The following is a 114,838-nucleotide window of genomic DNA, read 5'->3' on the forward strand; positions in this document are numbered from 1 at the left end:
CCAGGGCCCGGTCCTTGGCCGCCTCCGCCTCGCGGCGGACCAGGCGGAACCACATGAAGAGCACGAAGCCGGCGAAGACGAACCACTCGCCCGTGTAGCCGAGGTTCTGGAACGCCTTGAGGTCGAGACCGCTGTTCTGCGGTGCCGCCGCCGGCACGGCCGTCAGCCCGCTGTCCGCCGTCGACAGCGTGACCCACGCGTCGTAGACGTCGTCCGGCACCAGGTTCACCAGCGAGGCGGCGCTGATCATCCCGAGTTGCCCGCTCGGCAGGCCGCCCGCGGCGTGCACCCCGTCCGTGCCCGTCGACTCGGACGCCTGCAGCGCGCCGGTCACCGTGACCTCGCCGGACGGCGCCGCCGGGGCCCGGCCGCCCTCGGGCATCCAGCCGCGGACCACGGGCAGCGTGCGGCCGCCCTCGGTCTTCAGCAGCGTCAGCACGTACGAGCCGCGCCTGCCGTCGAGTTCACGCTGCGGGACCAGGAACTGCTCGCCGTACCGGCCTGTCGCCGTGGCCTGCCTGCCCGACGTCTCCTTGTCGACAGGCAGCAGTTCGTCGAGCGGCGCGGCCTTCTGCTGTTCCGGGCCCGGCTTCCGCTCCGCCTCGCGGTGGGAGTCGACGCGGTCCTCGAACCTGCCCAGCTGCCACGAGCCCATGAAGACGCAGAACGGGATCGCCAGCAGGACGAAGACGTTGATCCCCCACCAGCGGGGCGTCAGCAGGAATCGGTACACCCCTCCACGGTACGGAACGCGTCAGCCGTTCCTCGTGCCGGGGCCGTCCGCAGGTCACCCGGAGGCTGTCCGAAGAGCACCCGAAGGGCGTCCGGTGAACGTCAGGAGGTGGCTACGGGCGGCCGCCGGCGACGGCCGCCCGGCGGTGGTTCAAGGCTGCGTCGCCACCCCCTTCAGGTGCCGATCGGCGAAGTCGATCTCCAGCCCGACCTGCTTGATGCGTTCCTCCACCACGAGGGAGCCGTGGCCGGCGTCGTACCGGTACACCTCGTGGGCCGCTCCTCGCGCCGCGAGCCTGTCCACGTAGTTGTCGATCTGCCGTATCGGGCAGCGCGGGTCGTTGACGCCGGCCGAGATGTAGACCGGTGCGCGGACCGCATCGACGTAGGTCAGCGGCGACGAGGCCGCGAAGCGCTCCGGGACCTCGTCGGGCGAGCCACCGAACAACGTGCGGTCCAGGGCCTTCAGCGCCTCCATCTCGTCGTGGTACGCCGTGACGTAGTCCGCGACCGGGACCGCCGCGAGGCCGAGCGCCCATACGTCCGGCTGGGTGCCGAGGCCCAGCAGGGTGAGGTAACCACCCCAGGAGCCACCGGAGAGGACCAGTTTCTCCGGGTTGGCGAGGCCCGAGGAGACCGTCCAGTCGCGGACCGCCGCGATGTCCTCCAGTTCGATCAGGCCCACCCGGTGCTTGAGCGCGTCCGTCCACTCACGGCCGTAGCCCGTCGATCCCCGGTAGTTCACGCGCACGACCGCGTAACCGTGGTCGATCCAGGCCGCCGGGCCCGCGGCGAACGAGTCGCTGTCGTGCCAGGTCGGGCCGCCGTGGATCTCGAAGACGGTCGGCAGCGGTCCGTCTGCCCCGGCCGGCTTCTGCACCAGGACGTGGATGCGACCGCCCGGGCCCTCGACCCAGACGTCCTCGACCGGCACAGAGGCGGGGGCCTTCATGCCCGGCGGGTCGAGCACGACGCCTCCGGCGGTGGACCGGATCCGGGGCGGCTGCGCCGCCGACGACCACAGGTACTCGACGCTGCCGTCCGGGCGGGCCGTCGCGCCGGAGACCGAGCCGGCCGGTGTCTCGATCTGCGTCAGCGCACGCGACGCCAGGTCGTAGCGCCACAGCTCGCCGCGGGCCTCGAAGCTGTGCCCGATCAGTAGTGCGGAACCGTCCGGATACCAGTCGGCGCTCACGTCGCCCGGGAGCTCGATGCCGAGATCGGTCTCCTCGCCGGAGGCGGCGTCCCAGATCATCGGCTCCCAGCGGCCGCGCCGCTGATGTCCGACGAGCAGGCGGGTGTCGCCGTCGACCGGGGCGAACCCCAGGACCTCGAGCCCCAGCTCCACGGTGCCGCCCGCCGTGTCGTCCAGCTCGGCCACGGTTGTGCCGTCGAGGCGGGTCACACGCAGTGCGGAGTGCATGGCGTCGCCGTGCTCGGTGTGCTCGATCGCCAGCAGAGATCCGTCGTGCGAGAGGTCGCCCACCCCGGCGGACTCCCGGTGCCGGTAGATCTCGACGGGGGCCGCCCCCGCCTGAACGACGTGGATCGTGGTGCCGTCCTCGTCGGTGGAGCGGCCGACGACCGCGGTGGTGCCGTCACGGCCGATGGCGAGCCCCGCCGGGTACGAGGGCTCGAGACCCGGCACGGCGGGCACGTCCTCGCCGCCGTGGAACGGCTGCCGCATCCAGATGCCGAACTCGTCCCCGTCGGTGTCCGAGAACCACCAGACGGCCTCTCCGCCGGGGGTGAGTATCCCGTCCGTGGTGCCGTTCGGTCGGTCGGTGACCTGGCGCTGCCCGCCCGTCGCCCGGTCCCAGGCGTACAGCTCGTACGTCCCCGTCGCGTTCGACACGAAGAGGGACCGGTCGGGCGCGTCCTCCGCCCAGTCGGGCAGGGAGACACGCGGCGCCCGGAAGCGCTTCTCCCAGTCGGGCATGTCGGCGGTGGTGTGTGTGTCGGTCATGCCCTCCATGAAAGCGGATACCGCCCACATCCTTCGCAGCCTGTGGACAACTTGTCCACAGGGCTGCCCGTCGCCCTGCCGGACCCGAGTCGATCTCAGTCGCCGGCTCGCCTCACCGTGACGAGTCCGGTTGAGCTGCGCTGTGCGCTCGGCACGCCGGAGCACGCCGGACCAGAGCACGCCAGAGCGCGCCAGAGCACGCCGGAACACGCCGGAACACGCGGCGCCGGGTACGCCGGGCACCGTCCGCGTCCGCCCTCCGGACCCGGTCGGTCCCCGAGACCACCGCCCGTCCGCACGGCGCGTGGCCCCGACGCGCCGGTCCATACCCGGCGGGTGACCTGTCTCGCCTGCCCTGCCTGCCCCGCCCGGCCGATGCGCCCCGGCGCGCCCGTTCCTGTCCAGATAGTGACCGGCCTTACCCGTCCCTGCCTGGCCGGTGCCGGGCGCTCCCGGCCGAGCGCCGCGCGGCTCGGTCACGCAGTTGCCGCTCCAGGCAGGCTGGTCATGCAGCTCACGCACCGCGCGGCCGAGGCACGCACCGCGCGGCCGAGGCACGCACCGCGCGGCCGAGGCACGCACCGCGCGGCCGAGGCACGCACCGCGCGGCCCGGTCACGCCCCAGGCGTCACCGCGTCCGCCCCCTCGGCGTACGGCATCCCGTCGCTGCCCGCCGCCGCCCGGTCCGGTAGGCGCGCCGACGCACCCGCTCCCTCGTCCTGCGCGGCGGGAAGCCGCGCCGCGTGGCGACCGGCCGGCCGGGTCAGCAGATGACGCGGATCGGCCGCTCGTGTGATCGCGGACTCGACGGCCGCCACCCGGTCCGCCAGGAGCCCCAGCGCCGCGACCGCCCGTGCCAGCGGGTCCCCGTCCGGGCCGCCGAGAGCCTGGGCCCGCACGTACCGCGCCTTGATCTCCTCCCAGCGGGCCGCCTGTCCGGCACTCAGCGTGCCGCGCAGTTCGGCCAGCTTGAGCAGCGCCGCCTCCGCGCCGGTCGTGAGGGTCTGGGCCTCGCCGGCGTAGTGGTCCTCGATCACGGACGCCAGCTCGGCGTCGTTCATCACCGGGCTGATCCGCTCCACGATCTTGTTCATGTTGCGGTAGGAGCCCTGCAGCCGGAACGGCGGTTCCGTACGGCTCTCGTCGCTGCTCCCCGCGGACGCGATATACGCGGCGTTCACCGCGAGAACCGTGCGCCGTGCGGTCAGCAGATGCCGCAGCACGGCCAGGATCTGCTCCAGCTCGGCCGGCGCGTACGCGTGCCGCAGCCCCTCGGCCTGTGCCGTCGGGTCCTGGGAGGCGAGGCGGACCAGCAGGTCCAGGTCCGCCCGGTCCCGGCCGGAGAGCGGCGCGAGCAGCGGGTGGGAGGTGAGCGCGTTCTCGACGAAGCTCAGCGCGAACGCCTCCTCCTTGCCGGTCAGTACATCGCCGAGGTTCCACACGTCGGCCCGGTTCGCGAGCATGTCCGGGATGCGGAACCGCTGCCCCGACTCCGTGTACGGGTTGCCCGCCATGCAGACCGCGAAGCGCTTGCCGCGCAGGTCGTAGGTGCGGGTCCGGTCCCGCCACACGCCCTCGACGCGTCGCTGCGCGTCGCACAGCGAGATGAACTTCTGCAGCAGTTCCGGCGAGGTGTGCTGGATGTCGTCCAGGTACAGCAGGACGTTGCTGCCCGCCTCCAGTGCGAAGTTGATCTTCTCGACCTCCTGGCGAGCGGTGGCGTTCGGCGCTTCCTGCGGATCGAGCGAGGTCACCGCATGGCCCAGCGCCGGGCCGCTGACCTTGACCAGGAGCAGACCGAGCCGGTCCGCGACGTACTCCATGAGCGTCGTCTTGCCGTAGCCGGGCGGGGAGACGAGCAGGAGCAGCCCGTTGCTGTCGGTGCGCCGGGACTCGCCGGCCGTACCGAGCTGCTTGGCCAGGTTGTCGCCGATCAGGGGCAGGTACACCTCGTCGACGAGACGGTTGCGCACGAACCCCGGCATGACGCGCGGGCGGTGCTCGTCGAGGCGCAGCCGGTCCCGTTCCGCTGTGGCGAGCGCGGTCCGGCGCCGCTGGTACGCCCGGAAGCCGGGCGCCACCTCGTCGCGGAAGCGGCGGGTGCGGGCCAGCAGTTCGTCGAGACGGACGGTCATCGTGCGGCGTTCGACGCGCGGGTGGCTGCCGAGCAGTCCCTCGACCGTTCCCGTGAGCGGTGCCCCGCACTCGTACCGCCCGAGATCAGGACACAGTTCGATCGCCGCCGCCTCCGCGAGGTCCGTGTCGTCGGCCCCGGTCGCCCCGGTGTAGGCGCACAGCCAGTTCTCGACGACCTGACGACGGGCCGGCAGGTCGTCGCCGAGCGCGTACAGGTCGTCCTCGTAGGCCGAAGTGCCGATCGTGCGCCGGAACTTGTCGAGCAGCGTCCGCGCGGCAGCGCTGGTCACGAAGCCCTCGGTGCCGCAGGTCAGCTCCTCGAAGAGGTACTCCGCGGCGAGCGCGTCACCGATCTCACCGGCCAGTTCGGCTCGGAACGCGTCGATCGCCGGCGCCAGCCCGAACGTCTCCCGTGCACGCGCCAGCGACACCGCCCGCAGCGTCCACGCCATGCGTTGCGCCTCCTGCGTGCCGTGCGCCCAGAACAGCTGGGCCGCGGCCCGCGCCTGCGGCGGGTAACGCAGCAGACCGGCCTGCTCGTGCAGCCGCAGCAGTACGCCGAGGACGAGTGCCGCGTCGTGGTCGTGCACGCCTCGTTCGTAACCCTCGTCGTACGCGGCCAAAGCCGCCTTCCTCACGACATCCGTGAGATCCGTGCCCGCAAGGGCCGCGGCGCCGTGCTCGTCGAGCAGCCGGGCGGCCAGGTGTTCGGCGCGGTACACGGACGCGTTCTCCGACGGCAGCGACTGCTCCCAGTACGGGCGGGTCTCCGCGAAGCCGGGCGCCGTCGCCTCGGTGACCGGCGAACGGTAGTCCGTACCGGTCAGCGAGAACACGAGTCCGTCGCCCTGCGGTACGAGGGTCAGCTCGAACGGCTGGGTGTTCACCGCGAACCGGTGCCGGCCGAACCGAATGGCCGAGCCACCGTCCGCGTACAGGTCGGTGCGGTCGCGCAGTGCCCGCGCCGCCTCCTGCCGCGCGGCCTTCAACCGCCCGTCGAGTTCCTCCGCCCGTGCGCCGTCGCCCAGTGCGCGCAACTCGTCCGCGGTGCGCCGGACCTTGGCGACCATGGGGTCGGAGGCGAAGTAGGTGTTGATCTCACCGGTGTCGCCCAGAGAGGCGACCCGGCGCGAGATCGTCTCCAGCACGCGTGCGGCCGATCCCGCCAGCCGCTCCGCCCGCCGGGCGCGCTCGTCCTGAAGGGTCTGGCGGCGGGACGCGAACGCCTCGTACACCTCGGTGCGCCTCGTGCCCAGCTCACCCAGGAAGTCGTCGGAGTCGGCGAAACGCGACTCCAGGTTCTCCAGCCGGAGCAGCAGCGCGGCGAGCTGCTCGTCGCACGCCTCAGGGTCTTGGGCGGCGGCGAGCGCCCCGGTGACCGCCTGGCCGAGGAGCGCCAGTTCGGCTGCGAACTCCGCCTTGCCCTCGTGGGCGAGGAGCTCCCTGCGGCGGGCGTCGAGGGTGGCGCGGGCGCGGTTGACGGCGCCGAGCACCTCCGCGATCCGTTCCAGGACGGACGTACGGACGACCGCGTCGCCGATGTCCAGCCCGGCGACCACCTCGGTGACGGTACGGAGTCCTTCCGCCTGCTCCTCGAGCCGTTCGGCGACCGGTACGGCCTCCGCGACCGTCGTGATCGCCTCGGCCCTCGCCGTCAGTTCCTCGATGTCCGTGTGCCGGTCCGCGAAGGCGTCCTCGCGCTCGAGGAAGGCCACGGCACGCTGGGCGAAGGAGGTGATGTCGGCATCGGTGTCCGCGGCGAGGACGTCGATCCGGGCCGTGTCCGCGTACCGCAACTCCTTGACGGTGAGCAGTTCACCCTGCGCGCGGCGCAGCCGGGTCAGGCCGTCGACCCACCCGCCCGCGCCGCGCGGGGTCTCGCCGCGCAGCCGACGCACCTGTGCGGCGATCCGGCCGGCGGCCTCGTCCAGCGCCCTGGCGGCCCGCGCCGTCAGCTCCCGTACGGTCTCGGACTCGGCCACCACCTGCTCGGCCGTCGCCCGCAGCCCGGCGAGCGGTGAGGCGAGATCGCCCGCCTCGGGGTCGGCCAGCCAGTGGAAAGCGTCCGCGGCGCGGGTGCAGGCGGCGAGCAGCGCTTCGTGGACGCCGGTCGCAGGACCGTGCTGCGCGTCGGCGACGGAGCGGGCGAGGGACAGACAGTCGGAGATGCCGCGCACCAGGTCCGCGTTGCCGATGACGGCGAGCGGGCCCTGACCGGCGGGGCGGGCGGCCGCGTAGGTGTCGGAGACGAAGGGCGACTGCCACCGCTGCACGGGGTGCACCCGGGTCGGCTCGTCGCCCTCGGCACGGAGGATCAGAAGCGTGCCGTCCTCGAAGACGGCGTGGCCACGGCAGTTCAGCGGGGTGGCGACCGTCTTGCGGATCACGTTGTAGGGCAGCAGCAGACTGCGGCCTTCCACTTGCGAGTGGAAGACGAACATCACGTCCTCGCCGTTCGGCGACCGGACCGCCCGCTCGAATTCCGGCGACCCGGCGGACCCGGCGGACCCGGCGTCGACGTCGAAGGTGCGGGCCGTCGCGGTCGCGGCGAGGTAGTAGCCGCCGGGGAAGACGATGCCCTGGTCCTCCGGCAGCCGACGGCATGCCTGGCCGATTCCGTCGAGCCGTACGACGGTCCTGGTGATCGTGTTGTGGACCAGGTACCGGTACGCCTCCTCCTTGTACGGGCGGATGCGCAGCAGGATCAGCGGTCCGACGCGGGCGTGCCCGATGTCGGCGTCGGCCAGGGACTGCAGCGGCTCGTCGACGGGCTCGGAGTGGATGCCCTCGCCGGTCTCCGTTTCGTCCTCGGTCTTCACGGTGAGCGTGCCGCCGACCGTCGCGACGAAGATCTCACCGCCGACGGACACATGCGGATGGCGGCCGGGTACGTGGTCCTCGCGGGTCGTCGGTGTCCACTCGAAGTCGTGCGACGCGGGGAGGACATGGTCACGCTCACCACGGGCGTCGAGGAACTCGGCTCTTCCGCCGGGCGTCACTGCCCAGCGCAGCACCCGGATGTCGGAGGCCTGCTCGCCGGTACGGAAGACGGCCAGCAGTCGGCCACCCGTGTGGCGGAGTCGGAGGAGCCGGGCACCCTGGTAGTAGCGGTGCAGCTCCTCGAACTCCCGCAGGAACGCGGGATCGTCGAGGAGGCCGGGCACGGTGTCGTCGGGGACGCGGTTCAACTCACGGTCGTGGAGGGCGAAGACGTCGCCGACCGTGGTCTGCGTACGCACCCCGAGGACGGTGTCGTAGCCGAACAGCAGATGTTCGCCGACGGCGACGAGGTCGCGCGGCACGCAGTTGTTCTCGCTGCGCAGGTGTTCCGTGCCGGTGAGCCGAAGCTCCGTCGAGCCGAACGTGGCGATACGGCGGGTGTTGAGATCCTCGGCGCGCCTGGCGAGTTCGGCGGCATGTGCGCCGAGCCGGTCGCGCAGCACCTCGTATGTCCCGGAGTCCACCGTCCCGGGGCCCCTCGTCCCGGAGTCCACCGCTCCGGCGCTCCTCGTCCCGGAGTCCACCGCTCCGGCGCTCCTCGTCCCGGCGCCCCTCGTCCCGGAGTCCACCGTCCTGGCGTCCCGCGTTCCGGAATCTTTCCTTCCGGCGTCCCGCGTCTTCGAATCCGTCTTCCCGGAGTCCATCGTCTTGGAGGCCGACCCGTTGCTGCCACCGGTCGGCCGGTCGCCGGCGGGCACGGCGGTGGTGGGCGTCGTCATGTGCGTGCTCGCTTTCTGCGATGGATTCCGTTCCCGTTGCGCCCACCGGTGCTGCAGACCCCCGTCCAGCAGCACCGGTGCGCGCACCGGGAGATCAGACGGCCGGGACCGAACCGTTGACGGCCGGAGCCTGGGCGGCACCGCTGTGCGACAGCGGGTCCGCCGTAGCGGTGAGCGATCCGACCGGGGTGTCCGCCAGACCCATGCGCTCCGCGGCGTCCAGCAGCTGCTGCAGCTGACCGCCCTGCGCGCCGGGGATCCCGGACTTCATCAGCCGCATCAGCAGCGCGGAAACCGTCAGGTTCTGCACGTCGCCGGTCGACACGGAACCGAGGACCGACGTCAGGTCGTCCGTGAAGCTCGACGTCCCGTCCAGCCACGGCTTCGCCAGGGTCTGCGCCGTCTCGGAGTGCCGCATGAACGAGTCCACGCCCTTGCCGAGCGAGATCGACGACATCAGCCGGTCGAAGAAGACGGACTCCCCGCCGACGATGTTGATGTCGGCGTTCTCCAGGCCTGTGGCGAGAACCGTCGCCTGCGCCTCCGCGACCTGCCGCTGGACGTCGAGTCCTGCCAGCCGGATGTCCTTCTCCGCCTCAAGACGCAGTCGGTACTCCTCGTGCCCGCGGGACGCCTCGTCCAGCGCCGCCATCGCCGCGGCCTTCTCCGTCAGGCCCGCCGCCTCGGCCTTCAGCTTGTCGCCGATGGCCGCCGCGTCCGCCGCCCCCTTCGCCCGTACGCCCTCGGCCTGCGCCAGGAGCCGTGCCTGCTCGGCGCCCGCCTCCGCACGGCCGGCCTTCTCGATCGCGTCGGCCTCCTTCTCACGGACCTGCACCGCCGCGAGGCCCTCCGCCGCGGCCTCCGCCTGGATACCCTCCGCGAGCCGCAGCTTGGCGCGGGCGTCGAGGTCCGCGGACTTCACCCGGGCCTCCGCGAGCGTGATCTCCTCGGCCGCGCGGTGCACCGCGGCCTGCTCCGCAGCCTCCGCCGCCTTGATGTCCTTGACGAGCTTCTCCTGCGCCTGAGCCTCGGCGGCGATGACGATCGTCTGCCGCTCGCGCTCGGCCTCCTCGACCGCGCGCAGTCGTTTGATCGACTCCTCCTGCTCGGCGACCGTCCGGTCCACGGCGACCCGCTCGCGCACGACCTCCGCGATGTCCCGCCGCTCGGACTCGACCTCCTTGTCGGCGGCGATCCGGGTCAGCGCGGTCTCCCGCTCCCGCGCGATGACCTCCAGCAGCCGGTCCTTCTCGATGCGCTCGTTCTCGATGGCGATGACCCGCTCGCGGTTCTTCTCCGCGACGGCGACCTCACGCGCCTGGTTCTCACGCTGGATGCCGAGCTGCTCCTCGGTGCGCAGGAACGCGCTCTGCGCACGCAGCCGCTCCTCCTCCATCACCCGCGCCGTTTCGGCCTCTTCCTTTGCCCGTACGGTGTCGATCTCGCGGCGCTGCTTGATCTCGGCGTCGGCCTGTCGGCGCTCCAGTTCGAGGATCGCCTCGCGGGCGTCGACGTTCTGCCGGGTGATCTCCTTCTCCTCCGTGCGCTGGAACTCGTTGGTGCGCACGTGCTCGACCGCCGTCAGTTCGGTGATCTTCCGGATGCCCTGGGCGTCCAGAACGTTGGTCGGGTCGAGCTGGGAGAGAGGCGTCTGCTCCAGGTGGTCGATCGCCGCGTCCTCGAGGCTGTAGCCGTTGAGGTCGGTGCCGATGAGCTGGATGATCCGGTCCCGCAGCTCGTCACGCTTGGTGTAGAGGTCGGTGAAGTCCATCTGCTTGCCGACCGTCTTGAGCGCCTCGGAGAACTTGGCGTTGAACAGCTCCTGGAGCGTTTCCTTGTCGCTCGCCCGCGCCGTGCCGATGGCCTGGGCGACCTTGATGACGTCCTCGACCGTCTTGTTGACGCGGACGAAGAACGAGATGCGGATGTCGGCGCGGATGTTGTCGCGGCAGATGAGGCCGTCGCGGCCGGTCCGCGTGATGTCGATGGTCTTCACCGAGATGTCCATGATCTCGGCCTTGTGCAGAACCGGCAGCACGACCTGCCCGGTGAAGGTGACGTCGACCTTCCGCATCTTGGAGACGATCAGGGCCTTGCCCTGTTCGACCTTGCGGAACAGTCTCGTGATGATCAGCAACAGACCTACGGCGACGAGCAGTACGGCGGCGACGAGCACGCCGATGCCCGCAGTGATGGTGTCCATGAGAGGTCCCTCGGGTGAGAGGAGGAGAGAGGTTCAGGCAGCGGACCGGGTGCCGGGTCCCGGCAGTTCTCCGGGCAGCTCCCCGAACGGCGGGAACGGGGCGACCCAGAAGAACTCCCCGGCTTCGTCGTACGCGTAGAGCAGCCCCGTGGAGCCTGCGACGAGAGGTTCCTCATCCTTGGCGGCGAGCTGTCTGACCTGTACGACGGCGGCGGAGCCGTCCCGGGCCGTGACCTCCGCCTGGCCGAAGTGCGCGTCCACCCGCCCCGTACGGATGACGCATGTTCTGCCGACGAAGTCCTGCCGGGACGGCCCGGGTTCCGCGGGAAAGAGTCTGGCCAGGGTTCGGACCAGTCGCCTGGTGACGAACCATGCGACGAGTGAGGCGGCGGCGAGCACCGCGCATGCGAGGGCGGCGTAAGGGATGCCGACGAGGCCGGAACGGCGCAGCGGCACCGAGCCGGCGAGGCTGGTGAACCACGCGACGGCGATCAGCACCGATGCCGCGACGGCGACCGGCACTCCGCCGAGCCCGGCGGCGGCGCCGGTGCCCGGCTGTGCCACGTCACCGTCGAACGAGTCGTGCTCCGCTACCCCGAGAAGTACGAGCGCCCAGAAGACGATGACGACCGCGAGAGCGGCGCTGAGCAGGACGGTGGGAAAGGAGAAGGCAGTCGCCAGGAACTCGTTCACCGGTCCGACCCCCGTTTCCCCATTGCCGAGTCACAGCATCGGGCGCATCCCCGTGCTGCGGCGTGGTCCGATAGTGACAGTCGGTCAGGGTTGCTCGCATTGCCGGATTCCGGCAATCTTTACGGGGTGTTAATGCCGGTGTGCGGCCGCATGACGCAGACGCCGGTCGCATGGTTCCGGGCAATCGATGGGGGATGACGGGTGGCAGTTGACGAAGCTCCGGAGGCGTACCTCTCGGGCTATGCGGAGATCCTGGCCGAGGTGGGCAGGACAGGGCGCCGGCTGACGCGGGACGAGGTGGAGAGCCGCAGGACGCTGGGCGAACAGGCCGCCGAGTCAGGGCAGGGGCTGCGCGCTCTGGTCATCCAGCACCTGGCGGCCACGCGGGCGGCCTGGCCCAGGACCACGTCGCCGGAGAGCGTCCTCGCGGCGGTCGAGCAGACCATCGACGCGTTCGCCGGCGGCTACGAGCGGGCGCAGCGGATGGCCGTACGCAAGGAGGAGGCCGCGCGGCGGGAGTTCATCGACGACCTGCTGTACGGACGCAGCGACCCGGGCCGGCTCGCGCAGCGGGCGGAGCAGTTCGGCCTGCGGCTCGCGCACGCGCACGCCGTCGCGGTCGCGGTGGGTCCGGAGCCGTACGACGACACGCATCCGGTGACGCGATCGGTGGAGTCGGCGCTGTTCTCCCGCTTCGGCGACCGCCGGATTCTGCTGACCACCAAGGACGACCGGTTGATCTGCGTCGTGCCGGCGGATCAGGAGGACGTCGTGCGCCACTTCGCCAAACAGGCGCATGCGGCGACGGACGGGGGCCGGGCGGCGATAGGCCGTCCGCATCCGGGAGCGGGTGGCGTCGTCCGCTCGTACGAGGAAGCCCTGAACGCCCTCGACCTCGCCGACCGTGTCGGCCTCGACGACCCGGTCCTGCACGCGGCGGACCTGCTGGTGTTCCCCGTGCTGGCCCGCGACCGTGAGGCGATGGCGGACCTGGTGCACAGTGCGCTGGGACCGCTTCAGCAGGCGCGGGGCGGCGCGCAGCCCCTGCTGGACACGCTGCACGCGTACTTCGACGCGGGGTGCGTCGCCGCGCAGGCGGCACGCGCGCTGAACCTGAGCGTGCGCGCTCTGACGTACCGCCTGGAGCGGATCAACCGGCTGACCGGCTCGGACCCCACGGATCCGCAACACCGCTACATGCTTCAGACGGCGGCGATCGGGGCCCGGCTGCTCGACTGGCCGACGAACGACCTCTAGGACCCGACGGCGCCGGCCCGGTGCCGGGATCCGACCGGTCGGGCCCCGGTGTCCGGCCTGCGCTGCGGGGCGGACACCAGGCGCCGGGACCGGGTCGGGTCAGATGTTGACGCCGAAGTCCTGCGCGATGCCGCGCAGACCGGAGGCGTAACCCTGGCCGACGGCACGGAACTTCCACTCCGCGCCGTTGCGGTACAGCTCGCCGAAGACCATGGCGGTCTCGGTCGAGGCGTCCTCGCTGAGGTCGTAACGCGCCAGCTCGTTGTTGTCCGCCTGGTTGACGACGCGGATGAACGCGTTGCGCACCTGGCCGAAGGACTGGCTGCGGCTCTCGCCCTCGTGGATCGAGACCGGGAAGACGATCTTGTCGACCTCGGCGGCCACACCGGCCAGGTTGACCTTGATCTGCTCGTCGTCGCCCTCGCCCTCACCGGTGAGGTTGTCACCGGTGTGCTCGACGGACGCGTCGGGGCTCTTGAGGTTGTTGAAGAACACGAAGTGCTGGTCGCTCAGGACCTTCCCGTTCGAGTCCACCAGCAGGGCGCTGGCGTCCAGGTCGAAGTCGGTCCCGGTGGTGCTGCGTACGTCCCAGCCGAGGCCCACGACGACCGCGGTCAGGCCCGGGGCCTCCTTGCTGAGCGAGACGTTGCCGCCCTTGGAAAGGCTGACTCCCATGGAAATCCCCTGCGCAATCCGGCGCGGGCCGCGCCATTTGACGATTCCTTTGCCCGCCCGGACAACGACCGGCACCCCACATCGGTTCCCCATGGGTCGCGGCCGGCTCCGGACCGGGTGACGAACCGGCAAAGGCGCTGCTCACGGCGGCGGGGACGGGCGGCTGCACCCGGTGGGCGGACCCGGATGCCGCACCGCTCGACGGCGGGCCGTCCCGCGTCTTCCAGCAGGGGCACACCCGCATACCTCGCCCCCGGTCTTCGGAAGGGGCCGGGGCGGCTCAGACTTTGTCCAGTGGCCGGTGCGGCTCCGCCGGCAGACGCACCGTGATCGGGTCTCCGGGCAGCACCACGCCGCCCGCGACCACCACGCTCATCACACCCGCCTTGCGCACGACGTTCCCGGACTCGTCACGGCCCACGACCTGCTTCAGCAGTCCGGCGCGGAAACGGTCTATCTGCAGGCAGGGGTTGCGCAGACCCGTGAGCCGTGCCCTGGAGACACCGGGTTATTGACCGGTCAGGGGCGCTACGAAGACAGCCAGGTAGCGAAACTCTCCTCGTGCTCCGCCCTGTTGTGAGTACGGCTGCCAACCGAGGGGGTAGGTCCCGTGCAGCGTCCGCGTGTTGCGTTCATAGGCGCCGCCGGCCCAGAGGAGTTGGCCGGCAAGCCTGCGCCCGTCATGGATGCGGAAGTCGTGATCCCGGGTCTTGTGCGTCGCCCCAGGAGACGGTGGAGCCCACAGCGATTGCGCATTGGTGACGAGAAGCGCCAGCCCATTCTGGTCCGGCCTGTCTCCGAAGCGTTCCAGCCGGGCGATATCGGTGACGAATCCAAGCCGTCCCAGGTCGGTCGCAGCGTGCGACCGTAGTGAGTACGTCTCCTGCAGGGGCCCGGCCGTCCCGGTCCATCTGTCTTTGAAGTACTTGAACTCGATGGCCGTACGGGCCGAAGGGCCGATGCACAGCAAGTCGAGGTGTTCGGCCCGCCCGTTGCCAGGAACATCCTGGCGGACTTCCAGCCTCGAATGGATTCCTGGCGCCAGTTCCCACAGAACCCGCGCGAAGCTGTGCTGCAGATCCGCTTCGGAGTGGAACACGGGGCGATCCCGTCGAAGGCGCGCCATGACTTCGGGCAGTGGCACTTCTCCTGCTATCAGCCCCGAGCCGAGCTCCACCGCACTCCCCCCGACAAACCACTCAGGGACCCGACCCGCGTTGCGGATCAGGCCCCTGACCTGGTGTTTCAGCTGTCGGGGTGGCGGGATTTGAACCCACGACCTCTTCGTCCCGAACGAAGCGCGCTGCCAAGCTGCGCTACACCCCGATGTCACCGGTGTCCCGGCGACATCGATTACTTTAGCCCACCCGCGGCCGGAGACGAAATCCGGTTTCTACCGGCCCTGAGAGGGTCTCGGGCCGGGCCCTCCCGCTCCGGACCAGCCCGGTCCCACCCGGCCCCGTCCCGGACGGGAGCGGATCAGTCGCGTGGCGTGAGGGTGAGGAGGGTGGCCTCCGGGGGGCAGGCGAAGCGGACCGGGGTGTAGCGGTTGGTGCCGCAGCCCGCGGAGACGTGCAGGTACGAGACGTTCCCCTCGGCCCGGTGGGTGGAGAGGCCCTTCACCCGGTCCGTGTCCAGGTCACAGTTGGTGACCAGGGCGCCGTAGAAGGGGATGCACAGCTGCCCGCCGTGGGTGTGGCCGGCCAGGATCAGGGGGTAGCCGTCGGCGGTGAACGCGTCGAGGCTGCGCAGGTAGGGGGCGTGGACGACGGCCAGGGAGAGATCCGCGTCCTTCTCGGGGCCGCCGAGGACCTTGTCGTACCGGTCCCGCTTGATGTGCGGGTCGTCGAGGCCGGTGAACGCGATCTCGTACCCGTTGAGCTTCAGCCGGCCGCGCGTGTTCGTGAGGTCCAGCCATCCCGCGGTGTCGAAGGCGTCCCGCATTCCTTCCCACGGGTTGTGGACGACGCCGACGGCCGGGGCGTTGCCGTTGAGGCCGTGGCGGCCCTGGGCCTTCTCGAAGAGGTAGCGGGCCGGGTTGCGGAGCTTCGGCCCGTAGTAGTCGTTGGAGCCGAAGACGTACACCCCGGGGATCTCCATCAGCGGGCCCAACGCGTCCAGAACCTCCGGCACGCCCTTGGGGTCGGAGAGGTTGTCGCCGGTGTTGACGACGAAGTCCGGGCGCAGGCCGGCCAGCGACTGCAGCCATGCCCGCTTCTTGCTCTGGCCGCTCACCATGTGGATGTCGGAGACCTGAAGCACGCGCAGCGGCCGCATCCCGCGCGGCAGGACCGGCACCGTCACCCGCCGCAGCCGGAACGAACGGGCCTCGATGCCCGCGGCGTAGACGAGACCGGCGGCTCCGGCCGCCGTGATTCCTGCCGTGATCTTCAGGGGGAGCCCGTAGCGTGCGCGCATGTGTCCATCGTCGCAGACCTGTCAGGTGCGGGAGGGCAGTGGGACGGCAGCGGTCCGGGCGCTGCGGACGGGCAGCGCGAGGAACAGTCCGAGCGCGATCCAGACGTACGTGTTGCCCCCGAGGAACCCGTCGATGCCGGACGAGTCCTTGCTCCACAGCCACACGATGCTGCTGCTCAGTACGACGGGCAGCGCGACGGCCCAGGCCATCAGCCTTCTGCGGTCCGGTCCTTCGGCTGTGCGGAGCGCGGCGTCGGCGAGTACCACGAGGGCGGGCACCAGCCAGACCAGGTGGTGCACCCATGTGACGGGGCTGATCAGGCAGGCGAGGATGCCGGTCAGCGCGAAGGCGGCGGTGTGGTCCCCGGCCACGGTCGCCCGGCGCACCCGTACCGCCCACACGGCGAGCAGCACGATCACGCCGGCGGCCCAGATCCCGCGGCTCGGCTCGTGGGGTTCCATGACCCGGGCCAGCAGGCCCTGCCAGGACTGGTTGGAGACGTACGCCAGCGAACCGACCCGGTCGGTGTCCCACAGCGCCTCGGTCCAGTAGACCCGTGACGCGTCCGGAGCGATCCACGCGGCCAGCCCGGTGGCGCCGAGCGCGACAGCGGTGGCGGTGGCCGCTGCCCGGGGCCGGCCGGTGAGGAGCAGATGGCCGATGAACACGGCAGGCGTGAGCTTGATCGCCGCGGCGATGCCGATGCCGATGCCGGCGTACCGGGCTGCCCGGCCGCCGGCGGCCAGGAGCCGGGCGTCGGCGAGGACGAGCGCCAGCAGAAGCAGGTTGACCTGGCCGAAGCTGACGGTGTCACGGACCGGTTCGAGGAGAGCGAAGGCGCAGCCGGCGAGGGCGAGGGCGTACCAGGGCGTCCAGCCCTGGCGCCGGACGATGGGCCCGGCGGTCCAGCGCACGATCACGGCTGCCGCGGCGACGTTGAGGAGCAGGCAGACCGCGACAGCGGTTTCCCAGCCCAGCAGCCGCATCGGCAGCATGCACACGGCGGCGAACGGCGGATAGGTGAAGCCGTAGCGGCTGCCCGGCACCAAGTAGTCGTATATGGCACCGCCGTTCGCCCAGTGGTGCACGGTCCCGTAGTAGACACCGAGGTCGAACCAGTCGCGATGCTTGGGCACCGTCGCGAGGAAGAGCAGGACGGCGGCGGCCAGCCCGGCGACCAGGAGGATTCTTCCGCGGGTGGTCATGGGCCACCGCCACGAGGCCTCCGTCGTGTCGAGCTGTGTCATGCCGTACTCCCAACTGGCCGGTTTGCAAAGCGATGTGTGCCCCACAGTGCCGTCACCGCGAGGAGTCCGCCGCTGATGGCGAGCAGCAACTGCGCGGCGTCAGGAGCGAATCCGTTCGGCAGTACGGCCAGCGCGAGGACTCCGCTGGCCACGGCGACCGCCCTGCGAAGCAGTCTGCCCGGTCCCGCGGCGGAGATCATAAACAAGCCCCACAGCAGGTACCAGGGGCGGATCGCTGGTCCCAGCAGCGCCACGGCCATGAGACTGAGCCCGAGCGCGTGGACCGGGCGCAGCAGATGGTGGCGGCGCCAGGCCAGTAGTACGAGGACTGCGGTTGCCGCGAGGCCGAGCAGGTGCCACGCGGTGGCCGTCACGGATGCGAATTCCCTCAGGCCGTCGCCGTCGCCGTCGCCGTCTCCTGCACCCGCGCCGGACAGCAGGGCCGTGGTGATCCGGCCGAGGGTGGAGGTGAGGGACCAGTTCTCCGGGGAGACGGGGGTGTCCAGCGCGGAGAGCCATCCGTAACCGGTGCCCACGAGCGTGGTGGTCGTCGCGGTGGTGGCCGCGCAGATGCCCAGGACCGCGAGGGCGGCGGACAGCCGTGGGGCCCGCGCCCAGGGCGGCTGCCGGGCCCACAGCACGAAGACGGCGACGAGCCCCAGCACCGCGGGCGCCTTCACCAGCGCTGCCAGCGTGATGAGCACGACCGCCGTCACCGGCCTGCTGCCCAGGGCCGCGACCAGTCCGACGCCCAGTAGCCCGAGCATGATCGCGTCGTTGTGCGCCCCGCCGACCAGGTGCAGCAGAACCAGAGGGTTGAGTGCCCCGAGCCAGAGCGCCACGGAGGGGTCCGTACCGCAGTGCCGGGCCAGGCGGGGCAGGCACAGCACCATCGCCACGACGCCGAGCAGCGCGACCAGTCGCATGCCCACCACTCCGGTCGCCACCTGGTCCGCGGAGATCGCGGAGAGGTCGGGCGAGTGGGTCACCGCGGAGGCGAAGGCGAGGAAGACGGGGCCGTACGGAGCGGGAGTGTCCCGCCACAGGGGCGCGACCTCCGCGGTGAGCGGGCCGCCCAGATGGGACGGGCCGTGGGCGTACACGTCGAGCCGCGCGTCGACCATCGCGCCTTGCGCCAGGTAGCTGTAGACGTCGCGGCTGAACAGTGGTGGTGCCACCAGCAGCGGGGCCGTCCAGAGCGCGAGTGTCGTCAGCAGCTCACGGCGTCCGGGCGGCCGTGGGCCACGCACCGCCCTGCCCATGAGCGCCCAGGCCGCCACCAGGACGACGAGCCCGAAGTACGCCCCGACGAGTCCGAGCGCGGCTCGCCCCGACTCCGGGGCGAGCACCTCCCGTACCGGCAGGGCTCCGGCGCTGACGCCGCCCGCCGCAAGGGCCGTCGAGCCGAGCAGCCCGAGCAGCCGGCATTGACGGAAGTCGACGGCCCAGTCGACCGCCCGGTCCAGAACCCGGTCCAGAACCCGGTCCAGGGCTCGGTCGACGAGGAGGCGAAGGGAGGGCACCCGCGCAGGCTGTCAACGGACGGTGTCCGGCAGGCGACGCCGCGGTCGCCTGCGAGGGGCGGTCGGGTGTCGGCGGCTTTACGGAGCGGGACGGAGAGGGCCGTTCGCCCACGCGGCTCCTCGAGGCGGTCCATGCCCCGTTTGCGCGGCCCGCCGCGAAATGCGGCGGCACGTTCCGTCGCGCACCTGACACACTTGGCCGCATGACCACGCTCAAGTCCAAGCTGCAGGAAGACCTCACCGAAGCGATCAGGGCCCGCGACGAACTGCGTTCCTCCACGCTCCGGCTGACCCTCGCCGCCATCACCAAGGAGGAGGTCTCCGGCAAGACCGCCCGTGAACTCTCCGACGATGAGGTGCAGAAGGTGATCGCGAAGGAGGCGAAGAAGCGCCGCGAGGCCGCTGACGCCTTCGCCCAGGGCGGTCGCGCCGAGCAGGCCGAGCGTGAGAAGGCGGAAGGCGTGATCCTCGACGCGTACCTCCCGCAGCAGCTGACGGACGACGAGCTGCACGGAATCGTGGCGCAGGCCGTCGAGGAGGCGAAGGCGGCGGGTGCCGAGGGTCCCCGCGCGATGGGCGCCGTCATGAAGATCGTGAACCCGAAGGTGGCGGGCCGTGCCGAGGGCGGCCGGGTCGCCGCCGCGGTGAAGCAGCTGCTCGCCGGCTGACGCCACCTCCGCAGACTCGACAGCCGGTCCCTGCACGACGGCCGGTCTCTGGCGCTTGACGCTCCGGCCACGCATGCTCACGCTCCGGCCCCGCACGCCCTCGCTGCGGCCCCCGGACACGGAAAGGGGCGCCCCGGTCCTCACAAGGACCGGGGCGCCCCTTCATGCTTGCCCGAGGCCTACGGCCAGTTGCCGCCGTTGCCACCGCCGTTGCCCTGGCCGCGGTTGTTGCCGCCGCCGATCAGGTCCGGCGGGATCGAGATCCCCGGCCACGGCTCCACGTCGCCGGGCTTGTCGTCGCCGGGCTTCTCCTTGTCCTTGTCCTTCTCCTTGTCCTTCGGCGGGTCCGGGATGTGCACCTTGTTGAACTTCAGGGCCGGCTCGCCCTCCAGCGCCCCCGACATGGCGTCTTTCCAGATCGGACCCGGGACACCACCACCGAAGACCTTCGGGTGGTACTGGCCGCCGATGGTGATGTTCTCCATCCGCACCTGCTGGCTGGCGCTGCCGACCCACACCGCGCCGGACATGTTCGGGGTGTAGCCCACGAACCAGGCGTTCTTCCGGAAGTCGGTCGTACCGGTCTTGCCCGCGCTGTCGCGGCTAGCCAGGCCGGCCTGGCGCCCCGTACCGGAGTCGATCACTCCGCGCAGCAGTGTGTTGATCGTGTCGGCCGTCCGCTCGGACAGCGCCCTGGAGCACTCGGTCTGCGGAACCTTCAGGCTCTTGCCGTCCGCAGTGGTGATCGACTCGATCGCCGTCGGCGTGCAGTAGGTACCGCGGTTGGCGAACGTCGCATAGGCGTTGGCCATGTTGAGCGGCGAGATACCGGTGGAGCCGAGGGTGAGCGCCGAGGGCAGTTCTGGCATCTTCGAGCCGTTGCCCTGCACCACGCCCAGCTTGCCGGTCAGCTCGAGGATCGGGCACATTCCGATCTCGCCGATCATCTGCACGAAGTAGGTGTTGACCGAAAGCGCCATGGCTTCCTTGAGCGGGTACGGTCCCACCTCGGACTCGTTCTCGTTCTCCAGGGTCTGCTTGCCGCCCGGATTGACCCAGGGCTTACCACTGCAGGTCGCGATCGACTCCGGGTACGGCATCTTGTACGGCGACGGATAGACCTGCGTCGGCGGCTTGCCCTGCTCCAGCGCCGCGGCCGCCAGGAACGGCTTGAAGGTCGAGCCGACCGGGAAACCGTAGTTCGAGCCGCCCATGCCGTGGTTGACCGAGTAGTTGATCTGGGTCTCGTTCTTGCCGAAGCCGTACGGCTTGGACTGGCCCATCGCAACGATCTTGCCGGTCCCGGGCTGGACGAGCGTCACCGCGGTGGCGACCTTGTCCGACTGGTACACGTGCTGCTTGATCGAGGCCTGTGCCGACTCCTGGGCCTGCGGGTCCAGCGTGGTCTTGATCGTCAGACCGCCCCGGTTCCAGATCTTGAGCCGGTCCTCCCTGGTCTTGCCGAAGACAGGGTCGGTCAGGAACGCCTGGCGCACGTAGTCGCAGAAGAAGCCCGCGCCGTTGACGGCGGTGATGCAGCCGTTCTTGGGCTTGCTGACCTTCAGCTCGATCGGGGAGGCCTTGGCCTTGTCCGCCTCGGCCTGGGAGATGTCGCGGACGTCGGCCATGCGCTGCAGCACCATGTTGCGGCGCTTGGTCGCCTCTTCGGAGTCGTTGACGGGGTCGAAACGGCTCGGTGACTGAACGATGCCGGCGAGCAGCGCGGCTTCCTCCAGCTTCAGGTCCTTGGCGTGCTTGGAGAAGTAGCGCTGGGACGCGGCCTCGACTCCGTACGCCTGCTGGCCGAAGAACGTGATGTTCAGGTAGTTCTCGAGGATCTTCTTCTTGCCGAGTTCCTCCTCGACCTGGATCGCGTACTTGAGTTCGCGGATCTTGCGGCCGAGGGTCTGCTGGGTGGCCTGGGCGACCTTGTCGGGGTCGTCGCCGGCCTCCTCGACGAAGACGTTCTTCACATACTGCTGGGTGAGGGTGGAGGCACCTTCGGAGACGCCGCCCGACTGCGCGTTCTTGTTCAGGGCACGCAGCACGCCCTTGAGGTCGATCGCGCCGTGCTCGTAGAAGCGGGCGTCCTCGATCGCGACGATCGCCTTCTGCATGTACGGGGAGATGTCCTCGAGCGGCACGACCGTGCGGTCACGCGAGTAGACCGTGGCGATCTGCCCGCCCTCGGAGTCGAGGATCGTGGTGCGCTGACTCAGTGGCGGCGTCTTGAGGTTGGCGGGGATCGTGTCGAATCCCTCGACCGTTCCCTTGGCCGCGAGTCCCAGTGCACCGGCAGCCGGCAGGGCGATTCCTGCCAGCACTGCTCCGGCGAGCACGCTGACTCCGAGGAACTTGGCGGCCTGCTGGGTCCCGGTCAGACCGCCGCCCGAGCGCTTCTTTGGCATGAGGGCAGCCTACGTTCTCATTTGCCGGACACGCATAAAGGCATTGGCCTAAGCTGCTCCCAACTGTCACAGCAGTGCGGTTCTGCATCAAGTACTGACGCCAATTCCGCTGTACCCGAATCCGGCGGAGTTGTGCCCGAAGACCCTGTCCGAATCAGGCGCATATGGCGCCCAGTGCCCCATGTGATCCAACTGAACTGTCCCGTAATGTCGGCTTTGTTGGTTATGCCCTCGGGTCACTCCCCTGGGTGATCTGCCGCGTACGCATAGTCCGTTCGGGCCATTCAAGATTGGGCCCCACGGGGGTGTTGCGCTGTGCCCACCTTCCGTAACGTCCTCAACTGGCAGCGGTGAATATGCCGCTGCCGCCGTGGGGGAGCCTCGATTCGGGAGAGGACGGCGCCGGCATGGGCTGGGTTACCGACTGGAGTGCGCAGGCAGCCTGCCGCACTACGGATCCGGATGAACTGTTCGTACAAGGAGCAGCGCAGAACAGGGCCAAGGCGGTGTGCACCGGATGCCCGGTGCGAACCGAGTGCCTGGCCGACGCGCTCGACAATCGCGTCGAGTTCGGCGTCTGGGGTGGAATGACCGAACGGGAGCGGCGCGCACTGCTGCGCAGACGCCCCACGGTCACCTCCTGGCGCCGACTGCTCGAGACAGCACGCACGGAGTACGAGCGCAGCGCGGGGATCCTGCCCGTTGCCCTCGAGGACGACGAGACGTACGAGGCGTTCGCGGCGGTCGGCTGAGGACACCCGGCCTGACTGTCTCGGCCCGAGACGTCCGGTCAGAGGCGTTCAGTCGGAGGCGTTCAGTCGGAGTCGTTCAGTCGGAGTCGTCCAGTCAATGCGCGCTCGGCTGAGGACGAACGGGCGCAGATGCTCGCTCGAGGACGGTCGGCGACCGCGGTCGGCCGGAGCCGGTCGGTGGCCAGCCGCTCGGCCGAAGACGGTCGGCAGTCGGCGGTCGCCTGCGCGCATGGCGGGACAGCGTCCCCGACACCGGGGCGGGTCAGCGTCGCGCGGCGCCGGGTGGACGAGCCGCCTGCGTGACCATGGGCGTCCGCCTGCCCATACGTCTGTGGGAGGGCGCGAACGCCGCTGTGACCGATCTCCGCGCCCTACGCCACGTCGGCCCGGGCCGGTCCGCCTGCCGCCAGGCGGTCGCCGATGGCACGCAGGCCGGCGAGGTCGTGCACGTCTCCGGGGAGGGCGGGCACTTCGGCCACCGCGACTTCCGGGTGGAGCGCGGTGAAGCGGTCACGGGTGCGCTGTTCACGCGAGAGCACCTGCATCCGTTCGGTATGCAGACGCAGCAGGCCCGCAGTCATCTGCTGCGTGGTCCGCTCTTCGTCGCTCTTCGGCTCTGCGGATGCTTCCGGGGCATTGGGCGGGGCTTCGGACGAGGCTTCGGGGGCGTGATCCGCGGACGGCGATTCGGGAGAGACGGTCGCGGCGTCACGAACACGAGTCTTCCCGGGCCCCTGATCCACAATGCCGCCCTCATCAAGATTTTCCGCGGCGGCGAGCGCCCGCTCCGCGGACAGCCGGGCCGCCCCGCTGCTGTGCACCCGGTTGAGGACCAGCCCTGCCAGCGGCATGTCCTCCGCCCCCAGCCGCTCCACGAAGTACGCCGCCTCACGCAGCGCGTCCCGCTCGGGCGCCGCGACCACCACGAACGCCGTGCCGGGAGCCTGGAGCAGCCGGTAGGTCGCGTCGGCCCGTGTGCGGAACCCGCCGAACATGGTGTCCATCGCGGCGACGAACGTCTGCACGTCGCGCAGCAGTTGGCCGCCGAGCAGCTTCCCCAGGGTGCCCGTCATCATCGACATGCCGACGTTGAGGAACTTCATCCCCGCCCGGCCGCCCATCTTCGCCGGAGCCATCAGCAGCTTGATGAACTTGCCGTCGAGGAACGACCCGAGCCGCTTCGGCGCGTCCAGGAAGTCCAGCGCCGAGCGCGACGGCGGCGTGTCGACGACGATCAGGTCCCATTCGTCGCGTGCCCGCAGCTGGCCCAGCTTCTCCATGGCCATGTACTCCTGCGTGCCCGCGAAACCGGCGGAAAGAGACTGGTAGAAGGGATTCTCCAGGATGGCACGGGCCCGGTCCGCGTCCGCGTGCGCCTCGACGATCTCGTCGAAGGTCCGCTTCATGTCGAGCATCATGGCGTGCAGCTCACCCGCCCCTCGCCCGCCGTCGTCGTCGCTCGAATCGTTCGGCGACGTCCCTTCGCGGCGGTCCTCGATGCCCTTGACCCGGCGCGGAGTGTTGTCGAGGGAGTCGATGCCCATGGACTGCGCGAGCCGCCGGGCCGGGTCGATGGTGAGGACCACCACCTTTCGGCCTCGCTCCGCCGCCCGTACACCGAGCGCCGCCGCCGTCGTCGTCTTGCCGACGCCGCCTGCGCCGCAGCACACGATGATGCGTGTGGCCGGGTCGTCGATGAGCGGATCGATCTCGAGCCGGGCCGATGAGTCCAGGGTCATGAGCCCGCCCCTTGCTTGCGCAGTTCCTTCGCCAGTTGGTAGAGCCCCGCCAGGTCGACTCCCTCGCTCAGCACGGGAAGTTCGTACGCCCCCAGCTCCAGGGTGTTCAGCGCCTTGCGCTGCTCACGCTCCAGCTCCACGCGCTGCGCGTGCTCGGCCGCCTGTTCCAGCAGCGGTGTGACGAGCCCCGCGGCGCCGGAGACGCCGGCTGCCGTGAGTGCCTTCGTGACGGCGCCGCGCCGGCCGTTCGCCGCGTCGCGCACCGCGTCCTCGTCGAGAAGGTGGGGGCGGACCATGTTCACGATCACGTTGCCCACCGGGAGGTCGGCGGCGCGCAGCTCGGCGACGCCGTCGGCGGTCTCCTGAACCGGCATCTCCTCCAGCAGGGTCACCAGATGGACCGCCGTCTCCGGAGATTTGAGGACCCGCATCACCGCCTGCGCCTGATTGTGTATCGGGCCGATCCTCGCCAGGCCCGCCACCTCGTCGTTGACGTTCAGGAAGCGGGTGATGCGGCCGGTGGGCGGGGCGTCCATGACGACGTGGTCGTAGACGTACCGCCCCTGTTTGTCCCGGCGGCGTACGGCTTCACAGGCCTTGCCGGTCAGCAGCACGTCACGGACACCGGGGGCGACAGTCGTCGCGAAGTCGATCGCGCCGATCTTCTTCAGGGCCCGTCCGGCGCCGCCCAGTTTGTAGAACATCTGGAGGTAGTCGAGGAGGGCGCGCTCGGCGTCGATGGCCAGCGCGAACACCTCGCCACCGCCGGAGGCGACGGCGATTTTGCGCTCCTCGTACGGAAGTGTCTCGGTCTCGAACAGCTGGGCGATGCCCTGCCTGCCCTCGACCTCGACGAGAAGAGTCCGCTTTCCCTCGGTCGCGAGAGCGAGCGCGAGAGCGGCGGCCACCGTGGTCTTACCGGTACCGCCCTTGCCACTGACGACCTGGAACCTGCTCACACATTCGAGCCTAACCAGTCGTGTGCCGCCCTACGCACGAGGCTGGGTGCGGGCTGCGTCACGAAGCATGCGGAGGGTGCGGCTACAGTCGGCTCCATGACCAAGTGGGAATACGCGACCGTGCCCCTTCTCGTGCACGCGACCAAGCAGATTCTGGACACCTGGGGCGAGGACGGCTGGGAGCTTGTCCAGGTCGTGCCCGGCCCGAACAACCCCGAGCAGCTCGTGGCATATCTGAAGCGCGAGAAGTCCTCGTGAGCGGCGTCGTCGACGCCAAGCTCACCGAGCTGGGACTGACGCTGCCGGAGGTCGTGCCGCCGATCGCCGCCTACCAGCCGGCCGTGATCTCGGGTTCGTACGTCTACACCGCCGGCCAGTTGCCGATGGTCGACGGCAAGCTCCCCGTCACCGGCAAGGTCGGGGCGGAGGTCACCCCCGAGGAGGCCAAGCAGCTCGCCCGTACCTGTGCGCTGAACGCCCTGGCGGCCGTGAAGTCGGTCGTCGGCGATCTGGACCGCGTCGCGCGCGTGGTGAAGGTCGTCGGCTTCGTGGCGTCAGCCTCCGACTTCACCGGCCAGCCCGCCGTCCTCAACGGCGCGAGCGAACTGCTCGGCGAGGTGCTCGGCGACAAGGGTGTGCACGCGCGCAGCGCGGTGGGCGTCGCCGTGCTGCCGCTGGACGCGCCTGTCGAGGTCGAGATCCAGGTGGAGCTCGTCCAGGACTGACCCCGAGGTTCGGGTACAGCCTGCGTACGGCCCCGTGGCCGCCGGTTCTCCGGTGGTGCGGGGCCGTAGTCGTTCGGGGCGGCCGGCCGACGGGAAGGCCAGGGCCCCCGGGGAGCCCGCAGAGAGTCACCGTCAGGACCCGCGGCGCCGTCCCGGGCGGCACGACCCATGAGGACCTGCTCCACCGCACAGGCCTCCCAGCGGTTCTTCGATCGTCGAGGAGGGCGTCCTCGTGGCGACGACCAGGAGCAACCGCGTCCACCCGATGCGCGTCGACGTGGGCGGCTGCCTGGTCGAGCAGAGGATCTGTTTCCAGGCGGCCGTACGACTGCCTGCGAACCGTAGGGGGTCGACCACCGCGGCGTCCTCTGCCTCACCACGTCGACAGCGAAGGGGTGAACGGCGGCGACAGGATCCAGCGGATCGACATCGTGTACTCGGGCGGAGCGTTTTGAACCGGAGCGCCCGGGGGCCCGTCTCCGGAAAGGAGACTCTCGAACATCGGCGCGGAAGCGCATAGCATCCGCCCATGTCCAATGGTCAGTGGTACCCGCCGGAATGGCCCGACCGTATCCGCGCCCTCGCGAGCGGCGAGCTCACCGCCGTGGCCCCCAGGCGGGCGGCCACCGTGATGCTGCTGCGCGACACAGCGACCGGCACCGCTGTCCACATGCTGCGCCGACGCACCTCCATGGCCTTCGCCGGGGGCGCGTACGCGTACCCGGGCGGCGGCGTGGACCCGCGCGACGACCGCCCGGTGCGCTGGGCCGGCCCCTCCCTGGACGTCTGGGCGGAGCGTCTCGGAGTGGACGACACCGCGTCCGCCCAGGCCATCGTGTGTGCGGCGGTGCGCGAGACGTTCGAGGAAGCCGGTGTGCTGCTGGCAGGCGGTACCCCCGACACGGTCGTCGGTGACACCACGGGCGAGGACTGGGAGGCGGACCGGCAGGCCCTGGTCGACAGAGGGCTGTCCTTCGCGGACTTCCTCGACCGCCGGGGCCTCGTGCTGCGGTCCGACCTGCTGGGCGCGTGGGCGCGTTGGATCACGCCGGAGTTCGAGCCGCGCCGCTACGACACCTGGTTCTTCGTGGCCGCCCTGCCCGAGGGCCAGCGCACCCGCAACGTCTCCACGGAGGCGGAGACCACGGTCTGGATCAGCCCCGCGGATGCCGCCGGCGGCTACGACAAGGGTGAGCTGCTGATGATGCCCCCGACCGTCGCGACCCTCAGGGCGATCCAGCCGTACGGGACGCCCGCGGCGGCCCTGGAGGCGGCGGCGAGCCAGGACCTCGCGCCCGTGCTGGCCACCGCCCGGCTGGAGAACGGAGAGGTCGTCCTGAGCTGGCCGGGTCACGAGGAGTTCACCAAGCACGTCTCCTCCGGAGGCCCGCGATGACCGATGCCGCCACTCTGCCAGGCCGGCCCCGAGGCGGGGTGTTGTCGGGGCCCGCGACCGCCCGTGCCGTGAACGTCCTCGCCCCGAACCCGTCCGCCATGACCCTGGACGGAACCAACACCTGGATCGTCTCCGAGCCGGACTCCGACGTCGCCGTCGTGATCGACCCCGGACCGCTCGACGAAGGCCACCTGCGGGCGGTCGTCGCCACGGCGGAACGAGCGGGCAAGCGCATCGGCCTCACCCTGCTCACGCACGGCCATCCCGACCACGCGGAAGGAGCCGCGCGTTTCGCGGAACTGACCCGTACGAACGTCCGAGCCCTCGACCCGGCGCTGCGGCTCGGGGACGAGGGGCTCGCGCCCGGTGACGTGATCACCACGGGTGGCCTGGAGATGAGGGTCGTCCCGACGCCCGGCCATACCGCGGACTCGCTGAGCTTCCACATCCCGGCGGACCGCGCCGTACTGACCGGTGACACGGTCCTGGGGCGCGGCACGACCGTCGTCGCGCACCCCGACGGCCGGCTCGGCGACTACCTGGACTCGCTCCGGCGGCTGCGCTCGCTCACCGTCGACGACGGCATCCGCACCGTTCTCCCCGGACACGGCCCGGTGCTGGACGACGCCCAGGGGGCCGTCGAGTTCTACCTCGCGCACCGAGCGAACCGGCTCGCCCAGGTGGAGACCGCGGTCGAGAACGGCTGGAGCACCGCGTCCGAGGTCGTCGCCCAGGTCTACGCGGACGTGGACAGGTCCCTGTGGCCGGCGGCCGAGCTCTCCGTTCGCGCGCAGCTCGAGTACCTGCGTGAACACGGCCTGATCGGGCCGGTCTGAGGGACCTCCCGCCGCCGCCGGGCGCCCGAGGAACCGGCGGCCCCCCTCCCCGCGTCCTGGTGCGCGCGATGCTCTACGCTCCGCTTGCTTTGTGACATCCGTTCTCGGGGGGAAGCCGTGTTCGTCCTGTTCGTCATCCTTGTCATCGCCGCCGCGGTGATGTTCCTCGTCGCCCGGGGCGGCGACAACAAGGGGCTGCGGCTCGGCGCGCTGGGAGCGCTCACAGCCGGTCTCTTCGCGGGCGTTGCCAGCTGCGTACACGTCATCAGCGCCTACGAGGTCGGCGTGCCCGTGACCTTCGGCAAGGTCGGCTCGCCCATGACCTCCGGCATGAACATCACGTCGCCGTTCACCAACGTGACGACGTTCTCGACCCGTCCCGTGGACCTCAACCTCTCCGACAAGGAGGTCGTCGAGGTCCGCTCCTCGCAGGGCGGTGTGATGTACGCGGAGGTGACCGTGAAGTGGGCGGTGACCCCGGCCAAGGCGGTCGAGCTGTACCGGCTCGCGGGCAGCGAGGACGCGATCCAGCAGCGCCTGGTCTTCCCCGACAGCCGGGAGATCATCCGCAACGTCTTCGCCCGTCACACGAGCGAGGAGGGCTACACCTCCGCGCGCGAGAAGATCAACGCGGAGATCGCCGACCTGATCAAGGAGCGCCTTGCGCCGCGCGGGATCGCCGTGACCACCGTGAACCTGCGCAACGTGCGGCCGTCCGAGCAGCTGCAGGACCAGATCGACCGCAAGATCCAGCAGCAGCAGGCCACCGAGCGGGCTACCGAGGCGGCGCGCACGGCGAAGGCGGAGTCGGAACGCCGCCGGATCGAGGCCGAGGGCATCGCCAGGGCCAACAAGATCCTGAACGACTCGCTCAGTGACAAGGTCCTGGCCAACCAGTGCATCGAGGCGTTCAAGGAGGCGGCGCAGAAGAACCCCGTCTACGCCGTTCCGTGCGGAGGCGGCTCCGGGAACCCGCTGATCGTGGACGGCACCAAGAGGTGACGCACGTACTAAGGGGCCGCCCGCTCGGTGCGGGCGGCCCCTTAGTGTTCGTACCGGGTGCGGACGCCGTCCGTCAGCGGGAGCGCTTGGCCAGTCGCTCCACGTCCAGCAGGATCACCGCACGGGCCTCCAGGCGCAGCCAGCCGCGCTGTGCGAAGTCGGCCAGTGCCTTGTTCACGGTCTCGCGGGAGGCACCGACCAGCTGGGCCAGCTCTTCCTGGGTGAGGTCGTGGACGACGTGGATGCCTTCCTCAGACTGCACACCGAACCGGCGCGACAGGTCGAGGAGCGCACGGGCGACACGGCCCGGGACGTCGGAGAAGACCAGGTCGGACATCTGGTCGTTGGTCTTGCGGAGCCGGCGGGCGACCGCGCGCAGCAGTGCGGTGGCCACCTCGGGCCGGACGTTCAGCCAGGGCTGGAGGTCGCCGTGCCCGAGTCCGAGGAGCTTGACCTCGGTCAGTGCGGTGGCGGTGGCGGTGCGCGGACCCGGGTCGAAGAGGGACAGCTCTCCGATGAGTTCGCCGGGGCCGAGGACGGCGAGCATGTTCTCCCGGCCGTCGGGGGATGTGCGGTGGAGCTTGACCTTGCCGTCGGTGACCACGTAGAGGCGGTCGCCCGGTTCGCCCTCGTGGAAGAGCGCGTCGCCACGGGCGAGCGTCGCTTCACTCATCGAGGCGCGGAGCTCCGCGGCCTGCTCGTCATCGAGCGCCGCGAAGAGCGGGGCGCGCCGCAGAACGTCGTCCACGAGTTCTCTCCTTGTCGACCTGCTCAGGGGACGTTGGTCCCATGATGCCGGACCGTGCTGTACCGGCCCGGGGACACTGTGCCCCGTGAGGCACCACCGGGGAACGGACCCCGGTGGTAAACAATCGTGCGATCAGTCACAACAAGTTTGACGTACTGACGCGCCTCTCCCTACGGCAGGGGCCCGATCGGGTCCTGATTGCGGGGGACCGGGGCGGATGTCGGTGGGGGCCTTTAGGCTGGCCGGGTGTCCAATTCGCCGGTGAGAGCACAGGCCGAGGGGGCTGGGAGCGTGTCCGGTAAGGAGAATTCCGCTGTGGGCGAACAGGCATCGCCCACGACGGTCAAAAAGGGCAAAACGCCCAAACCGGAATCAAGGCTGGCCATGGTCCGGCGCGCCCGCCGTATCAATCGCGAGCTCGCCGACGTGTATCCGTACGCCCATCCGGAGCTCGACTTCGAGAACGCCTTCCAGCTGCTGATCGCGACGGTCCTCTCCGCGCAGACCACCGACCTCAGGGTCAACCAGACGACCCCCGCGCTCTTCGCCAAGTACCCCACACCGGAGGACCTGGCCGCGGCGGAGCCCGAGCAGGTCGAGGAGCTCATCCGCCCGACGGGCTTCTTCCGCGCCAAGACCAAGTCGATCATGGGTCTGTCCGCCGCGATCCGCGACGACTTCGGCGGCGAGGTTCCCGGCCGGCTGAAGGACCTGGTGACGCTGCCCGGCGTGGGTCGCAAGACCGCCTTCGTCGTCCTGGGCAACGCCTTCGGCGTGCCCGGCATCACCGTGGACACGCACTTCATGCGACTGGCCCGGCGCTGGAAATGGACCGACCAGGACGACCCGGTGAAGATCGAGGCCGAGATCGCCACGATCTTCCCCAAGAGCGAGTGGACGATGCTCTCGCACAGGGTGATCTTCCATGGCCGCCGGATCTGCCATTCGCGCAAGCCGGCCTGCGGCGCCTGCCCGATCACCCACCTCTGCCCCGCGTACGGGGAGGGCGAGACCGATCCGGAGAAGGCCAGGAAGCTCCTGAAGTACGAGAAGGGCGGACAGCCCGGCCAGCGACTCAAGCCGCCCCCGGACTACCCGGGCGACCCGGCACCGGCGCTGGGCCCGATCGGGTGAAGCCACGGACGGAACGATCGAGGTACCCCGCGACGTTGAGCGTGAGGGGGTGCCGATGACACGCGCAGGAGAAGAGACGTACCAGCGGTTCGAGCAGCAGGGCGACGGCAAGGTGATCGTCGATGGTGACGTGGTCGTCACCACCGAAGGCCTGCCCGAATGGCTCGACCCGGTGGTGCGGGCCGCCGACACGGTGGAACCCCACCAGCTCAGCCGTTTCCTTCCGCCCGAGAGCGGCCACGGCCGTCAGTCCGCCGTCCTCGTCCTCTTCGGCGAGGGCGCCAGAGGGCCCGAGCTCCTACTGATGGAGCGCGCCGGCACTCTCCGGTCACACGCCGGGCAGCCCTCCTTCCCCGGCGGGGCGCTCGACCCGGAGGACGGCGACCCGGCGACCACCGGCCCCCTGCGGGCCGCGCTGCGTGAGGCCGAGGAGGAGACCGGCCTCGACCCGTCCGGGGTCCAGACCTTCGGCGTGCTGCCCAAGCTCTACATCCCGGTGAGCAGTTTCGTCGTCACACCCGTACTGGGTTGGTGGCGCACCCCCAGTCCGGTCGGGGCGGTCGATCCCGCCGAGACCGCGCGGGTGTTCACCGTGCCTGTGGAAGATCTCACCGACCCGGCCAACCGCGCGACGGCCGTGCACCCGAGGGGCCATGCCGGCCCCGCGTTCACGGTCGAAGGGGCTCTGGTCTGGGGCTTCACGGCCGGGGTCATCGACCGGATCCTGCACTTCGCGGGATGGGAGCGACCATGGGACCGCGCCAAGCAGGTCCCGCTGGACTGGCGCGCATGACAGGCTGACCCCTTGATGCGCTCCCGGCGGGGGCGTGACATCGAAGAGCGGCATCATGCCGTTGCCCCACCCCAGCCGGACAGAGCACCCGGCGACGACACTGCGAGGCAAATGACGGTGAACGTGCTGGACATCCTGTTGCTGGTCGCCGCCGTGTGGTTCGCGATCGTCGGCTATCGCCAGGGCTTCGTCGTCGGCATCCTCTCGGTGATCGGCTTCCTCGGCGGCGGACTCGTCGCGGTCTCACTGCTTCCGGTGATCTGGAACGCGCTGACCGATGACGCCGTGGTGTCCACCACCGCCGCGATAGTCGCCGTCGTGATCGTGATCGTCTGCGCCTCTGTAGGCCAGGCGTTCACCACCCACCTCGGCAACAAGCTGCGCCGCTTCATCACCTGGTCACCCGCCCGCGCCCTGGACGCGACCGGTGGCGCCCTGGTCAACGTGGTGGCGATGCTCCTGGTCGCCTGGCTGATCGGCTCCGCGCTCGCCGGCACCTCCTTGCCCACCCTGGGCAAGGAGGTCCGTAATTCGAAGGTGCTGCTCGGCGTCTCGCGTGTGATGCCCGATCAGGCCAACACCTGGTTCACGGATTTCACCTCCGTACTCGCCCAGAACGGCTTCCCGCAGGTCTTCAGTCCGTTCGCCAACGAGCCCATCACCGAGGTGAAGGCACCCGACCCGGCACTCGTCGGGAGCCCCGTCGCCGCACGCGCCAAGCAGTCCATCGTGAAGGTCGTGGGTACGGCCCCGAGCTGCGGCAAGGTTCTTGAGGGCACCGGCTTCGTCTTCGACCAGCGCCGCGTGATGACCAACGCCCACGTCGTCGGTGGCGTCGACGAACCGACCGTCCAGATAGGCGGAGAGGGCCGGCTCTACGACGCCAAGGTCGTCCTCTACGACTGGGAGCGCGACATCGCGGTCCTGGACGTCCCCGACCTGAAGGCGCGCCCCCTCGAGTTCACCGACTTCGAGGAGGGCGATGCCGAAAGCGGCGACAGCGCCATCGTGGCCGGTTTCCCGGAGAACGGTTCGTACGACGTACGCTCCGCCCGCGTCCGCGGCCGCATCAATGCCAACGGCCCCGACATCTACCACCGGGGCACCGTCCGCCGCGACGTGTACTCGCTGTTCGCGACCGTGCGGCAGGGCAACTCCGGCGGCCCGCTCCTCACGACGGACGGCAAGGTCTACGGGGTCATCTTCGCCAGGTCCCTCGACGACGCCGACACCGGCTACGCCCTGACGGCGGACGAGATCCGCGAGGACATCGAACTGGGCCGCAACGCCAACCAGCAGGTCGACAGCCAGGGCTGCGCGCTGTAGGCGGTGCTGCGGCGGATCGTCGGACGGGTGCCGCGGACCGTCGGCGGGGTCAGTCCCGAGGATGGTGGCGCAGGCGCGCGGACATCCAGCGCGCGCGGCGCCTCAGGATGCGCGGAATCCCCATCCCCTGCCCCGAATGCTCGTGGTCCTCGCTCGAGAGGCCACCTGTCTCGTGGGTGATCGGCCCACTGGCCGAGCGGCGGTTGCGTGCTGCGTCACCGAAGTCGTGCGTCCAGCCCATACCCCGACGTCTGCCCGGGCCCCATGGTCGGTAACCGTCTCAGGGACCGCCAATTGGCTTATGCGCCAGGCATTTGGCCGCTCGTAGGACAATCGTTCTTCGGGTGTGCGACGACCACTCTCGCCGGGTCTACCGGTCGGGCTCCGGATCCTTGAGCCAGTTGATCAGCTCGTTGGAGAAGGCCACCGGATCCTCCTCGTGAGGGAAATGGCCGAGCCCGTCGAACAACCGCCACCGGTACGGCGCTTCGACGTACTCCCCGGAACCGGCCGCACTGCGCGTACGCATCGCCGGATCGAGTGAGCCGTGCAGATGCAGAGTCGGCACCCGCACCGGACGCTTCATCCTGCGGTTGAACTGGATACCGTCCGGTCGGGCCAGCGATCGCACCATCCACCGGTACGGCTCGATCGAACAGTGCGCCGTGGACGGGATCAGCATCGCGCGCCGGTAGACCTCGACGGCCTCCTCGTCGAGCGGCTGCGGCCCGGACCAGCTCTCCATCAGCTCGCCGACCAATGCCGCGTCCCCGGCGACCAGTTGACGTTCGGGAATCCACGGACGCTGGAAGCCCCACACATAGGAGCCCGCGCGGCTCTGCGCGAAGTCGGACAGCATCGCCGAGCGCCACCGCCGGGGGTGCGGCATGGATGAGACAGCGAGCCGGCGCACCAGCTTCGGCCGCATCACCGCCGCCGTCCACGCCAGATAACCGCCCAGGTCGTGTCCGACCAGGGCAGCGTCCGGCTCGCCCAGTGACCGAACGACGCCGGTGATGTCGAGCGCGAGATTGGCGGGGTCGTAACCACGCGGCGTGCGGTCGCTGCCGCCGACACCTCGCAGGTCCATCGCCACGGCCCGGAAGCCAGCGTCGGCCAGCGCAGTCAGCTGATGGCGCCACGTCCACCAGAACTGCGGGAAGCCGTGCAGCAGCATCACCAGCGGCCCGTCCCCCATCTCGGCGATATGGAAGCGGGCACCATTGGCTGCCACGTCGCGGTGGGTCCAGGGACCGTCGATGCGTACGGGGCTACCGAGTGCGCCGAGGCTGCCGGAGCCGGAATCAGGGACCGTCATGCTGATGAGCGTGCCACAACCGGGACGGTGGTGTTCGCGACCCTTGCGGCCGGGGTCAAGCCGAAACCCTGTCCGAGGCCCTGTCCGAGACCCGGTCCGACACGGTGCTGCCGGAATGCTTGGTCAGTTCCACGCCGCGCGGGTGAGGCTTGGCGTTGCTCAGCACGGCGGCCGTCTCCTTGGCCGACGCGACCGCCTTCTGCGGCCCCTTGCCCTTCTTCGCCTTCTTGAGGAAGACCATGCCGATCAGGCCGAGCAGGACGGCGAGGACGACGTTCACCGCGAACGACAGCAGGAAGCACCACGCCAGATTCCAGCCCGTCCAGGCCTCGAAGCCGTAGGCGATGGCGAAACTCACCATGGGCAGTGAGAAGAGCAGCACGACACCGGCCGCGCCGAGTGCCACCCCACCGATCCCGGCCTTCTTCACGTCCTGCCGCAACTGGGCCTTGGCCAGCGCGATCTCGTCATGTACCAGCGCGGACATCTCGGCGGTCGCCGAGGCGACCAGCTGACCGAGACTGCGGTCGGCGCCGACAGCGTTCGCTGTGGTGTTGCCGGGATCGCTCATCGCTGACTCCCTCTCCATCTTCCACGGGTCCGGTGTTTCCTACGGTCCGTGTCAGATCATGCCGGACTGTCGCCACTGTCGCTCGACACCCTGGCCTCTTCCGCCCTTCTGCGGTGCTCTGCGGCCTTCTTCTCGTAGATCGCGGCCATCCTCAGGTGGTATGCCGGGTCGTCCTGCTCGTAGACGTCCGGGACCCCGGACATGTCTTCGTCGCGCTCCTCCTCGGCCGACAGCGCCTGGTAGGTGCGCACCCGCAGTCTGAGCAGCAGCCCGGCGAGGAGCGCGGCGATCAGCGAGCCCATCAGGACCGAGGCCTTGACCTCGTCCGTCAGTTTCGCGTCACCGGTGAAAGCGAGTTCGCCGATGAGCAGGGAGACGGTGAAGCCGATACCCGCCAACGTGGCGAGTGCCATGACATCCGGCCAGGCCAGGTCCTCGTTGAGTTCGGCCTTGGTGAAGCGGGCGGCCAGCCAGGTGCCGCCGAAGATGCCGAGTGCTTTGCCGACCACCAGGCCCAGGACGACACCGAGGGTCTCGGGCTGGGTGAAGACGTCTGTGAGGGCGTCACTGTTGACGGCCACACCGGCCGAGAACAGGGCGAACAGCGGCACCGCGAAGCCTGCGGAGATGGGGCGGATGCTGTGCTCGATGTGCTCGCCCGGGGACTGCTCCTCGCCTTCACGGCGGGAACAGCGCAGCATCAGGCCCATCGCGACACCGGCGATGGTGGCGTGGACGCCGCTGTTGTACATCAGCCCCCAGATGACGAGCGCGAGGGGCAGGTAGACGTACCAGCCGTGCACCTCCTTGCGCAGCAGCAGCCAGAACACCGCGAGCCCGACGATGGCTCCGCCGAGGGCCAGGAAGTTCAGGTCGCTCGTGAAGAACACCGCGATGATCAGGATCGCGAAGAGGTCGTCGACAACCGCGAGGGTGAGCAGGAAGGCACGGAGCGCCGACGGCAGCGAGGTGCCGAGCACAGCCAGCACGGCCAGCGCGAACGCGATGTCGGTCGCGGTCGGGACGGCCCATCCGGCGGTGGAGCCCCCGCCGAGCACGTTGACCACGAGGTAGACCAGAGCCGGCATCGCCATACCGCAGAGCGCGGCGATGACGGGCAGTGCGGCAGCCTTGGGGTCGCGCAGTTCACCGGCGACCAGCTCGCGCTTGAGCTCCAGACCGGCGACGAAGAAGAAGATCGCGAGCAGGCCGTCGGCGGCCCAGTGTCCGATCGAAAGATCGAGACCGAGTGAGGCCGGACCGACGTGGAAGTCGCGCACCGCCGTGTAGCTGTCGCTCAGCGGACTGTTCACCCAGACCAGCGCGGCGACCGCCGCAACCAGCAGAAGCACACCACCGACGGTCTCGGTGCGCAGGGCGTCACCGATGTAGTTCCGCTCGGGCAGGGAGAGGCGTCCGAGGACCTTGCGGGTGGAGTTGGGCGCAGCCACGTGACGGGGCCTTTCCGGTCTGACGGCAGGACGGAACACTTGCCGACCAGACTTCCCGGCGCACCTTGGATCTCACTCACGTCACTGACGCGTTCCTTACTCTACCTGCGTCGGCGCGAGACGGTCCGGCTGGGAGTGCTCATGCCCCCGGTGCGGCGCACCAGGGGCATGAGCACTCGGAGCCGCTGCCGCTCAGTCCTCGCTGGGCGCGCTGGGCAGCTTCGTCTGGATGAGGTCCATCACGGACGAGTCGGTGAGGGTGGTGACGTCACCGAGTTGGCGGTTCTCTGCGACGTCGCGGAGCAGGCGGCGCATGATCTTGCCGGAGCGGGTCTTGGGAAGCTCCGCGACCGGGAGGATCCGCTTGGGCTTGGCGATGGGGCCGAGGGTGGTGCCGACGTGGTTGCGCAGGTCGTTCACCAGGTTGTCGTCCTCGCTGGCCGTTCCGCGCAGGATGACGAAGGCGACGATGGCCTGTCCGGTTGTCTCGTCGGCGGCGCCCACGACGGCCGCCTCGGCGACCTTCGGGTGCGAGACCAGCGCGGACTCGACCTCGGTGGTCGAGATGTTGTGGCCCGAGACGAGCATGACGTCGTCGACCCGGCCGAGCAGCCAGATGTCGCCGTCGTCGTCCTTCTTGGCGCCGTCACCCGCGAAGTACTTGCCTTCGAAGCGGGACCAGTAGGTGTCGAGGAAGCGCTGGTCGTCGCCCCAGATGGTGCGGAGCATCGACGGCCACGGCTCGGTGAGGACGAGGTAACCGCCGCCCCCGTCGGGAACCTCGTTGGCCTCGTCGTCGACGACGGTGGCCGAGATGCCGGGGAGGGCGCGCTGGGCCGAGCCGGGCTTGGCGGAGGTGACGCCGGGCAGCGGCGAGATCATCATGGCGCCGGTCTCGGTCTGCCACCAGGTGTCGACGACCGGGGTCCTGCCGGCGCCGATGTGCTCCCGGTACCAGATCCAAGCCTCGGGGTTGATCGGCTCACCGACCGACCCGAGAACCCTCAGGCTGCTCAGGTCGAACTTGGCGGGGATGTCGTCGCCCCACTTCATGAAGGTGCGGATCGCGGTCGGCGCGGTGTAGAGGATCGTGACGCCGTACTTCTGGACGATCTCCCAGAACCGCCCCTGGTGGGGGGTGTCGGGCGTGCCCTCGTACATGACCTGCGTCGCGCCGTTGGCCAGCGGGCCGTAGACGATGTACGAGTGTCCGGTCACCCAGCCGATGTCGGCGGTGCACCAGTAGACGTCCGACTCGGGCTTGAGGTCGAAGACGGCGTGGTGGGTGTAAGCGGTCTGGGTGAGGTAGCCGCCGGAGGTGTGCAGGATGCCCTTCGGCTTACCTGTGGTGCCCGAGGTGTACAGGATGAAGAGCGGGTGCTCGGCGTCGAAGGCCTCGGGGGTGTGTTCGGTGGACTGGCGGCCGACGATGTCGTGCCACCACACGTCGCGGCCCTCGGTGAAGGCGGTCTCCTGGCCCGTGCGCTGCACGACGAGCACGTGCTCGACTTGCGGGCACCGGGCGACGGCCTCGTCGATCGCGGGCTTGAGGGCGCTTGGCTTGCCGCGGCGGTAACCGCCGTCGGAGGTGATGACGAGTTTGGCGTCGGCGTCCTGGATACGGGAGGCGACGGCGTCCGCGGAGAAGCCGCCGAAAACCACCGAGTGCGCGGCGCCGATACGCGCACAGGCCAGCATCGCCACGGCGGCCTCGGGGATCATCGGCAGGTAGATGGCGACCCGGTCGCCCGTGCGGACACCGAGCTCGAGCAGAGCGTTGGCGGCCTGGGAGACCTCGTCCTTGAGCTGGGCGTAGGTGATGGCCCGGCCGTCGCCGGGCTCGCCCTCGAAGTGGATGGCGACACGGTCGCCGTGGCCCGCCTCGACATGCCGGTCGACACAGTTGTACGCGACGTTCAGCTTGCCGTCGGCGAACCACTTCGCGAAGGGAGGGTTCGACCAGTCGAGGGTCTCCGTCGGTTCGGTGGCCCAGCTGAGCCTGCGCGCCTGCTCGGCCCAGAAGCCAAGCCTGTCCGCCGCGGCCCGCTCGTACGCCTCCGCCGTCACGTTGGCGTTCGCTGCCAGCTCGGCCGGCGGTGCGAAGCGCCGCTCTTCCTTCAGAAGGTTGGCCAGGCTCTCGTTGCTCACGACATCTCCCTTTCCCAGGGCGTCTTCTGTGCGTATGTGTCCCAGGCCATAGCTCATCAGCCGAAGGGCCCAGGTGACAAGGGCCTACCGGATATTGGTTTAGACCTGTGGGCGCCCCTCGTCCCCGGGCGGTGGGAACGAGGGGCCACACGTTCTCACGGACGCGGCGCGTCGGCGGTTCATTCACGGCGCCCGGACGTGCCGCGTCGGCCCGCTCGGCCAGATGGCTCAGGCGTGGGCGTTGCCCATGGCCGAAGGGGCGGGGTCCACTCTGTCGAAGACCTCGTCGATCTCGTCCTCCGATGTGCTCGTGAGGAGATACGCCTGGGCCTCGCCCACGTGGAAGTACATCCCGTGCAGCCGGAGTGAACCCTCGGCCAGTCGGCGTGCCACGGATTCATGGGCCCGCAGGTGTTCCAGTTGCTGGAGCACGTTGGTCAGGCACAGCTGTTCCACCGCGTCCGTGGGCAGCCGGCCCGAAATCCTTGCCCAGGCCCGGTGCCGGCTTTTCATCCGTTGCAGGCTGGGACGGCCGTGCCGCAGCCAGCGGGCGAGCGGTGTGGCGGTGCCGTCGGGCGGGCTGTTCAGCATGGCCTGCATCGCTCCGCAGCCCGAGTGCCCGCATACGGTGATGGAGTCCACCTCGAGGATGTCGACGGCGTACTCGATCGCGGCCGCGACGGAGTCGTCCGCGGCCTCCTCGCCGGGCAGCGGTACGAGGTTGCCCACATTGCGCACGGTGAACAGATCCCCGGGGCCACTCGCCGTGATCATGCTGGTGACCAGCCTGGAGTCGGCGCAGGTGATGAAGAGCTGCGAGGGCCGCTGGCCCTCGCGCGCCAGTCGAGCCAGCTCGTCGCGCACCAGGGGAGCGGTGTTGCGCTGGAACGAGCTGAGGCCGCTGGCCAGATGGTGCGCTCGGGTCTCCCGGGGCCGCTCACCGCAGTGGTGGTTGCGCCACGGGGTCCAAGGGCGGCAGCAACCATGGGTCTCGTCGGCGGGCTCGCTGATCCGGCCTCCGGCCCGCCCGGTCACCTCCACCGTCCCGCCATGGGCGGTGTGCGAGGTCTGCCAGTCGTGCAGCGCCTCGTACGCCGCATGGTCCATGAACGAGCCGTCCAACTCGATCACGCAGTCGGCCGCGTGGGGAACCTGGGCCAGCACCCGGCTGAGTCGGGGCACGGCGAGGAAGGTCAGCTGGCCCTGTGCACGCACCCGGTGGACACCGTCCAGCTCCGTCACTGTGATCCGCGTCCGAGTGAGCCGGTGCAGGGCGACCGCCACGGCCACGGCCACGCCGATGACCACGCCTTCCAGCACGCCTGTGAGCACGACCGCGCTCAGGGTGGCGGCGTAGACGAGAATCTCGCGGTTCCTCATCACGCTCCGCAGATGCGTGATGTTGACCATCTGCACGCCCACCACCATGACCAGCGCGGCCAGTGCGGCCAGCGGAATCAGGTCGAGGACGGGAACCAGCAGCAGGGCCGCGACCACGATCCAGAGGCCGTGCAGCATGGTGGAGGCACGGCTGACCGCACCGGCGGCCACGTTGGCCGAACTGCGCACGGCGACGCCGGTGATCGGAAGCCCGCCGAGTGCTCCCGACACGACGTTCGCCGCTCCCTGCCCCGCCAGTTCACGGTCGAGATCGGCGCGGGGGATGCGTACCGGCGGCTTCTTGCGAGCGGCGGCGAGCTTGTCGATGGCCACCGCCGACAGCAGCGACTCCACGCTGGCGACCAATGTGATGGTGAGGACGGCGGCGAGCAGGCCGAGCGCCGGCCCCTCGGGAAGCTCGGGCAGTGCGTGCGAACGCCATGAGGGAAGGTCGACCCGTGCCTGATGCAGCCCGGCGAACGTGGCGAGTGCTGTGGCTGCGGCCACCGCCGCCAGCGCTGCCGGGACCTTCCGGACAACAGTGCCCGTGCGACCGGGGATGCGCGGCCAGATCAGCAGTACGGCGACCGTCAGGACGCTGACGGACAGGGCGGCCGGGTGGAGGGCGGCCAACTGGGCCGGCAGACCCCGCACATTGCTCATTGCCGAGCTCTGCGGGGTGCCGCCGAGGACGATGTGTAGTTGTGCGAGGGCGATCGTGACGCCGATGCCCGCCAGCATGCCGTGCACGATCGCCGGACTCACGGCCAGAGCGGAGCGGGCCACGCGCACAGCGGCCAGGGCGAGTTGACACAGTCCGGCGAGGACGGTGATGGCGCAGGTGGTGCGCCAGCCGTACCTCTGGATCAGTTCGGCGGTCACCACGGTCAGCCCGGCGGCGGGACCGCTGACCTGCAGCGTCGACCCGCCCAGTCGGCCGGCGACGATGCCGCCGACGGCGGCGGCGACGAGACCGGCCTGGAGCGGGGCGCCTGTGGCGAGTGCGATCCCGAGGGAAAGCGGCAGCGCGATCAGGAAGACGGAGACGGACGCGGAGAGGTCGGCGCCCTGAATACGGAAGTGACGGCCCGGGCCGGACGGCGGGGCGTGCGGACGCTGGAAGCGGGATGCGGGGGACTGCGGGCCCGTGCGGACCGGCTCGTTCTTCGAAGGTTCTTCGGGCTGGTGAGAAGGATCGTCGGTGCGAATGGGGGCGCAGGACATTGTTCCCGTCTCCTCCGGGGCAGCGCGGTCGCGGAATGTGGGGTCGCGGCCGTGGGTCACGGCATTGCAGCGGCGGGATACTCAAACTTTCGGTAAATGGATCGTAATGCAGAGTAAAGACTCGGGCATTATTTTCCGGGCAAATAGGGCAATGTTTCACCCCATTCAGTGATTAGTCATTTCATCACGGCCCGTCGCCCGGCCTTTCCGGTCCTCCCGATGCGAGTTTGACGGCTCCGTATGCACCGCCGTCAGACAGTCGTATTGGCATAGGAATGAGGTGGGCGGATGTTGGCCGCTACGAAGAGGGGTGTCACCGTCGGCGCAGTCGCCGCGGCGCTGATCGCAGGACTCGCAGGGTGTTCAGGTCCTGGCAGCTCAGAGGTGTCGGGCGGCCCCGGGGCCAAGGAAGGCGCCGCCGGGGGGAAGGAAGGGGTCGCGGCCCCCAAGAGCGCGGTGCGCCTCATCGGTGACGGCTCCACCGCCTTCACCGGCGCCCAGCCCGGGCTGCTCGAGCCGAAACGGCTGAAGCCGGGGCAGAAGCCTCCGCAGTTTGTGGTGTTCTCCTGGGACGGCGCGGGGGAGGACAGCCAGAAGCTCTTCTCGCACTTCCGTGAAGTCGGCAAGAAGTACGACGCGACGATGACGTACTTCCTCAGCGGCGTCTATCTCCTTCCTGAGGAGAAGCGGAAGATGTACAACCCGCCGCAGCACGCCGCCGGCCGTTCCGACATCGGCTTCAACGACACCGAGGGGATCAGGAACACCGTCCGCGAACTGCGCGCCGCGTGGCTCGACGGCAACGAGGTGGGAACGCACTTCAACGGCCACTTCTGCGGCAAGGACGGCGGGGTGGGCGACTGGTCCGTCAGCGACTGGAAGAGCGAGATCAGCCAGGCCAAGTCCTTCGTCAAGAACTGGAAGACGAACGCGGGTCTCAGCTCCATGGAGCCCCTTCCCTTCGACTACGACAAGGAACTCATCGGCGCCCGCACCCCGTGCCTGGAGGGCCGCGAGAACTTCAGGCGCGCCGCGAGCGAACTCGGCTTCCGCTACGACACCAGCGGCGTCAACAACCAGGTCTGGCCGGGGAAGGATCTCGGCCTGTGGGACCTGTCCCTGCAGATGGTCCCGGTACCCGGCCGTGCCTTCGAGACGCTGGCCATGGACTACAACTTCATGGTCAACCAGTCCGGCACCGTGAAGGGCGATCCCGCGAAGCACGAGTACTGGGGCAACCAGATGCGCGACGGCCTGATCCAGGCCTTCGACCGTGCCTACGAGGGCAATCGCGCACCCCTGATCATCGGCAACCACTTCGAGTCCTGGAACGGTGGCACGTACATGCGCGCCATCGAGGAGACGATCGCGACGGTCTGTGTGAAGAGCGACGTGCACTGCGTGTCGTTCCGTCAGTTGGTCGACTGGCTGGATGCACAGGACCCGAAGGTCCTCGAGAAGCTGCGCGGCCTGGCGGTCGGACAGGCACCCAAGGGCGGCTGGGAGGGATTCCTGACCAAGCCCGTCGCCCCCGCGGCTCCGCCGGCCGAGAAGCCTGCCGGAAAGGCCGGGGCGAAGCCTGAGGGCGCTGCGGAGAAGCGCTGACCGCCCGGCAGGAACAGGCGGCCCGTCGCATGTGACGGAGCCGGGTCCCCTCCCACGGCGATGCGGGACGGGACCCGGCCGGGCCGGTCAGCCGGGCTGCGGTACAGGGATGTGCTCGCCGAGCACGAACGCCGGATCGACCTGCGCCGCCAGGTCGGCCCCGGTCTTCTCGTTGCCCCAGCTCTCCGCGTTTCTCAGATGGAAGTGCACCATCTGGCGGGTGTAGAGCTCCCAGTCGCGGGCCGCATAGGAGTCCTCAGCCGTGTTCTGCAGGGTCTGAAGGGCCATGCGGTTGTCCGCCTCCAGCAGCTCGAACCGTGCCGGGCGTCCCTTTTCCATGGCCCGCACCCACTCCGAGTGCCCGATGGTGGTGAGCAGTTCGTCGCCCACCTCCTGGCGGAGGAACTCGATGTCGTCCGGGCCCTGAACCTTGTTGCCCACGACCTTCAGCGCGACGCCGAAGTCGCGGGCGTACTCCTTGTACTGCCGGTAGACCGAGACGCCCTTGAGCGTGGGTTCCGCCACCAGGAACGTCATGTCGAAGCGGGTGAACATTCCCGAGGCGAAGGAGTCGGACCCGGCGGTCATGTCGACCACCACGTACTCCTCGTCGCCGTCGACGAGATGGTTGAGGCAGAGCTCGACCGCGCCGACCTTGGAGTGGTAGCAGGAGACTCCGAGGTCCGACTCGGTGAAGGGGCCCGTGGCCATGAGCCTGATGTCGCCGTCGTCCAGACGGACGGTGCGGGCGCAGGCGTCGTACACCGGGTTGTCCTCGACGACGCGCAGCAGCCGTGAACCCTCCCCGGGCGGCGTCGTCTTGATCATCGTGTCGGCCGACGTGATCCGTGGATTGGAGCCGCGCAGATAGTCCTTGATCAGCGGCAGATGCGCGCCCATCGCGGGCAGCGCGGACGCCTCCGCGTCGTCGAGGCCGAGCGCGACCCCCAGATGCTGGTTGATGTCGGCGTCCACCGCGACGACGGGGGCTTCGTTGGCGGCGAGGTGGCGGATGAAGAGAGAGGACAGCGTCGTCTTCCCGCTGCCGCCCTTTCCTACGAAAGCGATCTTCATGTTCACCTAGGGTAGTGGAGTGGCTGCGTCGGGTTGTCATGATGGGTGAGGAAGGCCACTCCAACGTGGGGTGCGGCGTTGGTACGCGTAGCCTCGCTGCTTATGAGTACGAACGCCTCGTCGGCCGATCCCCTCGCCACTCTCGGCACTCTGCCGGGCGTCGCCGACTCCGTGGATTCCGTGCGCAAGGCCGTCGACCGGGTCTACGGGCACCGGATCATGCGTCGGCGCGGAAACGAGATCACCTCCGAGGCGGCGCTGCGCGCGGCGCGCGGTTCCGCTGCCCTGTCCGGGGCGGACTGGGAACTGGAGGAAGTCCGCAGGCGTACGGACTTCGGCAGCGAACCGGAGGCCCGAACGGTGGGCGCGGCCCTCAGGCTCACCGCTGAAGCAGGTCAGCTGCTCTCCATCTGGCGGCAGTCGCCGTTGCGTGTGCTGGCCAGGCTGCACCTCGTGGCGGCGGGTGGTACCGCCGGCGACGAGACGGTCGGGCGGCCGCGTCTTCCCGGTGAGACGGTGGACGAGCCGCTGATCGAGGCGCCGTTGCCGGACGTGGCCGAGATGACGGGCCGTCTTGACGGCCTGGCCGAGCTGATCATCGCGGGGACCGAGGCTCCGGCCCTGGTGACCGCCGCCGTGGTGCACGGTGAGCTCCTCGCGCTGCGGCCGTTCGGCTCGTGCAACGCTCTGGTGGCGAGGGCGGCCGAGCGGATCGTACTCATCGGCAGCGGGCTCGATCCGAAGGCCATCTGCCCTGCGGAGGTCGGTCACGCGGAGCAGAGCCGGGCCGCGTACGTCGCAGCCTTCGAGGCGTACCTGACCGGAACCCCGGAGGGCATGGCGGCGTGGATCACGCACTGTGGCCGTTCGGTGGAGCTTGGGGTCAGGGAATCGACCGCCGTGTGCGAGGCACTTCAGCGCGGCGCCGCCTGAGAATGTTCGGGGGGAGGGCGGAAGGGCCCGGCTGAAAAGGGTCGCGGCGGTACCGACTTCCGGTACCGCCGCTGGCATGAGCTCCGAGTTACCATGCGTCCTCGAGTGTTGCCCATCAGGTAGGGAACTTTGCCCTCACCTGGTGCGGCTGGCCCGTAATCGACGGGTCGACGTCGCGTGGGTGCTCAGTTTTCATGCATCGGTCCGTGGGGCCTTTCTGCGTTACAGGTGATCCTTTCGGATGTCCTCGGTCTCGCGGGCCGTGACTCCTTTGTACTACTGCGGGCAGGGATGCGAAAGCCCTGCCCACACATCTTTACTTTTGGGTTCAAATACGTGCGAATTGGTTGACCGTTGACCGTTGACCGCAACGCTCAGCGGGTCGCGGCCTGTGCCGCGGCGGCGGCGCTTCGACGGCGGCCGGCGTACCAGACCAGTCCGGCTGTCGCGGCTGCGGCACAGGCCGCCACGGCCACCATCAGTGCGGGTCGTGGGGTCATGGAGAAGGCAGGCAGTCGCTGCTTGAGTCGGACGGGCCGGTTGAAGTCGAGAATCGGCCAGTCCCGCAGGGCCGCCTCACGGCGCAGGCCGCGCCCCGGGTTCACCGCGTACGGATGGCCGACCGCCGCGAGCATCGGGACGTCGGTGACCGAGTCGCTGTACGCGTAGCAACGCGTCAGGTCGTACCCCTCGGATTCGGCCAGCTCCCTGATTGCCGCCGCCTTGGTCGGACCGTACGCGTAGTACCCGACCTCCCCGGTGAAGCAGCCGTCGTCGCCCACGACCATGCGCGTGGCCACGACCCGGTCGGCGCCGAGCAGTTCGCCGATCGGTTCGACGACTTCGGCGCCGGACGTGGAGACGATGACCACGTCGCGGCCCGCGGCCTGGTGCTCCTCGATGAGCGAGGCGGCCTCGTCGTAGATGATCGGATCGATGAGGTCGTGGAGCGTCTCGGCGACGATCTCCTTGACCTGCTGGACGTTCCAGCCTTTGCAGAGGGCTGAGAGGTACTCGCGCATGCGCTCCATCTGGTCGTGGTCCGCACCTCCCGCGAGAAAAACGAACTGGGCATATGCGGTACGTAGTACGGCGCGCCGGTTGATCAGCCCGCCTTGGTAGAAGGACTTGCTGAAGGTCAGAGTCGATGACTTCGCAATGACCGTCTTGTCCAGGTCAAAGAAGGCGGCTGTACGCGGCAAGGAGTGGTTTTCCACAAGGCTGAGCATATGTGCCCGCCATTCGGCGTACGCTCGGGCGTGTGGGTTTGCCTGAGAAGGCTCTCGGGTACACCATGGAAGTCACGGATCGTTCGCGACCGTGCTAACCCGGTCCGGCTCCTCCCCCCCCGAGTCGGCCGGAGAGACGACCCCCGCTCTCCCCCCCGGCGGGGGTCGTCGCATGTCCGGGCCCGTTTCTCAACTCTGTCGGGCCGGTGAGCCGCTCGGGCGGCCTCTTTCGCTCCTTGCGCTGTACCGGACGACCCACCCCCGGATTTGTCACTTTGTGTAGTCGTCGTGGTGCTCTCCGGCAGACTTCCGGCATGTCTCCGGCACGGCTCGAGAGGGTCGGCCCTGAGGCCTCCGGGACTCACTGGTATGAGCTACGGGGATATTCACAAGTGGCTAGTTGTCCACAGTTTTTCAGCAAGATCCACACGAATTTTCACTGCCCTGCACCGTGATTCCAGCCGCGTAACTCGCGGGCCGAAGGAATCACGGATCTCGATGCGATGCGAGATCGCGGAGGGAAGGGGTGGAGATCGTGGCCGGATCCATCACATCGGAGTGCCCGCGTGCCGGGGAAGGGCGGCCTGGCGGCCCTCTGATCGTCACCGAGGACGTGGAGCTGCTGGACGATCTGCTGCGGCTGTGCGCAGCAGCGGGTGCCGAACCGGACGTGCACCACACCCTGCCCGAGGGCAGAGGCGGGTGGGAGGACGCGCCGCTCGTTCTCGTGGGTGACGACGCTGCTCCACGCTGCCGTGGGGCCTCGCGCCGGCGTGGCGTGCTTCTCGTGGGGCGCGACCAGGACGACCCGGACGTATGGCGGCGAGCGGTGGAGATCGGGGCCGACGGCGTGCTGCGGCTGCCCGATGCCGAGAGCTGGCTCCTCGACCGCATCGCCGATGTCGTGGAGGGAGTGGGACGGCAGGCTCTGACCGTCGGAGTGATCGGCGGCCGCGGCGGCGCCGGCGCGTCGACGCTGGCCACCGCGCTCGCGGTGACAGCGGCGCGCGGCGGTCGGCGCACAATGCTCGTCGACGGTGACCCGCTGGGCGGAGGACTCGACGTACTGCTCGGAGGAGAGCACACAGACGGCAGGCGGTGGCCGGATTTCGCCGCTTCGAAGGGGCGAGTCGCGGGCGGTGCCCTTGAGGAGTCCCTGCCCGAACTGCACGCCCTGCGGGTGCTCAGCTGGGACCGCGGTGATTCCGTGGTAATCCCTCCAGAGGCCATGCGGTCGGTCCTCGCGGCTGCCCGCAGGCGAGGTGGAGTGGTGGTCGTGGACCTGCCGCGCCGTGTCGACGAAGGAGTGGCTGAGGCGCTGGCCCAACTGGACCTGGGTCTGCTCGTGGTGCCGGGTGAGCTGCGAGCGGTCGCAGCCGCCAACAGGGTGGCCTCGACCGTGGGCATGGTCCTTCCCGACCTGCGGGCGGTGGTGCGCGGACCGTACGCGCCGGGACTCGACGAGCAGTGGGTGGCGGACGCCCTCGGGCTCCCGCTCGCAGGTGAACTCCCCACCGAGCCAGGGCTGCAGGCAGCCCAGTGCGGGGGATCTCCACCGGGCGTGAGCGGCCGCGGGCCGCTGGCCAGGTTCTGCACCGCTTTCTGGGAGAGGGCACTGGCCGAGGAGGGCGTCGCATGAGCTCCGGACTGCTGGAGGCGGTGCGGCAGCGGCTCGCGGAGAGCGGGGCGGAACCCACGCCCGCCCGCGTGGCGGCAGCCCTGCGGGCGCAGGGGCGGCTGCTCGGCGACGCCGAAGTGCTGGGCGGCACGGAGAGGTTGCGCTGCGAGCTGGTCGGCACGGGGCCGCTGGAACCGCTCCTGGCCGATCCGTCGGTCACCGACGTGCTGGTCTCCGCGCCCGACCGGGTCTGGGTGGACCGGGGCAGGGGCCTGGAGCTCACCGAGGTGACGTTCGCCGACGCGGCGTCGGTCCGCAGGCTGGCGCAACGGCTGTCGGCAGTCGCCGAACGGAGGCTGGACGACGCGCGGCCCTGGGTGGACGCACGTCTGCCGGACGGGACACGGATGCATGCGGTGATCCCTCCCGTGGCCGTCGGCTCCACCTGCCTCTCGCTGCGCGTCGTACGTCCCCGTGCCTTCTCCGTGGGGGAGTTGGTCGACGCGGGGACCGTGCCGCCGGGCGGGGACAGGTTCATGCGGGCGTTGATCGAGGCCCGGCTGTCGTTTCTGATCAGCGGCGGTACCGGTTCAGGCAAGACGACTCTCCTGAGCAGCCTTCTGGGGCTGGTCGGGGAGAGGGAGCGCATCGTTCTGGCCGAGGACTCGGCCGAGCTGCGACCCGACCATCCGCATGTGGTGCGGCTGGAGTCGCGCACGGCCAATCAGGAGGGAGCGGGACGCGTGACGCTCCAGGATCTCGTCAGACAGGCGCTGCGGATGCGCCCCGACCGGCTGGTGGTCGGCGAGGTGCGCGGCGCGGAGGTGACCGAGCTCCTGGCCGCTCTCAACACCGGTCACGAAGGGGGGTGCGGAACCTTGCACGCCAACGCGGCAGCAGACGTGCCGGCGCGGCTGGAGGCTCTGGGGACTGCCGCAGGGCTCGACAGGGCCGCGCTGCACAGCCAGCTGGCGGCGGCCCTCTCCGTGGTGATCCATCTCGTACGGGACGGCGCCGGCCGAAGGCGGGTGGCCGAGATCCATGTGCTGGAGCGGAACGCGACGGGCCTGGTGGTGACGGTACCGGCGCTGAGGTGGGCCAAGGGCGCGTTCCTGCCCGAAGCGGGGTGGGGGCGGCTGCGGGCCCTGGTCGGTGGTGCGCTGTGACGGCCGTTCAGACGATGTGCGCCGCGGCTCTGTGCGCGGGAGCAGCTGCGTGGCTCCTGACCGGCGGACAGGGCCGGGGCCTGCGGAGGGCACGGTTGCTGTTCGCGGATGCGGGCTCGGTGGCGCTTCCTCCGTGGTGGGCATGGGAGCGGATGCTGCCTGCCATCAAGCTCCGGAAGGAGTGGCTTTGCCTGCCGGCGGCGCTCGTGGTGGCTCTGGCGGGTGAGTCCCCGCTGCCGCTGGCCGCAGGAGCCGTCGCTGTGCCTCTGGTGCGGCGGTGGCTGCGAACCAGGGAACGAAGGAGGGACGAGGACCGGCGGGCCCAAGGGGTCATCGGTTTGTGCGGCACCACTGCGGGCGAGCTGAGAGCGGGGCTGCAACCGGCGCAGGCGTTGCTGCTCGCCGCCAAGGCGACAGATGTGCTCGGTGACTTCGAGCCGGCGGTTGTGGCGGCGGCGAGGTTCGGTGGGGACGTGCCCGAGGCGTTACGGGCGGCGGCCCGGCAACCGGGGGCCGAGGGGCTGGCCGGAGTGGCGGCCTGTTGGCGGGTGGCCGTCGACAGCGGGGCGGGCCTGGCCGCGGGGCTGGACCGCCTGGAAGCTGCCCTGAGAGCGGAGAGCGACCAGCGTGAGGACCTGAAAGCGCAGTTGGCCGGAGCGTGGTCGACCATCGCGTTGCTCGCACTGCTCCCGGCCGGGGGTCTGGCCATGGGATGGGCGCTCGGGGCGGATCCGCTGCGTGTGCTGTTCCACACTCCGGCAGGCATCGCCTGCTTGGGGATCGGTGGCCTGCTGGAAACCGCGGGACTGTGGTGGGCAGGACGGATCGTTCGCGCCGGAGAGACGGTATGAACGGGGAAGCCGTCCACAGGCTGTGGGCGATCGTGGCGGTCCTCTCCGCGGTGGCCTGCCTGGTCTCGCTGATGACGGCGAGGCGGCGCCGGAGCAGGGCTCGCGCGAGAATCCGGGCCATCCTGCGGCCGGGCCATGAATCGCGCCGCGGACGCCCGGAATTCGTGCGCCACGCCCGGAGTTGGGCCCCACTCCTCGGGGTGGCCGCCGCCGGTTGCGTGCTGATCGGTGGGCCTGCGGGTGCCGCTGTGGGGTTCGCCGCAGCCTTCGGGCTGCGCCGATGGCAGCGCGGCCGGGAGCAGCGGGCCGGCGCGGGTGCCGCAGCCGCCGACGAGTTGGGAGAAGCCGCACGCCAACTGCCGCTGGCGGCAGACCTGCTGGCCGCATGCATCTCGGCCGGGGCGGGACCCCGTGAGGCCGCTGAGGCGGTCGGTGAGTCGCTGGGTGGCCCGCTCGGCGGCCGCCTTGCACGGACGGCGGCCCAACTGCGGCTGGGCGCCGAAGCGAAACCCGCGTGGGGGTGGTTCGGGGAGACGCCGGGTGCCGAACCGCTGGCCCGCTGCCTCGAACGGGCGGACTCCACAGGAGCTCCGGCGGCAGATCCGGTGTCGCGGCTGGCCGGGCGTTACCGAGCGGACCGGGCCCGCGCGATGGCCGGCCGGGGACGCAAGGCCCAGGTGCTGATCACGGCTCCGGTGGGGCTGTGCTTCCTGCCCGCGTTTCTCGCGGTCGGGGTGGCACCGGTGGTGATCGGACTGGCGGGCGGGCTCCTCAAGGGCGACTGACAGCAGTCAACTCGACGACATGAACGGCAATGCGAACAACGGAGGTTCGGAGCATGTGGGCAATGATGCGAGGCCGGCTGCATGAGCTGCGGCGCAGGATGCGCAACGACGACGGAATGACGACGTCCGAGTACGCGATGGGAACGATCGCCGCCTGTGCCTTCGCTGCCGTCCTGTACAAGATCGTCACCAGCGGGACTGTCTCGGGAGCCCTGGAAGCCGTGATCGGCAAGGCGCTCGATGCACAGTTCTGAGGCGTCCCGCGCTGTCGGCGCCCAGAGAGACAGGGGTTTTGTGACAGCGGAGGCGGCCCTCGCGGTCCCGGCTCTGGTCCTTTTCACCATGGCCCTGATCTGGGCGCTCATGGCCGCCTCCGCGAAGATCCAGTGCGTGGACGCGGCGCGGGCCGCCGCTCGCGCCGCCGCGCGGTCCGAGCCACGGGCGGCCGCGCTCGCCGCCGGCCGGTCCGCGGCGCCGAGCGATTCCGAGATCACCCTGACACGGAGCGGGGACCTGTGGCGCGTACGTGTCGAGGCGGACGCCCCCGGGCCCGGCGTGCTGGCACTGACGCTGAGGGCCGAGGCCGTGGCACTCGCGGAGGACACCGTCGGGCGGCAGCCGGAGTCGGCCGGCACCGAAGCCGCGACCCACCCGGGAGCCCGGCCAAGGGCTTCTCCTGCAGCGGCCGTGGAGGTGAGCCCGTGACAAGGGACCGCGGCTCGGCGACCGTGTGGACAACCATGGCGATCACCACGCTGTGTGTCGTCTTCGTCGTCGTCCTGACGATGGGCCAGGCCGTGGTCGCCCGCCACCGGGCCGGGGCGGCCGCCGATTTCGCGGCGCTCGCCGCTGCCGACACCGCCCTGGACGGAGCTGCCGAGGCCTGCGCAGAGGCCGACCGAGTTGCCCGGGCGCAGGGGGCGGAGGTGGTGCGGTGCGCCGTGACGGGCGAGATCGCGGACGTGACCGCATTGGTCCGTTTCGGCGGCTACGCCCCGGCGGTCAGAGCCCGGGCGGGGCCGCCCGGACTTCCGGAGCCGCCGGCGCTGTCCGGAGCAGTTCCGTGAGCAGCCGGATGGCGCCCCGTTTGTGCAGCGGATCGTTCCCGTTGCCGCATTTGGGTGACTGGATGCAGGACGGGCAGCCCGCGTCGCACTCGCAGGAGGCGATCGCCTCACGGGTCGCGGTCAGCCATTCGCGGGCCGTGTGGAAGGCCCGCTCGGCGAAGCCGGCACCGCCAGGGTGCCCGTCGTACACGAAGACGGTCGGAAGCAGCGTGTCGGGATGGAGCGGCACGGAGACGCCGCCGATGTCCCAGCGGTCGCAGGTGGCGAACAGCGGCAGCATCCCGATGGAGGCGTGCTCCGCGGCGTGCAGGGCGCCGCCCAGTTGTTCCGGGTTGATCCGGGCGGCGTCCAGCTGATCCTCGGTGACCGTCCACCACACAGCACGGGTCCGCAGGGTGCGGGGAGGGAGGTCGAGTTTGGACTCGCCGAGGACTTCGCCGGTGATCAGCCTGCGCCTGAGGAAGGAGACGACCTGGTTGGTGACCTCCACGGAGCCGTAACAGAGGCGGCCGTCGCCCCAAGGGATCTCGATGTCGGTCTCCAGCACGGAGATGGAGGTGGTGTCACGGGCAGTGGTCGAGTAGGGCGGGCTCGCCTCGGTGACCAACGCGACGGAGTCCGCGAGGTCGAGTTGGTCGACCAGGTAGGTACGGCCCTGATGCAGATGGACGGCGCCGTCGTGGACCGCCGAGTGAGCGGCTTCCTCGTCGACCGTGCCGAGCAGCCGGCCGGTTGCGGCCTCGACGATCTGGACGGGGCGGCCGCCCCCGCCCCGGATGTCGGTCAGGTCGGCGGCCCGCTCGCGACGGGTCCAGTGCCAGCCGGAGGCACGCCGCCGCAGGAGCCTCGCGGCCTCCAGCTGGGGCATCAGCCCCTCGGCGGCGGGACCGAACAGCTCGAGGTCGGCGTCCGTGAGCGGCAGCTCGGCGGCGGCAGCGCACAGATGGGGTGCCAGAACGTAGGGGTTGTCGGGGTCGAGGACCGTCGATTCCACCGGACGGTCGAACAGGGCCTCGGGATGATGGACGAGGAAGGTGTCCAGCGGATCGTCGCGGGCGACGAGGACGGCGAGGGCCCCCTGACCGGAACGGCCGGCCCGGCCGGCCTGCTGCCACAGGGAGGCCCGGGTGCCGGGGTAACCGGCGATCAGTACGGCGTCCAGGCCGGCGACGTCCACGCCCAGCTCCAGTGCCGTGGTGGCCGCGAGGCCGAGGAGCTCACCGGAGTGCAGGGCGCGCTCCAGGGCGCGGCGCTCCTCGGGTAGGTAGCCACCCCGGTACGCGGCGACACGCCGAGGCAGGGAGCCGTCCACTTCCGAGAGTCGCTCCTTGGCGATCACGGAGATGAGCTCGGCGCCGCGCCGGGAGCGTACGAAGGCCACGCTGCGTACGCCCTGCACGGTCAGGTCGGTCAGGAGGTCGGCGGTTTCGGCGGTCGCCGTGCGACGCACCGGTGCCCCCTTCTCACCGTGGAGTTCGGTCAGTGGCGGTTCCCACAGAGCGAAGACCATCTCGCCGCGGGGTGAGGCGTCGTCGGCCACCTCCTGTACGGGCAGACCGGTGAGGCGGCCCGCGGCCACGGCCGGTTCCGCGGAGGTCGCGGAGGCGAGCAGGAAGACCGGGTTCGCGCCGTAGCGGGCGCACAGTCGGCGAAGACGCCGCAGCACCTGGGCGACGTGGGAACCGAAGACACCGCGGTAGGTGTGGCACTCGTCGATCACGACGTAGCGCAGGGAGCGCAGGAAGGAGGACCAGCGGGGGTGTGAGGGGAGTATCCCCCGGTGCAGCATGTCCGGGTTGGTGAGGACGTAGTTGGCGTACTGGCGGACCCATTCGCGTTCCTCGACCGGCGTGTCGCCGTCGTAGACGGCGGGGCGGATCCGGTTGCCCAGCGGGGCGGCGAGTTCCTTCACCGCTCGTCGCTGATCGGCGGCGAGGGCCTTGGTGGGGGCGAGATACAGCGCGGTGGTGCCCCGCCCGTTCGGGGCCTCGGCGCCGTCGAGGAGGGCGCTGAGCACCGGTGCCAGGTACGCGAGGGACTTGCCGGACGCCGTGCCGGTCGCGATGACCACGGATTCGCCGTCCAGCGCGTGCTCGGCGGCGGCTGCCTGGTGGGCCCAAGGGTGGTCGATTCCGGCGCGCCGGACGGCGCTGATCACTTCTGCCCGGATGCGGTCCGGCCAGAGCGCATGCCTACCCGGTCTGGGGGGCAGGTGCTCCGTATGAGTGATGCGCGCAGCACGGCCCGCCCCTGCGGCGAGCCGGTCGAGGACCGTGCCGGGGGAGGGGCGGTTTTCCCCGCTTCCGGGCGGTCGACTGGGACGGTGATTCTTGGCCATCGGCACCGAGTGTGTCACTGGCGTGACGGACAATGGTCCCAAGGCGTCGTGCATGGCTGCTGGTAAGTGATTGAATGCCATCGCGGCTGGCGACCGTCTTCCGGCTCCGTCGGGGAGACTTGAAGGGCGGCCGCTCGATAGCAAGGTGCTGGAGGATCCGTGGACCTGTCCCTGTCGACTCGCAATGTGTCCGGCCCTGGTGGCGACCGTACGGTCGTCGAGGTCGGTGGCGAGATTGATGTGTATACCGCGCCCAAGCTGCGCGAGCAGTTGGTCGAGTTGGTGAACGACGGCAGCTATCACCTGGTTGTCGACATGGAGGGCGTGGACTTCCTCGACTCCACCGGCCTCGGCGTGCTCGTCGGCGGCCTCAAGCGGGTGCGCGCGCACGAAGGCTCCCTGCGCCTGGTCTGCAACCAGGAGCGCATTCTCAAGATCTTCCGGATCACGGGCCTGACCAAGGTGTTCCCCATTCACACCACGGTCGACGAAGCTGTAGCCGCGACCGACTGACGTCGGCCGGACACTGCCGGAAGCATGGAGGGGCCCCGGGCATCCAGCCCGGGCCCCTGAGAGGCACGCCCGTACGTCCGAGGGGGACTGCATGGCCACTGTTGAGCTCCGCTTCAGCGCCCAGCCCGAGCACGTCAGGACGGCCCGACTGGTCGCCGCTGCCGTGGCTCGGCGTGCCGGTGTGGAGGAGGCGGTGCTGGACGAGGTCCGGCTCGCCGTCGGAGAAGCCTGCAGCCGTGCGGTCGGGCTGCACCGCAGCCATGGCATCACCGCGCCCGTACGGGTGGTGCTGGCCGATGAGGAGAAGACCTTCTCCATCGAGGTCGGTGACGAGGTGCCGAGCGCCGGTACGGGCTCCACAGCCGTTTCCGGCGGACGCGGCGGCGGGATCACGGACCTCGACGCGGATGGCGAGGACGAGATGGGCCTGGCCGTCATCAGCGGCCTCGTGGACGACGTGGATGTCTCGTCCGACGAGAACGGCGGTGTGATCCGTATGAGCTGGCCGGCGACATTGGACGCCGCCACCCCCTGAGCGCGTCCTGAGCGCGTCCTGAGCACCCCCGGGCGGAGCTTGCCGGACCGAGCCGCCCCGCGTGGGACCGTGCGGGACCGTGCGGGACCGTGCCGGACCGGACAGTCTTGGTCCGGAGGCGTCGCAGGTGCGCCCTGGACCGCCCGGGTAATCGATCTTTTGATCCCCTGATCATTCTGTTTTACCGCGACGCGAAGAGGCCCTGCTGAGCAGGGCCTCTTTCGTATTTTCTAGATCATCGCTCCGGCGTCAATGCGTTTGCCCCATTACTGCTTTCGGGGTCGATTTCGAGAGCCGATCATTTGCTGAGTAGCAAGTCAAGGTCAATTGCATTTATCGCGCACTGTTTTGATCAGGTTCCGCTCCCTACAATCCGTCCACATCTTGAGCTTGAACGTCAAGGAGGACGAATGGCGGGGCTCTTCAACCCACAGCTGATCGATCAACCCACATCTCTCGCGGCTGCGGTACTCACGGATGACAACCGGCTGATCGTTATTGTGATCGCGGTCGTCGCCGTGGCGGCGCTCGTCGTCGCCCAGCTCCTGGTGCGCCAGGTGCTCGCAGCCGGCGAGGGCACCGATTCCATGAAGAAGATCGCTGCCGCGGTGCAGGAAGGCGCTAATGCCTATCTGGCGCGGCAGCTGCGCACACTCGGCATCTTCGCCGTCGTGGTGTTTTTCCTGCTCATGCTGCTTCCGGCCGACGATTGGTCGCAGCGTGCCGGTCGCTCGGTGTTCTTCCTGGTGGGTGCGCTTTTCTCGGCGGCCACCGGATACATCGGCATGCGTCTGGCCGTACGGGCCAATGTTCGCGTCGCCGCCGCCGCTCGTGAAGCGACGCCGGCGGAAGGCGAGGCGGAAAAGGATCTGACAGCCGTCGCGCACAAGGCGATGAAGATCGCTTTCCGTACCGGAGGCGTCGTCGGAATGTTCACGGTGGGCCTGGGCCTGCTCGGTGCTTCCTGCGTCGTGCTCGTCTACGCGGCGGACGCGCCGAAGGTGCTCGAAGGTTTCGGGCTCGGCGCCGCGCTCATCGCCATGTTCATGCGTGTCGGCGGCGGCATCTTCACCAAGGCGGCCGACGTCGGCGCCGACCTCGTCGGCAAGGTAGAGCAGGGCATCCCCGAGGACGACCCGCGCAACGCCGCCACCATCGCCGACAACGTGGGCGACAACGTCGGCGACTGTGCGGGCATGGCGGCCGATCTCTTCGAGTCGTACGCCGTCACTCTCGTCGCGGCCCTCATCCTCGGCATGGCGGCGTTCGGCGACGCCGGGCTCGCCTTCCCGCTCATCGTCCCGGCGATCGGCGTGGTCACCGCGATGATCGGCATCTTCGCGGTCGCCCCGCGGCGCGCCGACCGCAGCGGGATGACCGCGATCAACCGCGGCTTCTTCATCTCCGCGCTGATCTCTCTGGCCCTGGTGGCCGTGGCCGCCTTCGCCTACCTGCCCGGCACCTATGCCGAGTTGGACGGCGTCGGCGACGCGGCCGTCCGTGCGCACGACGGGGACCCCAGGGTCCTGGCACTCGTCGCCGTAGCCATCGGCATCGTGCTGGCCGCGCTGATCCAGCAGCTGACCGGCTACTTCACCGAGACCAACCGCCGCCCTGTCCGGGACATTGGCAAGTCGTCGCTGACCGGCCCGGCCACGGTGGTCCTGGCGGGAATCTCCATCGGCCTCGAATCGGCCGTCTACACGGCGCTGTTGATCGGCCTCGGCGTGTACGGGGCCTTCCTGCTCGGCGGCACGTCCATCATGCTCGCGCTCTTCGCCGTGGCACTGGCGGGCACCGGCCTGCTCACCACCGTCGGCGTCATCGTGGCCATGGACACCTTCGGTCCGGTCTCCGACAACGCCCAGGGCATCGCTGAGATGTCGGGAGACGTCCAGGGGGCGGGCGCGCAGGTCCTGACCGACCTTGACGCCGTCGGCAACACCACCAAGGCCATCACCAAGGGCATCGCGATCGCCACGGCGGTGCTCGCGGCCGCCGCGCTCTTCGGCTCGTACCGCGACGCGATCGCCACGGCGGCCGGGGACGTGGGGGAGAAGCTGGGCGACGGCGCTCCGATGAACCTGGTGATGGACATCTCGCAGCCCAACAACCTGGTGGGTCTGGTCCTCGGCGCCGCGGTCGTCTTCCTCTTCTCCGGCCTTGCCATCAACGCCGTCTCCCGTTCGGCGGGCGCAGTGGTCTACGAGGTGCGGCGGCAGTTCCGCGAGCACCCGGGGATCATGGACTACACGGAGAAGCCGGAGTACGGCCGTGTCGTGGACATCTGCACCAAGGACGCACTGCGCGAGCTGACCACTCCGGGCCTGCTCGCCGTGCTGACGCCCATCGCGGTCGGCTTCTCACTCGGGGTCGGCGCCCTCGGTGCCTTCCTGGCCGGTGCGATCGGCACCGGGACGCTGATGGCCGTGTTCCTCGCCAACTCCGGTGGAGCGTGGGACAACGCCAAGAAGCTCGTCGAGGACGGCCACCACGGCGGCAAGGGCAGCGAGGCCCATGCCGCGACGGTCATCGGTGACACGGTGGGCGACCCGTTCAAGGACACCGCGGGCCCGGCCATCAACCCTCTGCTGAAGGTGATGAACCTGGTGGCGCTGCTCATCGCGCCCGCGGTCGTCCAGTTCAGCTACGGGGACGATGCCAACGCCGGGGTGCGCGCCGTGGTCGCGGTGCTGGCGATCCTGGTGATCGTCGGAGCGGTGTACGTCTCGAAGCGGCGCGGTATCGCCGTCGAAGACGAGGGCGGCGCGACGGAGCGCAGCGCGAAGCCGGCCGATCCGGCGGTGGTTTCCTGACACTCGTTCAACAGACCGACGGGCGGGACGGCTTGATTGCCGCCCGCCCGTCGGCCTGTGTTCCGCAGGGACAGGTGAGCCTTGTCTCCCTTGGTGCAAATGGCTTCAATAGCCCACGAATCCGGCGCACGACACGCGGTTGTCGCCCAGTTGGCGTGTATGTTCCGGGGCCGAGAGGCCTTGGAAGGGACCGATCCGGTGAACAAGAAGCTTGCGGCCGCACTGTCCAGCGGTGCGGTACTGGTACTGGCGCTGTCTGGCTGCGGCGACGACGGCGAGGAGAAGGTGAACGCCTGGGCGAAGGAGGTCTGCGACCAGGCCCAGCCGCAGATCAAGAAGAGGGCTGATGCCCAGCAGGCCATCATCTCGACTGCCGCGGACGGCAAGCCGGCCGACATCCAGGCTGCCGACTCCAAGGCGTTCGCGGACATCGCGTCCGCGGACAAGGCGCTCGCCAAGGCGGTCAGGGACGCGGGCGTGCCCCCGGTCGAGAACGGCGAGAGGCTCCAGCAGGACGCGGTGACGGAACTCGACGCCACCGCCGCCGCCTACCTCGACCTGAAGAAGCAGGTCGACGACCTCGACCCGAAGAACCAGCAGAAGTTCGCCGACGGTCTTCAGACCGTCGCGGACGGCCTGAAGAAGATCGAGCGCATGGACCAGGCGGCTCTGGCGAAGCTGCAGTCGGGGCAACTCGGCAAGGCCATGGCCAAGCAGCCCGGGTGCCAGCGGGCCAAGACGTCGAGCCCCGCCGGCGGATCGTCGGCGTAGCCCGGCAGAGCGAGTCGTAGCCCGGCGGGGCGGAGCGGGGTGCTGCACGGCGCGAGTTCCGGGTCCGTGCGGCGAGACCGGTTCCGGCCCGGAGAGCGCGGGCGGTGCGGCGCATGTCGTGCGGGCGGTGCGGTGCATGTCGCGCGGGCGGTGCGGCGCATGTCGGTGGTGGCGGCCACAATGGGCAGGTGAGTACGACCAGCCTCCCCGTGTCCGACCACTCGCCCCGGCTCCGCGAGTCGCTCCTCGCTGCTGCCTTCACCGCCGACGGGCTCCTCGACCTGCTCGGCGCGCCCGCCTATGCGGCGCTCGCCCGCAGCGAGACCGTGCCCGCGCTGCGCGCCACTCGCGGGGCCGGCGCCCTCGAGACCCTCGTCCGGCTGTTTCTGCTCCAGTGCGCGGTGCCGTACGAGAGCGCCCGCGCCGCGCTGCCCCTCGATGAGTGCGTCGCGGACGGCTGGGTGGTGCGCGACGGTGACGAGGTGCGGGCCGCTGTGGACATCCGCCCGTACGGCGGGCCGGAGGGCCAGGACTGGTTCATCGTGTCCGACCTCGGGTGCGCGGTCGGCGGAGCCGGCGGTGCGAGCGGCCAGGGCGAGGGCGTGGTTCTCGGTGTCGGGGGCGCGTCCACCACGCTCGCCGGTATCACCGTGCGCCGGCCCGTGACCGCCGCGCTTGATCTGGGGACCGGTTCCGGCATCCAGGCGCTGCACGCCGCGCAGCACGCGACTCGTGTCACGGCCACCGATCTGAACCCTCGCGCCCTGCACTTCACCCGGCTCACGCTCGCCCTGTCCGGTGCGAGGGAGGCCGACCTGCGTGAGGGCTCGCTGTTCGAGCCCGTCGGATCCGACACGTACGACCTGATCGTGTCGAACCCGCCGTTCGTCATCTCTCCGGGCGGCCGGCTGACGTACCGGGACGGTGGGATGGGCGGGGACGATCTGTGCCGCTCGCTCGTCCAGCAGGCGGGGGACAGGCTCAACGACGGCGGTTATGCCCAGTTCCTCGCCAACTGGCAGCACGTGGAGGGGGAGGACTGGCAGGAGCGGCTGCGCTCCTGGGTGCCACGCGGCTGCGATGCCTGGATCGTCCAGCGTGAGGTGCAGGACATCACGCAGTACGCCGAACTCTGGCTGCGCGACAGCGGGGACCACCGCACCGATCCCGCGCAGTACGCCGCGCGGTACGACGCCTGGCTCGACGAGTTCGAGGCGCGGAAGACCAAGTCGGTCGGTTTCGGGTGGATCACGCTCAGGAAGTCCGGTTCCGAGCGCCCCTCGATCGTCGCGGAGGAATGGCCCCACCCCGTCGAGCAACCGCTCGGCGACACCGTGCGCGCGCACTTCGCGCGCCAGGAGTATCTGCGAGACCGCGACGACGCGGCGCTGCTCGGCGATCGTTTCCTGCTGGCCGACGAGGTCATGCAGGAGCAGGTCGGGCTGCCGGGCGCGGAGGACCCGGAGCATGTGGTCCTGCGTCAGAACCGCGGCATGCGCCGCGCGACAAAGGTCGACACGGTCGGCGCCGGTTTCGCGGGAGCCTGCGACGGGAGCCTGAGCGCCGGGCAGATTCTCGACGCCATCGCCCAGTTGATCGAGGAGGACCCCGTCCTGCTGCGCGACCGCACTCCGCAGGCCCTGCGGCTGCTGGTGGACGAGGGCTTCCTGGTGCCCGCCCCTCACTGACGCAGAACTCCGGCCGTCGTCGCAGCGGTGCCGGCGGGCACGCACGGCCGACAAACGCAGTCGGCGATGGGCCAGGTGCGAGCGCCGGACGGACGAGGGACGGGAATCGGCGGAGAAATCCGGCCAAGGTTCATTTGCGGCAGATGTCCTGTGACATTCCCGCGACCGGGCGGGTGAACCCCACGTGGCGTTCACCCGCAGTTGGTGCCTGCGACGCCCGAGAGTGCCAGCCTCGCCCTTCACAGGGACCCTCGGCACCAGGGAAGGACCGGTTACGGGCATGGAGAGCGGGCCAGCGATCTTCGCCGGGACGGCATTCGCGCTGTTCGGGGCCGGACTGCTGCTGTGGACAGGAACATGCCTGCTGCAGCGTCGGCCCGTCGCCCAGGGGGTGGCCCCGGCCACAGCCCTCACCGTCACGACCGGGTTCGGTGCGGTGTTCCTCACGCTCGCGGTCTGGTGCTTCGGCCGCCTCTGACACAGGGCCGGAAGACGACGTGCCGGGTCCGGGCGGCAGGAAAGGCCGGACTCGGGTTACCGTTCGAGTGGCCGTTGCGGGCTTTTGCCGTTTGACACGGGGGCGGGTTGTACCGTCACACTCCGCAGCGACAGCCGCGCCACAGCAGCGCAGCCAGGCATGAGCACCGCATGCCGCAGTGCTGTGAGCGCCCATCGAGCGTCGACCGGAGAGAAGAGCGAAGTTGTCCCCGACCAGCGAGACCGCACACGGCGGCCGCCGACTCGTGATCGTCGAGTCGCCTGCCAAGGCGAAGACGATCAAGGGCTACCTCGGCCCCGGCTATGTCGTCGAGGCGAGTGTCGGGCACATCCGCGACCTGCCGAACGGCGCCGCAGAGGTGCCGGAGAAGTACACCGGTGAGGTGCGTCGCCTCGGCGTCGACGTGGAGCACGACTTCCAGCCCATCTACGTCGTCAACGCCGACAAGAAGGCACAGGTCAGGAAACTCAAGGAGCAGCTCGCCGAGTCCGACGAGCTCTATCTCGCCACAGATGAGGACCGCGAGGGCGAAGCCATCGCGTGGCACCTCCTCGAGGTCCTCAAGCCCAAGGTCCCCGTTCACCGGATGGTCTTCCACGAGATCACCAAGGACGCGATCCGCGCCGCCGTCGCCAACCCGCGCGAGCTCAACAAGCGCATGGTCGACGCCCAGGAGACCCGGCGCATCCTCGACCGCCTCTACGGCTACGAGGTCTCGCCGGTCCTGTGGAAGAAGGTCATGCCCCGGCTGTCCGCCGGCCGTGTCCAGTCCGTCGCGACCCGTCTCGTCGTCGAGCGCGAGCGTGAGCGCATCGCCTTCCGCTCCGCCGAGTACTGGGACCTGACCGGCACGTTCTCCACCGGCCGGGCGGGCGACGCCTCCGACCCGTCCACGCTCATGGCCCGTCTGAACACCGTCGACGGGCAGCGTGTCGCGCAGGGCCGTGACTTCGGTTCTGACGGCCGGCTCAAGTCCGGGCAGGTGCTCCACCTCGACGAGGCGAACGCCCGCTCCCTCGCCGCCGCGCTCGAGGGCGCGTCGTTCGCCGTCCGCTCGGTCGAGTCCAAGCCGTACCGCCGCTCGCCGTATGCGCCGTTCCGCACGACGACGATGCAGCAGGAGGCCTCGCGGAAGCTGGGCTTCGGGGCCAAGGCCACCATGCAGGTCGCGCAGAAGCTGTACGAGAACGGCTTCATCACCTACATGCGTACGGACTCCACCACGCTCTCCGACACGGCCGTCTCCGCGGCCCGTGCGCAGGTGACGCAGCTGTACGGTGCCGACTACCTGCCGGAGAAGCCGCGTGTCTACGCCGGCAAGGTCAAGAACGCGCAGGAGGCGCACGAGGCGATCCGTCCCTCCGGTGATCGTTTCCGCACTCCGGCGGAGACCGGGCTGACCGGTGACCAGTTCAGGCTCTACGAGCTGATCTGGAAGCGGACCGTCGCCTCCCAGATGAAGGACGCGACGGGTGACTCCGTCACCGTGAAGATCGGCGGCCGGGCGTCCGACGGCCGTGACGCCGAGTTCACCGCGTCCGGCAAGACCATCACCTTCCACGGCTTCATGAAGGCCTACGTCGAGGGCGCCGACGACCCGAACGCGGAGCTCGACGACCGCGAGCGGCGTCTGCCGCAGGTCTCCGAGGGTGACGCGCTGTCCTCCGAGGAGATCTCGGTCGACGGTCACGCGACCAAGCCGCCGGCCCGTTACACCGAGGCCTCGCTGGTCAAGGAGCTGGAAGAGCGCGAGATCGGCCGCCCGTCGACCTACGCCTCGATCCTCGGCACCATCCTCGACCGCGGATACGTCTTCAAGAAGGGGACGGCCCTCGTCCCCTCATTCCTCTCCTTCGCCGTGGTCAACCTGCTGGAGAAGCACTTCGGCCGGCTCGTCGACTACGACTTCACCGCGAGGATGGAGGACGATCTCGACCGCATCGCCCGCGGCGAGGCGCAGGCCGTGCCGTGGCTGAGGCGCTTCTACTTCGGCGAGGGCGAAGCGACCGGTGCCGCGTCGGAGGCGGGCAACGGCGACGGCGACCACCTCGGCGGCCTCAAGGAACTGGTCACCGACCTCGGCGCGATCGACGCCCGGGAGATCTCCAGCTTCCCCGTCGGCAACGACATCAAGCTACGGGTCGGCCGTTACGGGCCGTACGTCGAGCGTGGCGAGAAGGACGCGGAGGGCCACCAGCGCGCCGACGTCCCGGACGACCTCGCCCCCGACGAGCTCACCGTCGAGTACGCCGAGGAGATGCTGGCCAAGCCCAGCGGCGACTTCGAGCTGGGCACCGACCCGGCCAGCGGGCACCAGATCGTCGCCAAGGACGGGCGTTACGGCCCGTACGTCACGGAGATCCTCCCCGAGGGCACCCCGAAGACCGGCAAGAACGCGGTCAAGCCGCGGACGGCGTCGCTCTTCAAGACCATGTCCCTGGACACGGTCACCCTCGAGGACGCGCTGAAGCTGATGTCACTGCCGCGGGTGGTCGGCACCGACGCCGAAGGCGTCGAGATCACCGCGCAGAACGGGCGCTACGGTCCGTACCTCAAGAAGGGCACCGACTCGCGCTCCCTGGAGAACGAGGAGCAGCTCTTCTCGATCACGCTCGACGAGGCGCTGGCGATCTACGCGCAGCCCAAGCAGCGTGGCCGGGCCGCCGCCAAGCCGCCGCTGAAGGAACTGGGCACTGACCCGGTCAGCGAGCGTCCGGTGGTCGTCAAGGACGGCCGCTTCGGCCCGTACGTGACGGACGGCGAGACGAACGCCACCCTGCGGACCGGCGACAGCGTCGAGGACATCACTCCGGAGCGCGGCTACGAGCTGCTCGCCGAGAAGCGGGCCAAGGGCCCCGCCAAGAAGACCGCGAAGAAGGCCCCGGCGAAGAAGGCCCCGGCCAAGAAGACGGCGGCGAAGAAGACCGCCGCGAAGAAGACGACAGCCGCCAAGAAGACGACCGCCAAGACCGCCGCCAAGAAGACGACGGCGAAGACGGCGGCCAAGAAGGCGGTCTCGTCGGCCGACGAGTAGGCATCAAGGCCGAACGCGTACGGGCGCTCTGCGGCAGGGAAACTTCACACCCTTGCCACAGAGCGCCCGTATGTTCGGACACCCCTCCGGGGAGCACGCGGCTCCGGATAGGCTGGTCGAATGACGCGAGCCGAGCAGCCAGCCGAGCAGCAGGCGGTCATGAACACCGCTTCAGAGACTGCTTCAGACGCGTCGGACTCCGACGCACTCACCACGGACTCACGTGAACGGGCCGTGCGCTCCCTTCTGCGCCACCCGCCGCTGAGGCGGTTGTGGAACGCCCAGGTGGTCGGCGGCGTCGGAGACGCCCTCGCCGTTCTTGTGCTTCTGCTGCTGTCGCTGCAGGCGGCCGTGGCGTCGGGTTCGCTCGGGAGCGGATACCGCGGGGCGGCCTTCGCGGTCGCCGCGGTGCTCGGCGCCCGGGTCCTGTCCACGCTCCTCTTCGGAGCCGTACTCCTCGGTCCGATGACCTCGCTCACGGCACCGAGCGGTCCGCTGGACCGCCGCTGGACCATGATCGGTTCGGACGGTCTGCGGCTGGCGCTGCTGGTTGTCGCACCACTGTGGATCAACTGGACACCCGGCAACGCACTCGTGATTCTCCTGGTCACGGTCTTCCTGACCGGCGTCGCGGAGCGGCTGTGGACCGTCGCCCGTGAGGGCGCCGCGCCCGCGCTGCTGCCCGCGCCGCCGCCGGAGGGAGCGGCGGTACGGCCGCTGCCCGACCACCTCGACGCGCTGCGCAGGCTGTGGCAGCGCACGGGATTCGCCGTCATCCCCGTCGCGGCCGCGGCTCTGCTGGTCGCCACGCTGATCGGCAACCTGCTTGCCACCGGCATCGAGTGGTTCTCGCTGCACCAGGCGGCTCTCGGCTCCTACCTCGCGGCCGGGCTGTTCGCCGCGTCGATCTCGACCCTGTACTTCGTGGAGCTGCCGGGCTCGCAGACGCCCCGGCCGCGTTCGCCGCTCGAGGGCCTGCGCAGGCCTTCCACCGGCGACGGCCTGGACAAGGGACGTACCGGCGCCATACCGCTGTTCGTCCTCGGCTGTGCCGCGGTCACCGGGGCCATCGCCTCCGCCGCGGCCGTCTCCGTACTGCACGCAGGCGACCTGGACGGCGGGCCGGTCACCTTCGCGCTGCTGATCCTCGCCCTCATCGGCGGCACCGGTGCCGGCATCCGCGGGGCCGGCGCGGTACTGCCCTCACTGTCACGCCGCCGTCTGCTCGCCCTGGCGCTCGCGGTGACGGGCGTCGCGCTGCTCGCCATGGGCCTTGTGCCGGACACGGCGACCGGGCTGTTCCTCGCAGCGGTGGCCGGCCTCTCGGCGGGCGTCGCCGCCCACACCGGCCACGCCCTCGTCGACCAGGAGACAGAGGACTTCCGGCGGCCGAGGCTCACCGCGCACCTGCAGGCCGTCGTCCGCGTCGTCGTCGCACTGGCCGCGGTCGCCGCGCCGCTGCTCGCCGCGGCGATCGGACCGCACCGGCTGGCCGGCGGGGACTTCGTCTTCGCCCACGGCGGGGCGGCTTTCACGCTCATGCTCGTCGGGGCGCTGCTGCTCCCCGTCGCCGCGATCGTCCTCGCCAAGACGGACGACCGGTCGGGTGTGCCGCTGCGCCGCGACATCGGCGACGCGCTGCGCGGTGGCGCCGACCCGGCGCAGGCACCCGCGGCGACCGGTTTCTTCATCGCCATCGAAGGCGGCGACGGAGCCGGCAAGTCCACGCAGGTGGAAGCCCTCGCCGAGTGGATCCGTGCCAAGGGCCACGAGGTGGTCGTCACCCGCGAGCCCGGCGCCACCCCGGTCGGCAAGCGGCTGCGCTCCATCCTGCTGGACGTGTCGAGCGCCGGACTGTCCAACCGCGCGGAGGCACTGCTGTACGCGGCCGACCGTGCCGAACACGTCGACTCGGTGATCCGCCCGGCCCTCGACCGAGGCGCGATCGTCATCTCCGACCGTTACATCGACTCGTCCGTGGCCTATCAGGGCGCCGGCCGTGATCTGTCCCCGACCGAGATCGCCCGGATCTCGCGCTGGGCGACGGACGGCCTCGTGCCCCATCTGACCGTGCTGCTCGACGTCTCCCCCGAGGCCGCGCGGGAACGCTTCACCGAGGCGCCGGACCGGCTCGAGTCGGAGCCGGCGGAGTTCCACCAGCGGGTGCGTGCCGGTTTCCTGACCCTGGCCGCTGCCGACCCCGGCCGCTATCTGGTCGTCGACGCCGGCCAGGAGCCCGAGTCCGTCACCACCGTCGTACGGCACCGGCTGGACCAGTTGCTGCCCCTGTCGGACGCCGAGATCAAGGCTCGTGAGGAAGCGCGCAGGGCGGCCGAGGAGGAAGCCCGCCGCAAGGCCGAGGAGGAGGCCGCACGCAAGGCCGAGGAGGAGCGCCTCGAACGCGAGCGGCAGGAACAGCTCGCCAAGCTCCGTGCCGAGGAGGAGGAGCGCAAGCGCCGCGAGCTGGAGGAAGCGCGGCAGCGTGAGGCCGAGCGCCAGGCCGAGGAGGCCAGGCAGCGGGCGGAGGAGGCCCGGCGCCGTGCCGAGGAGGAGCGGCTGCGCCGCGAGGCCGAGGAGAAGGCCCGCCAGGCTGAGCAGGAACGTCTTCGCAAGCAGGCCGAAGAAGAGGCCCGGCTGCGCAAGGAGGCGGAGGAACGTCGCCTGGAGAAGCAGCGCAAGGCGGAGGAGGCGCTGCTGCGGGCGGAGGAGGCACGCAGGGCGGCGGCGGCCGCTGCGGCGGCGACCGCCGCCGAGTCCGCCTCCGAGATCACGGTGCCGACCCCGGTCGTCAAGCCGGACGACGTCACGCAGGAGGTCCCGGTCCCGGGCGGGTCGCACGACGCCACGAGCATCCTGCCCAAGGTCCCCGACGAGGCGGAGACGGCGATGCTGCCGAAGGTCTCCGACGACGCGGACACGGCCATGCTGCCGCCGGTGCGGGACCCCCGGGCTGTCGACGAGACGGCGGTGCTGCCTCCGGTACGTGACGCCGGGATGTCCGACCCGGCGGACCGGGTGCCGAGGGGGATCTTCCGCGACGAGCGCGAGGCGCAGGGGCACGAACGAGGTGCGGCCGGCGAGAGCGGGAACGAGCGCACCACGGAACTTCCGCAGGTGGACCCTGCCGCGGAACGTCCCCGCCGCCGCTCCGACTGGGCGGAGGAGACCCCGCTCGACGACCTTCCGACCCTCGCGGACGAGCTCCTCGGCCCGCACGAGGACGACGAGGGCGGAGGCCGCGGGCGCCGGGGCAGGCACGGCTGACGGACGCGCGGCAAGCCGGCGGACGCCCGGCAAGAGGGCGGACGACGAGAAGGAGGACCGGGCCGGTGCCCGGTCCTTCTCCATTCACGGCTCCGTGACGGAACCGGGTGGACGGCACTGTCGGTGCCCTCCCCCACAATGGGAGAGCGCAACGGGAAAGGCGGTGACGGCACATGGCCGTGTGGGACGACGTGGTCGGCCAGGAGCGGGTCCAGGAGCAGCTCTCCGCCGCCGCGCGCGACGCCGACGCGCACGTCACCGCCCACGCGGCGGGAGAACCGGTGTCCTCCGCGTCGAAGATGACGCACGCGTGGCTGTTCACCGGGCCCCCCGGCTCCGGGCGCGTCACCGCGGCGCGGGCCTTCGCGGCGGCACTGCAGTGCACAGGCCCGGACCGTGCCCTCGGCGGCACGCCCGGGTGCGGCTTCTGCGACGGCTGCCACACCGCCTTGGTCGGCACACACGCGGATGTGAGCTGGATCGCCGCCACGGGTACGCAGATCCTCGTCAGCGACATGCGGGACACCGTCCGCAAGTCGTTCACCGCTCCGGCGAACGGCCGCTGGCAGGTGATCCTCGTCGAGGACGCCGAGCGGTTGAACGAGAGGTCGGCCAACGCCGTGCTGAAAGCCGTCGAGGAGCCGGCCCCCCGCACCGTGTGGCTGCTGTGCGCGCCCTCCCTGGAGGACGTGCTGCCCACCATCCGCTCCCGGTGCCGTCACCTCACCCTGCGTACGCCGCCGGTGGCCGCGGTCACCGACGTGCTGATCAGGAGGGACGGCGTCGAGCCGGACCTCGCGGCGTCGGTGGCCCGCGCCACGCAGGGGCACATCGGCCGTGCGCGACGCCTCGCCACCGACGAGCGGGCGCGGGCCCGCCGGAGCGCCGTGCTCAAGATGCCCCTTCGAGTGGAGGACATCGGGGGGTGCCTCAGGGCCGCCCAGGAGCTGGTCGACGCCGCCGCCGACGACGCCAAGCAGGTGGCGGAGGACACGGACGTGAAGGAGACCGAGGAACTCAAGGCGGCGCTCGGCGCTTCCGAGAGCGGCCGGATGCCGCGCGGGACGGCTGGGCTGATGAAGGAACTCGAGGACAGGCAGAAGCGCCGTAAGACCCGTACGCAGCGGGACAGCCTCGATCTGGCCCTCACGGACCTGACGGGCTTCTACCGCGACGTCCTGGCGATCCAGATGGGTTCCCGGGTCGCACTCGCCAACGACGACGTGCGTGATTCCCTCGACCGCGTCGCCCGCGGCTCCACACCCGAGCGCACGCTGCGCCGGATAGAGGCGGTGGTCGCCTGCCGCGACGCGCTGGAGCGCAATGTCGCGCCACTGCTGGCGATCGAGGCGATGGCCGTCGCGCTGCGAGCGGGCTGACGGCAAAGGGCCGGGGACCGGTGCCACGGCCGGTTGACCGGTTCGTCCCTGCGAGCCGGGACCGGCTCCGGCAGCCCGCTGCCGTTACGCTCCGTTGGATGGACACCAGGCGCCTGCTCCGCACCTTCGCCCTTCCGCTGGCCACGCTCGGCCTCCTCGCCTCCGCCTGCACGGGGGGCGGCACGCCTTCCGGCGGATCCGATGCGTCGGGAGCGGCGGGACGGGCAGCACCTTCCGCGGCCCTCGAGCCGTACTACGGGCAGAAGCTGGACTGGCGCGCATGCGGCACGCCGGGCTTCGAGTGCGCCACGATGAAGGCCCCGCTGGACTACGCGGAACCGGACGGCGACTCGATCAAGCTCGCAGTCTCCCGGGTCAAGGCCACCGGGCCGGGCAAGCGGCTCGGCTCCCTGCTCGTGAACCCGGGCGGTCCCGGCGGCTCGGCCGTCGGCTACCTCCAGGCGTACGCCGGCATCGGCTACCCCGCCCCCGTCCGTGCCCGTTACGACATGGTGGCCGTCGACCCGCGCGGCGTCGCCCGCAGCGAACCCGTCGAATGCCTGACCGGCCCCGAGATGGACAAGTACACCCAGGTCGACCAGACGCCCGACGACGCCGCGGAGGCGACCGCCCTGGAGCAGGCGTACAAGACCTTCGCCGCGGGCTGCGAGAAGCGATCCGGAAAGGTCCTGCCTCATGTCTCCACCGAGGAGGCGGCCCGTGACATGGACATCGTGCGCGCGGTGCTGGGCGACGAGAAGCTGACCTACGTCGGAGCCTCGTACGGCACCTTCCTCGGCGCGACCTACGCCGAGCTCTTCCCCGACCGGACGGGCCGACTGGTCCTCGACGGGGCCATGGACCCGTCCCTCCCCGCCCGCGAACTGAACCGCGACCAGACGGCCGGCTTCGAGACCGCCTTCAAGTCCTTCGCCGCCGACTGCGTCGAGAAGACGGACTGCCCGCTGGGCCGGGAGTCCGTCGCCGACGCCACCAGCCGGCTCAAGGACTTCTTCACGAAGCTCGACGCGTCGCCCGTGGGCACCGGCGAGGACCGTGAGCTCGGCGAGTCGCTGGCCACCACCGGTGTGATCGCCGCCATGTACGACGACGGCGCGTGGCCTCAGCTGCGCTCCGCGCTGGCGGCCGCGCAGGACGGCAACGGCGCCCCTCTGCTGGCCATGGCCGACAGCTACTACGAGCGTGAGACGGACGGCTCGTACGCGAATCTGATGTTCGCCAACGCGGCCGTCAACTGCGTCGACCTCCCGGCGGCCTTCAACGGCGCCGACGCCGTCCGCGCCGCGCTCCCCGGCTTCGAGAAGGCTTCCCCGGTCTTCGGCCGCGGCTTCGCCTGGGCCGCCCTGAACTGCGGCTTCTGGCCGACGCCCGCCACCGGCAAGCCCCACCCCATCGAGGCGAAGGGCGCGGCCCCGATCGTGGTCGTCGGCACCACCCGCGACCCCGCCACGCCGTACAAGTGGGCCCAGAGCCTCGCCGACCAGCTTTCGTCGGGCCGGCTGCTGACGTACGACGGCGACGGCCACACCGCCTACGGCCGGGGCAGCGACTGCATCGACACGGCGATCAACACGTACCTCCTGGAGGGCGAGGCCCCGCGGGACGGCAAGCGCTGCTGAGGCTCTCGCCGGGGCCGTCGGGAGGTGGTTCGGGGCACCCCGAAGAACCCTGTAGACTTGGCGCCGCTGCTGATGAGAGCGTGTCCCGCGAGGATACGTACATCCGCAGCCTGCCGCCTTAGCTCAGTTGGCCAGAGCAACGCACTCGTAATGCGTAGGTCTCGGGTTCGAATCCCGAAGGCGGCTCCGTAAAGGCCCCAGGACTCACTCGCCGTGACCTGGGGCTTTTGCTTTTACCGCATTCGGCGGCGGCGCTGCGCGCGTGCTGTGCGAGTGTCGGCGGTCTCATTTCTGGTCTCAGTGGGACTCAGAACCGGGGCCGACGGAGACGACGGCGGGGGTACGAGAAACTCGCCCCTGCGCCGCATGGCGTCCTTGGACAGGTGGGACCGGCCCTTGACGTACCGTCGGGTCTGACTGATCTGCGTGTGCCGCAGGATCTCCATGATCGTGGGCATGTCGACGCCCAGTTCGTTGAGGATCGTGCCGGCGGTGTGGCGGCTTCCGTCGTACAGGCGGCGGTCATCGATCCCGGCCTCCTTGAGCAGTTCCTTGAACTCCTCGTAGTCAGCGCGGGGATCCAGCGGCCGGCCGTCCGGGCGCGAGAACACGACGTCGTGCTCCTGCCACAGTTCCACAGCAGCTTCCCGTACCGCTTGCTGCTGTGCCTTGTGGTCGTGCAGGAAGGGAACGAAGACGGGCGGGATCGGCACGGCGTTTCGGCTCTTCTTGGTCTTGGGCCGGGTGAAGGTGAGTCCGCCTTCCTTGCGCTCCGGGCAGGTGCTCGCATGCTTCGTGCACGTCGTGGCGCACGGCTTCGGGCAGCCACGCTTGTAGCCCTTGTGCGTGGTGCAGTCCGGCGGGCACGGCTCGAAGCGGTGCAGACGCCCTCCACAGGCGTGCGGATTGTCGCAGCCGTGCCGCCATGTGAGGCGCTGAAGCTGCCACTCGGGGCGGAACAGCTCCGCTTCCAGGTCGACATACGACCAGCGCAGCCCGAGCGTCTCCCCTTGCCGGAACCCCATGCCGACCCCGACAATCCATCGCATGAAGGTCGGTCGCTTCGCCGCGGCTTCGAGGAACGTCTTCGCCTCCTCCTTGGTGAAGGGATTGGCCTCGGTCTCGTCAATGCTCGGCGGGTCCACGAGCGTGGCGACGTTCTCGCCGACGATGCGGCGGCGGTGGGCGATCTTCAAGGCGCGGGACAGAATGCGGTGCACTTTCACGACGTGCGAGGGAGCGTGGCCGGCATCGAGCATGGCCCGGTGGTGGGGGAGGACGCTCTAGCCGATGTCCCGCGTGATGCGGGTGTCGCTGTGCCCGAGCGTGTCCGACACGATCTTCACGTCGATGCCGACGGTGAGCATGAGCGTGGCCGCGCCGTGCCGGCGGTCGTGCAGCCGGAGCGGCGGGAGCCCGGAGGCGGCGACGAGGCGCTCGAAGATGTCGATCACTTCCCGGGATGGAGCCAGGAGACTGATCACCCCGGGACGTCTCGCCCAACGATCTCAGGGAGGGGCGTGTGTGTCGGCCGGTGCGGCGGTGGCGGGGGACGTTGCGCCGCGCCGTCACGCGCGCCGTCGCCGAGACCGAGGCGCTGCGCACCCGGCCGCACCCCCTGGCCCGGGCGTCCGCACACGGAACCCCGCCCACCCTCATCAGGGGGTGGGGCGGGGTTTTCCGTACGTACGTGACGGCGCGGGGCCCTCACGCCCGCAGATACGCCAGCACCGCAAGCACCCGCCGGTGCCCCTCGGCGCCCACCGGCAGGTCCAGCTTGTTGAAGATGTTGCCGATGTGCTTGTTCACGGCGGCCTCGCTGATGAAAAGCTGCTTGGCCAGGCTCGCGTTGGTGCGGCCCTCCGCGATCAGCGAGAGCACCTCGCGCTCACGGGAGCTGAGCCGTTCCAGGGGGTCCTGGCGCAGCTGGACCAGCTGCTGGATGACCTCCGGGTCCACTACCGTGCCGCCGGCGGCGACCCGCTCGATCGCGGAGGTGAAGTCCGCGAGCGCGCTGACGCGTTCCTTGAGCAGATAGCCGACTCCGGCGCCGCCGCCCGAGTCCAGCAGACGCAGCGCGTACGAGCGTTCCACGTACTGGCTGAGCACGAGCACGGGCAGTCCGGGGAACTCGGCGCGCAGTCCGACCGAGGCGCGCAGTCCGTCGTCGCCGAGCGAGGGCGGCATCCGTACGTCGGTGACGATGAGGTCGGGCCGGTCGGCGCGGACCGCCTCGACCAGGGCGTCGGCATCGCCGACGGCCGCCACCACTTCGTGGCCGACCCGTTCGAGGAGGCCGATTAGGCCTTCGCGCAACAGCACGGCGTCCTCGGCGACGATCAGACGAAGCGACACGGCACCTCCACGTGCACCAGGGTGGGGCCACCCACCGGGCTCGACACCCGCATTCGGCCGTCGAGGGCGGTGACACGGTCCGCGAGACCGGTCACGCCGCTGCCCGCGGGGTCGAGTCCGCCCCGGCCGTCGTCCAGGATGTCGAGGACGAACAGGTCGGAATGGTAACGGCCGTGGACCTCGGCGCTCTTGGCACCGCTGTGTTTGGCGATGTTCGTCATGGCCTCGTTGATCAGGTAGTACATCGTCGTCTCCAGCTTCCTGGGCAGCCGCTCGGGCAGCTTCAGGTCCACGGTCACCGGGATCGGGAAGCGGCCGGCGTAGTCCTCGATGGCCGCGACGAGGCCGTGGTCGGCGAGGACTGGCGGATTCAGGCCGCGGACCAGTGCCCGCAACTCGGCGTGGGCGGTGGAGAGCTGGCTTTCCGCCTGGTTGAGCAGCTCGTCCTGCACGGAGCCCTCCTCGACCTCCAGGCGCATCATGGCGAGCGTCATGCCCAGGGATACGAGGCGCTGTTGGGCGCCGTCGTGCAGATCGCGCTCGATCCGGACCCGCTCGGCGTCGAAGGAGTCGAGCAGCCGCGCCTGCGAGGCACGCACTTCCCGTAGCTCCTTGCCCAGCTCCCGGTCCCGCGGCGCGAGGAACGTGCGGGCCATGGCCGCGCGTGCCCCCGCCCACGAGGTCACCGTGTAGGGCGAGGAGAGCAGCACGATCACGCCAAACACCGTCCACGGCCAGGTGTCGGCGGAGGTCGCGGCGATCATCGTGGCCGGCAGCCCGAAGGAGAAGCTGAGCACCAGGAGGTCGAGCCACCACAGCGCCGCGGCCGAGAGCAGCGTGAACACCAGCTCCCGCCAAGTCGCCTGCTCCTTGAGCCGGGTGGCGACCCAGCCGCGCAGACCCGGCGCATCCGGTCTGCGGTGCGGATTGGTCAGCCGGTCGAGGTCCACCAGCGCCAGCCGCCGGCGCTCCACCGTGGCCACCACCGTGGACGCGAGCACCAGACCGACCAGCGGTGCCACACCGATCAGTACGACGAGCAGGATCACGCCCACCGCCAGGCCGACCGCGAAGACGAGGACAGCCGCCGCGCCGACCAGTACACCGCCGCTCAGATACGCGAGGGAACGCCAGGGCCAGCTGGAGGTCAGAAAGCTCAGCGGACGCTGAGCCATGGCCTGCCAGGCCGTTGTGGGTTGCATGCGATCAACGTACCCATGCGGCTCTTCGGGATCTCCGTGGTATCCGGGAGAGTACGAGGGGACACCCTGGGCGCCGCGAAGGTAGAGCTGGCTCTACCCCAGGAGTAGAGAGCAGGTCAGTGCCCCGGACACCCCCGCACGGTGAAATCGATGCATGACGACGACGAGCCACATCGCCCCCACACAGGACGCGGTCGAACTCCACAGCCTCCGCAAGGTGCACGGCACCGGCGGCCGCAAGGTCACCGCTCTGGACGGCGTCTCCCTCGGCTTCCCGCGCGGCACCTTCACCGCGATCATGGGCCCCTCCGGTTCCGGCAAGTCCACCCTGCTGCAGTGCGCGGCAGGCCTCGAGCAGCCCTCCGAAGGCCGGATCATCCTGGCCGGCGTGGACATCGGACAGCAGAGCGAGAAGGAGCGTACCGAACTGCGCCGCAGGCACATCGGATTCGTGTTCCAGGCCTTCAACCTGGTCGAGTCCCTGACCGCCGCGCAGAACGTGGAGCTCCCGTCCCGCTTCGCCGGCACCAAGGCCAGCCGCGAGCAGGTCGAGCAGGCGCTCGCCTCCGTCGGACTCGCCGAGCGCGCCGGACACCGTCCCAGTGAGCTCTCCGGCGGCCAGCAGCAGCGCGTCGCCCTCGCCCGCGCCCTCGTCACCCGCCCCGACGTCCTCTTCGCGGACGAGCCCACCGGCGCCCTGGACACCGTCACCTCGCGCGAGGTGCTGCGGATGATGCGGATGCTCGTCGACCAAGAGGGCCAGACCACCCTGATGGTCACCCACGACCCCGTGGCCGCGGCCTACGCCGACGTCGTCATCTTCCTCAAGGACGGCCGGATCGCCGACCGTATCCCGCTCGACCGTGCGGCCGGTGTGAACAACGCCGCCTCGATCGCCACCCACATGGCCCAGCTGGAGGCCTGAGAGACATGCTGATCCTCGCGAACGTCCGTGAACGCTGGTCGGGGTTCCTCGGCGCCTTCGTCGCCGTCCTCGTCGGCGTCGCCCTGATCACCACCACCCTGGTCATCTACGACTCCGCCAAGGCCAAGGTCCAGCCCCGCTACGAGGCCGCCGTGGCCCTCGCTCTGCCGCCGCAGGCCGTCGACGCCGACGGCAGCCCCGAGGACCGGATGCCCTGGAGCAAGTCCGAGGCCGAGCCGCTCGTCTCCGGTCTGCAGAAGGTCCCCGGCGTCGCCGACGCGGTCGTGGACCGCTCCTTCTACGCCCAGGCGATCAAGGACGGCAAGCCCGTCACCGACGAGGGCGCCCTGGAATCCGGGCACGGCTTCTCCAGCGCGCGGATGGCACCCTACGAACTGGTCGCAGGCCGGGCTCCAGCCGCTGCGGACGAGGTCGTGGTCGACCGCGCGCTCGGTGCGGCCGTGGGCAGCGTACTGACCGTCAACATCACGAAGGGCCGCGAGTATTTCGAGGTCGTCGGCACCGTGGACGGCCCCGGCTACTACTTCAGCGAGGAGTTCGCCGCCCAGCAGCAGCCCGGCGTCTCCAACATCGCCCTGATCCCCGAGAAGGGCGCCGACACCGGCGCGATCGCCGCCGCCGCGAAGAAGATCGTCGGTGCCCGGAGCAGCGTCGTCACCGGTGACGGACGGGCCGAACTGCAGCCCGCGCACATCGAGCACAAGCGCTTCCTCGGGGTCCAGCTGATCAGCGCCATGGCATTCCTGGGCCTGTTCACCACGGTCTTCGTGGTGGCCTCCATGCTGGTCCTGTCCACCGGGATGCGCCGCCGCGAGATCGGTCTCCTGCGCACCATCGGCGCCTCGCCGAAGCAGATCCGGCGCATGATCCTCGGTGAGGCCGCCGTGGTCGGCCTGGCCGGCTCGATCGTCGGCTGCGTCGCCGGTGTCGCCGCCTCCCCGATGCTGCTTTTGATCCTCAAGGACTTGGACGTCACCCCGCCCGGCATGGAGGTCTCCGTCGCCGCCTGGCCGCTGCTCGTGGCCTCCGTGATCGGTATCGGCGTCAGCGTTACCGGCGCCTGGACCGCGGGCCGCAAGGCCGCCAAGGTCGCCCCGATCGAGGCGCTGCTCGACAGCCGCTCGGCCAACAAGGGCATGGGGCGCGGCCGTTGGATCGCCGGTCTGTCCGTCCTCGGCCTCGGTGGCGTGCTCGCCATCGGCACCGCCACTTCCACCGCCGACAGCCGCATCAACATGGCGATCTGCGCCACCATGACGCTGATCGTCGCGGCGGCCCTGCTGGCTCCCGTCTTCGTCGCACCCGTCGGCCGGGTCCTGACCGCCCCGTTTCAGCGCGGCGGCAAGGCCGCCCCGGTCCTGGTCCGGGCCGAGATGGTCGCCAACCCGCGCCGTGCCGCCTCCCTGGTGGCCCCGGTGATCGCCGCCGTCGGCTTCGCGGTGCTGCTCAGCGGCATGGTCGAGACGATGCGGGTGGCCTACCCGGCCGGTGAGGCACTGAAGGTCGCCGGCCAGACGATCGTCACGCCGGACGGCACCCCGGGCAACACCGACGAGGTCGTCGCAGTCAACCCGGTCGGCAAGGCGGCCCTGCCGACCCGCGCCTTCGTCGTGACCGAGCAGGCGCGGGACGCCGAGACCGGTGCGGCCCGTGTCCTGGACGTCCTGGGCAGCCGGAACCCGAAGTGGGCCAAGGAGGGCCAGGCCGTCCTCGGCGAGAAGACGGCCGGCGAGCTGGGCCTGAAGCAGGGCCAGGAGGTCCCGGTGCGGTTCGCGGACGGCGCCACCGTCACGCTCACCGTCGCCGAGGTGCTGCCCGACGACCCGGCCCGAGGTGACTTCGTGGTCGCCCGTGACCTGGTCCGCGCTCACGACCCGGCCGCGCTCACCGACGACATCTTCGTCCCGGCCGACGCCAAGGCCTCGGCCGCGGTCCCCGGGGTGGCGCTGCACGACGCCCTGGAGTTCGCCCTCGCCGACTACAACACCGACGCCGAGCTCACCGACTCGCTCGCCATGATGCTGATCGTCATCGCTGTCGGCTACAGCGTGATCGCCGTCGCCAACTCGATGGCCATGGCGGCCCACGGCCGGCGCCGCGACTTCGCGGTGATGAAGTCGGCCGGCGGCACCGTTCGCCAGCTCCTGTTCACCTCGGCCGGCGAGACCACCCTGGTCATCGTGATCGGCGCCGCCCTCGGTGTCCTGGTCACGCTGCCCCCGCTGGCCGGGATGGCGGCCGGACTCTCCGAGGCCACCTCCTCGGACGTGGGCCTGCACCTGAACTCCGGCGCCATCGTCACGGCCGTCATCGGCACCCTGGCGGCGGCGGTACTCGCGGGGATCGCGGTCACGTCGAAGACGCTCAAGCGGCGGGCGGCGTAAGGCGAAAGGAAGGCGAGCGGCAGAAGGAAGACACAGAAGCAAGGCACACAGGCAAGGCGCATACGGAGGAACTGGCACAGGAAGGAACGCCTCCGCGAAGGCGGACGGACACCAAGGCGGCTGCCCCGGGAACTCCCGGGGCAGCCGCCTTTGCGTGGCCACCCTTTATAGAGCCCGGATAGCACCGCTGGCTGTGCTGGTCGGCGCAAGCGCGATGGAAGGCGAAGAGAGTGACCGGCAGGCGCTGGACGCGGACTTGTCGCCCCGCGCGGCCCTCTGGGTGGGGCGGTGGGTTGGCGCTCGTCCGGGCTTCGCTGTTTCTCTCGCCTCGGCGGACCATGCGCGAGCTGCCCCGCTGACAGCACTGGCGGCCTACCGCAGCGTCGCCGTGAAGCTGCGGCCGTAGGTGTGGCGGGTCGTGATGTCGAGGCGGGTGCCGCCGGGGACGCGGCGGGTCTCGATGCCGTCGTCGGCGGCGAGCGGCCGCAGGGTGCGGCCGTAAATGGTCACCGAGACGGTGTCGCGTCTCGTCGTCGGGTCGGACACCGCGATCGACACGGTGTTGTCGGCGGTCCGGCGGAGCAGCACGGATGCCGGACCGTCGATGGCGAGGCGCTCCGCGTGGTGCGTGCCAGGGGTGAACGTGTTGGCGGCGACGATGCCGAGGCGGGTGTGCGCGATCGCCTGGAGGCGGGGGGTGTTGGCCAGGACGGAGAGCGGGCCGTGGGCGTAGCGGGCCAGTTGAGCCGCCGAGGCGTTCGGGACGATGGCGTGGGCCATGGCCACGGGCCGGGCGTCGGCTGCCTGGTCGTAGGAGAGCGTGAAGACCTGTTTGGTGACGGCGGTGTCCGGGTTGGACAGGCGGACGACGCGTCGGCTGCGGGTGACCGTGCCGAGTGTCACGGTCGGCCTGGGTCCGGACAGGAAGACGTAACCGACGGCGTTTCCCTGGTCCGCGTCGGCGTAGCGCAGCCAGGCGAGCGGGGCGGTGCCCGTGTTCTGCCAGGGCGTGCCGTCGTGGAGTTCGCCGGTGAGGGCGACGGCAGCGGTGGGCGCGGCGATACGGGTGTCGACGGTGGTCGTCACCGCCCGGTCCGCCTGGCCGCTCACACCGGCGGTGAGTACGGCGATCTCGTCGTCGAACATGAACCACGACTTCGTGGCGCGGGCGCCCTGGTAGGCGACGAAGTCGTCGGGGAGTTCGCCCGCCTGCTGTGCCGCGTACGCGGCGTCGTCGGACAGGACGAGGCCGGTCGCGCCGTACGGGCCGAGGCAGGCGCCGCCGGAGTACGCACCGGTGCCGCGCGGGAAGTAGACGTAGGTGTTCTGCGACTCCGAGGACGAGGTGAAACCGCGGCCGGGGTTGTCGTACCAGAGGGTGCCGTAGAGCTCGGGTACGGTCCGGCGGGTCTCCACGGGGGCGGTGACGCCGGCCAGGCGGTACGGGGAGACGGCGGTGAAGTAGTCGACGCCGTACGCCTGTCGCTGGTCCTGGCCGGAGAGATAGAGGTAGTGGGCGCCGTCGCCCTGGAACCACGGCGTCAGGTTCTCGCCGCTCATGTACTCGTACTTGCTGATGCGGTCCGAGCTGCGGGCCAGCGCGAACGCGTAGCCGGGCCGCCGGTGGACGGTTCTGTCCATCGCGTTGAACGCCGTGTGCGAGGCGGCGGGGCCGAGATTCCGGGCGGGCGCCCGGGAGTTCAGGACGTCGGTGTAGCGGGCGATGCTGACGGGGGAGACGAATGAGGTGGGGTCGAGACCGGCTTTCGAGGTCTGCCTGACGTACTTCACGTAGCCCTCGAGGGCTTCCCTGTCGCCGGCCGCGGTGTACGCGGAGAGGTCGACGACAGCCTCCACGACGGCGGCGACGTCCGCGTACCCGGTGCCGGTGCGGGATACGGCGCGGCCCTTGACGATCTCCATCATCCAGCCTTCGAAGATCAGCGGGGCGAAGCCGTCGGCCACCCATCCCTGCACGACGCCGACGAGGCTGCCGGCGGGCACGTAGGCCGTACCGTCGAGGATCTTGACGGTCTGGACGATGCGTGTGAGCAGGCCCTTGCCGTAGGAGCCGGTGTAGGCGACTGATGCGTGCTGGACGAAGGAACCGTCCGCGTAGAAACCGTCCGTGACGCCGTGCCGCAGGTCGTAGGGGTCGATCCGGGAGAAGACGGTGAGCTGGTCGGCGACGGCCTTCCGGATGCGGGGGTCGTCGCCGAGGACGGCTCCCTGGAGGATCCGGTTCGTCGTGATGTCGGCGAGGTTCGCGCCGGTGTGGAAGCGCGAGTCCAGGTCGACGTCGCCGTTCTTGCCGTTGCGGAGGTAGGCGTCCATGGAGGCCGCGTAGGTCGCGGTGAGGCCGGGCCGATATGCCGCGAGTTCGTCCCGGAGCAGTACCAGGGTCCTGGTCACATGCGCGGGGATTCCGATCTCCCAGTGGAACCAGTTGCCGTAGTAGCCCTTCGTCTGGTCGCCGTAGTACTTGTCGTGGAGGTGCGCCAGACCGTCGATCACCCTTCGCCGTACCGCCTGGTTGTCGCGCAGGCCGGAGGAGGTGGTGCCGGGCACACAGGTGGCCAGGGCGATCTCGTAGAGGTACTGGAACGACCGGCTCAGGTTGGGGTCGCTGGTGCCGAGCGGCACACCCTTGAAGAGCTCGTCCGCCCCGGCGCCGTCCATCGCGGCGAGGTGCGCCCGTGCCGCCGAGTCGATGGACGAGAGCTTCCGCCCGGTCTCGGGGCGGGCGTTGGACTCGTCCGTTCCCGCGAAGACCGCGACGGTGTTGCGGAGCAGCGCGGCATGGTCGTCGGCCGCTGCCGTCGCCGCCCCGGCCGGGTGGTCGGAGAGGGCCGGACCGGACCGGGGTGCGGCCTGACTCCGCAGCGGTTGTGCCACGGCAAGCAGCGTTGCCGCGGGGAGCACGGACAGCACGGAACGACGCGAGAACTCCACCTGAACGCTCCAAGATTCGGCCGGAAAGCGCTTGCCACTAGAGAAACAAGGGGGCATCGCGGTGTCAACGGGCCGGTCACCGGCATCGCCCGTGCGGCCTCAGGGGTGGCCGTGGGCACGGTCCGCGGAGCACGCTGGAGGCATGGCCGGCAACCCGCCGATCGTCGTGCACCGGATCTCCGCCTCCGGTGGCCGGCGCGTGACCGTACGCGGACGGATCATGGGGCTCGCGCACTCGGACGACGATGTGCTGGAGTTCGTCGAAGAGGCAGGCATCACGGGTACCGGGGATCTCCTCTCCGATCCGACCCTGGTGGAGTGGGCCGGTGGCCGGCCGCACCGGTACCGGCCGCTGGAGTTGCTGCCCTGAACGCGGCAGGCAGAGGGGGAACTCGGTGGGCTTCAACAACTTCGCGCGCAAGGTCCGCGACACGTCGCTTCCCCACGGGCACAGGTACGTGTCCCTGCGCTCGTGCGTGCAGCTGTACCGGCCGATCGGATTCCACGCCACCGTCGGGTATCTGGAGGCGAAGGCCGGGCCGTTCCGCAGGGACGAGACCGCTCTGCTGCGGGCCCTGGAGGTGATCGAGACCAGTCGGGCGCTGTGGCAGGCGGACGTACGTTCCTACGCGGCCTCCCGGGCCGAGGCCAAACGGCTCGGAATGCGGACTCCGCGCCCGGCGGACCCCAACCCGCTGGTACCCGCGTACTGGTACGGCGCTCGGCGGGAGGCCGCTTTGTGCGCGCTCGAGCACTGGCGGCGCGGGCCCGGAAGGGGCGAGTACGCGTACGGCGATTCGGAACGGCGGTTCCTCGACCGGCTGGCCGCGGTGGGGATCGAGACCGGGGGTGACCTGGGAGCGGACGGACGCCGGGCTCTGGCCGCGTGCGTCGAGGCGCTGGAGGAGCATCTGCGCAAGCCCGTACGAGGCGGCGACACGCTCACGCGGATGCGCCTGCGCGAACTCCTCTTCGTCGCGCGTCTGCTGCGGTCCGCGGATTCCGGCTGAGCCCTCGGCTGCCGGCGGGGTTCCTTCCGGAAGTCGGTTGAAACATTACGAGGGTGCCATCGCGTCAATGAGGTGAAGGGGTCGCCGGCGCACTATCGGGGGAGAGTGAGGAACGGGATGAGAGCGTCCCGCACGGAGGAGTACAGGGAGTTCGCGGCCAACCGCGCCGCGCACCTCTACCGCTCCGCGTGCCTCCTGACCAGTGGGGACACCCACCTCGCAGAGGACCTGGTGCAGGAGACGCTCGGCCGGATGTACGTGCTGTGGGGGCGTGTCTCCCGGCTCGACAACCCGGCGGGATACGCACAGACCGTGCTTGTCCGCTCGTTCCTCACCCACAAGCGCCGGCGCTCCGCCTCCGAGCGCCCTGTCGGGGAGTTGCCCGATTCCGCCCCGCTCCCCGGGGACGATCCCGAGCTGCGCCTCGCTCTGCTGGGAGCGCTCGGGCGGCTCTCGGCGAAGGACCGGGCAGTGGTGGTGCTGCGGTACTGGGAGGACCGAAGCATCGAGGAGACCGCCGACGCGATGAACGTCAGCTCGGCCGCCGTGCGCACCAGAGCCGTGCGGGCGCTCGCGAAGCTCCGCGAACAACTGGGCGGGAGCCTCGTCGAGTTCGCCGCTCGCTAGAACACGGCTCCGCCGCGTTCGGCGGGCCCCACGTACTTCCATTCCGTGTGTTGCGACCAGAGAGTGTGGTTCCCCATGCCTTTCGAGGACGAGCTCGGCGACGCCCTGCGTCGCACCGGAGACACCTTCCAGCCGTTCGACAGACCAGGCCTCGTGGACGGCGGCGTGACCCGCGGCCGCCGCCGGCTGGCCCGGCGGCGGGCTGCCGCGGTGACCGGCAGCGTGCTGGCGCTGTCCGTGGTGGGGGTGGCCGGTGGGTACGCGACGGGCACCCTCGGGTCGGACGGGAGCCCGGCACCGGTCGCGGCACCTGCCGAGCCGACCGCGCCGAGCGTCGCGGAGAAGGGCGCGGGGAAGGGCACGGAGGAAGACACGGTCACCAGGGAGCAGATGATCAAAACCTTCAAGGATCTGCTGCCGGAGGGGCGGACCACCCGCGCGGACGGCCGCGGCATCACCCAGGATCCGCGAGGGGTGCCGATCGGCCCCTACGCCTCCGCCGTGTTCGACGACGGCAAAGGCGCTGCGGCGATCAGCCTCAATGTGAGTGTCGTCGACCCGGCAGGCCAAAGCGCCGCGCAGTTCGTCGAGTGCCCCTCGCAGGCACTGGTGCAGCACGACGCGTGCAGCACAAAGACGCTGTCCGACGGCTCCAGGTACATGCTGTTCCAGGGCTACGAGTACCCGGACCGGCGCGTGGACACCAAGGTGTGGCGGGCCACCGTGATCACCGCAGAGGGCGTGATGGTCGACGCGAGCGAGTGGAACGCGCCCGCGGAGAAGGACGCCGAGATCAGCCGGCCGACCCCGCCCCTGACCGCGGCGCAGATGCAGTCACTGGTCACGGACGGGGCGTGGCGTTCCATCGGCGCGCAGTTGGGCAAGTACCGCGAGGAGGCCCCCGAACCCGACTCCGAGCCGGGTGCCGCGGTGGACGACGTCCTCACTTCTCTGCTTCCCAAGGACCTGAAGGTCGTCGACCGGCAGGGCGAACCCGGTTACGGGTTCGTCGTCGCCGACGACGGCAAGGGCGCAAGCTTCATCCAGGTGAACGCGCAGCGCGGTATGGGCGACGTGATGCAGGGTGCCACCGGCGACGTCACCACGCTGCCGGACGGCACCAAGGTCATGGTGCGGAAGGAGGCCGACCCCGACCAGAAGGGCGGCGAGGGAACCATCGGCTGGACGGTGGACACCGTGCGTCCCGACGGCTTCCGGGTCGTGATGATGGCCTTCAACGCGCCGGGGCAGGGTCAGGACGCCAGCAGGGCGGAGCCGGTGCTGACCATCGAGCAGATGAAGACCATCGCCCTCGACGCGAAGTGGCACAGCGCGACCGGGTGAGCGCCGGCGGTCGGCGGCCCGACCGACCATGCCGCCGACCGCCGACCGCCGACCGCCGACCGCCCACCACAGGGTGCACGGCTTACGGCGCGGGGTCGTGCAGCGTGCCTCACTTGGCGTCGGAGTAGCGCTCCACGACCGCGATCGTGAACGGGAACCGCACCGGCGTCTCCCCGAAGGCGATCCGCCCGGCCAGCTCACCGGCCGAGCGGATCGCCTCCGCGACGTCCCCGGCCTCCTCGGCGGGGCAGTGCACGATCACCTCGTCGTGCTGGAAGAACACCAGCTCCGCGCGCATCCCGGCAGTCGCCTGCCGCAGCGCCGCAAGCATCAGCAGCGCCCAGTCCGCGGCGCTGCCCTGCACCACGAAGTTCCGGGTGAAATGGCCGCGGGCCCTGGCGTCGGTCGAGGCGTAGCCGGGTGTGAACCCGCCGTCGACGGTGACCGCTTCGGCCGTTTCCTGAGGGATTCCCGCCTCGTCGTCGTCGCCCGCCCCGGCGGCCCTCGGGCTGGTGCGCCCCAGCCAGGTCCGTACGAGCCGGCCCTCCTCGCCGGCCTTCGCCGCGTCGTCCACGTAGGCGACGGCACGGGGGAACCGGCGGCGCAGGGCGGCCAGGTTCTTCAACCCGTCGCCGGACGTCTGGCCGTAGACGGCGCCGAGCAGCGCGATCTTGGCGTGGTCGCGGTCGCCGGAGAAGGCCCGGTCGGACAGCGCGGTGTAGAGGTCGCCGTCGTGACCCGCGACTTCCATCAGGCCGTGGTCCCGTGAGATCGCGGCGAGTACGCGCGGCTCCATCTGGTCGGCGTCGGCGACGACGAGCCGCCAGCCCTCGTCCGCCACCACCGCGCGCCGGATCACCTTCGGAATCTGCAGCGCCCCGCCGCCGTTGGTCGTCCAGCGCCCGGAGACGGCCCCGCCGGGCAGGTATTCGGGGCGGAACCGGCCGTCGCGCACCCAGTCCTGCAGCCAGCTCCAGCCGTGCGCCGTCCAGATCCGGTACAGCTTTTTGTACTGGATCAGCGGATCCACAGCCGGATGGTCGATCCCCGCCAGCTCCCAGCGCCGTGTCGACCGCACCCTGATCCCGGCCTGTGCGAAAGCCTTCACCACGTCCGCGGGCAGGTCGGGCCGCACACGCCGGCCGAAGGCCGCGGACACCTCGTCCGCGAGTTCCGCGAGGTGCCGCGGCTCACCGCCGCCCGCGTACCGCTCGCCGAGCAGCTCGTGCAGCACCTCACGGTGCACCTCGGCCCGCCAGGGGAGCCCGGCCCGGTTCATCTCGGCGGCGACCAGCATGCCGGCGGACTCGGCAGCCGTGAGCAGCCGCATCCGGCCCGGGTGCTCAGCGACCTCGTGTCTTCGCTGCTGCTCGGCGTACACGTCCAGCAGCGCCTCCAACGGCACGGCGACCGGCTGCGGCTCGAACAGGGAGGACTGCGAACCGGGCTCCGCCGCGAGGGCGGGAGGGTCCGACGGCACAGGAGCGTTGCGCAGCCGCGCCCAGGCGGCCGCCGCCGAACGGGGCTCGCCGAGCCGTCCCTCGTGGCCGAGCAGGAGGAGCTCGGCGGCCTCGATGTCGTAGCAGCGCTCGACGCGGACGCCGGCCGCGAGCAGCCGTGGATAGACCTGGACGGTGGACCGCCACACCCACCGGCCCACTTCGGGCCGGGAGCGGACCGCCTCGACCAGGTCGGGCTCTTCGACGACGGGCCCGGCGGGCAGACCGTCGGGGCCGAGGGGGACGAGCCGAGCTCCTTCCCCGTCAGCCGCTGTCAGAGCCCATCGTTCGCCCACGGGTTCGAGTGTGGCAGCAGGGTCGGACATCGGGTCGCCCGACGCGACCGTGCGACTTGCGATCCGGGCGAGCCTGACAAACCTGACAAACCTGATGAGGCTGACGAGCCTGACGGGCTTGCTGAGCCCGCCGCGCTCACCGCACCCGCTGGGCTCACCGTGTGAGGTCGCGGACCACGCGGGCCGGGTTGCCGACGGCGAGGACCCCGGCCGGCAGGTCCCTCGTGACCACCGCGCCGGCGCCGACGACGGTGTTCGCCCCGATCGTGACGCCGGGGCAGACGATCACGCCGCCACCGAGCCAGACGTTGTCGCCGATCGTGATCGGGAGCGCCTTCTCCCACCCCGCGCGGCGGCGCTCCGTGTCCAGTTCGTGGGCGGGGGTGAGGAGTTGGACGTTGGGGCCGATCTGTACGTCGGAGCCGATCGTGATGGGGGCCGCGTCCAGGAAGACCGCGTTGAAGTTGACGAACGTACGGTCGCCGATGCTGATGTGGTACCCGTAGTCGCACTGGAACGGCGGTCGGATGCGTACGCCTTCGCCGGTCGGCCCGAGCAGTTCACCGAGGATCGCCGCTCTGTCGGCGGGAGTGGCACCCCCGTTCGCGTTGTACGCGGCACAGAGGTCGAAGCGCCGCCGGGTCTCCGCGCCGAGTTCCTCGTCGTCCGGCAGGTACCACTCGCCCGCCAGCATCCGATCCTTGTTCTCGCCCATTTCACGGGTCCTTCCTCGTCGCGCGGTCTCCATAGAATCGATCCCGCAACGCCGCCGACAACGTTGGCGGTTCGATGAACAGGGTGGGGATCGTACGGTGCGGAGAATGACGCGGGGGCGCGTGCGTGGCGCGGCTCTGGGGGTGCTGGCGGCGGCGCTGACCGTGGGGGCGGTCACGGGCTGTTCGTCGGAGAGCGACCCCGCGAGCAGCGCTGGGGGATCGGCGAACGAGAGGCAGGAGAAGCAGGAGAAGCAGGAGAAGCAGGAGAATCCGGGGGATCGGGGGGATCGGGGGAAGGACGGCAAGGGGGACGGTGCGGCAGACCAGCCGGCGAAGGGCCGCTCGGTCGGTGCGGCCGGCTCGCCGTGCTCCATGCCGATCACCTTCGACCTGGCGGCGGACTGGAAACCGGAGGCCGTGGAGAGCGCCCCGGACGACGAGTTCGCCGCGCTTCTCGAGCAGGGTCCCGTCACCCTCGTGTGCGAGATCGACGCGAAGCCCGCAGGCAACATCGGCTTCATGCGGGTGTGGGTCGGTGCGGACGCGGGCGACGACACCCGCGAGGCGCTGGAGGCGTTCGTCGCGGACGGGGCGCGGAACCGCGAGCAGGAGGCGTACACGCAGATCGAGGCGGGGAAGTTCGCCGCCACGGAGGTGACGTACGTCAACACCGACGAGATCCTCGACGAGCCCAAGAAGGAGCGTGCCTTCGCGGTGGCCACACCGCGGGGTGTGGTGATCGTCGATCTCGGCGGGCTCGACTCCGAGGAGCACGAGCAGATGCTTCCGGCGTACGAACTGGCGAGGAAGACACTGCGGAGCTCGTAGGGAGTGCCGGTGCCCGGCGCCCGGCGGTGACCCGCCGGGCGCCTTCGCGTTTCGTGCGCCAAGGGCACCTTCCCGTACGTGCGCCGGGGCCTCACCGGGTCCGCGGGCAGCTGACCAGCGCCGCGAGTACGGCGACCACGGCGCACACACCGAGGGCGGCGCCGGCCGTTCCCCACGGCACCGTGATCGTCACGGGTGCCGAGAGGGCGGCGAGCGCGGCCCCCAGTCCCGCCAGGTTCACCACCGTGACGGCGGCTCCCAGCACCGCGCCCACGGCCACTGCGAGCAGCGACTCACCCGCGACCACCCGCAGCACCTGGCCGCGGGTCGCTCCCGCGAGGCGCAGGGACGCCAGTTCGCAGGACCGGGCGGAGCCGGCCATCAGCAGCGTTCCTCCGAGAGCGATCGTCGTGTAGACGAGGGCGATCCCGAGGACGACGAGCAGCCCGAGGCGGGTCTGCGGGCCCGTACGGGCATGGGTGGCCGCGGCCCATTCGGTCACGCCGAGGACCGTTCCGCCCGAGGTGCGCCGCAGTTCGGCGGCCAGAGCGGACAGGAGCGGAGGGGTGGTGCCGTCCCCGGCCCGTACGTCGATCCTGTCGATCGGGGCGGTGGGCGCGTTGGCGGCCGTGACGAACGCACCGTTTCCGCCGGCCCCCGTGGCCAGCACGGCGGCGACGCGGAGCCTCGCGGGACGGCCGTCGCCGAGCCACACGTCGATGTCGTCGCCGACGTCGCGGTGGCGCCACTCCTCGGTGACGACGATGGACCGGTCGTCGAGGTCCCGCAGATCGCCCGCCGCGACGGGCAGCCGAGCCAGTTCCGAGAAGGCGGCGGGGTCGGTCACCGCCCGCGCCTCGAAGCCGACGAGTGCGGTGCCCTCCTCGCGTACGAAGACGACGGTGGCCGCGGACGGGGACACGGTCGCGTCGCGCAGGCCGGGCGCGGCGGGGGTGCCGCGCCCCGACGGCACACGCAACCGGTCGCCGCTCACCACCAGTTGAGCAGCGGTCTGCTCGCGTGCCTCGGCCGCCCGCGCCGCCGCCACGGACTCGGCGGACCCGATCAGGGACCCGGCGAGCGCGACCGTGACGAGCACGGGCGCGGCGACGGCGGCCGTGCGGCGCACGGAGGCGGCGGTGTTCTCGCGCACCAGCATCCCCGTCGCCCCCGGGAGACGCAGCAGCCTCGCGGTGCGCCGTACGAACAGCGGGGCCAGCAGGGCGACGGCGGTGATCAGAATCATCGGCCGGGTCACGTACGACTTACGCTTGAGCAGGTGGGCCGGGTCCGTGGCGACCCCCCAGGCCAGCAATGCGGCACCGGCCGTCGCGAGGACGATTCCCGCCAGCAGCCTGCCGTGCGGCAGCACGCTCGTGTCGACGTCCGCCTCGCGCAGGGACTCGGCGGGACCGATGCGTCCGGCCCGGCGGGAGGCCGCCCACACTCCCGCGAGCGTTACCACGAGTCCCGTCCAGAACGCCGTATGAAAGGGCCAGGTCACGTCCTCCCGGATCGCGAACCACTCGGGAGCCAACCCTCCTTCGACCAGGGCCCGGGCGAGCAGCGGCGCACCCCGGGCACCCAGCGCGCAGCCGACTGCGGAGGCGAGGAGGCCGACGACCAGCGATTCGGTCAGCAGCAGCCGGCGGATCTGGCCGGGCGTCGCTCCAGCGGTCCGCAGCAGACCGAACTCGCGCCGCCGCAGGGCCACCGCGAAGGCGAATGTCGAGGAGACGACGAAGACGGAGACGAAGGCGGACACCCCGCCGGCCGTGCCGAGCACCGAGTTGACGGCGACGAGGGCCTGCGCGTCGCGATCCGGTTCGGGGTCGGCCAGACGGCGGTCGTCCCCGGTGAGAACCCGGGCTTTCGCGCCCACCAGTTCTCGCACCGCGGCGACGGGGGCGTCGACGCCGACCGCGTCAGGGCCGCCGCTGAGCACCACGGGACCGAGTTCCCGCAGTTCGTCCACCAGTCCGCCGTCCACAGGGTGTGGATGGGCCAGCGGTTTGGACACCTCGCTCGTCCTGGGCCCGCGCCGCACCTCCACGGTGAGTCTGTTCTGTCCCATGACGACCACCGGCGACGACGCGAACCGTTCCGGCGGGCGTCGCGGCGCGTCTAGCGTGGAGGCGAGGCCGAGGCCCATGGCCGTGAGCAGACCGACCCCGAGCGCGAGTGCGACGAAACTCGCGACGAAGGTGGCCCAGCGGGTCCGCAGCGCGGCGAAGGCGACGGTCAGCACGGTACGGCCTCCAGACCCGCGAGACGCGTCGCGACCTGCTCGGCCGTGGGCGCGGCGAGGTCGTCGCCGACTCGCCCGTCGACCAGGAGGACGACCCGGTCGGCGAAGGACGCGGCCACCGGATCGTGGGTGACCATCACGATCGTCTGCCCCTCCCCGTCCACCAGCCCTCTGAGAAGCCGGAGCACCTCCCGACCGGTGACGGTGTCGAGTGCTCCTGTCGGTTCGTCGGCGAACAGCACGGCCGGCCGCGTGATCAGGGCACGGGCCAGCGCCACCCGCTGCTGCTGCCCTCCTGACAACTGGCCCGGGCGGTGACCCGCCCGCCCCTCGAGACCGACCCGGGCGAGCGCCTCGCGCACACCGGCATGCGACGGCCGCCGTCCGGCCAGCCGCAGTGGCAGCCCGACGTTCTGGGCGGCGGTCAGTGACGGGATCAGGTTGTACGCCTGGAACACGAACCCGATACGGTCCCGCCGCAACAGCGTCAGCCGTCGTTCGCTCAGCCCGCCGAGCGGCACTCCGTCGATCTCCACGGCCCCCGACGTGGGCCTGTCGAGCCCGGCGGCGCACTGGAGCAGCGTGGACTTGCCGGACCCGGAGGGCCCCATGACGGCGGTGAAGGTACCGGAGGTGAAGTCGAGGTCGACGCCGTCGAGGGCGATGACGTCCCGGTGCACGCGGCGGAGCGCGGTGAGCCGTACGGCTGTTGTGGTCATGACTCCAGGCTTTCGTCGGCGGAGGCTGTGATCACGACCACTGGAGGGTGTTTCCGGGGTATGGCCTGCCCCACCCCGCAGGACCGCCGGAGGCGCCCGTGGGACCATCCGAGGTATGAGAACGGTCGAGAAGGCGCTGGCAGCGGCGCTGTACGCGGAGGGCGACGACGCGCTCGACACCGGCGCGTCCCTGCTCGCCGCCGACCCCTCCGCCGACGAGGAGCTCCGCCTGCGCGGCGAGCAGTTCGTACGGCGGGCCTGGGAGCGCGGCTGGCAGCCGGCGGATGTCCTGCGGCTGGTCCGCCGCGACCTCGACGAGGCGCACGAAGGGCTGGCCGCCGATCTGATCGCGGCGGAGACGCGGCGGTACGGCTCGCGTCTGGCACCCCGTTTCCAGGCGCAGCTCGTGGACCTGGGCGACCTGCAGCCGCCGAGGTCGGACCGCTTCTCCCACGCCACCGCCCTGCTGGAGCTGTTCCGTCTGCTCGCCCGCCTCCCCGCGATCGAACCGGTCGGGCCGGTTCCGGGAGAGCCCCTGGCCGCGATACCGGCGTCGCCGTTCGAGCCGCGGATGCTCGGCCGTATCCGCGCGCTGCTGGCGAAGGCGGAGGCCACCGGCTTTCCGGAGGAGGCGGAGGCGCTCACGGCCAAGGCGCAGGAACTGATGGCACGCCACAGCATCGACGAGGCCCTGCTCGCGGCCCGCACGCACAGCCCGGACGTCCCGTCGGCATGCCGCATCGGTGTGGACGCGCCGTACGAGACGGCGAAGGCGGTGCTGCTCGACGCGGTGGCCGGCGCGAACCGGTGCCGCGCGGTGTGGAACAGCTCCTTCGCCTTCTCCACCGTCGTCGGCTTCGAGAGCGACCTCGAGTCGGTCGAACTGCTCCACACCTCACTGCTCGTCCAGGGGGCGACGGCGCTGGCCAAGGCGGAGTCCGCACAGCGCGCGGGCGGGCGCCGGCGTACGAAGACCTTCCGGCAGTCGTTCTGGACCGCGTACGCGAGCCGCCTCGGCGAACACCTGGCCGCGGTGGCCGACGAGGTGGTCACCGCGGATCTGCTCCCGGTCCTGGCCTCGCGCGACGTGGCGGTGACCTCCCACACCGACCGGATGTTCCCGCAGACGACGACCACCCGCGTCCGCGGCGCCACGGACCTCGACGGCTGGCAGGACGGCCGCGCCGCGGCGGACCGGGCGGAGCGGCGGGGGCCCGCGCCGTCGGCCGGCGATGTCGAGCGGCGGCCACGGCGGTAGCGGCGGAGGGGCGGGCGGACCACGCCGCTCGGTACCACGCCGCTCGGCACCGCGCCCTCGGCACCGCGCCCTCGGCACCGCGCCCTCGGCGCCGAGGCGTCAGGAGGCCGTTCCGGGCGGCCCCGACCTGTCACGGGCCGTTCCGCACGATTCCGCGTCGCCCATCGGTGAATTGTCCGTAAAGGCCGTTACGCTCGGCTCATGAGCTGGCTCCGGGCGCTGAGGGAGACCGCCCGTTCGGGTCTGAAGATCGAACGGCAGCGGCTGGAGCCTCTGGTGGCGCTCCGTGGCGCCGCCGGGCTCGCGCTCGTCGTCGGTGCCGCCCTCGCACTCTTCGGTCCGGCCGTCGCGGTGAGTTCCGCCTTCGGTGCCTTCCAGGCGGCGATCGCCACCTTCCAGCGAAGCTGGCGGCCGCGACCCGTCCTGGCGCTCGTCTCGGGTGCCACGCTCGCGCTGTCCACCTTCCTCGGCTATGTCACCGGTGCCCATGTCGTCCTGTTCGTCGCGCTGTTGACGCTGTGGACGTTCCTCGGCGGCCTCGCCTGGGCCGTGGGCCCGACCGTCGGCATCATGGCCTCCTCCAACATCGCCATCATGCTGGTGACCGTCACCCTGCCCACCTCGGTCGCCGCCGCGGCGGTCCACGCCGCGATGATCGCCGTCGGCGGCATCGTGCAGGCCCTCCTCGTCGTGATCTTTCCGGTACGCCGCTGGGGTGCGCAGCGGGACGCGCTCGCCGACGCGCTCGCCGCGGAGGCCGACTACGCGCGCAGGCTGCGCCACGACCCGACCGCGTCCTTCGACCCGGCGCCGCTGATGCACGCCCGCAGCGCCGCGGCCGTCACCCCGCGGGAGGCCAGGCGCAGGCCGGCCGAACTGCACGGCACCCGAGGGGTCGCCGAACGCATCAGGCCCGTGCTCGCCTCCCTCGCGGATCCGGCGGTCGGTGTACCCGCCGAGGGACCGGCTCGCGAACGGGTGCGTGAACTCCTCGACGCGGCGGGCACCGTGCTCGACGCCGCCGCGCGTGCCGTACGGCACGGGGCAGAAGGGGTACGGGTGTCGCCGGCCGCGGCCGCCGCGCTGCGGACGCCCGACACCGGAGCCGTCCTCACCGGGCCGCCCCGCCGGGCGGCCCTCCGGCTGACCGCGCTGCTCGACGACGTCCGGGACACGGCACGCGGAGCCGGCACGGCCGAGTCCGACCACCGCACACGGCTCGGGCTGCTGCGACTGGTCCCCGATGCGGTGCGTGCCGTGCGGCGCGAACTGCGCCCCGGATCCCCCGTCCTGCGGCACGCCAACCGCTCCTCGGTGGTGGTGGCCGCCGGCTATCTCCTGGGCACCCTGCTCCCGTTCGGCCACGGCTACTGGGCGCCCCTGACGGCGGTCATGGTCATGCGGCCCGACTTCTCGCAGACGTACGGCCGTTCCGTCGCCCGGCTGTGCGGCACCCTCGTCGGTGTGGGCGCGGCGACCGCGGTGGTGCAGGCCGCCCACCCCGGCACCTACGTCAGCGCGGGCATCGCCGTCCTGTGCGCCTTCGGCATGTATCTGGTGATGCGCACCGGTTACGCCGCGGCCAGCGTCTTCATCTCTGCCTATGTGGTCTTCCTGCTCGGCACAGGCGGCGAGGACTGGGCCCAGACCGTGCCCCAGCGGGTGCTGCTGACGCTTCTCGGCGGATTGCTCGCGATGCTCGCGTACGCGGTGTATCCCGCTTGGGAGACCCCGCGTCTGCACCACCGTCTCGCGGACTGGCTGCTCGCCAACGGCCGTTACGCCGCAGCCGTCCTCGACCGCTACGCCGACCCCGCCGGACCCGACCGCGAGGACCCCGACCACTTCGACGCCTCCGCCCACCGACCCGACGCCTCCGCCGACCACCCCGACGCCTCCGCCGACCACCCCGACGCCTTCGCGGATCGCACCGGTGCCGAGGACGTCCGCCGGGCGTTGCTCACCTCGCGCGACACCCGTATCGCCTGGCGGGAGGCGCTGAACAAGGCGCGGTACGAACCGGTGCGTGCCCGGGTGCTGTCCCGTGCGACGGCGGAGGACGCGGGCCGGGCGCTCGCCCAGGCCGGCAGGGTGGCCATGCTCATCGAGGCGCATCTGCCCGAGTACGGCGCGGGCCGTGACGCCGAGCCGGTGCCGGCCGCCGCCGCGCTGGCCGAAGTGCTGCGCCACGCCACCGAGGAGGCCGTCCAGGAGGTGCGGGAGCACCGGGTGCCCGACTGGGGCCCGGTCCACGAGGTGGTGGACCGGTGGGGCACGAAGGAGGCGGCCGACGCGGTGCTGCGGGGCGGCGCCGTCCAGCTTCTGGCCGCCCTGGACGCCCTGGCCGATGCCCTCGCCGCGGGCCGGGGCGACGACGGGCCGCGGACCCCTGAGGGATCCGCGGCCCGGTGATGTGTGCGGCAGGACCCGGCCGGTGCCGTCAGGGAACCTGGAACTCGGTGGGCAGACCGGTCGGCAGGCCGTCGGGCAGTTCGCCGTCCTCGCTCTTCTTGAGCGTGTCCTTCTTGCCGGCGTCCCAGGAGATGACCAGCGTCGTACCGTCGTTGGACTCGATCGAGCCCATCGTGCGGTCGGTGTTCCCGTCCGCGCACTTCAGCGACAGCATCTGCTTGCCCATGTCCTGGACCTCACCGGTGCAGGCGTGGCCGTCGGCGACGAGGGCGGCGTTGCCGCCCGTGACGGAGAGCGCGACCGGCTTGCCCTCGCTCGTACCGGTCCAGGTGCCTTCGATGTCGCGGCTCCTGCCCTCGCCGCCGGTGTCGCCGCCGGTCTCCGCGGGTGAGGCGGAGGCCTTGGCGTCCTTGCCGGCGTCGTCGCTCTCACCGCTGCCGCATCCGGTGAGTGCGAGGGCGGCGAAGAAACCCGCCGCGACGGCCGCTGTACGTACGAGCTTGGGCATTGCTCGATCCCCCTGTTCGGTGGCAAGACGGCGCCAAGCTACCAGGAGGACTTGCGCACTCCGGGGAGAAGGCCGGCGTGGGCCTGCTCACGCAACCGGACCCTGGACAGGCCGAACTTCCGCAGGTGGCCGCGGGGTCGGCCGTCCACTCCGTCCCTGTTGCGCACGCGCGTGGCGCTCGCGTCACGCGGCTGACGTCGCAACTCCGCCTGAGCGGAGCGCCGGTCGGCCTCGCTCGTGCCCGGCCTGCGGATGATCTCCTTCAACTCCGCCCGCCGTGCGGCGTAGCGCTCCACGACCGCTTTGCGGTGCTCGTTGCGTGCGACCTTGCTCTTCTTCGCCATCAGATCTTCACTCCCCGGGCGCGGATGCGGGCCACGGCGGCCTCGATGCCGATCACGTCGATGGTCTTGACCGCCCGGGCGCTGAGCGTGAGACGGACGTGGCGGCCCTCGCCGGGGAGCCAGTACCGCTTGTGCTGGATGTTGGGGTCGAAGCGGCGGGACGTGCGCCGGTGCGAGTGGGAGATCCGATTGCCGAAGCCGGGCGCGGCCCCGGTGAGCATGCAGTGCGCTGACATGGTGATGCACCTCTCGTGGACGGGTTTGGTAATGGAAATCATTTCCATTTATTGTAGCGGCATGGCTCGCAACGACATCCGCCTGGTCATCAAGCTCCGCTCCACCGCGGGCACCGGCTACACCTACGTCACCCGCAAGAACCGCCGTAACGATCCCGACCGGCTGACCCTGCGCAAGTACGACCCGGTCGCCGGGCGCCACGTCGACTTCCGAGAGGAGCGCTGAACGATGAAGCCCGGAATCCACCCCCGCTACGCCCCCGTCGTGTTCCGCGACAAGACCGCCGGGTTCGCCTTCCTCACCCGGTCGACCGCCACCAGCGAGAAGACGATCGACTGGGAGGACGGCAACTCCTACCCGGTCATCGACGTGGAGATCTCGTCCGCGAGCCACCCCTTCTACACAGGGACGGCACGCGTGCTCGACACCGCCGGACGCGTCGAGCGCTTCGAGCGGCGTTACGGGAGCCGACGGTGACGCTGGCCGTCGCGCTCGTCGGCGGACTGCACGCCGACGCCCGCCGGGCCACCGTGGAGCGACTGCTCTCCGCGGTGGCAGGCAGCGTCGCCCTGCATCACGACCTGTCGACCGCCGAACACGGCACCGTCGTCCGGACCGTCCGCGACGCCCACGGTGTCCGCGACACCGGCGACACACCCCTGGTCAACGACTGCGCCTGCTGCGCACTGCGCGAGGACCTGGTCCCCGAACTGGCGCGGCTCGCGGAGGAAGGCGGGACCCGTCTCGCGATCGTGGAGCTCTGGGACTCGGTCGAACCCAAGGCCATGGCAGAGGTGGTCGCCGCGCACGGCGGTGAACACCTCGCGGTGACCTCGGTGATGACGGCCGTCGACCCGGCGCTGCTGCTGCCCTACCTCGGCAACGGCGACGACCTCTCGGAGGCGGGCCTCGCCGCGGCCCCTTCCGATCAGCGCACGATCGCGGACACCTGGGCACGCCAGCTGGAGTACGCCCCGGTCCTCGCCGTCGTCGACGACGGCGAGGCCGACGAGGAGGACCGTGCGCTGCTGACGCAGTTGCACCCGACCGCCCACCGGATCCCCGTGGACAGCGACGAGCTGGTCGCCGCGGCCGTCGCCGGCTTCGACGTGGAGGCCGCCGCGGCCGCGCAGCACCCGGCCTGCGCGCTGCTCCCGCAGGAGGCGGACGACTGCGGCGTCGGCACCTATGTGTGGCACCGCAGCCGGCCCTTCCATCCCGAGCGGCTCTACCAGGCACTGGAGGACCTGACCTGCGCCGCCGCTCGCAGCCGCGGCAGGTTCTGGCTGGCCGACCGGCCGGACACCCTGCTGGCCTGGGACGCGGCCGGGGGAGCGCTCTGTGTGGAGAGCGCTGGTCCCTGGCTCGCGTCGCTGCCGGACGCCGCGTGGGAGATGGTCCCGCCGGTGCGCCGTGCCGCCGCCGCGCTGGACTGGCACCCGGAGCACGGGGACTGCTGCCAGCACCTGGTGTTCACCTCGCCGGGCCTCGACCGCGAGGGCCTGGAACAGCTCCTCGAGTCGTGCCTGTTGACCGATGCCGAGTACGCCGCCGGCCGTGAGGCCTGGAAGCGCCTGCCACCCGCCTTCGACTCCCTCCTGGAGGTCTGACATGTCACCCCGCCGCACCGACCCGCGCAAGCCGCTGAAGTCCCGCCCCAATCCGCTGGACCGGGCCGGTATCACCTATATCGACTACAAGGACACCGATCTGCTGCGGAAGTTCATCTCGGACCGCGGGAAGATCCGCAGCCGCCGGGTGACCAAGGTGACGGCGCAGCAGCAGCGTCAACTGGCCCGGGCAATCAAGAACGCCCGCGAGATGGCGCTGCTTCCGTACTCCTCCTCCGCCACGGGCCGCTGAACGGAGCGGGTTCCCGAACGACGTACCACCGGGCGGTACCCGATCCCATGATCACGGGGATGGCACCGATTGCCGGGGGCAGACGTCTATACGTCCGAGAGCGCAGCTGTAACCGCGGCAACACCCCGCGTGCACGTGCATCTGCTCATGCATAGGCCTCATGCATACGCCTCATGCATCTGCATATGAACACAGCTATGATCCCGGATAGTTGAGACCTGCACCTTGCACCCCGGGAGCGACTTGTGCACCACGTGTACAACGGCATGGCGGCCACGGAGCTTCACGGGGTCGTCTGGCAGAAGAGCAGGCACAGCAACTCACAGGGCTCGTGCGTGGAGTTCGCCAGGCTGCCCGACGGCGACGTGGCGATGCGCAACTCGCGGCACCCCGACGGGCCCGCGCTCGTCTACACACCGGCCGAGATAGAGGCGCTCCTTCTGGGCGTCAAGGACGGCGAGTTCGACCATCTGGTCGCGGGAGCCTGAGGCTCGTCCGCGTCACGCGGCACTGACGCCGGGCCGGAGGATCCTCCGGCCCGGCGTCTGCCGTTCACGGAAGCCCGGACCGGTGCGAAGAAGTGCCCCGAACGGAGAAGCCCTCGGACGGAGAAGCCCTCGGACGGAGAAGCCCTCGGACGGAGAAGCCCTCGGACGGAGAAGCCCTCGGACGGAGAAGCCCCCGGGCGGAGAAGCCCCAAGGTGGTCCTAGCCCACGCGGAACAGTGCCCAGACCACCTTGCCGCGCAGGGATCCGGCGAGCGGGTGCCAGCCCCATCCGTCACTGAAGGAGTCGACCAGGAACAGCCCGCGGCCGGACTCGGCGGAGAAGTCCTCCTCCGCCTCCCGGGACCTGGGGCCGTCGTGGCTCGGGTCGCGCACCGCGCACACCAGCCTGCCCGTCCACCGCATCAGGTGCAGCCGGACCGGCGACTCCTTGGCGGGCTCGCGTGGAGCGCTGTCTGCCGGCAGGGCGTGGCGCAGGGCGTTGGTCACGAGTTCGGAGACGACCAGCGCGACATCGTCGAACCGTTCGTCGAGCTCCCACTGGTCCAGGGTGTTCTTCGTGAACCGGCGGGCACCGCGGACCGCTTCGAAGCGGGCGGGAAGGGTGCACGAGGCCGAGCTGGAGACGGCGGCGGGATCGATCGGGGGAAGGCCCTGCCGTAACGGCTCGAGCATGGTGGATCCATTCGGTCCCATGCGAGGCACTCCCGGGAATCGCGGCTGTGACGCTACAACACGAACGAGCACGCAGGTGCGCGGCAACCATGGTTCCGAATGCGTAGGTCAGATGCAAGGGCAGATGCACGTGCACGCGCCGTTCCTGTCCGCCCCGTGCCGTTTCTTGCTCATATCTTCCTCAGATCTCTTCCGCCCTCTTCCCACCCGCTTCCCATTTGTGTAATCGAATGAGTACGGGCTGAAGCGTTTTGGTGGCAGAATCCGCCTCTTGGGTTCGGGGGGACCCGGCGGACAGCATCGGATCACGTGAACAGAGCGAAGCACAGCAGGGATGTGGAGGGCCGAGATCGTGACGGCAGGTGAGGCAGCGTGGTCGTGGGGGGACTCCCGCGCCGAGGGTCCGGGCGGAGGGTCGCTGGTGCGGCGCATCCTGTTGGGTTCACAGCTCAGAAGGCTGCGGGAATCGAGGGGCATCACCCGGGAGGCGGCCGGCTACTCGATCCGTGCGTCCGAATCCAAGATCAGCCGTATGGAGTTGGGTCGGGTGAGCTTCAAGGCGCGTGACGTCGAGGACCTTCTGACGCTGTACGGGGTCGCCGACGACAACGAGCGCGGTTCGCTCCTCGGGCTCGCGAAGGAGGCCAACGTCGCGGGCTGGTGGCACAGCTTCGGCGACGTGCTCCCCGGCTGGTTCCAGACGTACATCGGTCTCGAGGGCGCCGCCTCGCTGATCCGTATCTACGAAGTGCAGTTCGTGCACGGGCTCGTGCAGACCGAGTCGTACGCGCACGCCGTCGTCACCCGCGGCATGCCCGACGCCCCCCGGGCCGAGATCGACCGCCGGGTCGCGCTGCGGCTCGAGCGCCAGAAGACACTCGTCTCCGAACGCGCCCCTCATCTGCATGTCGTGCTGGACGAGGCGGCCCTGCGCCGTCCGTACGGCGACCGGGCGGTGATGCAGGCTCAGCTGCGTCATCTGATCGAGGTCTCCGAGCACCCGAACATCACCCTGCAGGTGATGCCGTTCAGTTTCGGCGGACACGCGGGTGAGAGCGGCGCGTTCACCATGCTGCGCTTCCCTGAGTCGGACCTCTCCGACATCGTCTATCTGGAGCAGCTGACCGGCGCGCTGTATCTGGACAAGCGCGAGGAGGTCGCCCAGTACGAGCGGGTGATGGAGCGGCTGACGGAGGACAGTCCGGATCCGGCCGAGACCCGTGACCTTCTTCGGGGACTGCTCCAACTCATTTGAAACGTAAGTACGATGACGCCACATCAGTCCGTGCTCATGCCTCTGGAGTAAGGGATCACATGTCCTTCTTCACCGACCTGGCCCAGCAGTACATAGACGGCGAGTGGAGGTCCGGCAGCGGCTCCTGGGACATCATCGACTTCAATCCCTACGACGGGGAGAAGCTCGCCTCCATCCCCGTGGCCACGGCCGGCGAGGTGGACCTGGCCTACCGGGCGGCGGAGCGTGCGCAGCAGGCCTGGGCGGACACCAACCCGTACGCCCGCCGGACGGTGTTCGAGCGTGCCCTGCGGATCGTCGAGGACCGTGAGAAGGAGATCACCGAGGCGATCATCGCGGAACTCGGCGGTACGCACCTCAAGGCGGCCTTCGAGCTTCACCTCGCCAAGGAGTTCCTGCGCGAGGCGGTGCACCTGTCGCTGCGCCCGGAGGGCCGCATCCTGCCCTCGCCGGTCGACGGCAAGGAGAACAGGGTCTACCGCGTGCCGGTCGGTGTCGTCGGCGTCATCAGCCCCTTCAACTTCCCCTTCCTGCTGTCGATCAAGTCGGTGGCGCCCGCGCTGGCTCTCGGCAACGCCGTGGTGCTCAAGCCGCACCAGAACACCCCGGTCTGCGGCGGTTCGCTGGTGGCCAAGGTGTTCGAGGAGGCGGGTCTGCCGGCCGGTCTGCTGAACGTCGTGATCACGGACATAGCCGAGATAGGCGACGCGCTCATAGCGCACCCGGTCCCGAAGGCGATCTCCTTCACCGGCTCCGACAAGGTCGGCCGCCACGTGGCCACGGTCTGCGCGGCGAACTTCAAGCAGGCCATCCTCGAACTCGGCGGCAACAGCGCACTGATCGTGCTCGACGACGCCGACATCGACTACGCGGTGGACGCCGCGGTCTTCAGCCGCTTCGTGCACCAGGGCCAGGTCTGCATGGCCGCCAACCGCATCCTGGTGGACCGGTCGGTCGAGAAGGAATTCACCGAGAAGTTCGTCGCGAAGGTGCGGACCCTCAAGGTCGGCGACCCCGCCGACCCGGCCACCCACATCGGCCCGCTCATCAACTCCTCGCAGGCGGACGCCGTCTCCTCGCTCGTGACGCAGACCGTGGAGGCGGGGGCGACGGCCCTCCTGCACGGCGGCACGGAGGGCAATCTGGTCTCCCCGTCGGTGCTGACCGGGCTCCGGGCCGACTCCCCGGTCCTGTCGCAGGAGATCTTCGGCCCGGTGGCGCTGATCGTCCCGTTCGACGGGGAGGAGGAGGCGGTCGCGATCGCCAACGACACTCCGTACGGCCTGAGCGGCGCGGTGCACACCGCCGACGTGGAGCGTGGTGTGCGGCTCGCGAAGCGGGTGAACACCGGCATGATCCACATCAATGACGGCACCGTCCACGACGAGCCGATCGTCCCCTTCGGCGGCGAGAAGCAGTCGGGTCTCGGCAGGCTGAACGGCGACTCGATGCTGGACGCGTTCACCACCCAGAAGTGGATCTCGGTGCAGCACGGGCGTTCGCGCTTCCCCTTCTGAGGAACCCACCCGGCCCCGGGCCCTTGCGGACAGGACCTGACCGCAAGGGCCCGTAGCTTTCGAGGTGTCGGCAGGAGGGGCGCAGGGCCCCCCTCGATCCGGAAGGCGGACCCCATGGTCACTCACGTTCCCTCGGAAGCACACGGCGACGAGCGCGGCGCCCTCCTCTCCTTCGTGGAGGCGCAGCGCGGCGCGATCCGGCGTTCTGTCCTCGGGCTGACCGAGGAGCAGGCCGCGAGCCGGCCGAGCGCCAGCGAGCTGTCCTTGTCCGGTCTGCTCAAGCACGTGGCCGAGATGGAGCTGAACTGGCTGCGCATGGCCCAGGAGAAGCCCAACGAGAGGCAGCGTTCGGCGGAGGACTACGGCGACAGCTTCCGCCTGGTCGGGGAGGAGACGGTCCCCGGGACGCTGGCCTTCTGGGACTCGGTCGTCCGGGAGACCGAGGACTTCATCCGCTCCGTGCCGAGCCTGGACGACACCTTCCCGCTGCCTCCGGCGCCCTGGTTCCCGAAGGACGGCCGGGTCTCGATGCGCTGGATGATGATGCACCTGGTCGAGGAGATCGCCCGGCACGCGGGCCACGCGGACATCATCCGCGAGTCCCTGGACGGCAAGGGCGCCTTCGACCTGGTCGCGCTGGAACAGGGAGGCGACTGGGGCGCGTGACGACCGCTGCGTACCCTGGTCAAAGTTGATCAGGAGGTACGGGGATGTCAGCGATTCGGCTGCTGGTCCTGGGCGCCGTGCGTCAGCACGGACGCGCGCACGGCTACCAGGTCCGTAACGACCTCGAGTACTGGGGTGCGCACGAGTGGTCCAACGCCAAACCCGGATCGATCTACCACGCGCTCAAGCAGATGGCGAAGCAGGGGTTGCTGCACGCCCACGAGACGGCTCCTTCCACCGCCGGCGGGCCGCCGCGCACCGAGTACGAGCTCACCGAGCAGGGCACAGAGGAGTTCTTCTCCCTGCTGCGCGAGTCGCTGACCGCCCACGACCAGAAGACGGACGTGCTCTCCGCGGCTGTCGGTTTCATCGTCGACCTGCCGAGGGGGGAGGCCGTGGCGCTGCTGAAGGAACGGGTGCGCGGCCTGGAGGAGTGGCGCTCGTCGGTCACCGAGTACTACACGCCGGAGGAGGGGCCCCAGTCCCTGGGGCACATCGGCGAGATCATGAACATGTGGGTCGCGTCGGCGGACTCGGGCGCCGAGTGGACTCGTGGGCTGATCCGCCGGATCGAGGAGGGCGCCTACTCCTTCGCGGGGGAGGGCGAACCGTTCGTCGCGGTGCGGCCCGACGGGGAGGCGAACCCCTATGCCACGGGCGAGCCGCATGAGGGCGATCTCCAGTAATCAAGTTTGACGAGTGCTCTCCGGGCGGCTATCTTTCTCCGAGTAGTCAAGTTTGACTATTGATGGTCGGAGACGTTGGAGGAGATGGATGACGGACGCGATCGTCGTCGAGGGAGTGCGGAAGAGGTACGGGGACAGGCACGCCCTGGCCGGACTGGACCTGACGGTCGCGCGCGGCACCGTGCACGGCGTGCTCGGGCCCAACGGTGCGGGCAAGACCACCGTCGTGCGCGTCATGGCCACCCTGCTGCGGCACGACGAGGGCCACGTGCGCGTCGCAGGACACGACGTGCGCACCCAGCCGGCCGAGGTCCGCAGGCGCATCGGACTCCTCGGCCAGCACGCCGCGGTCGACGAGGAGCTCGGCGGCCGGCAGAACCTGGAGATGTTCGGGCGGCTGTACCACCTGGGCGCACGCCGGGCGGGCACGCGAGCGGACGAACTGCTCGAACGGTTCGGGCTCGCGGACACCGGACGCAAGCCGGTCAAGCTCTACAGCGGCGGCATGCGCAGAAGGCTCGATCTCGCGGCCTCCCTGATCACCGACCCGGAGGTGCTGTTCCTCGACGAGCCGACGACGGGCCTCGACCCACGCGGCAGGGCCGAGGTGTGGAGCTCGGTGCGCTCCCTGGTCGGCGCCGGCACGACCGTGCTGCTCACCACGCAGTACCTCGAGGAGGCCGACCAGCTGGCCGACCGGATCTCGGTCGTCGACGCCGGCCGGGTGATCGCGGAGGGCACCGCGGACGATCTCAAGGCCAGGACCGGCGGTGACCGGATCGACGTGGTCCTCCGCGACACGGACCGGCTCGATCTCGTCGCCTCCCTGCTGCCGGGCGAGGCGAGTGTCGACGCCGACCGGAGGCTGGTCAGCGCGCCGGTGAGCGACCGGATGGCCGCACTCACCGAGACCGTACGGGCACTGGAGGCGGCCGGGATCGACGCCGAGGACCTGGCCGTGCGCCGGCCCACCCTCGACGAGGTCTTCCTCCACCTGACCAAGGAGAACGCGGCATGAGCGGCTACGTACTGACCGATTCCTGGACCATGACCAGGCGGGAACTCGCCCACTGGGCACGCCGGCCCGTCCAGGTCGTGGTCGGGCTCGTCTTCCCCGTGATGCTGCTGCTGATGTTCGGCTACCTCATCGGCGGCGGCCGGGGCGTGGAAGGGGCCTACGTCGACTTCCTGGTTCCGGGCATGCTGGCGCTGACCATGGCGTTCGGCCTGGAAGCGACGATGCTCGCGGTCACCCAGGACCTCAACAAGGGAGTCATCGACCGCTTCCGCTCCATGCCCATGGCGTCGTCGGCCGTGCTCGTCGGGCGCAGCTTCGCGGACATGCTGCAGTCGGCGCTCAGCCTCCTCGTCATGATCGGGGTCGGACACGCCATCGGCTGGCGATGGAACGGCGGCCTCGGGGCACTGGCCGGCGCCGTGGGGCTGCTGCTCCTGCTGCGCTTCGCGATGCTGTGGATCGGCATCCACCTCGCGATGGTGGCCGGAAAGCCGGAACTGGTGCAGGCGGTCCAGATCCTCGTGTGGCCGGTGGGCTTCCTGTCCAACGCCTTCGCCACCCCCGCCTCGATGCCGGGCTGGCTGGGCGCGGCCGTCGAGTGGAACCCGATCTCGGCGACCGCGACGACGGTCCGTGACCTGGCCGGGATTCCGGACGTGGCCGAGGGCTCGTGGCCGGCGGAGCACGCGCACCTGCTCGCGGTGGCCTGGCCGCTGCTGCTGGTGGCGGTCTTCTTCCCCCTGGCGGTCGGCCGCTTCCGCCGCCTGGGCCGCTGAGGCGCGGCGTCGAGCGGCACCGTACGCCGTGGCGGCGGCGTGCCTCCTTCGGCGCCCCCGCGGTGGAACGCTGACATCGCGGGCCTCCCGCGGGCTTGCACCTCACGCGACGTGAGGCAGCAGCCTTGGGCACGCAACGGAAACGAAGGAGCGAAGGCGATGAGCTACTCCGTGGGACAGGTCGCCGGTTTCGCCGGGGTGACGGTGCGAACCCTGCACCACTACGACGAGATCGGCCTGCTGCGGCCCAGCGGCCGGAGCGGCTCCGGCCACCGGCGGTACGACGACGCCGATCTCGACCGGCTGCAGCAGATCCTGTTCTACCGCGAGCTCGGCTTTCGCCTCGAAGAAGTGGCGGCACTCCTGGACGACCCGGACCTGGACCCGCGGGCCCACCTGCGGCGGCAGCACCAACTGCTCTCCGCCCGGATCACCAGGCTGCAGGAGATGGCCGCCGCCGTCGAGCGAGCCATGGAGGCGAAGAAGATGGGCATCAACCTCACGCCCGAGGAGAAGTTCGAGGTCTTCGGTGACTTCGACCCCGACGACTACGCGCAGGAGACCGAGCAGCGCTGGGGCGGCACCGACGCCTACAAGGAGTCCCAGCGCCGTACGGCCTCGTACACGAAGGAGGACTGGCTGCGGATCAACCGCGAGGCCGAGGAGATCACCCGCCGTTTCGTGGCGCTGATGGAGGCCGGCGCGGAGCCGGAGTCCGAGGCGGCCATGGACGCCGCGGAGGATCACCGCCTGTGGATCAGCCGCAACCACTACGACTGCACGTACGAGATCCACACCTGCCTCGCCGAGATGTACGTCACGGACGAGCGGTTCACCCGCAACATCGACCGGGCCGGGGCGGGTCTGGCGGCCTACCAGCGGGAGGCGATCCTCGCCAACGCCGTCCGCCGGCTCTGACCCGGGCGGACCGGCCGGGGGCCGCGGTGCCCCGGGCCGGCCCGCCGCCGCGCCCCGGGCCGGCCCCGGTCGGGTGGCCTGCCGTTCATCCGGCGTCCGCGGGCAGCCGGTGGAACCCGGCATCACTCGTATGCGTTGATAGCTTTGGGCAGCCGAACATTCCCATGACTATCACCACAGGAGCCCGGACCTCGTGAACACCCTTGCGCTCGGACCGAGCTGGCTCGACCCGGACTACCTCATCACCACGTTCGGTCTCATCGGTGTGCTGGTCATCGTCTTCGCCGAGTCCGGTCTGCTGATCGGATTCTTCCTGCCCGGCGACTCGCTGCTGTTCACCACGGGTCTGCTGGTGACCGCCGACAAGATCGACATGCCGCTGTGGCTGGTGTGCACCCTGATCGTGCTCGCCGCCGTCATCGGCGACCAGGTCGGCTATCTCTTCGGCCGCAAGGTCGGCCCGGCCCTCTTCAAGCGCCCCGACTCGAGGCTCTTCAAGCAGGAGAACGTGGAGAAGGCGCACGACTTCTTCGAGAAGTACGGCCCGAAGTCCCTGGTCCTCGCCCGCTTCGTGCCCATCGTGCGTACGTTCACGCCGATCATCGCCGGTGTGAGCCGGATGAACTACCGCTCGTTCGTCACGTACAACGTCATCGGCGGTGTCCTGTGGGGAGCCGGCGTCACTCTGCTCGGCGCCGCGCTCGGCAACATCGACTTCGTCCACAAGAACATCGAGGCGATCCTGATCCTGATCGTCCTGATCTCGGTCGTCCCGATCGTGGTCGAGTTCCTGCGGGCCCGCTCCAAGGGCAAGAAGGCCGCGGCCGCCGACTCCGTCGCCGCCTCCGCCCCCGACGACACGATCCCGCCGTCGTCCCCGCGCGGCGGCCGTCACGCCAAGCGCTGACGCTCCCGCCGGCTCAGAAGCCGCGCGTCCGCTTGGCCGCGCGGCGTCCGCCCGGGGTCTCCGCGCCCGGCGGGGCCCCGGTCACCCCCGGCACCCGCAGGAACAGCCGGGAGATCTCGCCGCCCAGGTTCACCCCGATCGCGATGGCCAGCGCCAGGGCGGCCGCCTTGCTCAGCGAGGCGAGACCGGCGTTGGTGTTGCCCCGGGCGATCTCCAGCAGACCGAAGTACGTGGCACTGCCGGGCAGCAGTGGGCCGATGGCGGCCGTCACGTACGGCAGCGCGGAAGCGAACCGGTACCGCGACAGCATCTGCCCGAACAGGCCCACCAGGCCCGCGGCGGCGGCTGTCGCGGCTACCGGCGAGACCCGGCCGACATCCGCCAGGGCGCCGTAGACGACCCACGCGACACCGCCGTTGAACGTCACCAGCGCGACCGTGCTCCGCTCCTGCTGGAGCATCACGGCGAAGCACAGCGACAGGCCCATCGCCGCCAGCGTCTGCGGCACCGGCCGCGCCACGCTGTGGATCGCCGTCTCCGGATTGAGCCCCGCGTCCAGCGCCAGGCCCAGATACAGCACCGACAGCACGCCGACCACGATGGCGACCACCAGATAGCCGACCTCCAGCAGTCGCGCGGCCGCCGTGATGTAGAAGCCGGTCAGCCCGTCCTGCACGCCGGCCACCAGCGCCCGCCCGGGAATCAGCGCGAACAGCCCACCGGTGATCACCGCGGACGCCCTCACCTCCAGCGGTGACAGGCTCAGCGCCACGCCCACCGCCGCCGACGGCATCGCCGCCGTGACGAACTGGTAGAACTCCGGCAGCCCGCGCCCGGCGCACAGCCAGGCCAGCCGGTCGCCGAGCATGGCACTGACCGCTGCGGCGAGGAACACCACCAGATCACCGCCCACCAGCACCGACGCCGATCCGGCAAGCAGCCCGCCGGCCAGTGTGAGCGCCCACCCCGGATAGGGGTGCCGGTTACGCCGGATCTCGGCGAGGCGCCGGTACGCCTCCTCCAGCGTGACGTCCGACTCCTCGACACTGATGTCGTGGACCAGTCGGTAGACAGCGGCGAGCCGCGTGTAGTCGGTGCCACGCCGCCGCACGGTCCGGTTCGCCGTCACCGGGTCGTCGACCAGGGACGGCTGATAGGTGATCGACAGCAGGGTGAAGGTGACGGTCGGCTCGCAGCGGTCCAGCCCGTAGGAACGGCAGATGGCGAACATCGCCGCCTCCACGTCCTCCGCGCCCTCGCCGCCCGCCAGCAGCAACTCCCCGATACGCAGGGTCAGGTCGAGCACACGCGGAACCGCGGGACCGGCCTCGTCGTGCCGGTGCCCGGTCTCCGGCACCGGGCGCTCGCCCACCGGCATCCGCAGCATCGCCCGCATCCGGTCCTGCCAGGGCGCGCCCTTGGTGAGCCGGACGACGGGGATGCCGTGCGCCGGAGTGAACGCCGGCGGTGAGTTCCTGAAGCTGTAGACGCTCGGCGGGGCGAACGCGGAGCCCTCGGGCTCCGCGGGCGGTTCGGGCGCGAGTCCGGTCGGTACGGCGAACTCGGAGCTGGGGTGGTCCTCTTCCGGTGCTTCCGGCTGGTCCACCCCGGCAGGCGGGATGAACGCGCTGCGCGCCTCGTCGGACTGAGGCTTCCGGTCTTCCGGACCCTCGGGCTCCGCCACCACTCGTCGTCCTCGCTCCCTCTCGTAACCGTCCCTCGACCGGCGCTTCTGCCCAGTATGGGCACGGACATGGGGGGATACGCGACGCGGGCGGGACACCCAAGGTGTCCCGCCCGCGTCGGAGTGCTCAGCTGTGCGGCGTCAGTGCGCGCCGCCCTGCGCCTCGAGACGCTTGAAAGAGGCCTCGATCTCGGCCTCGGCCTCGGCGCGGCCGACCCAGTCGGCGCCCTCGACGGACTTGCCGGGCTCCAGGTCCTTGTAGACCTCGAAGAAGTGCTGGATCTCGAGGCGGTCGAACTCGGACACGTGGTGGATGTCCCGCAGGTGCTCCACACGCGGGTCGGACGCCGGCACGCACAGCAGCTTGTCGTCGCCGCCGGCCTCGTCCGTCATACGGAACATGCCGATGGCGCGGCACTTGATGAGGCAGCCCGGGAAGGTCGGCTCGTCAAGGATGACCAGCGCGTCCAGCGGGTCGCCGTCCTCGCCGAGGGTGTTCTCGACGAAGCCGTAGTCGGCCGGGTAGCTGGTCGAGGTGAAGAGTCGACGGTCAAGGCGGATCCGACCGGTCTCGTGGTCCACCTCGTACTTGTTCCGCGAACCCTTCGGGATCTCGATGGTGACGTCGAACTCCACGGGTGGCTCCTCCATGATCAACACATAGCAAGACGCTCTACTGGTGATTAAGTGTCCCTCACGCACATGTGTGATCGCGAAAGGGGCTGGTGCGAGGTGCCGAAGGTCAGGACGTGGCAGCTTGCAGCAGGTGCTGCCGTGGTCGGCCTCACCCTCGCCGCCGGGGCGGTGACCGCGGCGGGGCCCTGGGACTCGGGTCAGCGTACGGCCGAGAGGGCGCGCGCGGCGGCCGTCGGCCCCACGGGTGGCGCACATCACGAACCGCCGGCACCGAAGCGTCCCGCGCCCGCTCCCAGCGCCGCTCCGGTCCTCGCGGCCCTGGGCGGTCCGCGCACAGTGTCGGCCGGGGAAGGCAGCACCCCCGGTGACCTGCGGAAGATCCTCGATCCGCTGCTCGCCGACCCCGCCCTCGGCACGGCGCCCGCGGCCTGCGTCGTCGACCTCGCCACCGGCGAGCGGCTGTACGGGCGGCGCGCGGAGGCCTCCATGGTCCCGGCGTCCACCGTGAAGATCGCCACGGCAGCCGCGGCACTCACCGCGCTCGGACCCGACCACCGCATCCCCACCACGGTCGTCGCGGCTCCCGGCACCAAGGAGATCACGCTGGTGGGCGGCGGCGACGCCACCCTCGACAGGACCCGCCTCGGCGAACTCGCGGACCGGACGGCACGCGCCCTGCGGGACCGGAGGCAGACCGCCGCGCTCCGGCTCGAGTACGACGGCTCGCTCTACCAGGGCCCCGCCCTCCACCCCATCGGCCCCAACGCCAACATCGCCCCGGTCAGCGCCCTCATGGTCGGACAGGGCAGGCTCGACGACCGCACGACCGGAGCAGCCGCCCGCGGCGCCGACCCGGCCCGTGAAGCCGCCCGCGTCTTCGGCCGGATGCTCGCCGAACGAGGAGTCCGTACCGGCACTCCCGCCCCCGGCCGCGCGGCGGCCGAGGCCGTACCCCTCGCTCAGGTCCTGTCCAGGCCCCTGTCGCTGGTCGTCGAGCGGATGCTCACCACCAGCGACAACGACATCGCCGAATCGCTCGCCCGGCAGACCGCCGTCGCGACCGGTGAGAAGGCCTCCTTCGCCGGCGCGGAACGGGCCGTCACCAAGCAGCTCGCACGGCTCCAGCTGCCGCTCGCCGGAACCCGCTTCGCGGACGGCAGCGGGCTCAACCGCCGCGACAAGGTGTCCGCCGCGCTGCTCACCACCCTGCTGGCCCGCGCGGGGGACCCCGCCCATCCCGAACTGCGGCCGATCCTCACCGGACTACCCGTCGCCGGCTTCAGCGGCACGCTCGAGGACCGCTACTCCGACGCCTCCGCGGCAGGCGGCCTCGTCCGGGCCAAGACGGGCACCCTCAGAGGCGTCGACAGCCTCGCCGGCACGGTCGTCGCCCCGGGCGGCCGACTCCTCGGCTTCGCCTTCCTGGCCGCGGACACCCGTTCCGCGTACGAGGCCCGGCCCGCCCTCGACCGCCTCGCGGCCGCCCTGGCGTCCTGACCGGAACAGGCCTCGAAAGGACCTTGAAGGACCTTGACGGGACGGGGGAGCGAATCGGCGGGCGACGACACCTCTCCGCAGCCGGAGTCGAGAACGTACGGTTGACGCATGACGAGCATCGGTGGTGCCGAGATGGTCGACTGGAACCTCGCCGCGGCGACCGCGACCCGCTTCGTGCGGCCCGGTCCCGACGTGACCCGTGACGAGGCGCGTGCCGTCGTCGCCGAGTTGCGCCGGCATGCCAAGGCCTCGGAGGAGCACGTCCGGGAGTTCACCCGGATGATCCCGGAAGGCGCTCGGCCACGGGACACCCCGGTCCTCGTCGTGGACCGGGCCGGCTGGGTCAAGGCGAACGTCGCGGGCTTCCGCGAGCTGCTGCGGCCGCTGCTGGACAAGATGCAGGAGCGGCGCTCCGGCACCCCCGGCGGCGCCGTGCTCGGTGCTGTCGGCGGCAAGGTGACCGGTGTCGAACTGGGGATGCTGCTGTCCTTCCTGGCCTCGCGGGTCCTCGGCCAGTACGAGACCTTCGCGCCGGGCACCCGGGATCTGCCCGCCGGTGACCCCGTCGACGGCAACGGGAACGGCGGCGGACGACTGCTGCTGGTCGCGCCCAACATCGTCCACGTCGAACGCGAACTGGAAGTGGACCCGCACGACTTCCGGCTCTGGGTCTGCCTCCACGAGGAGACCCACCGCACCCAGTTCACCGGCGTGCCATGGCTGCGCGACCATCTGGAGGGTGAGATCCAGTCATTCCTCGGCGAGACCGAGATGGATCCCATGACCGTCCTCGAGCGGCTTCGCGAGGCGGCCCAGTCGCTGGCCGGGGCGCGCCCGGAGGGCGAACAGGACGAGGGCGGCCACTCCATCGTCGAAATCGTGCAGACCCCGGCCCAGCGCGAGATCCTCGGCCGGCTGACCGCCGTGATGTCCCTGCTGGAGGGCCACGCCGACTTCGTGATGGACGGCGTCGGCCCCGCGGTGGTGCCCTCGGTCTCGGAGATCAGGGAGAAGTTCCAGCAGCGCAGGGCACGCGGCGCGAGCAGGCTGGATCTGGCGCTGCGCAAACTGCTCGGCCTCGACGCCAAGCTGAGGCAGTACCGCGACGGCGAACGCTTCGTGCGGGCCGTGGTCGAGGAGGTGGGCATGGAGGGCTTCAACCGGGTCTGGACCTCGCCGAACACGCTCCCCACCAAGTCGGAGATCGCCAAACCGGCGGACTGGGTCGCGCGGGTGCACCGCAAGGGAGAGGGCGCACCGTAGGGGCGAGTTGCGAATCGCGGGCGGGCGGCGGCAGGCGGGCGCCTCTCCAATCACCCGTCCGAGGGACCGTGGGCTGTGGATAGGCGTGCAATGCTCGGGTATTGACTCGGTTCTGTCACCATCGACGCACTCTGAGTGACCATTCTCCGAGTGGCGATCTTCGTCCTCCGGCCGTTCCTGATCGTCACGACTCGACCGACCGAGACACCCCTCCCTCCCGAACCGTTCATGAAGGGCACCGGACATGGGTCCCCATCCTGCGGTCGCGGCGATACGCCTGGCGGTCCGCCGCGTACTCCACGACGTACTCACCGACCAGACGGAATCAGCCGCACGCTTCGCGCACTCCGCCCCGGGCCCGTCGCCCGCGGGTGAAGCCCCGCTCGTCCTCGTGGCATGTTCCGGCGGCGCCGACTCCATGGCGCTCGCCTCGGCCCTCGCCTTCGAGGCCCGCAAACTCTCCGTGCGCGCCGGCGGCATCACCGTCGACCACGGCCTCCAGGAAGGCTCCGCAGGCCGGGCCGCCGAGGTCGCCGCCCGCCTCACCGCACTCGGGCTCGACCCCGTGGAGGCCGTCGCCGTCAGGGTCGGCCGCGAAGGCGGACCGGAGGCCGCGGCCCGCGACGCCCGCTACGGCGCCCTCGACGCGGCCGCGGAGCGTCACGGCGCCGCCGCCGTCCTCCTCGGCCACACCCGCGACGACCAGGCCGAGACCGTGCTGCTCGGCCTCGCCCGCGGCTCCGGCATCCGCTCCCTGTCCGGGATGGCCGCCGTGTCGGGCACCGAGGGCCGCTATCGCCGCCCCTTCCTCCAGATCGACCGGCAGACCGCCCGCAAGGCCTGCATGGTCCAGTCGCTGCCCGTCTGGGACGACCCGCACAACGCCGACCCGGCGTACACACGTTCCCGCCTGCGCCACGAGGGACTGCCCGCCCTCGAGAAGGCGCTCGGCAAGGGAGTCGTCGAGGCCCTCGCCCGTACCGCCCAGCTCTCCCGCGACGACGCCGACGCCCTCGACAGCTGGGCCGCCGACGCGGACGCCTCCGTACGGGACGACAGCGGCATGCTGGACTGCGCCAAGCTCCATGTCCTGCCCCCCGCCGTACGGCGCCGGGTGCTGCGCCGGGCCGCCATCGAGGCCGGTGCGCCCGCCGGCTCGCTCTTCGCGCGGCACGTCGAGGAAGTCGACCGGCTCATCACCGGATGGCGTGGTCAGCAGGCCATCAACCTGCCCGGCCGGGTCCAGGCGCGACGCCAGGGTGGCAGACTGGTCATTCGGCAAGGCTGAACCGCCGAGAGAAAGCGACGCGGGTGAACGAGAAGGACATGGGCACCGACCTTCAGTCGGTGCTCATCACCAAGGAAGAGATCGACGCGAAGCTCGTCGAGCTGGCCGCGAAGATCGACGCAGAGTACGCGGGCAAGGACCTGCTCATCGTCGGAGTCCTCAAGGGCGCGGTGATGGTGATGGCGGACCTGGCGCGCGCGCTGTCCTCCCCCGTCACGATGGACTGGATGGCCGTGTCCTCGTACGGCGCGGGCACGCAGTCGTCCGGCGTGGTGCGCATCCTCAAGGACCTGGACACCGACATCAAGGGCAAGCACGTCCTGATCGTCGAGGACATCATCGACTCGGGCCTGACGCTGTCCTGGCTGCTGTCGAACCTGGGCTCCCGCGAACCGGCCTCGCTCGAGGTCTGCACGCTGCTTCGCAAGCCGGACGCGGCCAAGGTCGCGATCGACGTGAAGTGGATCGGCTTCGACATTCCGAACGAGTTCGTCGTCGGTTACGGACTGGATTACGCGGAGAAGTACCGGAACCTCCCGTTCGTGGGCACGCTCGCGCCCCACGTGTACGGAGGCTGAAGCTCAGGCCCGCCGGGGAACCAAGCCCGCCTTTTCGCCGTTGGAGCAGGGGAAGGCGGTTCCCGGCGGCCATGCTGAGGTACCGTCCGAAGAACAGTTGTCTTTTCTCACAGCAGCATTTACCTACGGGCAGGAGGGACGGGGCGACACCGCCCCGTATGGATGGACGTGAAGCGATACTTCCGTGGGCCGGTCATGTGGATCGTGCTGGCCGTCCTCGCCGTGGTCGTGCTGATGCAGGTCGTCGGCTCGTCCGGCGGCTACAAGACGGTGGACACCGGCAAGGTCGTCCAGGCGATCGACAAGAACCAGGTCAAGCAGGCAAAACTGACCACTGGTGACGAGCAGATCATCAAGATCGAGCTCAAGGAGGACCAGAAGGTCGACAACAGCAGCAAGGTCCAGGCCAGCTACATCGGCACCCAGGGTGCCGATCTGGCCGACAAGCTGCAGGAGAAGTTCCAGGCCGGTGAGATCGAGAAGGGCTACACGGTCTCGCCGTCGAAGCAGAGCCCGTTCGTCTCGGTCCTGCTCTCCCTGCTGCCCTTCGTGCTGATCGTCGTGGTCTTCCTGTTCCTGATGAATCAGATGCAGGGCGGCGGCTCCCGAGTCATGAACTTCGGGAAGTCCAAGGCCAAGCTGATCACCAAGGACACCCCCAAGACGACCTTCTCCGACGTGGCGGGGTCCGACGAGGCGGTCGAGGAGCTCCACGAGATCAAGGAGTTCCTGCAGGAGCCGGCCAAGTTCCAGGCCGTAGGCGCCAAGATCCCCAAGGGTGTGCTGCTCTACGGCCCGCCCGGTACGGGCAAGACGCTCCTCGCGCGTGCCGTCGCCGGTGAGGCGGGCGTCCCGTTCTACTCGATCTCCGGTTCCGACTTCGTCGAGATGTTCGTCGGTGTCGGTGCCTCCCGGGTCCGTGACCTGTTCGAGCAGGCCAAGGCCAACGCCCCGGCGATCGTCTTCGTCGACGAGATCGACGCCGTCGGCCGGCACCGTGGCGCGGGCCTCGGCGGTGGCCACGACGAGCGTGAGCAGACGCTGAACCAGCTGCTCGTCGAGATGGACGGCTTCGACGTGAAGGGCGGCGTCATCCTGATCGCCGCCACCAACCGGCCCGACATCCTCGACCCGGCACTGCTGCGCCCTGGCCGCTTCGACCGGCAGATCGCGGTCGACCGCCCGGACATGCAGGGCCGTCTGGAGATCCTCAAGGTTCACCAGAAGGGCAAGCCGGTGGCCCCGGACGTCGATCTGGGCGCCGTCGCCCGGCGCACGCCCGGCTTCACCGGTGCCGACCTGTCGAACGTGCTGAACGAAGCAGCGCTGCTCACCGCGCGCAGCGACAAGAAGCTGATCGACAACCACTCGCTGGACGAGGCGATCGACCGTGTGGTGGCGGGCCCGCAGAAGCGGACCCGGATCATGTCGGACAAGGAGAAGAAGATCACCGCGTACCACGAGGGCGGTCACGCCCTGGTCGCGGCGGCTTCACCCAACTCCGACCCGGTGCACAAGATCACGATCCTTTCCCGCGGCCGTGCCCTCGGTTACACGATGGTGCTGCCGGAGGAGGACAAGTACTCGACCACGCGCAACGAGATGCTCGACCAGCTCGCGTACATGCTGGGCGGGCGCGCGGCCGAGGAGCTCGTCTTCCACGACCCGACCACGGGTGCCGCGAACGACATCGAGAAGGCCACCGCCACGGCCCGGGCGATGGTCACGCAGTACGGCATGACCGAGCGGCTGGGCGCGATCAAGTTCGGCGGTGACAACACCGAGCCGTTCCTCGGTCGCGAGATGTCCCACCCGCGCGACTACTCGGAAGAGGTCGCGGCGCTGGTCGACGAAGAGGTCAAGAAGCTCATCGAGACCGCGCACAACGAGGCCTGGGAGATCCTCGTCGAGAACCGCGACGTCCTCGACAACCTGGTCCTCCAGCTGCTGGAGAGGGAGACCCTCGGCAAGGAGGAGATCGCGGAGATCTTCGCCCCGATCGTGAAGCGCCCGGCCCGTCCGGCGTGGACCGGTTCCTCTCGCCGCACGCCGTCCACGCGTCCGCCGGTGCTCTCGCCCAAGGAGCTGGCCCTGACCAACGGCGCCGCGAACGGTGCCGCGTCGTCGGCGGCCACGGTGACCGATGTCACCAAGGCCCCCGCCGAGCCGGTTCCCGAGGAGCGTCCGGAGGCCTGACCAGGCGGTTTACCGCCTGGGGCGGCCCGCCCCGGAATGACCGCCGCGCCTCCCAGGTTCTAGCCTGGGAGGCGCGGCGTTTTCGCGCCACATCGGAGCAGAGGATCGAGGCAGCACAGATGACCGACCCGGTGACGCTGGACGGCGAGGGTTCCATCGCCGAGTTCGATGAGAAGCGGGCTGAGAACGCCGTCCGTGAGCTGCTCATCGCGGTCGGCGAGGACCCGGACCGCGAAGGGCTGCGCGAGACGCCTGCGCGGGTGGCTCGGGCGTACAAGGAGATTTTCGCCGGGCTGTGGCAGCAGCCCGAGGATGTCCTGACGACGACGTTCGACCTCGGCCACGACGAGATGGTGCTGGTCAAGGACATCGAGGTGTACAGCACCTGTGAGCATCATCTGGTCCCCTTCAGGGGCGTCGCTCATGTCGGCTACATCCCTTCGACGAGCGGCAAGATCACCGGCCTGTCGAAGCTGGCCCGCCTGGTGGACGTCTACGCCCGCCGGCCGCAGGTCCAGGAGCGGATGACCACGCAGATCGCCGACTCCCTGATGGAGATTCTCGAGCCGCGGGGCGTCATCGTGGTCGTGGAGTGCGAGCACATGTGCATGTCGATGCGGGGTATTCGCAAGCCCGGCGCGAAGACAATCACTTCGGCGGTCCGCGGTCAGCTGCGTGACTCGGCGACGCGCAACGAGGCGATGAGCCTCATCATGGCCCGCTGATCCCACCTGCTGCACAGAGGGCACTTCTTGTGGCAACTCCCGCGATTTACTGGGGAGTTGCTGCAAGTATCGGTCGTATGGACCGGCTGTCGACGATCCTTTCGACCACGGAGGTCGAGGGCGGCACGCTGCTCTGACGGATCGAGGTCCGGCCGATGCCGAGGTCCTCTGCTGACCGGAGCCGGACCAGCCGCCGCCCACGGACATAGGCCGACGCGCGTGGCCCAGCAGGCGTCAGAGCGCCCGGGCCGCGCCGCCGCCGTTGGTGTCGTCGTCCTCGGGGAGCTTGCAGACCCGCTCGAGGAAGACGGCCGCCGCGATGACCGCGACGCCGGCCAGCACCGCG

At 70.4% G+C, this 114,838-nt stretch carries 95 protein-coding genes, 2 tRNA genes and 3 pseudogenes (2 of these 100 cut by a window edge); 59 read left to right on the forward strand and 41 right to left on the reverse strand.

Annotation, left to right across the window (positions count from 1 at the left end; all coding sequences use genetic code 11):
- From ACFYV1_RS17220 to ACFYV1_RS17240, 5 genes are all read right to left on the reverse strand, one after another.
- Nucleotides 1-733 carry the 5' portion of an SURF1 family protein gene (locus tag ACFYV1_RS17220; protein ID WP_389396289.1) on the reverse strand. 23 nt of this gene lie to the left of the window's left edge, so only the first 733 of its 756 coding nucleotides appear in the window; it begins with the start codon at nt 731-733; the stop codon falls past the left edge of the window.
- 150 nt (nt 734-883) lie between these two features.
- On the reverse strand, nt 884-2,707 hold the full coding sequence (locus tag ACFYV1_RS17225; protein WP_389396451.1) for a prolyl oligopeptidase family serine peptidase: 1,824 nt from the start codon (nt 2,705-2,707) through the stop codon (nt 884-886).
- 605 nt (nt 2,708-3,312) lie between these two features.
- Complete coding sequence (locus ACFYV1_RS17230; RefSeq protein ID WP_389396290.1) at nt 3,313-8,298, reverse strand: DNA repair ATPase; 4,986 nt, start codon at nt 8,296-8,298, stop codon at nt 3,313-3,315.
- 349 nt (nt 8,299-8,647) lie between these two features.
- Nucleotides 8,648-10,756, reverse strand: coding sequence for an SPFH domain-containing protein (locus ACFYV1_RS17235; RefSeq protein WP_389396291.1), 2,109 nt, complete (start codon nt 10,754-10,756; stop codon nt 8,648-8,650).
- Between the two features lie 33 nt (nt 10,757-10,789).
- A complete protein-coding gene (locus tag ACFYV1_RS17240; protein WP_389396292.1) occupies nt 10,790-11,449 on the reverse strand; it encodes a hypothetical protein in 660 nt (219 codons plus the stop codon).
- Between the two features lie 201 nt (nt 11,450-11,650).
- On the opposite strand from ACFYV1_RS17240, the gene ACFYV1_RS17245 reads away from it, so the two are divergent.
- Nucleotides 11,651-12,706, forward strand: coding sequence for a PucR family transcriptional regulator (locus ACFYV1_RS17245; RefSeq protein WP_389396293.1), 1,056 nt, complete (start codon nt 11,651-11,653; stop codon nt 12,704-12,706).
- 99 nt (nt 12,707-12,805) lie between these two features.
- Here ACFYV1_RS17245 and ACFYV1_RS17250 read toward each other — a convergent pair whose 3' ends face one another.
- From ACFYV1_RS17250 to mptB, 7 genes and pseudogenes are all read right to left on the reverse strand, one after another.
- Entirely contained in the window at nt 12,806-13,381 is a 576-nt protein-coding gene (locus ACFYV1_RS17250; protein WP_389396294.1) for a TerD family protein, read from the reverse strand.
- 280 nt (nt 13,382-13,661) lie between these two features.
- Nucleotides 13,662-13,868 (reverse strand): annotated as a pseudogene (locus ACFYV1_RS17255) (MOSC domain-containing protein); the annotation flags it as partial.
- A gap of 21 nt (nt 13,869-13,889) precedes the next feature.
- Nucleotides 13,890-14,480: a hypothetical protein gene (locus ACFYV1_RS17260; protein ID WP_389396295.1), complete on the reverse strand. Its 591-nt coding sequence runs from the start codon at nt 14,478-14,480 to the stop codon at nt 13,890-13,892.
- A 153-nt stretch (nt 14,481-14,633) separates the two neighbouring features.
- Nucleotides 14,634-14,707 (reverse strand) — tRNA-Pro (locus ACFYV1_RS17265).
- Nucleotides 14,708-14,860: 153 nt separating this feature from the next.
- Nucleotides 14,861-15,799: a metallophosphoesterase gene (locus ACFYV1_RS17270; protein WP_389396296.1), complete on the reverse strand. Its 939-nt coding sequence runs from the start codon at nt 15,797-15,799 to the stop codon at nt 14,861-14,863.
- A gap of 21 nt (nt 15,800-15,820) precedes the next feature.
- Nucleotides 15,821-17,047: a glycosyltransferase 87 family protein gene (locus ACFYV1_RS17275; RefSeq protein WP_389396297.1), complete on the reverse strand. Its 1,227-nt coding sequence runs from the start codon at nt 17,045-17,047 to the stop codon at nt 15,821-15,823.
- Entirely contained in the window at nt 17,044-18,513 is a 1,470-nt protein-coding gene (gene mptB / locus ACFYV1_RS17280) for a polyprenol phosphomannose-dependent alpha 1,6 mannosyltransferase MptB (RefSeq protein ID WP_389396452.1), read from the reverse strand. Before mptB ends, ACFYV1_RS17275 begins: the two co-directional genes overlap by 4 nt.
- A 260-nt stretch (nt 18,514-18,773) precedes the next feature.
- Here mptB and ACFYV1_RS17285 point away from each other — a divergent pair, with 260 nt between their 5' ends.
- On the forward strand, nt 18,774-19,238 hold the full coding sequence (locus ACFYV1_RS17285; RefSeq protein WP_389396298.1) for a GatB/YqeY domain-containing protein: 465 nt from the start codon (nt 18,774-18,776) through the stop codon (nt 19,236-19,238).
- 179 nt (nt 19,239-19,417) lie between these two features.
- On the opposite strand, the gene ACFYV1_RS17290 is transcribed toward ACFYV1_RS17285, so the two are convergent.
- Nucleotides 19,418-21,646 carry a transglycosylase domain-containing protein gene (locus ACFYV1_RS17290; RefSeq protein ID WP_389396299.1) on the reverse strand — a complete coding sequence of 743 codons (2,229 nt, stop codon included), beginning with the start codon at nt 21,644-21,646 and terminating at the stop codon, nt 19,418-19,420.
- A 407-nt stretch (nt 21,647-22,053) separates the two neighbouring features.
- Between ACFYV1_RS17290 and ACFYV1_RS17295 the strand changes: the two genes are divergently transcribed.
- Entirely contained in the window at nt 22,054-22,398 is a 345-nt protein-coding gene (locus ACFYV1_RS17295; RefSeq protein WP_389396300.1) for a WhiB family transcriptional regulator, read from the forward strand.
- A 371-nt stretch (nt 22,399-22,769) separates the two neighbouring features.
- Here the strand turns inward: ACFYV1_RS17295 and ACFYV1_RS17300 are convergent, their stop codons facing one another.
- Together ACFYV1_RS17300 and ACFYV1_RS17305 are read right to left on the reverse strand one after the other, a co-directional pair.
- Nucleotides 22,770-24,137, reverse strand: coding sequence for an ArsA family ATPase (locus tag ACFYV1_RS17300; RefSeq protein ID WP_389396301.1), 1,368 nt, complete (start codon nt 24,135-24,137; stop codon nt 22,770-22,772).
- Entirely contained in the window at nt 24,134-25,096 is a 963-nt protein-coding gene (locus tag ACFYV1_RS17305) for an ArsA family ATPase (protein WP_389396302.1), read from the reverse strand. The genes ACFYV1_RS17300 and ACFYV1_RS17305 overlap by 4 nt, the downstream gene beginning before the upstream one ends.
- 96 nt (nt 25,097-25,192) lie before the next feature.
- Between ACFYV1_RS17305 and ACFYV1_RS17310 the strand changes: the two genes are divergently transcribed.
- The 5 genes from ACFYV1_RS17310 (at nt 25,193) to ACFYV1_RS17330 (ending at nt 29,055) form a co-directional block, all read left to right on the forward strand.
- Nucleotides 25,193-25,354 (forward strand): DUF4177 domain-containing protein, encoded by a 162-nt coding sequence (locus ACFYV1_RS17310; RefSeq protein WP_005314434.1) that lies wholly within the window; start codon nt 25,193-25,195, stop codon nt 25,352-25,354.
- The gene (locus ACFYV1_RS17315) at nt 25,351-25,821 is read left to right on the forward strand and encodes a RidA family protein (RefSeq protein WP_389396303.1); all 471 of its coding nucleotides are present in this window, start codon (nt 25,351-25,353) and stop codon (nt 25,819-25,821) included. Before ACFYV1_RS17310 ends, ACFYV1_RS17315 begins: the two co-directional genes overlap by 4 nt.
- A 529-nt stretch (nt 25,822-26,350) precedes the next feature.
- Nucleotides 26,351-27,217 carry an NUDIX hydrolase gene (locus ACFYV1_RS17320; RefSeq protein ID WP_389396304.1) on the forward strand — a complete coding sequence of 289 codons (867 nt, stop codon included), beginning with the start codon at nt 26,351-26,353 and terminating at the stop codon, nt 27,215-27,217.
- Nucleotides 27,214-28,053 carry an MBL fold metallo-hydrolase gene (locus ACFYV1_RS17325; protein ID WP_389396305.1) on the forward strand — a complete coding sequence of 280 codons (840 nt, stop codon included), beginning with the start codon at nt 27,214-27,216 and terminating at the stop codon, nt 28,051-28,053. The genes ACFYV1_RS17320 and ACFYV1_RS17325 overlap by 4 nt, the downstream gene beginning before the upstream one ends.
- 117 nt (nt 28,054-28,170) lie before the next feature.
- On the forward strand, nt 28,171-29,055 hold the full coding sequence (locus tag ACFYV1_RS17330) for a prohibitin family protein (protein ID WP_389396306.1): 885 nt from the start codon (nt 28,171-28,173) through the stop codon (nt 29,053-29,055).
- Nucleotides 29,056-29,128: 73 nt separating this feature from the next.
- Here ACFYV1_RS17330 and ACFYV1_RS17335 read toward each other — a convergent pair whose 3' ends face one another.
- Complete coding sequence (locus ACFYV1_RS17335) at nt 29,129-29,803, reverse strand: Crp/Fnr family transcriptional regulator (RefSeq protein WP_389396307.1); 675 nt, start codon at nt 29,801-29,803, stop codon at nt 29,129-29,131.
- Between the two features lie 291 nt (nt 29,804-30,094).
- Between ACFYV1_RS17335 and nth the strand changes: the two genes are divergently transcribed.
- The 3 genes from nth (at nt 30,095) to ACFYV1_RS17350 (ending at nt 33,056) form a co-directional block, all read left to right on the forward strand.
- Complete coding sequence (gene nth, locus ACFYV1_RS17340) at nt 30,095-30,937, forward strand: endonuclease III (RefSeq protein WP_389396308.1); 843 nt, start codon at nt 30,095-30,097, stop codon at nt 30,935-30,937.
- 55 nt (nt 30,938-30,992) lie between these two features.
- The gene (locus ACFYV1_RS17345) at nt 30,993-31,730 is read left to right on the forward strand and encodes an NUDIX hydrolase (protein ID WP_389396309.1); all 738 of its coding nucleotides are present in this window, start codon (nt 30,993-30,995) and stop codon (nt 31,728-31,730) included.
- 117 nt (nt 31,731-31,847) lie between these two features.
- Nucleotides 31,848-33,056, forward strand: coding sequence for a MarP family serine protease (locus ACFYV1_RS17350; RefSeq protein WP_389396453.1), 1,209 nt, complete (start codon nt 31,848-31,850; stop codon nt 33,054-33,056).
- A 49-nt stretch (nt 33,057-33,105) separates the two neighbouring features.
- Here the strand turns inward: ACFYV1_RS17350 and ACFYV1_RS17355 are convergent, their stop codons facing one another.
- From ACFYV1_RS17355 to ACFYV1_RS17380, 6 genes are all read right to left on the reverse strand, one after another.
- Nucleotides 33,106-33,297, reverse strand: a complete 192-nt coding sequence (locus tag ACFYV1_RS17355) for a hypothetical protein (protein ID WP_389396310.1) — start codon at nt 33,295-33,297, stop codon at nt 33,106-33,108.
- Nucleotides 33,298-33,426: 129 nt separating this feature from the next.
- Nucleotides 33,427-34,374, reverse strand: coding sequence for an alpha/beta fold hydrolase (locus ACFYV1_RS17360; protein ID WP_389396311.1), 948 nt, complete (start codon nt 34,372-34,374; stop codon nt 33,427-33,429).
- A gap of 55 nt (nt 34,375-34,429) precedes the next feature.
- Complete coding sequence (locus ACFYV1_RS17365; protein WP_389396312.1) at nt 34,430-34,945, reverse strand: phage holin family protein; 516 nt, start codon at nt 34,943-34,945, stop codon at nt 34,430-34,432.
- Nucleotides 34,946-35,001: 56 nt separating this feature from the next.
- On the reverse strand, nt 35,002-36,396 hold the full coding sequence (nhaA, locus tag ACFYV1_RS17370; protein ID WP_389396313.1) for a Na+/H+ antiporter NhaA: 1,395 nt from the start codon (nt 36,394-36,396) through the stop codon (nt 35,002-35,004).
- A gap of 192 nt (nt 36,397-36,588) precedes the next feature.
- On the reverse strand, nt 36,589-38,544 hold the full coding sequence (acs, locus tag ACFYV1_RS17375) for an acetate--CoA ligase (RefSeq protein ID WP_389396314.1): 1,956 nt from the start codon (nt 38,542-38,544) through the stop codon (nt 36,589-36,591).
- Between the two features lie 228 nt (nt 38,545-38,772).
- Nucleotides 38,773-41,148 carry a SulP family inorganic anion transporter gene (locus tag ACFYV1_RS17380; protein WP_389396315.1) on the reverse strand — a complete coding sequence of 792 codons (2,376 nt, stop codon included), beginning with the start codon at nt 41,146-41,148 and terminating at the stop codon, nt 38,773-38,775.
- A gap of 288 nt (nt 41,149-41,436) precedes the next feature.
- On the opposite strand from ACFYV1_RS17380, the gene ACFYV1_RS17385 reads away from it, so the two are divergent.
- Complete coding sequence (locus ACFYV1_RS17385) at nt 41,437-42,753, forward strand: hypothetical protein (protein ID WP_389396316.1); 1,317 nt, start codon at nt 41,437-41,439, stop codon at nt 42,751-42,753.
- Between the two features lie 87 nt (nt 42,754-42,840).
- Here the strand turns inward: ACFYV1_RS17385 and ACFYV1_RS17390 are convergent, their stop codons facing one another.
- Entirely contained in the window at nt 42,841-43,827 is a 987-nt protein-coding gene (locus ACFYV1_RS17390; protein WP_389396317.1) for an ATP-binding protein, read from the reverse strand.
- A 102-nt stretch (nt 43,828-43,929) separates the two neighbouring features.
- Here ACFYV1_RS17390 and ACFYV1_RS17395 point away from each other — a divergent pair, with 102 nt between their 5' ends.
- Nucleotides 43,930-44,760 carry an oxidoreductase gene (locus tag ACFYV1_RS17395; protein WP_389396318.1) on the forward strand — a complete coding sequence of 277 codons (831 nt, stop codon included), beginning with the start codon at nt 43,930-43,932 and terminating at the stop codon, nt 44,758-44,760.
- Between the two features lie 374 nt (nt 44,761-45,134).
- On the opposite strand, the gene ACFYV1_RS17400 is transcribed toward ACFYV1_RS17395, so the two are convergent.
- Nucleotides 45,135-45,989: an HAD family hydrolase gene (locus ACFYV1_RS17400; protein ID WP_389396319.1), complete on the reverse strand. Its 855-nt coding sequence runs from the start codon at nt 45,987-45,989 to the stop codon at nt 45,135-45,137.
- A gap of 535 nt (nt 45,990-46,524) precedes the next feature.
- Here ACFYV1_RS17400 and ssd point away from each other — a divergent pair.
- From ssd to ACFYV1_RS17435, 7 genes are all read left to right on the forward strand, one after another.
- Nucleotides 46,525-47,628, forward strand: coding sequence for a septum site-determining protein Ssd (gene ssd, locus ACFYV1_RS17405; protein ID WP_389396320.1), 1,104 nt, complete (start codon nt 46,525-46,527; stop codon nt 47,626-47,628).
- The gene (locus ACFYV1_RS17410; protein WP_389396321.1) at nt 47,625-48,773 is read left to right on the forward strand and encodes a TadA family conjugal transfer-associated ATPase; all 1,149 of its coding nucleotides are present in this window, start codon (nt 47,625-47,627) and stop codon (nt 48,771-48,773) included. Before ssd ends, ACFYV1_RS17410 begins: the two co-directional genes overlap by 4 nt.
- A gap of 14 nt (nt 48,774-48,787) precedes the next feature.
- Nucleotides 48,788-49,624, forward strand: a complete 837-nt coding sequence (locus tag ACFYV1_RS17415; protein ID WP_389396454.1) for a type II secretion system F family protein — start codon at nt 48,788-48,790, stop codon at nt 49,622-49,624.
- 248 nt (nt 49,625-49,872) lie between these two features.
- The gene (locus ACFYV1_RS17420) at nt 49,873-50,409 is read left to right on the forward strand and encodes a type II secretion system F family protein (RefSeq protein WP_389396322.1); all 537 of its coding nucleotides are present in this window, start codon (nt 49,873-49,875) and stop codon (nt 50,407-50,409) included.
- 53 nt (nt 50,410-50,462) lie between these two features.
- Nucleotides 50,463-50,663 carry a DUF4244 domain-containing protein gene (locus tag ACFYV1_RS17425; protein WP_389396323.1) on the forward strand — a complete coding sequence of 67 codons (201 nt, stop codon included), beginning with the start codon at nt 50,463-50,465 and terminating at the stop codon, nt 50,661-50,663.
- A 40-nt stretch (nt 50,664-50,703) separates the two neighbouring features.
- Entirely contained in the window at nt 50,704-51,114 is a 411-nt protein-coding gene (locus tag ACFYV1_RS17430; protein ID WP_389396324.1) for a TadE family type IV pilus minor pilin, read from the forward strand.
- On the forward strand, nt 51,111-51,476 hold the full coding sequence (locus ACFYV1_RS17435) for an Rv3654c family TadE-like protein (protein WP_389396325.1): 366 nt from the start codon (nt 51,111-51,113) through the stop codon (nt 51,474-51,476). Before ACFYV1_RS17430 ends, ACFYV1_RS17435 begins: the two co-directional genes overlap by 4 nt.
- On the opposite strand, the gene ACFYV1_RS17440 is transcribed toward ACFYV1_RS17435, so the two are convergent.
- Entirely contained in the window at nt 51,412-53,895 is a 2,484-nt protein-coding gene (locus ACFYV1_RS17440; RefSeq protein ID WP_389396326.1) for a DEAD/DEAH box helicase, read from the reverse strand. The two genes, ACFYV1_RS17435 and ACFYV1_RS17440, sit on opposite strands and share 65 nt — an antisense overlap.
- 78 nt (nt 53,896-53,973) lie before the next feature.
- Here ACFYV1_RS17440 and ACFYV1_RS17445 point away from each other — a divergent pair, with 78 nt between their 5' ends.
- The 11 genes from ACFYV1_RS17445 to ACFYV1_RS17495 all read left to right on the forward strand — a co-directional run bounded on the left by ACFYV1_RS17445 (nt 53,974) and on the right by ACFYV1_RS17495 (nt 70,139).
- A complete protein-coding gene (locus ACFYV1_RS17445) occupies nt 53,974-54,327 on the forward strand; it encodes an STAS domain-containing protein (protein WP_003967428.1) in 354 nt (117 codons plus the stop codon).
- A 91-nt stretch (nt 54,328-54,418) separates the two neighbouring features.
- Nucleotides 54,419-54,862, forward strand: a complete 444-nt coding sequence (locus tag ACFYV1_RS17450; RefSeq protein ID WP_389396327.1) for an ATP-binding protein — start codon at nt 54,419-54,421, stop codon at nt 54,860-54,862.
- 410 nt (nt 54,863-55,272) lie between these two features.
- Nucleotides 55,273-57,678, forward strand: coding sequence for a sodium-translocating pyrophosphatase (locus tag ACFYV1_RS17455; protein ID WP_389396328.1), 2,406 nt, complete (start codon nt 55,273-55,275; stop codon nt 57,676-57,678).
- Between the two features lie 198 nt (nt 57,679-57,876).
- A complete protein-coding gene (locus ACFYV1_RS17460) occupies nt 57,877-58,449 on the forward strand; it encodes a small secreted protein (protein WP_389396329.1) in 573 nt (190 codons plus the stop codon).
- A gap of 188 nt (nt 58,450-58,637) precedes the next feature.
- Nucleotides 58,638-60,137 carry a methyltransferase gene (locus ACFYV1_RS17465; protein WP_389396330.1) on the forward strand — a complete coding sequence of 500 codons (1,500 nt, stop codon included), beginning with the start codon at nt 58,638-58,640 and terminating at the stop codon, nt 60,135-60,137.
- A 280-nt stretch (nt 60,138-60,417) separates the two neighbouring features.
- Nucleotides 60,418-60,615 carry a hypothetical protein gene (locus ACFYV1_RS17470; protein WP_389396331.1) on the forward strand — a complete coding sequence of 66 codons (198 nt, stop codon included), beginning with the start codon at nt 60,418-60,420 and terminating at the stop codon, nt 60,613-60,615.
- A 223-nt stretch (nt 60,616-60,838) separates the two neighbouring features.
- Entirely contained in the window at nt 60,839-63,670 is a 2,832-nt protein-coding gene (gene topA / locus ACFYV1_RS17475) for a type I DNA topoisomerase (protein WP_389396332.1), read from the forward strand.
- A gap of 120 nt (nt 63,671-63,790) precedes the next feature.
- Nucleotides 63,791-66,934, forward strand: coding sequence for a dTMP kinase (gene tmk, locus ACFYV1_RS17480; protein ID WP_389396333.1), 3,144 nt, complete (start codon nt 63,791-63,793; stop codon nt 66,932-66,934).
- Nucleotides 66,935-67,107: 173 nt separating this feature from the next.
- Nucleotides 67,108-68,313, forward strand: coding sequence for a DNA polymerase III subunit delta' (locus tag ACFYV1_RS17485; RefSeq protein ID WP_389396334.1), 1,206 nt, complete (start codon nt 67,108-67,110; stop codon nt 68,311-68,313).
- 98 nt (nt 68,314-68,411) lie between these two features.
- Nucleotides 68,412-69,953: an alpha/beta hydrolase gene (locus tag ACFYV1_RS17490; RefSeq protein WP_389396335.1), complete on the forward strand. Its 1,542-nt coding sequence runs from the start codon at nt 68,412-68,414 to the stop codon at nt 69,951-69,953.
- 112 nt (nt 69,954-70,065) lie between these two features.
- A tRNA-Thr gene (locus ACFYV1_RS17495) sits at nt 70,066-70,139 on the forward strand.
- A gap of 47 nt (nt 70,140-70,186) precedes the next feature.
- Here the strand turns inward: ACFYV1_RS17495 and ACFYV1_RS17500 are convergent.
- The 4 genes and pseudogenes from ACFYV1_RS17500 to ACFYV1_RS17515 form a co-directional block, all read right to left on the reverse strand.
- A pseudogene (locus ACFYV1_RS17500) lies at nt 70,187-71,221 on the reverse strand (tyrosine-type recombinase/integrase); the annotation flags it as partial.
- Nucleotides 71,222-71,239: 18 nt separating this feature from the next.
- Nucleotides 71,240-71,427, reverse strand: a pseudogene (locus tag ACFYV1_RS17505) (tyrosine-type recombinase/integrase); the annotation flags it as partial.
- A gap of 233 nt (nt 71,428-71,660) precedes the next feature.
- The gene (locus ACFYV1_RS17510) at nt 71,661-72,308 is read right to left on the reverse strand and encodes a LuxR C-terminal-related transcriptional regulator (protein ID WP_389396336.1); all 648 of its coding nucleotides are present in this window, start codon (nt 72,306-72,308) and stop codon (nt 71,661-71,663) included.
- A complete protein-coding gene (locus ACFYV1_RS17515) occupies nt 72,293-73,510 on the reverse strand; it encodes a sensor histidine kinase (RefSeq protein WP_389396337.1) in 1,218 nt (405 codons plus the stop codon). The genes ACFYV1_RS17510 and ACFYV1_RS17515 overlap by 16 nt, the downstream gene beginning before the upstream one ends.
- A 154-nt stretch (nt 73,511-73,664) precedes the next feature.
- Here ACFYV1_RS17515 and ACFYV1_RS17520 point away from each other — a divergent pair, with 154 nt between their 5' ends.
- Both ACFYV1_RS17520 and ACFYV1_RS17525 read left to right on the forward strand, forming a co-directional pair.
- Nucleotides 73,665-74,435, forward strand: coding sequence for an ABC transporter ATP-binding protein (locus tag ACFYV1_RS17520; RefSeq protein ID WP_389396338.1), 771 nt, complete (start codon nt 73,665-73,667; stop codon nt 74,433-74,435).
- 5 nt (nt 74,436-74,440) lie between these two features.
- Nucleotides 74,441-76,840, forward strand: coding sequence for an ABC transporter permease (locus tag ACFYV1_RS17525; RefSeq protein WP_389396339.1), 2,400 nt, complete (start codon nt 74,441-74,443; stop codon nt 76,838-76,840).
- Between the two features lie 372 nt (nt 76,841-77,212).
- Here the strand turns inward: ACFYV1_RS17525 and ACFYV1_RS17530 are convergent, their stop codons facing one another.
- Complete coding sequence (locus ACFYV1_RS17530; RefSeq protein ID WP_389396340.1) at nt 77,213-79,792, reverse strand: polysaccharide lyase family 8 super-sandwich domain-containing protein; 2,580 nt, start codon at nt 79,790-79,792, stop codon at nt 77,213-77,215.
- A gap of 142 nt (nt 79,793-79,934) precedes the next feature.
- Here ACFYV1_RS17530 and ACFYV1_RS17535 point away from each other — a divergent pair, with 142 nt between their 5' ends.
- The 4 genes from ACFYV1_RS17535 to ACFYV1_RS17550 all read left to right on the forward strand — a co-directional run bounded on the left by ACFYV1_RS17535 (nt 79,935) and on the right by ACFYV1_RS17550 (nt 82,773).
- A complete protein-coding gene (locus tag ACFYV1_RS17535; protein WP_389396341.1) occupies nt 79,935-80,162 on the forward strand; it encodes a hypothetical protein in 228 nt (75 codons plus the stop codon).
- Nucleotides 80,163-80,187: 25 nt separating this feature from the next.
- Nucleotides 80,188-80,802 (forward strand): hypothetical protein, encoded by a 615-nt coding sequence (locus ACFYV1_RS17540; protein ID WP_389396342.1) that lies wholly within the window; start codon nt 80,188-80,190, stop codon nt 80,800-80,802.
- A 117-nt stretch (nt 80,803-80,919) separates the two neighbouring features.
- On the forward strand, nt 80,920-81,429 hold the full coding sequence (locus ACFYV1_RS17545) for a SigE family RNA polymerase sigma factor (protein WP_389396343.1): 510 nt from the start codon (nt 80,920-80,922) through the stop codon (nt 81,427-81,429).
- 75 nt (nt 81,430-81,504) lie between these two features.
- The gene (locus ACFYV1_RS17550; protein WP_389396344.1) at nt 81,505-82,773 is read left to right on the forward strand and encodes a hypothetical protein; all 1,269 of its coding nucleotides are present in this window, start codon (nt 81,505-81,507) and stop codon (nt 82,771-82,773) included.
- A 109-nt stretch (nt 82,774-82,882) separates the two neighbouring features.
- On the opposite strand, the gene ACFYV1_RS17555 is transcribed toward ACFYV1_RS17550, so the two are convergent.
- Nucleotides 82,883-84,568 carry a bifunctional 3'-5' exonuclease/DNA polymerase gene (locus ACFYV1_RS17555; protein ID WP_389396345.1) on the reverse strand — a complete coding sequence of 562 codons (1,686 nt, stop codon included), beginning with the start codon at nt 84,566-84,568 and terminating at the stop codon, nt 82,883-82,885.
- A gap of 154 nt (nt 84,569-84,722) precedes the next feature.
- Nucleotides 84,723-85,283 (reverse strand): sugar O-acetyltransferase, encoded by a 561-nt coding sequence (locus tag ACFYV1_RS17560; RefSeq protein WP_389396346.1) that lies wholly within the window; start codon nt 85,281-85,283, stop codon nt 84,723-84,725.
- A gap of 106 nt (nt 85,284-85,389) precedes the next feature.
- On the opposite strand from ACFYV1_RS17560, the gene ACFYV1_RS17565 reads away from it, so the two are divergent.
- On the forward strand, nt 85,390-86,112 hold the full coding sequence (locus ACFYV1_RS17565; protein WP_389396347.1) for a lipoprotein: 723 nt from the start codon (nt 85,390-85,392) through the stop codon (nt 86,110-86,112).
- Between the two features lie 91 nt (nt 86,113-86,203).
- Here the strand turns inward: ACFYV1_RS17565 and ACFYV1_RS17570 are convergent, their stop codons facing one another.
- Together ACFYV1_RS17570 and ACFYV1_RS17575 are read right to left on the reverse strand one after the other, a co-directional pair.
- Entirely contained in the window at nt 86,204-88,360 is a 2,157-nt protein-coding gene (locus ACFYV1_RS17570; protein WP_389396348.1) for an FtsX-like permease family protein, read from the reverse strand.
- Nucleotides 88,354-89,079: an ABC transporter ATP-binding protein gene (locus ACFYV1_RS17575; protein WP_389396349.1), complete on the reverse strand. Its 726-nt coding sequence runs from the start codon at nt 89,077-89,079 to the stop codon at nt 88,354-88,356. The genes ACFYV1_RS17570 and ACFYV1_RS17575 overlap by 7 nt, the downstream gene beginning before the upstream one ends.
- A gap of 115 nt (nt 89,080-89,194) precedes the next feature.
- Between ACFYV1_RS17575 and ACFYV1_RS17580 the strand changes: the two genes are divergently transcribed.
- Both ACFYV1_RS17580 and ACFYV1_RS17585 read left to right on the forward strand, forming a co-directional pair.
- Nucleotides 89,195-90,337 (forward strand): DUF2786 domain-containing protein, encoded by a 1,143-nt coding sequence (locus ACFYV1_RS17580; RefSeq protein WP_389396350.1) that lies wholly within the window; start codon nt 89,195-89,197, stop codon nt 90,335-90,337.
- A 201-nt stretch (nt 90,338-90,538) separates the two neighbouring features.
- Nucleotides 90,539-92,749, forward strand: a complete 2,211-nt coding sequence (locus ACFYV1_RS17585) for an FUSC family protein (RefSeq protein ID WP_389396351.1) — start codon at nt 90,539-90,541, stop codon at nt 92,747-92,749.
- A gap of 28 nt (nt 92,750-92,777) precedes the next feature.
- Here ACFYV1_RS17585 and ACFYV1_RS17590 read toward each other — a convergent pair whose 3' ends face one another.
- Genes ACFYV1_RS17590 through rpmB form a run of 3 tightly spaced genes read right to left on the reverse strand, consistent with a single transcriptional unit; the run spans nt 92,778 to nt 93,837 of the window.
- Nucleotides 92,778-93,257 carry a hypothetical protein gene (locus ACFYV1_RS17590; RefSeq protein ID WP_389396352.1) on the reverse strand — a complete coding sequence of 160 codons (480 nt, stop codon included), beginning with the start codon at nt 93,255-93,257 and terminating at the stop codon, nt 92,778-92,780.
- 38 nt (nt 93,258-93,295) lie between these two features.
- Entirely contained in the window at nt 93,296-93,601 is a 306-nt protein-coding gene (gene rpsN, locus ACFYV1_RS17595; RefSeq protein ID WP_389396353.1) for a 30S ribosomal protein S14, read from the reverse strand.
- Complete coding sequence (gene rpmB, locus ACFYV1_RS17600; protein ID WP_389396354.1) at nt 93,601-93,837, reverse strand: 50S ribosomal protein L28; 237 nt, start codon at nt 93,835-93,837, stop codon at nt 93,601-93,603. Before rpmB ends, rpsN begins: the two co-directional genes overlap by 1 nt.
- Before the next feature lie 61 nt (nt 93,838-93,898).
- Here rpmB and rpmG point away from each other — a divergent pair, with 61 nt between their 5' ends.
- From rpmG to ACFYV1_RS17625, 5 genes are all read left to right on the forward strand, one after another.
- On the forward strand, nt 93,899-94,063 hold the full coding sequence (gene rpmG, locus ACFYV1_RS17605) for a 50S ribosomal protein L33 (RefSeq protein WP_389396355.1): 165 nt from the start codon (nt 93,899-93,901) through the stop codon (nt 94,061-94,063).
- A gap of 3 nt (nt 94,064-94,066) precedes the next feature.
- A complete protein-coding gene (locus ACFYV1_RS17610) occupies nt 94,067-94,315 on the forward strand; it encodes a type B 50S ribosomal protein L31 (protein WP_389396356.1) in 249 nt (82 codons plus the stop codon).
- Entirely contained in the window at nt 94,312-95,448 is a 1,137-nt protein-coding gene (locus ACFYV1_RS17615; RefSeq protein ID WP_389396357.1) for a CobW family GTP-binding protein, read from the forward strand. Before ACFYV1_RS17610 ends, ACFYV1_RS17615 begins: the two co-directional genes overlap by 4 nt.
- A gap of 1 nt (nt 95,449) precedes the next feature.
- A complete protein-coding gene (gene rpsR / locus ACFYV1_RS17620) occupies nt 95,450-95,701 on the forward strand; it encodes a 30S ribosomal protein S18 (protein ID WP_389396358.1) in 252 nt (83 codons plus the stop codon).
- 245 nt (nt 95,702-95,946) lie between these two features.
- On the forward strand, nt 95,947-96,189 hold the full coding sequence (locus ACFYV1_RS17625) for a DUF397 domain-containing protein (RefSeq protein ID WP_389396359.1): 243 nt from the start codon (nt 95,947-95,949) through the stop codon (nt 96,187-96,189).
- A 219-nt stretch (nt 96,190-96,408) separates the two neighbouring features.
- Here ACFYV1_RS17625 and ACFYV1_RS17630 read toward each other — a convergent pair whose 3' ends face one another.
- The gene (locus ACFYV1_RS17630) at nt 96,409-96,903 is read right to left on the reverse strand and encodes an ATP-binding protein (RefSeq protein WP_389396360.1); all 495 of its coding nucleotides are present in this window, start codon (nt 96,901-96,903) and stop codon (nt 96,409-96,411) included.
- 331 nt (nt 96,904-97,234) lie between these two features.
- Between ACFYV1_RS17630 and ACFYV1_RS17635 the strand changes: the two genes are divergently transcribed.
- The 8 genes from ACFYV1_RS17635 to ACFYV1_RS17670 all read left to right on the forward strand — a co-directional run bounded on the left by ACFYV1_RS17635 (nt 97,235) and on the right by ACFYV1_RS17670 (nt 104,625).
- Entirely contained in the window at nt 97,235-98,137 is a 903-nt protein-coding gene (locus ACFYV1_RS17635) for a helix-turn-helix domain-containing protein (RefSeq protein ID WP_389396361.1), read from the forward strand.
- 59 nt (nt 98,138-98,196) lie between these two features.
- Nucleotides 98,197-99,654: an aldehyde dehydrogenase family protein gene (locus ACFYV1_RS17640; protein WP_389396362.1), complete on the forward strand. Its 1,458-nt coding sequence runs from the start codon at nt 98,197-98,199 to the stop codon at nt 99,652-99,654.
- A 114-nt stretch (nt 99,655-99,768) separates the two neighbouring features.
- Entirely contained in the window at nt 99,769-100,320 is a 552-nt protein-coding gene (locus ACFYV1_RS17645; RefSeq protein WP_389396363.1) for a DinB family protein, read from the forward strand.
- Nucleotides 100,321-100,364: 44 nt separating this feature from the next.
- Complete coding sequence (locus tag ACFYV1_RS17650; RefSeq protein WP_389396364.1) at nt 100,365-101,006, forward strand: PadR family transcriptional regulator; 642 nt, start codon at nt 100,365-100,367, stop codon at nt 101,004-101,006.
- 88 nt (nt 101,007-101,094) lie between these two features.
- Nucleotides 101,095-102,024, forward strand: a complete 930-nt coding sequence (locus ACFYV1_RS17655; RefSeq protein ID WP_389396365.1) for an ATP-binding cassette domain-containing protein — start codon at nt 101,095-101,097, stop codon at nt 102,022-102,024.
- Nucleotides 102,021-102,800, forward strand: coding sequence for an ABC transporter permease (locus ACFYV1_RS17660; protein ID WP_389396366.1), 780 nt, complete (start codon nt 102,021-102,023; stop codon nt 102,798-102,800). The genes ACFYV1_RS17655 and ACFYV1_RS17660 overlap by 4 nt, the downstream gene beginning before the upstream one ends.
- Nucleotides 102,801-102,959: 159 nt before the next feature.
- Complete coding sequence (locus tag ACFYV1_RS17665; protein WP_389396367.1) at nt 102,960-103,718, forward strand: MerR family transcriptional regulator; 759 nt, start codon at nt 102,960-102,962, stop codon at nt 103,716-103,718.
- A gap of 193 nt (nt 103,719-103,911) precedes the next feature.
- Nucleotides 103,912-104,625: a DedA family protein gene (locus ACFYV1_RS17670; RefSeq protein ID WP_389396368.1), complete on the forward strand. Its 714-nt coding sequence runs from the start codon at nt 103,912-103,914 to the stop codon at nt 104,623-104,625.
- A 13-nt stretch (nt 104,626-104,638) separates the two neighbouring features.
- Here ACFYV1_RS17670 and ACFYV1_RS17675 read toward each other — a convergent pair whose 3' ends face one another.
- Both ACFYV1_RS17675 and ACFYV1_RS17680 read right to left on the reverse strand, forming a co-directional pair.
- Complete coding sequence (locus ACFYV1_RS17675) at nt 104,639-106,312, reverse strand: threonine/serine exporter ThrE family protein (RefSeq protein ID WP_389396369.1); 1,674 nt, start codon at nt 106,310-106,312, stop codon at nt 104,639-104,641.
- Between the two features lie 138 nt (nt 106,313-106,450).
- Nucleotides 106,451-106,945, reverse strand: a complete 495-nt coding sequence (locus ACFYV1_RS17680) for an inorganic diphosphatase (protein WP_005314187.1) — start codon at nt 106,943-106,945, stop codon at nt 106,451-106,453.
- Between the two features lie 138 nt (nt 106,946-107,083).
- Here ACFYV1_RS17680 and dacB point away from each other — a divergent pair, with 138 nt between their 5' ends.
- The 6 genes from dacB (at nt 107,084) to folE (ending at nt 114,492) form a co-directional block, all read left to right on the forward strand.
- Nucleotides 107,084-108,442: a D-alanyl-D-alanine carboxypeptidase/D-alanyl-D-alanine-endopeptidase gene (gene dacB / locus ACFYV1_RS17685; RefSeq protein WP_389396370.1), complete on the forward strand. Its 1,359-nt coding sequence runs from the start codon at nt 107,084-107,086 to the stop codon at nt 108,440-108,442.
- A 108-nt stretch (nt 108,443-108,550) separates the two neighbouring features.
- Entirely contained in the window at nt 108,551-109,705 is a 1,155-nt protein-coding gene (locus tag ACFYV1_RS17690) for a zinc-dependent metalloprotease (RefSeq protein WP_389396371.1), read from the forward strand.
- A 244-nt stretch (nt 109,706-109,949) separates the two neighbouring features.
- Nucleotides 109,950-110,993, forward strand: coding sequence for a tRNA lysidine(34) synthetase TilS (gene tilS / locus ACFYV1_RS17695; RefSeq protein WP_389396372.1), 1,044 nt, complete (start codon nt 109,950-109,952; stop codon nt 110,991-110,993).
- A gap of 38 nt (nt 110,994-111,031) precedes the next feature.
- Entirely contained in the window at nt 111,032-111,571 is a 540-nt protein-coding gene (gene hpt, locus ACFYV1_RS17700) for a hypoxanthine phosphoribosyltransferase (RefSeq protein ID WP_389396373.1), read from the forward strand.
- Between the two features lie 162 nt (nt 111,572-111,733).
- Nucleotides 111,734-113,767, forward strand: coding sequence for an ATP-dependent zinc metalloprotease FtsH (gene ftsH, locus ACFYV1_RS17705; RefSeq protein WP_389396374.1), 2,034 nt, complete (start codon nt 111,734-111,736; stop codon nt 113,765-113,767).
- Nucleotides 113,768-113,886: 119 nt separating this feature from the next.
- Entirely contained in the window at nt 113,887-114,492 is a 606-nt protein-coding gene (gene folE / locus ACFYV1_RS17710) for a GTP cyclohydrolase I FolE (RefSeq protein ID WP_389396375.1), read from the forward strand.
- 234 nt (nt 114,493-114,726) lie between these two features.
- Here the strand turns inward: folE and ACFYV1_RS17715 are convergent, their stop codons facing one another.
- Nucleotides 114,727-114,838, reverse strand: partial view of a DUF3180 domain-containing protein gene (locus ACFYV1_RS17715; RefSeq protein ID WP_389396376.1) — the 3' portion only. The gene runs 377 nt beyond the window's last position; the window shows 112 of its 489 coding nt (coding positions 378-489); the start codon falls outside the window, past its right edge — the gene reads right to left on this strand; it ends in the stop codon at nt 114,727-114,729.

This window comes from Streptomyces sp. NPDC003023 (assembly GCF_042888225.1).
GTDB lineage: Bacteria > Actinomycetota > Actinomycetes > Streptomycetales > Streptomycetaceae > Streptomyces.

What these genes read in the sequence shown, in the direction of transcription:
- ACFYV1_RS17225 (WP_389396451.1), bottom strand. Translation starts at nt 2,707, where the DNA reads ATGGAGGGCATGACCGACACACACACCACCGCCGACATGCCCGACTGG.
- ACFYV1_RS17235 (WP_389396291.1), bottom strand. Translation starts at nt 10,756, where the DNA reads ATGGACACCATCACTGCGGGCATCGGCGTGCTCGTCGCCGCCGTACTG.
- ACFYV1_RS17250 (WP_389396294.1), bottom strand. Translation starts at nt 13,381, where the DNA reads ATGGGAGTCAGCCTTTCCAAGGGCGGCAACGTCTCGCTCAGCAAGGAG.
- ACFYV1_RS17270 (WP_389396296.1), bottom strand. Translation starts at nt 15,799, where the DNA reads ATGCGCGCACGCTACGGGCTCCCCCTGAAGATCACGGCAGGAATCACG.
- ACFYV1_RS17275 (WP_389396297.1), bottom strand. Translation starts at nt 17,047, where the DNA reads ATGACACAGCTCGACACGACGGAGGCCTCGTGGCGGTGGCCCATGACC.
- ACFYV1_RS17285 (WP_389396298.1), top strand. Translation starts at nt 18,774, where the DNA reads ATGACCACGCTCAAGTCCAAGCTGCAGGAAGACCTCACCGAAGCGATC.
- ACFYV1_RS17290 (WP_389396299.1), bottom strand. Translation starts at nt 21,646, where the DNA reads ATGCCAAAGAAGCGCTCGGGCGGCGGTCTGACCGGGACCCAGCAGGCC.
- ACFYV1_RS17295 (WP_389396300.1), top strand. Translation starts at nt 22,054, where the DNA reads ATGGGCTGGGTTACCGACTGGAGTGCGCAGGCAGCCTGCCGCACTACG.
- ACFYV1_RS17300 (WP_389396301.1), bottom strand. Translation starts at nt 24,137, where the DNA reads ATGACCCTGGACTCATCGGCCCGGCTCGAGATCGATCCGCTCATCGAC.
- ACFYV1_RS17310 (WP_005314434.1), top strand. Translation starts at nt 25,193, where the DNA reads ATGACCAAGTGGGAATACGCGACCGTGCCCCTTCTCGTGCACGCGACC.
- ACFYV1_RS17320 (WP_389396304.1), top strand. Translation starts at nt 26,351, where the DNA reads ATGTCCAATGGTCAGTGGTACCCGCCGGAATGGCCCGACCGTATCCGC.
- ACFYV1_RS17325 (WP_389396305.1), top strand. Translation starts at nt 27,214, where the DNA reads ATGACCGATGCCGCCACTCTGCCAGGCCGGCCCCGAGGCGGGGTGTTG.
- ACFYV1_RS17345 (WP_389396309.1), top strand. Translation starts at nt 30,993, where the DNA reads ATGACACGCGCAGGAGAAGAGACGTACCAGCGGTTCGAGCAGCAGGGC.
- ACFYV1_RS17355 (WP_389396310.1), bottom strand. Translation starts at nt 33,297, where the DNA reads ATGGGCTGGACGCACGACTTCGGTGACGCAGCACGCAACCGCCGCTCG.
- ACFYV1_RS17360 (WP_389396311.1), bottom strand. Translation starts at nt 34,374, where the DNA reads ATGACGGTCCCTGATTCCGGCTCCGGCAGCCTCGGCGCACTCGGTAGC.
- ACFYV1_RS17365 (WP_389396312.1), bottom strand. Translation starts at nt 34,945, where the DNA reads ATGAGCGATCCCGGCAACACCACAGCGAACGCTGTCGGCGCCGACCGC.
- ACFYV1_RS17380 (WP_389396315.1), bottom strand. Translation starts at nt 41,148, where the DNA reads ATGTCCTGCGCCCCCATTCGCACCGACGATCCTTCTCACCAGCCCGAA.
- ACFYV1_RS17385 (WP_389396316.1), top strand. Translation starts at nt 41,437, where the DNA reads ATGTTGGCCGCTACGAAGAGGGGTGTCACCGTCGGCGCAGTCGCCGCG.
- ACFYV1_RS17390 (WP_389396317.1), bottom strand. Translation starts at nt 43,827, where the DNA reads ATGAAGATCGCTTTCGTAGGAAAGGGCGGCAGCGGGAAGACGACGCTG.
- ACFYV1_RS17395 (WP_389396318.1), top strand. Translation starts at nt 43,930, where the DNA reads ATGAGTACGAACGCCTCGTCGGCCGATCCCCTCGCCACTCTCGGCACT.
- ACFYV1_RS17400 (WP_389396319.1), bottom strand. Translation starts at nt 45,989, where the DNA reads ATGCTCAGCCTTGTGGAAAACCACTCCTTGCCGCGTACAGCCGCCTTC.
- ACFYV1_RS17410 (WP_389396321.1), top strand. Translation starts at nt 47,625, where the DNA reads ATGAGCTCCGGACTGCTGGAGGCGGTGCGGCAGCGGCTCGCGGAGAGC.
- ACFYV1_RS17415 (WP_389396454.1), top strand. Translation starts at nt 48,788, where the DNA reads ATGTGCGCCGCGGCTCTGTGCGCGGGAGCAGCTGCGTGGCTCCTGACC.
- ACFYV1_RS17425 (WP_389396323.1), top strand. Translation starts at nt 50,463, where the DNA reads ATGTGGGCAATGATGCGAGGCCGGCTGCATGAGCTGCGGCGCAGGATG.
- ACFYV1_RS17440 (WP_389396326.1), bottom strand. Translation starts at nt 53,895, where the DNA reads ATGGCATTCAATCACTTACCAGCAGCCATGCACGACGCCTTGGGACCA.
- ACFYV1_RS17450 (WP_389396327.1), top strand. Translation starts at nt 54,419, where the DNA reads ATGGCCACTGTTGAGCTCCGCTTCAGCGCCCAGCCCGAGCACGTCAGG.
- ACFYV1_RS17455 (WP_389396328.1), top strand. Translation starts at nt 55,273, where the DNA reads ATGGCGGGGCTCTTCAACCCACAGCTGATCGATCAACCCACATCTCTC.
- ACFYV1_RS17470 (WP_389396331.1), top strand. Translation starts at nt 60,418, where the DNA reads ATGGAGAGCGGGCCAGCGATCTTCGCCGGGACGGCATTCGCGCTGTTC.
- tmk (WP_389396333.1), top strand. Translation starts at nt 63,791, where the DNA reads ATGACGCGAGCCGAGCAGCCAGCCGAGCAGCAGGCGGTCATGAACACC.
- ACFYV1_RS17485 (WP_389396334.1), top strand. Translation starts at nt 67,108, where the DNA reads ATGGCCGTGTGGGACGACGTGGTCGGCCAGGAGCGGGTCCAGGAGCAG.
- ACFYV1_RS17490 (WP_389396335.1), top strand. Translation starts at nt 68,412, where the DNA reads ATGGACACCAGGCGCCTGCTCCGCACCTTCGCCCTTCCGCTGGCCACG.
- ACFYV1_RS17515 (WP_389396337.1), bottom strand. Translation starts at nt 73,510, where the DNA reads ATGCAACCCACAACGGCCTGGCAGGCCATGGCTCAGCGTCCGCTGAGC.
- ACFYV1_RS17520 (WP_389396338.1), top strand. Translation starts at nt 73,665, where the DNA reads ATGACGACGACGAGCCACATCGCCCCCACACAGGACGCGGTCGAACTC.
- ACFYV1_RS17525 (WP_389396339.1), top strand. Translation starts at nt 74,441, where the DNA reads ATGCTGATCCTCGCGAACGTCCGTGAACGCTGGTCGGGGTTCCTCGGC.
- ACFYV1_RS17535 (WP_389396341.1), top strand. Translation starts at nt 79,935, where the DNA reads ATGGCCGGCAACCCGCCGATCGTCGTGCACCGGATCTCCGCCTCCGGT.
- ACFYV1_RS17545 (WP_389396343.1), top strand. Translation starts at nt 80,920, where the DNA reads ATGAGAGCGTCCCGCACGGAGGAGTACAGGGAGTTCGCGGCCAACCGC.
- ACFYV1_RS17550 (WP_389396344.1), top strand. Translation starts at nt 81,505, where the DNA reads ATGCCTTTCGAGGACGAGCTCGGCGACGCCCTGCGTCGCACCGGAGAC.
- ACFYV1_RS17560 (WP_389396346.1), bottom strand. Translation starts at nt 85,283, where the DNA reads ATGGGCGAGAACAAGGATCGGATGCTGGCGGGCGAGTGGTACCTGCCG.
- ACFYV1_RS17565 (WP_389396347.1), top strand. Translation starts at nt 85,390, where the DNA reads ATGACGCGGGGGCGCGTGCGTGGCGCGGCTCTGGGGGTGCTGGCGGCG.
- ACFYV1_RS17575 (WP_389396349.1), bottom strand. Translation starts at nt 89,079, where the DNA reads ATGACCACAACAGCCGTACGGCTCACCGCGCTCCGCCGCGTGCACCGG.
- ACFYV1_RS17580 (WP_389396350.1), top strand. Translation starts at nt 89,195, where the DNA reads ATGAGAACGGTCGAGAAGGCGCTGGCAGCGGCGCTGTACGCGGAGGGC.
- ACFYV1_RS17585 (WP_389396351.1), top strand. Translation starts at nt 90,539, where the DNA reads ATGAGCTGGCTCCGGGCGCTGAGGGAGACCGCCCGTTCGGGTCTGAAG.
- ACFYV1_RS17590 (WP_389396352.1), bottom strand. Translation starts at nt 93,257, where the DNA reads ATGCCCAAGCTCGTACGTACAGCGGCCGTCGCGGCGGGTTTCTTCGCC.
- rpsN (WP_389396353.1), bottom strand. Translation starts at nt 93,601, where the DNA reads ATGGCGAAGAAGAGCAAGGTCGCACGCAACGAGCACCGCAAAGCGGTC.
- rpmB (WP_389396354.1), bottom strand. Translation starts at nt 93,837, where the DNA reads ATGTCAGCGCACTGCATGCTCACCGGGGCCGCGCCCGGCTTCGGCAAT.
- rpmG (WP_389396355.1), top strand. Translation starts at nt 93,899, where the DNA reads ATGGCTCGCAACGACATCCGCCTGGTCATCAAGCTCCGCTCCACCGCG.
- ACFYV1_RS17610 (WP_389396356.1), top strand. Translation starts at nt 94,067, where the DNA reads ATGAAGCCCGGAATCCACCCCCGCTACGCCCCCGTCGTGTTCCGCGAC.
- rpsR (WP_389396358.1), top strand. Translation starts at nt 95,450, where the DNA reads ATGTCACCCCGCCGCACCGACCCGCGCAAGCCGCTGAAGTCCCGCCCC.
- ACFYV1_RS17630 (WP_389396360.1), bottom strand. Translation starts at nt 96,903, where the DNA reads ATGGGACCGAATGGATCCACCATGCTCGAGCCGTTACGGCAGGGCCTT.
- ACFYV1_RS17640 (WP_389396362.1), top strand. Translation starts at nt 98,197, where the DNA reads ATGTCCTTCTTCACCGACCTGGCCCAGCAGTACATAGACGGCGAGTGG.
- ACFYV1_RS17645 (WP_389396363.1), top strand. Translation starts at nt 99,769, where the DNA reads ATGGTCACTCACGTTCCCTCGGAAGCACACGGCGACGAGCGCGGCGCC.
- ACFYV1_RS17650 (WP_389396364.1), top strand. Translation starts at nt 100,365, where the DNA reads ATGTCAGCGATTCGGCTGCTGGTCCTGGGCGCCGTGCGTCAGCACGGA.
- ACFYV1_RS17655 (WP_389396365.1), top strand. Translation starts at nt 101,095, where the DNA reads ATGACGGACGCGATCGTCGTCGAGGGAGTGCGGAAGAGGTACGGGGAC.
- ACFYV1_RS17660 (WP_389396366.1), top strand. Translation starts at nt 102,021, where the DNA reads ATGAGCGGCTACGTACTGACCGATTCCTGGACCATGACCAGGCGGGAA.
- ACFYV1_RS17665 (WP_389396367.1), top strand. Translation starts at nt 102,960, where the DNA reads ATGAGCTACTCCGTGGGACAGGTCGCCGGTTTCGCCGGGGTGACGGTG.
- ACFYV1_RS17690 (WP_389396371.1), top strand. Translation starts at nt 108,551, where the DNA reads ATGACGAGCATCGGTGGTGCCGAGATGGTCGACTGGAACCTCGCCGCG.
- tilS (WP_389396372.1), top strand. Translation starts at nt 109,950, where the DNA reads ATGGGTCCCCATCCTGCGGTCGCGGCGATACGCCTGGCGGTCCGCCGC.
- hpt (WP_389396373.1), top strand. Translation starts at nt 111,032, where the DNA reads ATGGGCACCGACCTTCAGTCGGTGCTCATCACCAAGGAAGAGATCGAC.
- ftsH (WP_389396374.1), top strand. Translation starts at nt 111,734, where the DNA reads ATGGACGTGAAGCGATACTTCCGTGGGCCGGTCATGTGGATCGTGCTG.
- folE (WP_389396375.1), top strand. Translation starts at nt 113,887, where the DNA reads ATGACCGACCCGGTGACGCTGGACGGCGAGGGTTCCATCGCCGAGTTC.